This window comes from Faecalibacterium intestinale, from assembly GCF_040096575.1.
GTDB lineage: Bacteria > Bacillota > Clostridia > Oscillospirales > Ruminococcaceae > Faecalibacterium > Faecalibacterium intestinale.
In genome coordinates this window covers 1-115,072 of sequence record NZ_JBBMEN010000004.1, presented here as the reverse complement: position 1 = coordinate 115,072, position 115,072 = coordinate 1, and the positions used below count along the sequence as shown (strand labels likewise).

Annotated in this window: 101 protein-coding genes, 7 tRNA genes, 4 pseudogenes and 1 riboswitch (1 of these 113 cut by a window edge); of the genes and pseudogenes, 75 read left to right on the top strand and 37 right to left on the bottom strand. The window is 57.1% G+C overall.

The features are described from left to right. Positions 1-401: the 5' portion of a formate--tetrahydrofolate ligase gene (locus WMO20_RS05010; protein WP_349186033.1), read on the bottom strand. 1,261 nt of this gene lie to the left of the window's left edge; the window shows 401 of its 1,662 coding nt (coding positions 1-401); the start codon lies at positions 399-401; its stop codon lies off the left edge, out of view. A 51-nt stretch (positions 402-452) separates the two neighbouring features. Then, a riboswitch (ZMP/ZTP riboswitch) is annotated at positions 453-539 on the bottom strand. Between the two features lie 158 nt (positions 540-697). Between WMO20_RS05010 and WMO20_RS05005 the strand changes: the two genes are divergently transcribed. The 4 genes from WMO20_RS05005 (at position 698) to WMO20_RS04990 (ending at position 5,736) form a co-directional block, all read left to right on the top strand. After that, the gene (locus tag WMO20_RS05005) at positions 698-1,849 is read left to right on the top strand and encodes a cysteine desulfurase family protein (RefSeq protein ID WP_112090475.1); all 1,152 of its coding nucleotides are present in this window, start codon (positions 698-700) and stop codon (positions 1,847-1,849) included. A gap of 412 nt (positions 1,850-2,261) precedes the next feature. Next, positions 2,262-3,461 (top strand): tRNA uracil 4-sulfurtransferase ThiI, encoded by a 1,200-nt coding sequence (thiI, locus tag WMO20_RS05000; RefSeq protein ID WP_015536741.1) that lies wholly within the window; start codon positions 2,262-2,264, stop codon positions 3,459-3,461. A 7-nt stretch (positions 3,462-3,468) separates the two neighbouring features. Next, positions 3,469-4,788, top strand: coding sequence for a competence/damage-inducible protein A (locus WMO20_RS04995; RefSeq protein WP_349186076.1), 1,320 nt, complete (start codon positions 3,469-3,471; stop codon positions 4,786-4,788). Positions 4,789-4,821: 33 nt separating this feature from the next. Continuing rightward, positions 4,822-5,736, top strand: coding sequence for a competence/damage-inducible protein A (locus WMO20_RS04990; RefSeq protein WP_349186032.1), 915 nt, complete (start codon positions 4,822-4,824; stop codon positions 5,734-5,736). 48 nt (positions 5,737-5,784) lie between these two features. Here WMO20_RS04990 and WMO20_RS04985 read toward each other — a convergent pair whose 3' ends face one another. Together WMO20_RS04985 and secA are read right to left on the bottom strand one after the other, a co-directional pair. Further along, a complete protein-coding gene (locus WMO20_RS04985) occupies positions 5,785-7,002 on the bottom strand; it encodes a M20 metallopeptidase family protein (protein ID WP_349186031.1) in 1,218 nt (405 codons plus the stop codon). Between the two features lie 72 nt (positions 7,003-7,074). Continuing rightward, the gene (gene secA, locus WMO20_RS04980; protein ID WP_308563108.1) at positions 7,075-9,915 is read right to left on the bottom strand and encodes a preprotein translocase subunit SecA; all 2,841 of its coding nucleotides are present in this window, start codon (positions 9,913-9,915) and stop codon (positions 7,075-7,077) included. Between the two features lie 265 nt (positions 9,916-10,180). On the opposite strand from secA, the gene WMO20_RS04975 reads away from it, so the two are divergent. The 3 genes from WMO20_RS04975 to WMO20_RS04965 all read left to right on the top strand — a co-directional run bounded on the left by WMO20_RS04975 (position 10,181) and on the right by WMO20_RS04965 (position 13,780). Continuing rightward, the gene (locus tag WMO20_RS04975; RefSeq protein ID WP_349186030.1) at positions 10,181-11,017 is read left to right on the top strand and encodes a CPBP family intramembrane glutamic endopeptidase; all 837 of its coding nucleotides are present in this window, start codon (positions 10,181-10,183) and stop codon (positions 11,015-11,017) included. Between the two features lie 156 nt (positions 11,018-11,173). Continuing rightward, positions 11,174-11,428 (top strand): 30S ribosomal protein S15, encoded by a 255-nt coding sequence (rpsO, locus tag WMO20_RS04970; protein WP_005925047.1) that lies wholly within the window; start codon positions 11,174-11,176, stop codon positions 11,426-11,428. Positions 11,429-11,638: 210 nt separating this feature from the next. Further along, positions 11,639-13,780: a polyribonucleotide nucleotidyltransferase gene (locus WMO20_RS04965; RefSeq protein ID WP_112090481.1), complete on the top strand. Its 2,142-nt coding sequence runs from the start codon at positions 11,639-11,641 to the stop codon at positions 13,778-13,780. 294 nt (positions 13,781-14,074) lie between these two features. On the opposite strand, the gene WMO20_RS04960 is transcribed toward WMO20_RS04965, so the two are convergent. From WMO20_RS04960 to WMO20_RS04925, 8 genes are all read right to left on the bottom strand, one after another. Then, complete coding sequence (locus WMO20_RS04960; RefSeq protein ID WP_349186029.1) at positions 14,075-14,959, bottom strand: isopeptide-forming domain-containing protein; 885 nt, start codon at positions 14,957-14,959, stop codon at positions 14,075-14,077. Next, positions 14,946-15,791 (bottom strand): class C sortase, encoded by an 846-nt coding sequence (locus WMO20_RS04955; protein WP_112090483.1) that lies wholly within the window; start codon positions 15,789-15,791, stop codon positions 14,946-14,948. The genes WMO20_RS04960 and WMO20_RS04955 overlap by 14 nt, the downstream gene beginning before the upstream one ends. Positions 15,792-15,871: 80 nt before the next feature. After that, positions 15,872-17,383, bottom strand: a complete 1,512-nt coding sequence (locus WMO20_RS04950; protein ID WP_349186028.1) for an isopeptide-forming domain-containing fimbrial protein — start codon at positions 17,381-17,383, stop codon at positions 15,872-15,874. Positions 17,384-17,534: 151 nt separating this feature from the next. Next, a complete protein-coding gene (locus WMO20_RS04945) occupies positions 17,535-23,195 on the bottom strand; it encodes a Cna B-type domain-containing protein (protein WP_349186027.1) in 5,661 nt (1,886 codons plus the stop codon). A gap of 24 nt (positions 23,196-23,219) precedes the next feature. Next, on the bottom strand, positions 23,220-23,810 hold the full coding sequence (lepB, locus tag WMO20_RS04940; RefSeq protein ID WP_112090485.1) for a signal peptidase I: 591 nt from the start codon (positions 23,808-23,810) through the stop codon (positions 23,220-23,222). Then, positions 23,807-24,292 (bottom strand): hypothetical protein, encoded by a 486-nt coding sequence (locus WMO20_RS04935; RefSeq protein ID WP_112090486.1) that lies wholly within the window; start codon positions 24,290-24,292, stop codon positions 23,807-23,809. Before WMO20_RS04935 ends, lepB begins: the two co-directional genes overlap by 4 nt. A 425-nt stretch (positions 24,293-24,717) precedes the next feature. Further along, entirely contained in the window at positions 24,718-24,951 is a 234-nt protein-coding gene (locus WMO20_RS04930; protein ID WP_316539333.1) for a hypothetical protein, read from the bottom strand. A gap of 47 nt (positions 24,952-24,998) precedes the next feature. Next, positions 24,999-25,457, bottom strand: a complete 459-nt coding sequence (locus WMO20_RS04925) for an InlB B-repeat-containing protein (RefSeq protein WP_349186026.1) — start codon at positions 25,455-25,457, stop codon at positions 24,999-25,001. Between the two features lie 408 nt (positions 25,458-25,865). On the opposite strand from WMO20_RS04925, the gene WMO20_RS04920 reads away from it, so the two are divergent. Continuing rightward, a tRNA-Gln gene (locus tag WMO20_RS04920) sits at positions 25,866-25,939 on the top strand. A 47-nt stretch (positions 25,940-25,986) separates the two neighbouring features. Here the strand turns inward: WMO20_RS04920 and WMO20_RS04915 are convergent. After that, entirely contained in the window at positions 25,987-27,330 is a 1,344-nt protein-coding gene (locus WMO20_RS04915; protein WP_316539331.1) for a D-alanyl-D-alanine carboxypeptidase family protein, read from the bottom strand. A 180-nt stretch (positions 27,331-27,510) separates the two neighbouring features. Between WMO20_RS04915 and WMO20_RS04910 the strand changes: the two genes are divergently transcribed. Genes WMO20_RS04910 through WMO20_RS04900 form a run of 3 tightly spaced genes read left to right on the top strand, consistent with a single transcriptional unit; the run spans position 27,511 to position 30,374 of the window. Continuing rightward, positions 27,511-28,203, top strand: a complete 693-nt coding sequence (locus WMO20_RS04910) for a metallophosphoesterase (protein WP_316539330.1) — start codon at positions 27,511-27,513, stop codon at positions 28,201-28,203. 8 nt (positions 28,204-28,211) lie between these two features. Then, positions 28,212-29,246, top strand: coding sequence for a glycosyltransferase (locus WMO20_RS04905; protein WP_349186025.1), 1,035 nt, complete (start codon positions 28,212-28,214; stop codon positions 29,244-29,246). A gap of 15 nt (positions 29,247-29,261) precedes the next feature. Beyond that, the gene (locus WMO20_RS04900) at positions 29,262-30,374 is read left to right on the top strand and encodes an acyltransferase (RefSeq protein WP_349186024.1); all 1,113 of its coding nucleotides are present in this window, start codon (positions 29,262-29,264) and stop codon (positions 30,372-30,374) included. A gap of 43 nt (positions 30,375-30,417) precedes the next feature. Here the strand turns inward: WMO20_RS04900 and recG are convergent, their stop codons facing one another. Continuing rightward, complete coding sequence (gene recG / locus WMO20_RS04895) at positions 30,418-32,478, bottom strand: ATP-dependent DNA helicase RecG (RefSeq protein ID WP_349186023.1); 2,061 nt, start codon at positions 32,476-32,478, stop codon at positions 30,418-30,420. Between the two features lie 126 nt (positions 32,479-32,604). On the opposite strand from recG, the gene WMO20_RS04890 reads away from it, so the two are divergent. Further along, positions 32,605-33,087: a GNAT family N-acetyltransferase gene (locus WMO20_RS04890; protein ID WP_349186022.1), complete on the top strand. Its 483-nt coding sequence runs from the start codon at positions 32,605-32,607 to the stop codon at positions 33,085-33,087. A 283-nt stretch (positions 33,088-33,370) separates the two neighbouring features. Here the strand turns inward: WMO20_RS04890 and WMO20_RS04885 are convergent. The 5 genes from WMO20_RS04885 to WMO20_RS04865 form a co-directional block, all read right to left on the bottom strand. After that, positions 33,371-33,445 (bottom strand) — tRNA-Cys (locus WMO20_RS04885). 28 nt (positions 33,446-33,473) lie between these two features. Continuing rightward, positions 33,474-33,549 (bottom strand) — tRNA-Gly (locus WMO20_RS04880). A 167-nt stretch (positions 33,550-33,716) separates the two neighbouring features. Beyond that, a tRNA-Asp gene (locus tag WMO20_RS04875) sits at positions 33,717-33,790 on the bottom strand. 29 nt (positions 33,791-33,819) lie between these two features. Next, positions 33,820-33,895, bottom strand: a tRNA-Gly gene (locus WMO20_RS04870). A 31-nt stretch (positions 33,896-33,926) separates the two neighbouring features. Continuing rightward, positions 33,927-34,002, bottom strand: a tRNA-Phe gene (locus tag WMO20_RS04865). 335 nt (positions 34,003-34,337) lie between these two features. On the opposite strand from WMO20_RS04865, the gene WMO20_RS04860 reads away from it, so the two are divergent. From WMO20_RS04860 to WMO20_RS04835, 6 genes are all read left to right on the top strand, one after another. Then, positions 34,338-36,329, top strand: coding sequence for a DNA gyrase/topoisomerase IV subunit B (locus WMO20_RS04860; RefSeq protein ID WP_349186021.1), 1,992 nt, complete (start codon positions 34,338-34,340; stop codon positions 36,327-36,329). 200 nt (positions 36,330-36,529) lie between these two features. Continuing rightward, positions 36,530-38,779 carry a DNA gyrase subunit A gene (locus WMO20_RS04855; RefSeq protein ID WP_349186020.1) on the top strand — a complete coding sequence of 750 codons (2,250 nt, stop codon included), beginning with the start codon at positions 36,530-36,532 and terminating at the stop codon, positions 38,777-38,779. A gap of 291 nt (positions 38,780-39,070) precedes the next feature. After that, complete coding sequence (gene rlmH / locus WMO20_RS04850; RefSeq protein WP_112090496.1) at positions 39,071-39,556, top strand: 23S rRNA (pseudouridine(1915)-N(3))-methyltransferase RlmH; 486 nt, start codon at positions 39,071-39,073, stop codon at positions 39,554-39,556. A 177-nt stretch (positions 39,557-39,733) separates the two neighbouring features. Beyond that, positions 39,734-40,570, top strand: coding sequence for a substrate-binding periplasmic protein (locus WMO20_RS04845; RefSeq protein ID WP_349186019.1), 837 nt, complete (start codon positions 39,734-39,736; stop codon positions 40,568-40,570). Further along, positions 40,563-42,767, top strand: a complete 2,205-nt coding sequence (locus WMO20_RS04840) for an ATP-binding protein (protein ID WP_349186018.1) — start codon at positions 40,563-40,565, stop codon at positions 42,765-42,767. Before WMO20_RS04845 ends, WMO20_RS04840 begins: the two co-directional genes overlap by 8 nt. Before the next feature lie 155 nt (positions 42,768-42,922). After that, complete coding sequence (locus WMO20_RS04835) at positions 42,923-44,344, top strand: glycine--tRNA ligase (RefSeq protein WP_015537773.1); 1,422 nt, start codon at positions 42,923-42,925, stop codon at positions 44,342-44,344. A 142-nt stretch (positions 44,345-44,486) separates the two neighbouring features. Here the strand turns inward: WMO20_RS04835 and hisS are convergent, their stop codons facing one another. Beyond that, on the bottom strand, positions 44,487-45,728 hold the full coding sequence (hisS, locus tag WMO20_RS04830) for a histidine--tRNA ligase (protein ID WP_349186017.1): 1,242 nt from the start codon (positions 45,726-45,728) through the stop codon (positions 44,487-44,489). 162 nt (positions 45,729-45,890) lie between these two features. Here hisS and WMO20_RS04825 point away from each other — a divergent pair, with 162 nt between their 5' ends. The 9 genes from WMO20_RS04825 to WMO20_RS04785 all read left to right on the top strand — a co-directional run bounded on the left by WMO20_RS04825 (position 45,891) and on the right by WMO20_RS04785 (position 56,165). Then, positions 45,891-47,084 (top strand): MFS transporter, encoded by a 1,194-nt coding sequence (locus tag WMO20_RS04825; RefSeq protein ID WP_316539319.1) that lies wholly within the window; start codon positions 45,891-45,893, stop codon positions 47,082-47,084. Between the two features lie 329 nt (positions 47,085-47,413). Continuing rightward, positions 47,414-48,115 carry an iron-sulfur cluster assembly scaffold protein gene (locus WMO20_RS04820; RefSeq protein ID WP_015537775.1) on the top strand — a complete coding sequence of 234 codons (702 nt, stop codon included), beginning with the start codon at positions 47,414-47,416 and terminating at the stop codon, positions 48,113-48,115. 18 nt (positions 48,116-48,133) lie between these two features. Next, the gene (locus tag WMO20_RS04815) at positions 48,134-49,132 is read left to right on the top strand and encodes a GGGtGRT protein (RefSeq protein WP_005935035.1); all 999 of its coding nucleotides are present in this window, start codon (positions 48,134-48,136) and stop codon (positions 49,130-49,132) included. A gap of 109 nt (positions 49,133-49,241) precedes the next feature. Continuing rightward, positions 49,242-51,158 carry a flavocytochrome c gene (locus tag WMO20_RS04810; protein ID WP_349186016.1) on the top strand — a complete coding sequence of 639 codons (1,917 nt, stop codon included), beginning with the start codon at positions 49,242-49,244 and terminating at the stop codon, positions 51,156-51,158. Then, positions 51,155-51,562 carry a NusG domain II-containing protein gene (locus tag WMO20_RS04805; protein ID WP_349186015.1) on the top strand — a complete coding sequence of 136 codons (408 nt, stop codon included), beginning with the start codon at positions 51,155-51,157 and terminating at the stop codon, positions 51,560-51,562. The genes WMO20_RS04810 and WMO20_RS04805 overlap by 4 nt, the downstream gene beginning before the upstream one ends. Positions 51,563-52,060: 498 nt before the next feature. Continuing rightward, complete coding sequence (metG, locus tag WMO20_RS04800) at positions 52,061-54,058, top strand: methionine--tRNA ligase (protein ID WP_349186014.1); 1,998 nt, start codon at positions 52,061-52,063, stop codon at positions 54,056-54,058. Between the two features lie 12 nt (positions 54,059-54,070). Next, entirely contained in the window at positions 54,071-55,030 is a 960-nt protein-coding gene (locus WMO20_RS04795) for a DMT family transporter (protein ID WP_349186013.1), read from the top strand. Further along, the gene (locus tag WMO20_RS04790; protein ID WP_349186012.1) at positions 55,027-55,842 is read left to right on the top strand and encodes a TatD family hydrolase; all 816 of its coding nucleotides are present in this window, start codon (positions 55,027-55,029) and stop codon (positions 55,840-55,842) included. The genes WMO20_RS04795 and WMO20_RS04790 overlap by 4 nt, the downstream gene beginning before the upstream one ends. An 89-nt stretch (positions 55,843-55,931) precedes the next feature. After that, on the top strand, positions 55,932-56,165 hold the full coding sequence (locus tag WMO20_RS04785; protein WP_005922262.1) for a hypothetical protein: 234 nt from the start codon (positions 55,932-55,934) through the stop codon (positions 56,163-56,165). Positions 56,166-56,276: 111 nt separating this feature from the next. Here the strand turns inward: WMO20_RS04785 and WMO20_RS04780 are convergent, their stop codons facing one another. From WMO20_RS04780 to WMO20_RS04765, 4 genes are all read right to left on the bottom strand, one after another. Next, on the bottom strand, positions 56,277-56,579 hold the full coding sequence (locus WMO20_RS04780; RefSeq protein WP_349186011.1) for a Dabb family protein: 303 nt from the start codon (positions 56,577-56,579) through the stop codon (positions 56,277-56,279). Positions 56,580-56,652: 73 nt separating this feature from the next. Further along, the gene (locus WMO20_RS04775; protein WP_112090507.1) at positions 56,653-56,874 is read right to left on the bottom strand and encodes a DUF6199 family natural product biosynthesis protein; all 222 of its coding nucleotides are present in this window, start codon (positions 56,872-56,874) and stop codon (positions 56,653-56,655) included. A 9-nt stretch (positions 56,875-56,883) separates the two neighbouring features. Continuing rightward, positions 56,884-57,195, bottom strand: a complete 312-nt coding sequence (locus WMO20_RS04770; RefSeq protein ID WP_112090508.1) for a hypothetical protein — start codon at positions 57,193-57,195, stop codon at positions 56,884-56,886. A 25-nt stretch (positions 57,196-57,220) separates the two neighbouring features. Then, positions 57,221-57,538, bottom strand: a complete 318-nt coding sequence (locus WMO20_RS04765) for a hypothetical protein (RefSeq protein ID WP_112090509.1) — start codon at positions 57,536-57,538, stop codon at positions 57,221-57,223. A 1,071-nt stretch (positions 57,539-58,609) separates the two neighbouring features. On the opposite strand from WMO20_RS04765, the gene WMO20_RS04760 reads away from it, so the two are divergent. The 11 genes from WMO20_RS04760 to WMO20_RS04710 all read left to right on the top strand — a co-directional run bounded on the left by WMO20_RS04760 (position 58,610) and on the right by WMO20_RS04710 (position 68,171). Further along, positions 58,610-59,074 (top strand): DUF2798 domain-containing protein, encoded by a 465-nt coding sequence (locus WMO20_RS04760; protein ID WP_097783753.1) that lies wholly within the window; start codon positions 58,610-58,612, stop codon positions 59,072-59,074. Positions 59,075-59,631: 557 nt separating this feature from the next. Then, positions 59,632-60,315, top strand: coding sequence for a F0F1 ATP synthase subunit A (locus WMO20_RS04755; RefSeq protein ID WP_015538221.1), 684 nt, complete (start codon positions 59,632-59,634; stop codon positions 60,313-60,315). A 40-nt stretch (positions 60,316-60,355) separates the two neighbouring features. Beyond that, a complete protein-coding gene (atpE, locus tag WMO20_RS04750; protein WP_005922245.1) occupies positions 60,356-60,583 on the top strand; it encodes an ATP synthase F0 subunit C in 228 nt (75 codons plus the stop codon). A gap of 15 nt (positions 60,584-60,598) precedes the next feature. Beyond that, the gene (locus WMO20_RS04745; protein WP_005922244.1) at positions 60,599-61,090 is read left to right on the top strand and encodes a F0F1 ATP synthase subunit B; all 492 of its coding nucleotides are present in this window, start codon (positions 60,599-60,601) and stop codon (positions 61,088-61,090) included. Continuing rightward, positions 61,080-62,834, top strand: a complete 1,755-nt coding sequence (gene atpA, locus WMO20_RS04740) for a F0F1 ATP synthase subunit alpha (protein WP_005922243.1) — start codon at positions 61,080-61,082, stop codon at positions 62,832-62,834. Before WMO20_RS04745 ends, atpA begins: the two co-directional genes overlap by 11 nt. Next, positions 62,821-63,699: an ATP synthase F1 subunit gamma gene (atpG, locus tag WMO20_RS04735; RefSeq protein WP_015538222.1), complete on the top strand. Its 879-nt coding sequence runs from the start codon at positions 62,821-62,823 to the stop codon at positions 63,697-63,699. Before atpA ends, atpG begins: the two co-directional genes overlap by 14 nt. An 81-nt stretch (positions 63,700-63,780) precedes the next feature. Continuing rightward, a complete protein-coding gene (gene atpD, locus WMO20_RS04730; RefSeq protein WP_005922238.1) occupies positions 63,781-65,193 on the top strand; it encodes a F0F1 ATP synthase subunit beta in 1,413 nt (470 codons plus the stop codon). Next, positions 65,193-65,600: an ATP synthase F1 subunit epsilon gene (atpC, locus tag WMO20_RS04725; protein ID WP_005922235.1), complete on the top strand. Its 408-nt coding sequence runs from the start codon at positions 65,193-65,195 to the stop codon at positions 65,598-65,600. Before atpD ends, atpC begins: the two co-directional genes overlap by 1 nt. A gap of 174 nt (positions 65,601-65,774) precedes the next feature. Beyond that, entirely contained in the window at positions 65,775-66,821 is a 1,047-nt protein-coding gene (locus WMO20_RS04720; RefSeq protein WP_349186010.1) for an SPFH domain-containing protein, read from the top strand. Beyond that, positions 66,821-67,021 carry a type II toxin-antitoxin system antitoxin gene (locus WMO20_RS04715; RefSeq protein WP_015537787.1) on the top strand — a complete coding sequence of 67 codons (201 nt, stop codon included), beginning with the start codon at positions 66,821-66,823 and terminating at the stop codon, positions 67,019-67,021. Before WMO20_RS04720 ends, WMO20_RS04715 begins: the two co-directional genes overlap by 1 nt. A 304-nt stretch (positions 67,022-67,325) precedes the next feature. Then, on the top strand, positions 67,326-68,171 hold the full coding sequence (locus tag WMO20_RS04710) for a response regulator (RefSeq protein ID WP_097785844.1): 846 nt from the start codon (positions 67,326-67,328) through the stop codon (positions 68,169-68,171). 155 nt (positions 68,172-68,326) lie between these two features. Here WMO20_RS04710 and WMO20_RS04705 read toward each other — a convergent pair whose 3' ends face one another. Continuing rightward, complete coding sequence (locus WMO20_RS04705) at positions 68,327-68,797, bottom strand: methylated-DNA--[protein]-cysteine S-methyltransferase (protein ID WP_349186009.1); 471 nt, start codon at positions 68,795-68,797, stop codon at positions 68,327-68,329. A gap of 87 nt (positions 68,798-68,884) precedes the next feature. Between WMO20_RS04705 and WMO20_RS04700 the strand changes: the two genes are divergently transcribed. From WMO20_RS04700 to bilS, 4 genes are all read left to right on the top strand, one after another. Then, a complete protein-coding gene (locus tag WMO20_RS04700; protein ID WP_349186008.1) occupies positions 68,885-69,607 on the top strand; it encodes an NAD-dependent protein deacylase in 723 nt (240 codons plus the stop codon). A gap of 90 nt (positions 69,608-69,697) precedes the next feature. Then, positions 69,698-70,327 (top strand): hypothetical protein, encoded by a 630-nt coding sequence (locus WMO20_RS04695; RefSeq protein ID WP_349186007.1) that lies wholly within the window; start codon positions 69,698-69,700, stop codon positions 70,325-70,327. Positions 70,328-70,355: 28 nt separating this feature from the next. After that, positions 70,356-71,318, top strand: coding sequence for a D-2-hydroxyacid dehydrogenase (locus WMO20_RS04690; RefSeq protein ID WP_349186006.1), 963 nt, complete (start codon positions 70,356-70,358; stop codon positions 71,316-71,318). Between the two features lie 124 nt (positions 71,319-71,442). Next, positions 71,443-71,934, top strand: a complete 492-nt coding sequence (gene bilS, locus WMO20_RS04685; RefSeq protein ID WP_349186005.1) for a flavodoxin family protein BilS — start codon at positions 71,443-71,445, stop codon at positions 71,932-71,934. A 59-nt stretch (positions 71,935-71,993) separates the two neighbouring features. On the opposite strand, the gene WMO20_RS04680 is transcribed toward bilS, so the two are convergent. The 6 genes from WMO20_RS04680 to WMO20_RS04655 form a co-directional block, all read right to left on the bottom strand. Then, a complete protein-coding gene (locus WMO20_RS04680) occupies positions 71,994-72,686 on the bottom strand; it encodes a peptidoglycan-binding domain-containing protein (RefSeq protein ID WP_349186004.1) in 693 nt (230 codons plus the stop codon). Between the two features lie 3 nt (positions 72,687-72,689). Then, positions 72,690-74,825 (bottom strand): peptidoglycan-binding protein, encoded by a 2,136-nt coding sequence (locus tag WMO20_RS04675; RefSeq protein ID WP_349186003.1) that lies wholly within the window; start codon positions 74,823-74,825, stop codon positions 72,690-72,692. A 44-nt stretch (positions 74,826-74,869) separates the two neighbouring features. After that, positions 74,870-75,400, bottom strand: coding sequence for a transporter (locus WMO20_RS04670; RefSeq protein ID WP_349186002.1), 531 nt, complete (start codon positions 75,398-75,400; stop codon positions 74,870-74,872). Positions 75,401-75,496: 96 nt separating this feature from the next. Further along, positions 75,497-76,492, bottom strand: a complete 996-nt coding sequence (locus WMO20_RS04665; RefSeq protein ID WP_349186001.1) for a substrate-binding domain-containing protein — start codon at positions 76,490-76,492, stop codon at positions 75,497-75,499. Between the two features lie 17 nt (positions 76,493-76,509). Beyond that, complete coding sequence (locus WMO20_RS04660; RefSeq protein ID WP_349186000.1) at positions 76,510-78,135, bottom strand: DUF5046 domain-containing protein; 1,626 nt, start codon at positions 78,133-78,135, stop codon at positions 76,510-76,512. A gap of 120 nt (positions 78,136-78,255) precedes the next feature. Then, positions 78,256-79,644: an MATE family efflux transporter gene (locus WMO20_RS04655; RefSeq protein WP_349185999.1), complete on the bottom strand. Its 1,389-nt coding sequence runs from the start codon at positions 79,642-79,644 to the stop codon at positions 78,256-78,258. 280 nt (positions 79,645-79,924) lie between these two features. On the opposite strand from WMO20_RS04655, the gene WMO20_RS04650 reads away from it, so the two are divergent. After that, a complete protein-coding gene (locus WMO20_RS04650; RefSeq protein ID WP_349185998.1) occupies positions 79,925-80,761 on the top strand; it encodes an RICIN domain-containing protein in 837 nt (278 codons plus the stop codon). Between the two features lie 72 nt (positions 80,762-80,833). Here WMO20_RS04650 and WMO20_RS04645 read toward each other — a convergent pair whose 3' ends face one another. Together WMO20_RS04645 and WMO20_RS04640 are read right to left on the bottom strand one after the other, a co-directional pair. After that, positions 80,834-81,724 (bottom strand): hypothetical protein, encoded by an 891-nt coding sequence (locus WMO20_RS04645; RefSeq protein WP_349185997.1) that lies wholly within the window; start codon positions 81,722-81,724, stop codon positions 80,834-80,836. Positions 81,725-81,845: 121 nt separating this feature from the next. After that, positions 81,846-81,937: transfer RNA gene (locus WMO20_RS04640), tRNA-Ser, on the bottom strand. A gap of 262 nt (positions 81,938-82,199) precedes the next feature. Between WMO20_RS04640 and WMO20_RS04635 the strand changes: the two genes are divergently transcribed. Beyond that, on the top strand, positions 82,200-83,219 hold the full coding sequence (locus WMO20_RS04635; protein ID WP_349185996.1) for an alpha-hydroxy-acid oxidizing protein: 1,020 nt from the start codon (positions 82,200-82,202) through the stop codon (positions 83,217-83,219). Positions 83,220-83,274: 55 nt separating this feature from the next. On the opposite strand, the gene WMO20_RS04630 is transcribed toward WMO20_RS04635, so the two are convergent. Then, the gene (locus WMO20_RS04630) at positions 83,275-84,225 is read right to left on the bottom strand and encodes an RluA family pseudouridine synthase (protein WP_097782507.1); all 951 of its coding nucleotides are present in this window, start codon (positions 84,223-84,225) and stop codon (positions 83,275-83,277) included. Positions 84,226-84,335: 110 nt separating this feature from the next. Between WMO20_RS04630 and WMO20_RS04625 the strand changes: the two genes are divergently transcribed. The 7 genes from WMO20_RS04625 (at position 84,336) to WMO20_RS04595 (ending at position 92,961) form a co-directional block, all read left to right on the top strand. Then, positions 84,336-85,055, top strand: coding sequence for a hypothetical protein (locus tag WMO20_RS04625; protein ID WP_242983181.1), 720 nt, complete (start codon positions 84,336-84,338; stop codon positions 85,053-85,055). A 427-nt stretch (positions 85,056-85,482) separates the two neighbouring features. Further along, positions 85,483-88,143, top strand: a complete 2,661-nt coding sequence (gene alaS / locus WMO20_RS04620; RefSeq protein ID WP_113992392.1) for an alanine--tRNA ligase — start codon at positions 85,483-85,485, stop codon at positions 88,141-88,143. An 80-nt stretch (positions 88,144-88,223) separates the two neighbouring features. Continuing rightward, positions 88,224-88,556: a histidine triad nucleotide-binding protein gene (locus WMO20_RS04615; RefSeq protein WP_349185995.1), complete on the top strand. Its 333-nt coding sequence runs from the start codon at positions 88,224-88,226 to the stop codon at positions 88,554-88,556. A gap of 27 nt (positions 88,557-88,583) precedes the next feature. Beyond that, the gene (locus WMO20_RS04610; protein WP_005921321.1) at positions 88,584-89,123 is read left to right on the top strand and encodes a phosphoribosyltransferase family protein; all 540 of its coding nucleotides are present in this window, start codon (positions 88,584-88,586) and stop codon (positions 89,121-89,123) included. A 90-nt stretch (positions 89,124-89,213) separates the two neighbouring features. Next, positions 89,214-91,253: a ComEC/Rec2 family competence protein gene (locus tag WMO20_RS04605; RefSeq protein ID WP_349185994.1), complete on the top strand. Its 2,040-nt coding sequence runs from the start codon at positions 89,214-89,216 to the stop codon at positions 91,251-91,253. Positions 91,254-91,321: 68 nt separating this feature from the next. After that, a complete protein-coding gene (gene holA / locus WMO20_RS04600) occupies positions 91,322-92,350 on the top strand; it encodes a DNA polymerase III subunit delta (protein WP_349185993.1) in 1,029 nt (342 codons plus the stop codon). After that, on the top strand, positions 92,347-92,961 hold the full coding sequence (locus tag WMO20_RS04595; RefSeq protein WP_270193058.1) for a ribonuclease M5: 615 nt from the start codon (positions 92,347-92,349) through the stop codon (positions 92,959-92,961). Before holA ends, WMO20_RS04595 begins: the two co-directional genes overlap by 4 nt. 4 nt (positions 92,962-92,965) lie before the next feature. Here the strand turns inward: WMO20_RS04595 and WMO20_RS04590 are convergent, their stop codons facing one another. Further along, a complete protein-coding gene (locus WMO20_RS04590; protein ID WP_349185992.1) occupies positions 92,966-93,649 on the bottom strand; it encodes a sigma-70 family RNA polymerase sigma factor in 684 nt (227 codons plus the stop codon). Between the two features lie 146 nt (positions 93,650-93,795). Here WMO20_RS04590 and WMO20_RS04585 point away from each other — a divergent pair, with 146 nt between their 5' ends. The 15 genes and pseudogenes from WMO20_RS04585 (at position 93,796) to WMO20_RS04520 (ending at position 102,580) form a co-directional block, all read left to right on the top strand. Next, positions 93,796-94,536, top strand: coding sequence for an alpha/beta fold hydrolase (locus tag WMO20_RS04585; RefSeq protein WP_349185991.1), 741 nt, complete (start codon positions 93,796-93,798; stop codon positions 94,534-94,536). A 291-nt stretch (positions 94,537-94,827) separates the two neighbouring features. Next, positions 94,828-95,166, top strand: a complete 339-nt coding sequence (locus WMO20_RS04580) for a YodL domain-containing protein (protein ID WP_349186075.1) — start codon at positions 94,828-94,830, stop codon at positions 95,164-95,166. Beyond that, entirely contained in the window at positions 95,156-95,359 is a 204-nt protein-coding gene (locus tag WMO20_RS04575; RefSeq protein WP_349185990.1) for a transposon-transfer assisting family protein, read from the top strand. The genes WMO20_RS04580 and WMO20_RS04575 overlap by 11 nt, the downstream gene beginning before the upstream one ends. 150 nt (positions 95,360-95,509) lie before the next feature. Beyond that, entirely contained in the window at positions 95,510-95,947 is a 438-nt protein-coding gene (locus WMO20_RS04570; protein ID WP_349185989.1) for a radical SAM mobile pair system MarR family transcriptional regulator, read from the top strand. Then, positions 95,944-96,633, top strand: coding sequence for a radical SAM mobile pair protein A (locus WMO20_RS04565; protein ID WP_349185988.1), 690 nt, complete (start codon positions 95,944-95,946; stop codon positions 96,631-96,633). Before WMO20_RS04570 ends, WMO20_RS04565 begins: the two co-directional genes overlap by 4 nt. Continuing rightward, positions 96,621-97,529 (top strand): radical SAM mobile pair protein B, encoded by a 909-nt coding sequence (locus WMO20_RS04560; protein WP_349185987.1) that lies wholly within the window; start codon positions 96,621-96,623, stop codon positions 97,527-97,529. The genes WMO20_RS04565 and WMO20_RS04560 overlap by 13 nt, the downstream gene beginning before the upstream one ends. 101 nt (positions 97,530-97,630) lie before the next feature. After that, on the top strand, positions 97,631-98,131 hold the full coding sequence (locus WMO20_RS04555; RefSeq protein ID WP_349185986.1) for a TnpV protein: 501 nt from the start codon (positions 97,631-97,633) through the stop codon (positions 98,129-98,131). After that, entirely contained in the window at positions 98,059-98,571 is a 513-nt protein-coding gene (locus WMO20_RS04550) for a hypothetical protein (RefSeq protein WP_349185985.1), read from the top strand. The genes WMO20_RS04555 and WMO20_RS04550 overlap by 73 nt, the downstream gene beginning before the upstream one ends. Beyond that, positions 98,550-98,774 (top strand): annotated as a pseudogene (locus WMO20_RS14535) (MutS N-terminal domain-containing protein); the annotation flags it as partial. The gene WMO20_RS04550 and the pseudogene WMO20_RS14535, both read left to right, overlap by 22 nt. 414 nt (positions 98,775-99,188) lie before the next feature. Further along, a pseudogene (locus WMO20_RS14530) lies at positions 99,189-99,452 on the top strand (hypothetical protein); the annotation flags it as partial. Further along, on the top strand, positions 99,448-100,128 hold the full coding sequence (locus WMO20_RS04540) for a DUF4368 domain-containing protein (protein ID WP_349186073.1): 681 nt from the start codon (positions 99,448-99,450) through the stop codon (positions 100,126-100,128). The pseudogene WMO20_RS14530 and the gene WMO20_RS04540, both read left to right, overlap by 5 nt. Continuing rightward, positions 100,100-100,504 (top strand): TnpV protein, encoded by a 405-nt coding sequence (locus WMO20_RS04535; protein WP_349185984.1) that lies wholly within the window; start codon positions 100,100-100,102, stop codon positions 100,502-100,504. The genes WMO20_RS04540 and WMO20_RS04535 overlap by 29 nt, the downstream gene beginning before the upstream one ends. Before the next feature lie 75 nt (positions 100,505-100,579). Continuing rightward, positions 100,580-100,798, top strand: a complete 219-nt coding sequence (locus WMO20_RS04530; RefSeq protein ID WP_316545600.1) for a helix-turn-helix domain-containing protein — start codon at positions 100,580-100,582, stop codon at positions 100,796-100,798. Beyond that, positions 100,795-101,535, top strand: a complete 741-nt coding sequence (locus WMO20_RS04525) for a DNA-methyltransferase (protein WP_349185983.1) — start codon at positions 100,795-100,797, stop codon at positions 101,533-101,535. The genes WMO20_RS04530 and WMO20_RS04525 overlap by 4 nt, the downstream gene beginning before the upstream one ends. Then, complete coding sequence (locus tag WMO20_RS04520) at positions 101,525-102,580, top strand: DNA cytosine methyltransferase (RefSeq protein WP_349185981.1); 1,056 nt, start codon at positions 101,525-101,527, stop codon at positions 102,578-102,580. Before WMO20_RS04525 ends, WMO20_RS04520 begins: the two co-directional genes overlap by 11 nt. Before the next feature lie 38 nt (positions 102,581-102,618). Here the strand turns inward: WMO20_RS04520 and WMO20_RS04515 are convergent, their stop codons facing one another. From WMO20_RS04515 to WMO20_RS04505, 3 genes are read right to left on the bottom strand one after another with little or no spacing between them, the layout of a single operon-like run. Further along, positions 102,619-103,848, bottom strand: coding sequence for an McrC family protein (locus WMO20_RS04515; protein ID WP_349185979.1), 1,230 nt, complete (start codon positions 103,846-103,848; stop codon positions 102,619-102,621). Between the two features lie 5 nt (positions 103,849-103,853). Beyond that, the gene (locus WMO20_RS04510; RefSeq protein ID WP_349185977.1) at positions 103,854-105,113 is read right to left on the bottom strand and encodes an AAA family ATPase; all 1,260 of its coding nucleotides are present in this window, start codon (positions 105,111-105,113) and stop codon (positions 103,854-103,856) included. Positions 105,114-105,127: 14 nt separating this feature from the next. Further along, the gene (locus tag WMO20_RS04505) at positions 105,128-105,883 is read right to left on the bottom strand and encodes a hypothetical protein (RefSeq protein WP_349185976.1); all 756 of its coding nucleotides are present in this window, start codon (positions 105,881-105,883) and stop codon (positions 105,128-105,130) included. Positions 105,884-105,982: 99 nt separating this feature from the next. On the opposite strand from WMO20_RS04505, the gene WMO20_RS04500 reads away from it, so the two are divergent. From WMO20_RS04500 to WMO20_RS14525, 9 genes and pseudogenes are all read left to right on the top strand, one after another. Continuing rightward, the gene (locus WMO20_RS04500) at positions 105,983-106,186 is read left to right on the top strand and encodes a hypothetical protein (protein WP_349185974.1); all 204 of its coding nucleotides are present in this window, start codon (positions 105,983-105,985) and stop codon (positions 106,184-106,186) included. Between the two features lie 30 nt (positions 106,187-106,216). Further along, positions 106,217-106,531: a DUF3847 domain-containing protein gene (locus tag WMO20_RS04495; protein ID WP_435387756.1), complete on the top strand. Its 315-nt coding sequence runs from the start codon at positions 106,217-106,219 to the stop codon at positions 106,529-106,531. A 385-nt stretch (positions 106,532-106,916) separates the two neighbouring features. Further along, entirely contained in the window at positions 106,917-108,488 is a 1,572-nt protein-coding gene (mobQ, locus tag WMO20_RS04490; RefSeq protein WP_435387757.1) for a MobQ family relaxase, read from the top strand. 12 nt (positions 108,489-108,500) lie between these two features. Next, a complete protein-coding gene (locus WMO20_RS04485) occupies positions 108,501-108,683 on the top strand; it encodes a hypothetical protein (RefSeq protein WP_349186078.1) in 183 nt (60 codons plus the stop codon). A gap of 162 nt (positions 108,684-108,845) precedes the next feature. After that, entirely contained in the window at positions 108,846-111,350 is a 2,505-nt protein-coding gene (locus WMO20_RS04480; protein WP_349185972.1) for a winged helix-turn-helix domain-containing protein, read from the top strand. 113 nt (positions 111,351-111,463) lie between these two features. Beyond that, on the top strand, positions 111,464-113,641 hold the full coding sequence (locus WMO20_RS04475; protein WP_349185970.1) for a hypothetical protein: 2,178 nt from the start codon (positions 111,464-111,466) through the stop codon (positions 113,639-113,641). Between the two features lie 75 nt (positions 113,642-113,716). Beyond that, positions 113,717-114,547, top strand: a pseudogene (locus WMO20_RS04470) (AAA family ATPase); the annotation flags it as partial. Positions 114,548-114,653: 106 nt separating this feature from the next. Further along, entirely contained in the window at positions 114,654-114,809 is a 156-nt protein-coding gene (locus WMO20_RS04465; RefSeq protein WP_117532921.1) for a transposon-encoded TnpW family protein, read from the top strand. A gap of 33 nt (positions 114,810-114,842) precedes the next feature. Further along, positions 114,843-115,072: pseudogene (locus WMO20_RS14525) on the top strand (hypothetical protein); the annotation flags it as partial.

Genomic DNA, 115,072 nt, shown 5'->3' with positions numbered 1-115,072 from the left:
GCGGTGCCAATGGCGTGCAGGTCGCCGGTAAAGTGCAGGTTGATATCCTCCATGGGCACCACCTGTGCGTAACCGCCGCCGGCAGCGCCGCCCTTTACGCCGAACACGGGGCCAAGGCTGGGCTCGCGCAGGCAGAGCATGGTCTTTTTGCCCAGTGCGTTCATGGCATCGGCCAGACCCACGCTGGTGGTGGTTTTGCCCTCACCGGCAGGGGTGGGGCTGATGGCAGTGACAAGGATCAGCTTGCCCTGCTTTTTGGCGTTGTGGATCAGCCGGTGGTCGATCTTGGCCTTATAGCGGCCATAGGGGATCACACTTTCGTCCTCCAGGCCCAGCTGAGCTGCGATCTGGGTGATGGGCTTCATTTTGGCTTCCTGCGCGATCTCGATATCGGTCTTCATACAGACATCCTCCTTGATAGCAAAAAAGGACAGCTTTGCGCAGCAATTGCGCAAGGCTGCCCAGACGGTCGGCATTGACATCCCATGCACCCCTGCACTGTGGTGCTCCACAAGGTTCCGTCAGCAGGGATGCGGTCTATGCTGTAAAGATAGCACACCACCGGGGTGTTTGTCAAGGAGGTACAGTTACAAAAATCACCCATAAATGCAGAAAATTTTTTGCGTTATCCAAGGGTTTGTGCTATACTTATTCTGGGTTATTATGAAAACAACGACAGAAAGCAGGAAATCCATATATGCTGCAAAACCCTCAGTTACATTATCTGGACAACGCGGCCACCACCATCGTAGCGCCGGAGGTGGCGGACGTCATAAACAAGGCCATGCGGGAGCACTGGGCAAACCCTTCCAGCTTATACGGCCCGGGCGCGCGCAGTGAGGAGGCTTTGAATGCCGCCCGCGCCGCCGTAGCGCGCACGCTGGGCTGCAAAAGCCGGGAGCTGTATTTTACCTCCTGCGGCAGCGAGAGCAACAATCTGGCGCTGCTGGGCGCGGTGCAGACCCGAACCTTCGGCAAGGGCATCGTGGTGTCCGGCTTCGAGCACCCCAGTGTGCAGCGCCCGCTGGAGCGGCTGGCAAAGCAGGGCTACGACGTTACCGTGGTAGCCCCCCGGGCAGACGGCACGTTGGATATTGCCGCCATGCTGGAGCGGGTGGACAAAAACACCATCCTTGTGGCCTGCATGATGGTGAACAACGAGATCGGCACCCGCAACGATGTAGAGCGCCTTGCCGCCGAGGTAAAGCGCCGCAACAGCCGCACCATCGTCCATGTGGACGCGGTGCAGGCGTGGATGCGTGTGCCCATCAAGTTGGACAACATCGATACGCTCTCGGTGAGCGGCCACAAGATCCATGCCCCCAAGGGCATTGGTGCGCTTTACCTTTCCGACAGGCTGGTGCAGGCCTTCCAGCCGCCTTATCTGGGCGGCGAGCAGGAGCGGCAGATGCGCCCCGGCACCGAAAACCTGCCCTACGCCATGGGTCTGGCCGCAGCGGCCACCCGCCTGGCAAAGACCATGAAGAGCCGGGACACCGCCATGCGTGCGCTGAACCGGCAGCTGCGGGAGGGGCTGAAAGCCTTCCCGGAGGTGGTCATCAACAGCCCGGAGAACGCCGTGCCCGAGGTGCTGAACTTCAGCGAGATGTGCATCAAGAGCGAGACGATGCTGGCTTTTCTGGCCGAGGAGCAGATCTACGTTTCCTCGGCCAGTGCCTGCGGGCGCGGTCAGCCCAGCCACACGCTGGCGGCCATGGGGCGCGACCCGCTTGCCATCGACACTGCCATCCGGGTGTCCTTCTGTGCCGATAACACCCCGGAGGATGTGGATGCCTTCCTCAACCGCTTCGAGGACGGCATGAAGCATTTGCAGAAGATCAGAAAGTAAAAACGGAAGCCGCAGAACGGCTGATAGTTTCTCTGAGGACCGTCCGCTGGGGTGGGACCCTGTTGCCCGCAGGGCAATAGGGCGGGCGATGGAATGGCTTGCAACAGCAACGACCGCCGCCAGCGGCGGAAACAGAGAGTTGCTGTTGGGGCAGCGGCCAGCAAGACGCAAGTGCCGCCCAAGGCACGATGCGAATGCTGGGTGCCGCAACCCGAACTCGTGTCCGAAGAGAAAGCTATCAGCCGTTCTATGGGAAGATGCAGTTTGCCTGCGCGACCCCAATGCGTGAAAGGGTGAATGGAAAATGACCGCAGTCATTTTCCATTCACAGATAAAAATAATTCATCCGCTGAATATGGCCAGAGCGAAAGCGGAGGCCATTATAAATCCCACATCAGGAGATGCAACATTTATGAAGGAAATTATTATGGGCTATCAGGGCGAGATGTCCCTGAAAGGCCTCAATCGCAACCAGTTCGAAGCAGCCATGATGAAGATCCTGCGCTACCGCCTTAAGACGGTGGGCAAGTTCAAGGTGTACTGCACCCAGTCCACCTTTTATATGGAGCCCGAGGAAGAGGACGTGGATATGGACCTTGCCTTTGAGCGGGTCAGCAAGGTGTTCGGCCTTGCCGCGCTCAGCCGCGCCGTGGTGTGCGAAAAGGATTTCGATACCATCTGCCAGACCGCCGAGGACTATCTGGGCAGCGCGCTGCACGGCATCCGCACCTTCAAGGTGGAAGCCCGCCGCGCCGATAAGACCTACCCCATGACCAGCCCGGAGCTGATGCGGGAGCTGGGCGCTTACCTGCTGGGCAAGCACAACTACCTGAAGGTGGATGTGCATAACCCGCAGTTCAAGGTGATCGTGGAAATTCGCGATTACGGTGCGTATATTCACGGCCCGAAAATACCGGGCGAGGGCGGTCTGCCCGTGGGTACCAGCGGCCGTGCTCTGAATATGCTCTCCGGCGGTATCGACAGTCCGGTGGCGGCCTATCGTATGGCAAAGCGCGGTCTGGCACTGGATCACATCCATTTTGCGTCCCCCCCGTATACTTCTGAGCGTGCAAAACTAAAAGTAAAGGCTCTTGCGCAGCTTATCACTGTGTATACCGGCAGCGCCAACCTGTTCGTGGTGCCCTACACAAAACCGCAGGAATACATCCGGGATAACGCCCCGGATGTGCTGTTCACGGTGCTGATGCGCCGCAGCATGATGCGCATTGCAAACGTGATCGCCAAAAAGCAGGGCTGCGAAGCGCTGGTTACCGGCGAGAGTCTGGCACAGGTGGCAAGCCAGACCGTCAAGGCGCTGCAGTGCACCGATGCCGCACAGGATCTGCCCATCCTGCGCCCGCTCATCGGTATGGACAAGACCGAAATCATTGAGACCTCCCGCCATATCAATACCTTTGAGACCAGCATCCTGCCCTACGAGGACTGCTGCACCATCTTCACCCCGCCGCACCCGAAGATCCGCCCCGAGCTGGAGGAGATCCTTGCCGCCGAAGCCGCCATGCCCGGCCTTGCCGCGCTGGAAGCCGAAGCCGCAGAGCAGACCGAGCGCATCCGGGTGCGCATCACCGATCAGGTAGAATTCGAGGGTTGATTTGTCCATGACAGCAGAGATCATCAGTGTGGGTACCGAGCTGCTGCTCGGCAATATTCTTAACACCAATGCCCAGTACCTCAGCCGGGAGCTGGCTGCACTGGGCATCACCGTCCGGCGGCAGAGCACCATCGGCGATAACCATGGCCGTCTGGCAGATTTTGTCAACGAAGCTAAGCAGCGGTGCGACCTGCTGGTGTTCACCGGCGGGCTGGGTCCCACGGCGGACGACCTGACCAAGGAGACAGTGGCCGCCTGCTTTGGCGACACCCTTACCTTTGACCCGGACGAGTGGCAGAAGATCGTGGACTTCTTTACCCGCACCGGGCGCGAGACCACCCCCAACAACCGCAAGCAGGCCATGGTGCCGGTGCACGGGCATAAGGTGGTCAACCACCACGGCACCGCGCCGGGCGCATGGTTCGAGCAGGACGGCCACTGCGCCGTACTGATGCCCGGTGTTCCCCATGAGATGAAGGCCATGTGGGAGGAAAGCGTGCGCCCGCTGCTGCTGGCGCGGCAGAGTTGTGCCCTGCACAGCCTGACGCTGCGGGTGCTGGGCGGCGAGAGCAATCTGGAATACCGGGTGCGTCCGCTGCTAGAGAACCCGAACCCCACCGCCGCCATCTACTGCAAGACCGGCGAGTGCGAGATCCGCATCACCGCCCGGGCGCAGAATGACGCCGAGGCGCAGACGATGTGCCGCGCCTACGCCAAAAAGTTCTATGATCTGCTGGGTGATGCGGTGTATGATGAGGATGTCGCCGGGTTAGAAGAGACGGTGGTGCATACGCTGCAGGCCAACGGCCTGACTATTGCCACCGCCGAAAGCTGCACCGGCGGCATGATCGCCCAGCGCCTGACCAGTGTGTCCGGCGCAAGCGAGGTGTTTGGCTACGGCTTTGTGACCTACTGGGAGCAGGCCAAGGCGAAGCTTGTCGGGGTGGACCCGGCGGTCATTGCGCAATATAATGTGGTGTCGGCTCCCGTGGCGGCGCAGATGGCGCTGGGCGCGGCAAAAGCCGCCGGTGCGGATATCGCGGTCAGCGTTACCGGTCTGGCGGGCCCCGGCGGCGGCGATGCCGTCCGGCCTGTGGGCACGGTGTATCTGGGCGCTGCCCGGGGAGACAAAGTGTATGTGAAAAAACTGTTCGTCTCCCGCCCGGACCGTGCGCTCATCCGCGCCCGCGCCGCACAGACTGCGCTGGAACTGGCGCTGCGGCTGGCACAGGGCAAGACCCCGACCGGTACGCAGGTGCTGGCCGAAAGCGCACAGCATGACCCCGCCGCCCTGACCGCCTTGGACGAGACCCTGCGGGCAGAGTGAGAGCGGCCCCTGCGGCCGCAGGGGGGATGCGTCATGACAAAGGAAGAAAACCGCCCGGCAGGCTGCGTGCTGCGGCTGTTCGGTACACCGGAGCAGACCGTGCAAAAGGCTGTGGCAGCCCTGCCGGACACTTGGCAGGGCACGGTGCACTGCCGCACCCGGGGCGCGGAAACACTGGTGGCGCTGCAAAGCAGCACCCCGCAGCAGTTGCGCCGGGCGGTACAGCTGCTGCGGACAAGCCTTGCCCCGGCGTTGTACGGGGAAGGGGAGCAGACCCTTGCCGCCGCCGCAGTGCAGGCGCTGGAGCAGCACCGCAAGCTTTTGGTGTGCAGCGATGCTGCCGCCGGGGCGCTGCTGGAGACCCGGCTGGAAAACCTTCCCGGCGCAGAAAAAGTGTTCGATTTTGGGGCCATGAGCTACGCCAACGCCGCACTCAACGCCCGGCTCAGCCGCAAGCTGCGCAAGGCACCGCAGGCAGAGCCTGCCCGCACACTGGCGCGGGTGCAGGCCATGCAGCGGCTGACCGGTGCCGCGCTGGCGGTGGGCTGTGTGGAGCTGCCCCACAGTCGGCTGTTGCTGGTGGGCGGCAAAAAGGGCTGCTGGCTGCGGTGCGTATCGCCGGATGAGAACCCCGGGCTGTGGCTGCTGGATATGCTGCGCCGCGCTGCCTGCGGTCTGCCGCAGGCAGGGGGCACAAGCTGGCAGCCCTACGGTAAAGCAGTACCGGATACAGCTCTGATGCCTGCCACCCTCACGGCTGTACCGCTCGTGCCGCCGCGCCCGAAGCGCCGCAGGTTGGGCAAGGCGCTGGCAGTGCTTTTGCTGCTGGCACTGGCAGCACTGGCTGCGGGCTGGTACTATACCGGCGGCGACCTTGCCGCCCTGCCCCAAAAGCTGCAAAGCCTTGGTGCAGAAAGCCTGCCCCACGCCGGGGCAAGGCTGATATAACAAAAAAGTGCCGGAAACGATCAAGGTCGTTTCCGGCACTTTTGCTGTTTACTGGTGATCTGCCAGCCAGCGCAGCGCCATATAGGTGTAGGCTGCTGTGCCGCGGTACAGGATGCTGTCGTCAAAGCGCACTTTGGGGTGGTGCTGGCCGTAGGTGTAGCCCTCCTTGGCGTTGCCTGCGGCTAAGAACATACTCACGGTGGGCACTTCATGGCTGACAAAGGCAAAATCCTCACTGCCGCCGCCGGGTTTGCCGCCGGTGAGCGGGGTCATGTCCATAGCGCCCTTGCCCAGCAGCTCGGTCATATAGGTCAGGGCATTGCCTGCCAGCGGGGTGTCTACTACCATGCAGGGGCAGTAATCGCTGAACTCCACCTCGGCGGTGCAGCGGTAGGCGGTGGCCACGCCCTGCGCAATTTCGGTCATGCGCTGGTGGATAAGGGCGCTGACCTTCTGCTCCGGGTCTACGGTGCGGATAGTGCCCCACATATCGGCAGTATCCGGGATGACATTGGAAGCCTTGCCGGCCTCGAACCGGCCGGTGGTGAACACGCCAAAGCCTGCGGGGTCCAGCTCGCGGCTGTTGATCTCCTGCAGGGCAATGTGGATGTGCGCCGCTGCGGTGATGGGGTCGATGCAGGCGTTGGGCATGGAGCCGTGGCCGCCCTTGCCGTGCACAACGATGTGGTACTGCTCGCAGCTGGCCATGGTAATGCCGCCGCCCGGCACCAGCACCATACCGGCGGGCAGGGGCATCCCGGCCAGCACATGGAACATGACGGCTGCGTCTACTTTGGGATTTTCCAGCAGGCCGCTGTTTATCATATCCAGCGAGCCCTGAAAGATCTCCTCTGCGGGCTGGAACTCCAGCTTTACCGTGCCCTCAATCTCGTCCTCGTGCTCCTTGAGCAGCTTGGCCGCACCCAGCACCATGGCGGTGTGCATATCGTGGCCGCAGCCGTGCATCTTGCCGGGCAGCTCAGAGGAAAACTCCTCGCCGGATTCCTCCTGCAGGGGCAGCGCGTCCATGTCGCCCCGCAGCAGGATCACCTTGCCGGGACGCTTGCTCCCTGCAAGCGCCACCACGCCGCACTTGCCGCAGTCCTGCGGGGTGTAGCCCATCTCGGTCAGCGCCTTTTTGACCAGTGCCTTGGTCTGGGGCAGGTCAAAGCCCACCTCCGGGTGACGGTGCAGCGTGCGCCGCCACTCCTGCAGCTGGGGCTCCAGCGCCTTGGCGGCTTCCAACAGTTTTTCCGGTGCGATCATTGTAAAATCAACTCCCTCTGAATTTATGCGGAAAACCCTCTCGGCCACGGCAGGGAGGGCTTTGCCTTACAGTTATTCTTCCCCGCCGTTATTGCCATTGGGGTGATACTGGGCGCAGGTGCACTTTTTGAACTTCAGGCCGCTGCCGCAGGGGCAGGGATCGTTGCGGCCAATCTTGACCACACGCACCGGCTGACCCTTGGGGCTGCCCTTGACGCCGGGTGCACCGTTGCCGGGCACAAAGCCTTCGCCGGTGGGCTTTGCCACCTGCTCCCGCTTGGGAGCGGAACCGGCGGCGCGCAGCTCGATGGTCAGCAGCATCTTGACGCTGGACTCCCGGATGGAATCCACCATCTGGTCGAACATATCAAAGCCCTCGATGCGGTATTCCACCACCGGATCCTTCTGGCCGTAGCCGCGCAGCGCGATGCCCTGCCGCAGCTGGTCCATGTTGTCGATGTGGTCCATCCACTGGCGGTCTACGCACTTGAGCAGGCAGATGCGCTCCAGCTCGCGCATAACGGGTGCGCCGTAGCGCACTTCCTTGGCCTGCAGGATCTGCATCCCGCGGTCGTACAGCATATCGGCAATGCCCTGCTGGGAGAGATTGTCAAAGTCCGCCACAGTGTAGTGGAAGTCGGCATCAGTGGTCAGCCAGCCCTGATAGTGGCGGCGCAGGGCACCGAAATCCCACTCGTCCTTCACATCGCCGGAAAGGAACTGGGCGCAGCTGGAATCGATGTTCTCCCGCAGCATCTTGTGCATCTCGGTGCTGATGTCCTCGCCGTCCAGCACCTTGCGGCGCTGCCCGTAGATGATCTCACGCTGCTGGTTCATCACATCATCGTACTTCAGCACGTTTTTACGGATCTCGAAGTTGCGGCCCTCCAGCTTCTTCTGGGCGCTTTCCAGCGTATTGGTGATCATACGGTTCTCGATGGGGGTATCCTCGTCGATCTTCAGGGTGTTCATCAGGCCGGACACCCGGTCGCCGCCGAACAGGCGCATCAGGTCGTCCTCAAGGCTCAGGTAGAAGCGGGAAGCGCCCGGGTCGCCCTGACGGCCGGCACGGCCGCGCAGCTGGTTGTCGATACGGCGGCTCTCGTGGCGCTCGGTACCGATGATGAACAGGCCGCCTGCGGCGCGCACCTCGTCGGCTTCGGCGTCGATGGCGGGCTTGTACTGGGCGTACAGCTGGTCAAAACGCTGACGTGCCGCCAGAATGTTGGCATCGGTGGTCTCGCCGTGGCCGTTGGCTTCGGTCAGCAGCAGCTCCACGGCTGCCGGGTCGGCGTCCTGCGGGGTCTCGGGGCTGAGCAGGTTCTCGCAGAAGTGCTCCTTGCGCATCTGGGCCTTTGCCATGAACTCGGCGTTGCCGCCCAGCATGATATCGGTACCACGGCCTGCCATGTTGGTGGCGATGGTGATGGCACCCTTTTTACCGGCCTGCGCTACGATCTCGGCTTCGCGCTCGTGGTTCTTGGCGTTCAGCACGTTGAAATCCCGGGTGTGGCGCTGTAACATTTTGGCGAGCGTCTCACTCTTTTCCACGCTGACAGTACCCACCAGCACGGGCTGGCCGTTTTTGTGGCACTCCATCACCTGCTCGATGACGGCGCGGTACTTGCCCTCCACGGTCTTGTAGATGGCGTCCGGGTAGTCCTTGCGCTGTACCGGGCGGTTGGTGGGCACACTGACGATGTTCAGGCCGTAGATCTCGGTGAACTCGGTGGCTTCGGTGCGGGCAGTACCGGTCATACCGGACAGCTTTTTGTACATACGGAAGTAGTTCTGGAAGGTGATGGTGGCCAGCGTCTTGCTCTCGGCGGCGATCTTCACGCCCTCCTTGGCTTCGATGGCCTGATGCAGACCCTCGTTGTACCGGCGACCGATCATCAGACGACCGGTGAACTCGTCCACGATGATGACCTGACCATCCTTGACCACATAGTCGATGTCCCGCTGCATCACGCCGTAGGCCTTGATAGCCTGATCAATGTGGTGGGCAAGGGTCATGTTCTCGGCGGCGGCAAGGTTCTCTACCTTAAAATAGGCTTCAGCCTTTTTGATGCCGGCAGCGGTCAGGGTGCAGGTCTTGTGCTTTTCGTCCACAACGTAATCGCCATCGGCCTGCTCATCGGTGGAGACCTTATCTTCCAGCTCCACCACCACGCTCTTGTGCAGGGTGCGCACAAAGCGGTCCACCTGCGTGTACAGGCTGGAAGAATCCTCGCCGCGGCCGGAGATGATCAGGGGAGTGCGGGCCTCATCGATCAGGATGGAGTCCACCTCGTCCACGATGGCGTAGGCGTGGCCGCGCTGCACCATGTTGGCCTTATAGGTCACCATGTTGTCGCGCAGGTAGTCAAAGCCGAACTCGTTGTTGGTGCCGTAGGTGATATCGGCGTTGTAGGCATCCCGGCGGGCGTCGCCGTCCATGCCCTGCACGATCAGACCAACGGTCAGCCCCAGCCAGCGGTAGAGCTTGCCCATCCACTCGCTGTCGCGCTTGGCCAGATAGTCGTTGACGGTAACAATGTGCACCCCTTCGCCGGTCAGGGCGTTCAGGTAGGCGGGCAGGGTAGCCACAAGGGTCTTGCCCTCACCGGTCTGCATCTCGGCAATATCGCCGCGGTGCAGGGCAATGCCGCCGGTCACCTGCACGGGGAAATGCTTCATGCCCAGCACACGCCATGCGGCTTCGCGGCAGACGGCAAAGGCATCCGGCAGGATGTCATCCAGCGTTTTGCCCTCGGCCAGCTGCTGCTTAAAGGCGGCAGTCTGCGCCTGTAAGTCGGCATCGGACATGGCCTGATACTTGGGTTCCAGCGCCAGCACCTGTTTGGTGATGGGATTTACCTTTTTCAGCTCCCGGTCAGAGAAGCTGCCAAAAAGTTTTTCAACAAGGGACATAGGTCACACCTCATAAATCTTAAAAATCGGGCTGTGATGCGCCCGGGATCGCGCATAACAATACAAATATATGATACACCAAAGCGGCAGACACGTCAAACCTGCAAGGCTATTTTAGCCCGCTTTTACATGAACTTTCTGTAAAAAGATGCTGCAGGCCGTTCACAGTTCCCCGATACCCCGGCAGCACGCTTTATTTTCGCCCTATCGCTTTTGGGGGAATCGTGGTAGAATAGGGCTATCATTGATAGGGAGGGCTGTACTTATGCTCAAACGGCTGCGCACCGCGCACCCCATTCTTTATTGTATCCTGTCCGAGGTGCTGTTCCTTGGCAGCATGGTCGTGTTCAGCCTGCTGGCTACCATCGTGCTGGCAGCGGCAGGCGCGGACTTTGACACCATGGACGGCTATCTGTTTGGCTCTGTGCAGGAAGCTGTCGGGCTGGCGGTGGCACTTTTGCTGCTGGCCCGCACCGGCAGGCTGGATCTGCTGCGCCGGCGCGGCTGCGGCTTTCTGAACGGGCTGCTGGTGGGGATGTACCCGCTGTTCTTCATCGGGTACACGGCCTTTGGGACGCTGGCCTTTGGCCGCCCGGACACGCCGCTGCTGCCGCTGCCCCGCATCCTGACCTTTTTGCTGAACATGATCTTTGTGGGCGTGGCCGAGGAGCTGGTGTTCCGGGGCATCATTGCCCAGACCCTGCTGGAGCGCTACGGCACCGCCCGCGCCGGGGTGTGGAAAGCCTGCCTTGTGTCCGGCGTGCTGTTTGGCGCGGCGCACCTGAGCAACCTGCTCGGCTCGGCGCCTTTTGGCGTGCTGATGCAGTGCGTATTTGCGGCGTCGCTGGGCGTGATGCTGGCCGCCATCTACTTCCGTACCGGCAATTTGTGGGTGACGGTGTTCCTGCACAGCGCCATGGACATTGCCGCCATGCTCATCGGCGGGTTGTACGGCACCACCAGCGTGGCCGAGAGCGTAAGCGGCTACGATGCTTCGCGGCTGCTGTCGGTGGCGGTGTACCTGATCCCCACCGTGTTTCTGCTGCGCAAAAAGAAGCTGCCGGAGGTGCAGCTGTACTGGGGCGGCATTGTAAAAAATTAAGGCTTGCGGACAAAAATCTTCTTGCAATCTGCTGTGCAATCTGGTATACTGTATCTGTTACCGTGGCACGGGGCTGGGAGTATGCCCGCTTTTGGGAGAACCGTTTCCCGCCGCTGTGCCATAGGCAGATAAATTACTTGAAAGAGGTACTGTATTATGAATAAGCAGGAAGTTATGGCCAAAGTCGCTCTGACCGAGAAGGACACTGGCTCCCCCGAGGTTCAGGTCGCTCTGCTGACCGCTCACATCAACGAGCTGAACGAGCACCTGAAGAAGAACCCTAACGATCACCACAGCCGCCGCGGTCTGCTGAAGATGGTTGGCCGTCGCCGCAATCTGCTGGCTTATCTCCAGAAGAAGGACATCGAGCGTTACCGTGCTCTGATCGCAACTCTGGGTCTGCGTAAGTAATTTTAACGGAGGGCAGGTACCGCAATGGTACCTGCCCTTTGCTTTATGTATAGCTCCATGTATCCCATGCGCACAAAATAGCGGTGGCAGCGTATTGCAGCAGTAAATCGAACGCCCGTGCCTGCGGGCAGGGACGCTGGATTTATTGCTATAATGCGCACGCCACGGCTTTTTGGATAGAACGATCCGAAAAACAAGGAGGCAGAAACAATGGCAATCGAATTTGGTTCCCGCAAAGAGACCTTTGACAACTTCAAGGTCTACGAAACCATGCTGGCCGGCCGCCCGTTCAAGGTTGAAATGGGCAAGATGTGTGGCCTGTCCAATGCCAGCGCACTGATCCGCTACGGCGAGACCTGCGTGATGTGCAACGTGGTCATGAGCCCCAAGCCCCGCGAGGGCGTAGATTTCTTCCCGCTGAACGTGGAGTACGAGGAAAAGCTCTACGCCGCAGGCCGCATTCCCGGCAGCTTTATGCGCCGTGAGGGCCGCCCCGGCGAGCGCGCCATCCTGACCAGCCGCGTGGTGGACCGCCCCATGCGCCCGCTGTTCCCCAAGGAGATGCGCAACGACGTGTGCATCACCATGACCGTCATGAGCCTTGACCCGGATTGCAGCCCCGAGATCGCCGGCATGATCGGCGCTTCTCTGGTGACCGCCGTGTCCGATATCCCGTGGAACGGCCCCATCGGCGGCGTGCAGGTGGGCTTGGTTGACGGCGAGATCGTGCTGAACCCCACGCAGGAGCAGCGCAAGGTGAGCGACCTTGCCCTGACCGTTGCCGCCACCATGGACAAGATCGTGATGATCGAGGCCGGTGCCAACGAGGTGGACGAGGACACCATGCTGACCGCTATCAAGACCGCACACGTTGAGATCAAGAAGATCATCGAGTTCATCAACAAGATCGTGGCCGAGCGCGGCAAGCCGAAGATCGACTTCCAGGTTGTGGGTCTGGACATGGACGTGTTCCACGCCATCCAGAACAAGTATCTGGACGACTTCAAGGCCGCTATGGACACCGACGACAAGAACGTGCGTGATGCAGCCCTGCTGCCTATCATGGACAAGATCGCCGAGGAATATCCCGACCTGTCTGCCGCCGATCTGGATCTGGTAAGCTACAAGATGCAGAAGTTCGTGGTGCGCCGCTGGCTGCTGGATGAGGGCAAGCGCGTGGACGGCCGCGGCATCAACGAGATCCGCCCGCTGGCCGCAGAGGTGGGCATCCTGCCCCGCGTGCACGGCTCCGGTATGTTCACCCGTGGCCAGACGCAGGTGCTTACCACCTGCACGCTGGGCGGCACCAAGGACAACCAGCTGATGGACGATCTGACCGACGAGCAGACCAAGCGCTATATCCACCACTATAACTTCCCGCCGTATTCCGTGGGCGAGGCACGCGCACCGCGCAGCCCCGGCCGCCGCGAGATCGGTCACGGTGCACTGGCCGAGCGTGCTCTGGTGCCGGTGCTGCCCTCTCTGGAGGAGTTCCCCTACACCATCCGCTGCGTGTCCGAGGTGCTCAGCTCTAACGGCTCCACCTCTCAGGCTTCCATCTGCGGCTCTACGCTGGCACTGATGGACGCAGGCGTGCCCATCAAGGCTCCGGTTGCGGGCATTTCCTGCGGCCTGATCACCGAGGGCGAGCGCTGGATGACCATGCTGGACATTCAGGGCGTGGAGGACTTCCACGGCGATATGGACTTTAAGGTCGGCGGCACCCGCAAGGGCATTACCGCCATCCAGATGGACATCAAGATCGACGGCCTGACCTACGACATCATTGCCGAGGCCTTCGAGAAGTGCCGCAAGGGTCGGCTGTATATTCTGGACGAGATCATCAAGCCCGTGATCGCCCAGCCCCGTCAGGAGCTGAGCCGCTGGGCACCCAAGATGTTCAGCATGATGATCCCCACCGACAAGATCAAGGACGTCATCGGTAAGGGCGGCAAGGTCATTCAGGACATCTGCGCCACCTGCAACTGCAAGATCGACGTGCAGGAGGACGGCCATGTGTTCGTCTCCGCCGTGGATCAGGAGGACGCAAAGCGCGCCATCTTTACCATCAAGACCATTGTGGAGGACCCCGAGATCGGTGCCATCTACAAGGGCAAGGTGACCCGCCTGATGAACTTTGGTGCCTTTGTGGAGATCGCTCCGGGCAAGGAAGGCCTTGTGCACATCTCCAAGCTGGACACCAAGCGCGTGGAGCGGGTAGAGGACGTGGTTGCCGTGGGCGATGCCATCGTGGTCAAGGTGACCGACATCGACCAGCAGGGCCGCATCAACCTGAGCCGCCGCGATGCCATTCTGGCACTGGAAGCCAAAAAGGCCGCTCAGCAGCAGTAAAACATAATACGGATTGCATAAATCGAGAGCCGCTGTACAGAACGTACAGCGGCTTTTTTTGCGTGTGTAACTCCCTCAGTCAAACCCTGCGGGTTTGCCAGCTCCCTCGGGGAGGGAGCCTCTGGCGCTGCCGGACACTTTGCGGTTGCGCCGGAAGCTTTGCCGCCATGCCAAAGGCCCCATCTCAGAGGGGGCTGTCGAGCGAACGCGAGACTGGGGGAGTTTTCCCCCAACAAAAAAACTCCCCCTTGCGGGGGAGAGGGCACGGCGCGCCGTGCTGGAAGGGAGTAGGGTTCAGTGTTCCTTTTTGCCCTGACGGTTCAGCACCCAGCCGACGGCAAACAGCAGCACACCGCTGCAGGCCAGCACCGGCACAGGCCAGTTCAGCTGACCGGTCTGGGGCAGAACGGGCTTATCCGGGTTAGAAGGGGAGACCGGGTTATCCGGGTTCTCGGGGCTTACGGGATTGTCCGGGTTGCCGGGACTTACCGGGTTATCCGGTGTGCCGGGGCTCACCGGCGTATCCGGGGTGTCCGGCTGCTCCGGAAGATCGGGGGTGTCCGGCGGCGTGTCCGGCGTATCCGGGGGAGTGTCAGGGGTGTCTGGGGGCGTTTCGGGGGTGTCCGGCGGGGTCTCCGGCGTATCCGGGATGGTAGCGCCTACCTTGGGAGTGGCGTCCACATCGTAGATCCAGCTGTCGCCATCCGGCAGGGGAATGGACACAAGGAAGGGCTTGATGGCTTCGTAGCCGTGGGAAGCCTCGGTCTGCATGACCAGATACAGCCCCTGCGGCAGCTTGGTAAAGTCGGCGTAGCCTTCCTCGTCAACGTTCTGCTGGGCGGCAACGGCGGGCACGGTGGGCAGATACTTTGCCAGCTGGTCAGCCAGCGTGCTGTCGGAAAGATCGCCCAGCGGCACGCCGCAGCCCGTAAAATCGCCGGTATAGGCGTAGGACAGGTTGCCGCCGGTGCGCTTGACGGCGGCAACCTGATACAAGGTCAGCTCGCCGCCGCGCAGGGGCACATCGTTGTGGGTGTCGTACAGACGGACGTGGAGCGAGCCCAGCCGCCCGGACACAAGGCTGGCACTGGTGGCAAAGGCCGGCAGGGCGCAGCATACCACAAGGCACACAGCCAGCAGCACAGCTGCCAGACGATGACGCAGATCAATGCTTTTCATGTTCTTCACCTCTTGTTTTCTTGCGTTTGCGTGTGGAAAGCAGCATACCGATCAGCAGGATCAGCAGCATGGGCAGCGCCATGACGGGCGCAACGATGATAGGCTCTATCTTGAGCGCTTCGGCAGTAACACGGATGTGCTTGTACTGATCCGGGGTCTCCACGCGGTGACCGCGTACCAGCAGGCGGTGGGTGTTGATGCCGTAGGGGGTGCAGGTCATCAGGGTGACGTAATCCTTGCCTTCGGCGATCTTCAGCTCGTCGGTCTCGGTGGGCAGCACGATGGAAATTTTGTCCACCTCGTAGGTGAGCACCCGATCCAGCACGGTGATGGTAAAGGTATCGCCCACTTCCAGCTGGTCAAGGTTGGTAAACAGCTTTGCGCTGGGCAGGCCGCGGTGCGCCGAGATGACCGCGTGGGTGGACGCGCCGCCCACCGGCAGGCTGGTGCCCTCCAAATGGCCTGCGGCGATCTGCAATACGCTGTCGCTGGTGCCGTGGTAGATGGGCAGCTCCACGCCTATTTTGGAGATGGTGATGTAACCCATAATGCCCGTGCCGGTAATATCCAGCGTGTCGGCGTAGCCAGTAAGCTGATCCGGGCGGTAGAGCGCGTACTCGTTGGCGGCTACCTGTGCGTTAAAGGCATCGGCGGCGTCAAAGTATCCGCTGTAATCCGCATCGGTCATGTTGTCCACGTCCTGCGCGTAGCTTGCCACAGCGCGGGACTGGTTGCGCTGGTTGACGTAATCGCTGATGGTGGGGTATAACATCACGGATAGACCCACGAAAAAGACGAGGATCAGTATAATGGTGCTTTTGTTCTTTTTCATGGGCTACTCCCTAACGTTATAGTTTCAGGATCAGAGCAGGGGGCTTTGCAGCCCCGCTCTGTGCTGGGGAAAAGGAGAAGTTAGCGGTTCTCCATGCGCTTTTTGGTAATGAGCAGGATAGCTGCTGCAACCATCAGGCCGCCGCCGATCACATAGAAGATGGTGGTGCCGATGCCGCCGGTGCCGGGCAGGGTAGTGCCGATATTATTGACGACATTCGTAGACAGAGAGCCAGCGGTTTTATCAACATCAAAGGTGATCTCACCAATCACCTTGTTGCCGCTCAAAGAGGTCAGAACATTATCACGAGTGGAAATAGAATCCCAATCAATTTTATGATCAGCGGTGACAGTAAAGGTGATGGGGCTGATGGTGTTATAGTGGGCGGGGGTTACAGTCTCGGTCAGCGTGTACTCGCCGTCATCCAGACCGGACAGCGTAAACTGAGTCAAGGTAGTGTTAACGTCCATAGTCTTGACAACATCCGTGCCGTTCTTGGTCTTTTTGGTCAGAGTGAACTGTGCACCTTCCAGAGGATCACCAGCCTGATCGATCTTGTTCACAACCACCTTATAGGTAAAGACGATGACGTTATCCCAAGGAGTTTCGCCCTTGCCGTCACCGCGCGGGTTGTTGGAGTACTCCAACTGTGCCTTGTTGACGTTGCCGTGTTCGCCCAGAACAGCGTTCCCGTTCAGCTGAGACTTGTAGGTAACGGTAATGATAGAATTAGCAGTAACACCGGAAACTTTTTTCAAATCATCAAATACGATCTCAAAGGTGCAGCCATCGGCCGGGCTGGTATCGACAGTATAACCAGTAGTAATCTTCGTACCGGTCACTTCATCGCCAACAAAAACTTCCACAGAGTCGGGGTCAAAGGTTAGACCGGCTTCTTCCACATCGTGGAAAGCGTAGTAATACGTCTTATAGGAATCAATGTCCTTGGAAACAGTGCCCTGCAGGCGGAAGGGGATGTCATCGCCGATATCATAGTCGGCAGAATCCTGCCAGCCGGAAATAGCGCCGGTAGTATCGTTGGTGTCCTTCAGCTTTTTGGTAAATTTAGGAACCTCATTGCTCTTCGGCTTGATGGTAATATCGCAAACAACGGAAACGATGTAAGGGGTATAAGTTTCAGAGGAAGGCACAGTACCATCCTGGTCCTTGATCAGGTAGTAACCGCCAACAACATCATTAGCAGTACCGCCATTTGTAATAGTCACTAGAGGAGCGGTGCTCAAATCAATATATTTTTCGATAACGGTAAGCTTATCATTGTCGCTTGTGTAGGAAGCAACCTTGGAAAGTGCGTCCAGAACAGTCTGCTCAACAGCATCACCAGCCGTACCAGTGCCGTTTTTGCCCCACTTGATGTTGGCGAGCATGGACGGTTGGGATGCATCATAATCACCGGTAAAGATCTGGTAGATCTCGTAGGTGTGACCGTTTTTAGGTGCGGTGATCGTGTACCGGGTAACAGCAGCAGTGCCGGTAGAGCTGCTGCTATCTGCAAACGCCGGGATCGCCATGGCGCAAACCATAGCAACTGCCAGCAGCGCAGCCATGAGTTTCTTCATTGCTTTTTTCATGGAAAAAGCCCCTTTCTTTTTTCTGCCCCTTGCCGCCCCCTGCATTTTGCACAGGGGGGGGGTAGGGGTGTAGTTTTGTTCGGACTATCGCGTAAACTTTGCGCTGGGCGGGCGGGGTTTAAGCTCCGGGCGTCCGGCAGGGAAGTGCAGTTTAGTCATCTGCCCTCCCTTCGCGTCTGCGCTTGCGGTGGATAAAGCTATATGCCAGCGCAGACAGCATCATTGTGCCGCCCACGGCTGTGTACGGGAGTGTACCGGACCCGCCGGTAGAGGGAAGCTCGTAGTTAGCATCCTCGGGCACCTGATTGTAAAGCAGGATGGTGCCGCCGGTGATGCCGGTGTTGTTCAGGTCGTATTTAAACGTACCGGAACAAGCTGTTTCCTTAACGTAGTACTTGTAGGTGATACTGCTGTCAGCGGGATCAGTCAAAGGAAGATTGTTCCAGCTATAGCTCCAGTTGTTGGAATTATCCAAGGTGACGCTTTCAACTTTTGTATCAGACTTTTCACCACTATACTGGTAACCCTTGCGCCGCAGCTCTACGGTTGCGGTGTAGGTGGAGTTGACCTTGTCCGGAGCAAGCTCTGTTTTGCCGTCCGTATCCAGCCAATGCTTGGCAACCGTAATGCTGTTAGCGGTGTTGGGCACATATACAGCACTGATATCACCACGGGCAAGGTAGGTCACTTTGCTACTATCAATTCCCTGGTTGTACTCCGAATCATTGACACAAGTTTCACCGGTAGCAGTTTTAAACGCGTCATCTTGCTTTGTGTTGGAAAATGCACCCCACAGCAGGTAGATCGGGCTCTTGCTAAGCGCATAGCCGGTGGGGGCATCCGTCTCTACAATACGGTAGAGCGTACTGCAAAGCAGCTGGGCGCTGCTCTCAGTGAAGCTCTCCGCTGTTGCAGAAGAATCCTGCAGACCGAAATTGATCTGACCGGCGGCGTCTGTTGTCAGCTTACGAACCTCTTCAAACTTCTTCGTTGTGCTATTCCACTTTGCAAGCTGGAAGGTTGCACCGGGAAGTGTGACCAGATAATCGTTGGAATCCACCTTGTTCAGGTCAAACTTGCTGAACCGGACGGTAGCCGAAGAATCATAATTCACAACATGAGTATCGACCCATTTCTCCACCAGACCGGAGAGGTTTGCATGGTTTTTAACTGTTACCTCCGTAGAGGAAGGATAAGAGATCTGATAGGTGTATTCCAGCACACAAGCCAGTTCATCCGGGACGGTGACGGTCATGGTGTGGTTGGGGCTGTCGTAGGTTGCCGTAAACCGGTCATGACCGATCTCATTTGTATGGTCTGCAACAAGGTTGCCGGTGGTAGTATCAAGGGTCACACCATACAGATGGATCGAACTTAGATCCAGATCAGCGGAGGTGTTGTCAGAGGGCTCAAAGCTAAGCGTATCCGTCAGGGTCAGGGTATTGCTGGTGGTCAGCAGCTTATCGCCGGTGGGGTTGATAACAACGCTGTAGTTGATCTTCTTGGTAGCAGTTGGCTTGCCGCTGGCATCGGGATCCTCGGTGACGACAGTGCCGGTCTTATAAAGCTTTTCGTAGCTGCGCTTGACGGTGGTTTCCGTTTCTGCCTTATCGCCGTTCCATTCTGCGCTGTTGCGGTACTTGTTTTCCGTACGAAGATCGTCCCAAGATGCGTCCTCCGCAACGCTGACCGAGTAGCGGATATAGAAAACCTGCGGTTTATCAGAAACGTTGTAGCCGCTATTGATCGTAAACGTGATCGTACGGTCGGTGTCGGTTGCGCCAATATGAGTTTTTGATGCACTAAAGTTTTTGGTTGCCGAAATATCATAGTTTGACCTGCCGCCAGAACCATAAATTGTGTTAGCAAACCAAGCTTGATGATTCACAGAACCGTCAGCTTTGTACTCGTTGGCTCCAACCGTGACACTACTTATGTCAAAGGTAACACCAGCCGGCAGGGTATCGGTAATGACCAAATCTTTTGTGGTCAGCGGATCTTTACAAGTAAGTGATGTGGGAATGGTGAGCTCATAGTAGATTTTACCACCGTTGCTGGTATAATCCAGCTCACTGATCTTGCTGCCAGCGTTATTGAAATTGCCGTATTCATAGACCAGCTTTTCAAGCTTTGCTTCCTTGGGCTTTTTATAGGTGTAGTCGGCATCGGTGGTCTTATCACCGGAAGCGGCAGTGTTTACAAACAGCCACGGCTCTTCTATGCCTGCATTACTGATGTCGGCAACGGTATGGTAGTTGCTCAGCTCCATGCTGGTGGCATCCAACGTTTTGCCATCGGCAAGCTTAGCGGTGATGCTAAACTTGGTCACATGAGCATCATCGTTCGTAACCACAGCATTGTTCTCGTCATAATAGGTGACGGTAAACGTGACATCATGCTCGGACGCATTTGCCATTGTAACGGTCTCGGTGGAGTTGAACAAGGTCAGATGCAGATTATTCTTGATCTCATCCTTCAGCTCGGACAAGACTGCATAATGTGTGCCGTCCTGCTCTGTGCCATTTACCTCGGCATCATGGATCGTATCCGTAAGGGTGATCTTGTTCCAACCGGTGGGGATGGAGACCGAGGTTTTCCAAGTCAGCTTTTTCTTGCCGGTTTCCAAGTCCTCTGCCTTAGACAGGCTCTTGTTAAGATAGGAGCTGCGGTCGGTCACAGTAACATCACCGGAAGCGCCGCTGCCATCAAAATCAGCCGTATTTGTATAGGTAGTACCGACTGTGGTGTTGTCAGGAACTTTCGTCTTGATTTCAATCGTGTAGAACGATTCAGTTTCCGGACCATGCGCCAAATCTGTCGGGAAGGTGTAGGTGTAGTTATCTTTCTTGAAATCCGCAGCAGAGACGGGCTTAATGTCGTCGCTATAGTAGCCGCGCTGAATTTTAACTTCACCTACGACCTCCAGTTCGGCAGGCAGAAAATCTTTAAAGGTTTTGCCGCGGAGATCCTCTCCATAGGGGTTGTTGATCTTGACTGTCCAAGTGATGATACGGCTGCTGGCGTCATAATTGCCGCTCTTGGTAAGGCGCGGATTGGTGTTTTTAACCTCCGTGCTCGTGTAACTGTCTTTGCCGTCGAACTCAGCCTTTACCTTATTGATGGCTTTATAGGTGTAATCATCATTAACAGGAATGGTGGCGTGATACCGCAGAACGTATTGCTCACCGGCTTTCAGTTCGGGCAGAGCATCGTATTTGAGCTCAGTGCCTACGGTAAGTTTGCTTTGATAGTCCGTTGTGACATCCTTTTCGGTGCCATCCGCAGCAATCTTTATCAGTTTGATCGTATCTTGCCGATAGGTAGCGTTGCTGGGAAGAGAAGAATTTACGGTATCAAAGAAATCGGTAAGATTTACGGTATCACCGGTGCCGTTTGTGGTTTTTGCAACCACTTCATAGGCGATATCAAGCGTTTTCGCCGTCGAATCGTATTTGATCAGCTCTTTACCGCTTGCATCCTTCTGCACATTCTTGGAAAGAGACAGGTCGGAGATCAGATCCTCTTTTTTGATGGTAACAGAACCGGTCGTACCACCAAAATTGATTTTTTGGTTTTCCATGGAGGAATCAGAGGAAGCAGAAGCCTTAAACTCAAAGTCACCGTCAAAGGCTTTGCCGTCGGCAAATGTTTCGTTGTAAGTAAACGTGACGGTGTCACCAACAATATTGTAGGTGCCAACGACAACGTCTTTACCAGTACTGTCACGCCAAGTGATATTGCCGGAGTCTGAAACACTGTCCAACAGCGTAATACCGTTGGGGAACTTGTAGGTTGCGACGCGGTTGTCTGCGGTGATTTCATTCTCATTAAAGCTGTAATTCAACTGCACCTTAACGGTCTGACCGGGACGCACAATGCCGTTTGCATCTTTCCAAGAGGTTACAACGCCGCTGCCATCCGTGGAGTTGGGAACCTGAACAGAAACGTTCGTGATATGAGTGCCCATATCAACAGGAGTAGCAGACACGGCAGTTACGGCATAGGTGGAGGGTGCAGCGTACCTTGCAGCGCGGGAACGGGAAGGACGCACCGCAGATGCGGATGCAGTTTCGTATACGGTAGTAACGGAGCAGGAGAACACCGGGTCGGTTTCAATAATATCAGAAGCGGTGTCATCGTCCGAATCGGAATCGCCTTCGCTCAGCTCTATCTGCGCATACGCCACAGAAATAACGTTTTCCACATCAGTGTTGAACAGTGTTACCTCAGCCACCTTGCCGTCCATGTCGCCGGAAATAACGGTCAGCGTGTCGGCATCCTTGTCAACACTGCTCACGATGCCCACGGTCTCCACGGGCAAAGCGTCGGTCACGGTGGTGGTCTGCGGCTCAGCAGCGGGGGATACCACGCTGGGGGCAAGGGTGTCCGCGCCGGACACGGAGGTCATGGCGCTGGGTGCAGCGGTGTCAGCGCTGTCCACCGGCTTTTCGGCGGGCTGCTCCGTCTGCGGGTCAACGGGCTCGGGGGTAAGCACAGTGTCCTGCGTGCCGGAGGTGGCTGCGGTATCCTGTGCGCCGGTGCTGTCGTCAGCACTGGGGGCTGCATCCAGCGCAGAAACGCCGGAGCCCTCAAGGTCTGCGCTGTTTTCAAACTCTGTATCCACGCTGAACAGGTCGTCCAGATCCGGCGCTGCACTGTCGGCGCTGCTGTCCACAGCCACGGTGCGGGTGACGTACTTATTATAAATAACGATGTCGCCGGGCTGGGCGGCGCTGCCGTCCTCTTCCAGCAGCCAGTCCATGCCGCTCATGGAGCTGCGCAGGGCAAGCACGCTGGCCTCCTGCGGGATGGCGCTTTGGGGAATCTCGGCGTACTTCAGGCAGTAGGCAAGGAACATCACGTCCCACTCGCCGTAGGCATTGCCATAGGACTGACCGTAGCGGGAGTAGTAGCGCAGGGTCACGCCGTCCGCCGGGTCGATCTCGAAGTTTTTCTCGCTCTGCTCGTAGCCCAACTGGGTCTTTGCCACGCTGAGCAGATCCGCGTTCCACTCGCCGGTGATCACGGCATCGGCGTTGGCGGCCTGCCACTCCTCGGGGGTCTCAAGGTCGGCAGAGGTATCGCTCAGGCAGCTTACGGTGTGGTGATGCTCCGGCAGGGGGCACACCAGCACTTCCTCGTAACAGGCGTCGGTGTGGTGGTGGTAGATGGGCTCCACAGTGTCCACCACCGGCTCCAGCGCCACAGGCTCTGCCACCGCCATGGCCACCAGCTCGGCGGTCTGGGTGGGCTCTACCACCTGCTCCACAAGCTCGCCCTCTTCCAGGCCGCAGGTCAGCTCGTACTCGGTGGTGTAGCAGCTTTCATCGTGGGTATGCTCAAATTTTTCACAGATCAGGGTGCCGTCCTCGGGGTCGTAGCAGTCATCATCGTGGACGTGCTCTTCCTCCATGCAGGTCAGGGTCTGCACTTCAGTGTAGCAGTCATCGGTGTGCTCGTGGGGCACAAACTCGATCTGCGGCTCCAGCTCCAGCGGCATGATCTCTTCCTCGGCGCTGCTCTGGGCAGCACTGGCGGCGGCAGCTTCGGCAGCGGCAACTTCGTCCGCATTTTCAAGCTGGCCTTCCGTGTAGCCGCAGATCAGCACCTTGTCGTAGCAATCCGCCGTGTGGGCGTGCTCCACCTCGCCGCACTGGTACTGCGCGGTCATAGAGATGCCAACGCCGTGCAGCTGCCAGTTGACGAACAGGGTGGTGATCATGGCAAGCGCCAGCACAAATGCGGTGTAGCGCCGCAGCGTGTGCCGGTTTTCGCGGAACTGCTCCTTGTAGGTTTTAAGGATGTCGTTCATAACTTAGAGTACCTCCTCCCGGGCTCAATGGATCAACGAGAAACTGGACAGGGGCCATACCCTTAAAAACACCCTGCCAATGATCTGACTTTTTTCCACGCAGCCTATCACGCTGCTGCGGCTGTCGATGGATGTGGAGCGGTGGTCGCCCAGCACGAAGTAGCGGTTTTCCGGCACCTGATAGGGGAACCGGATGTCGCATTCGCCCACGGTCAGCGCGTCCACATAGGGCTCGTCCAGCACCTCGCCATTTACCGAGACCACGCCGTTCACGTCCATATCGATCACATCACCGGGCTGCCCGATGATGCGCTTGAGCAAAAGCTTGTTCTGCCAGTAAAAGCCGCATAACTCACCGTTTTCAATGTGGTTGGATTTTACCAGCAGGATAATGTCCTTATCCTTTAATGTAGGGTTCATACTGTCGCCGGAAACCTGAAGCACCGGTAAAAACAGCGTAGCCAGCAGCACGGCCGCTGCGGCCACCACCACCAATATATAGACCGTACTGCGCAGCACCCGCTGGTAGCGGTTCTGGTACGCAAGACGTTCACGTTCTGCGGCTACTTCCTCGGTGGAGGGGATGGAAGCAAACCGGATATCGCGTTTTTTCATGTTTCCTCCGAAGGCTGGCTGTCGGCGCTGCGGTACTGGTCCAGCAGCGCGTTGGCCTTGCGGTCAAATGTCTGCCAGCGCTGCTGCACCTCCTGCTCGGCCTGCTCTACCATGGCGCTGCATTCCTGCCGGGTCTGCGCCTTCAGGCTGTCGGCGTCTGCCTGTGCCTGCTCCAGAATGCGTTTGGCCTCGCTGCGCGCCTGCGAAAGGGTGTTGGCAGCGGCGGCGTCGGTGTCTGCAAGGTTGGCCTGCACCGAGTGCAGATAGTCATCGGCGGCGGCCTGCGCGGCGGCGAACACGTTGTTCAGCTCCAGCGCAGCCTGCGCGATGGAGCCGGCCTTTTCCAGCCGGAGCTGCCGGTCCTGCAGCTGCGCGGTAAGCGCGGCGTTCTGCGCCTTGAGCTGATCCTCGCTCTGCTTCAATGCATAAATAATCTCTATCAGTTCAGCGCGGTGCATCCGCCGCAGTTCACGATCTGCCATGTATGTCCAAACTCCCAAACTATAAAGTACAAGCCGGCGAAAAGGTTTTCGTAAACTACGAAAATACTTAACAAAAACGGCTTAAAATGCGCTTGCCGCCACAGGATTTGCGGGGTGTAAAGGGTGCGGAAGCGCTCCTTTACAAGCTACCTTATTTTACCACATCCCATGTAACAACAATATAACAAAACAGACACAAAATCAAGAGATAACGCCGAAAAAATATCGCATTTTTTTATATTTTGTGTGTATTTTTCCCCAAAAACGACTGCAAGACCCCAAAAACTTAAAAAGTTTGTTCATAATTTTGAGATGTGAAGTTTTGTACACTACTGTGCTGAACTGCTGCGCGCACGAAAAAACGGGAGCCGCACTTTTTCGAAAAAAAAGCGCGGCTCCCGTATGCAGACTTTGGGGTCAGCCTTTTACTTGCCAAAGCTGGTCAGCAGGCTGTTCAGCGAGACAAAGGACTGGTAGATGACGTTGACGTTGTTGATGATGGAGCTTGCACCGGAGAAGATGCGGGCGATGTAGTTGAACACCTTGCCAACGTCCAGGAAGGACTGGTAGGCGCTGCTTGCACCGCCGTCCAGATAGGTCATCTCCTCGGCGTCGATCACGGCGTAGCTGGCGGGCAGTTTCATGGTAGAAGTAGTCATGGTAAGATCCCTTTCTTCATTGGTATCAATGCGTTTTACAGCGTTGTTCAGAACATGGTGGAGACCAGCAGGGTGGTAAGCAGGGCACCGGCAACCAGTGCGGGCCCTACATACTTCTGCCACTGAATCGCGGCGGGCTGGGTGGCGGGCTGCGGCACGGTGGAAGCACCGGCCTTGGCAATCCAGTGCGCGTAGATGGTAGCGTCGGAGGTGAACACGGTGGAAGTGGTCACCTTGCTGCCGCCCACCGGCTCGGTGTACCAGCCGTCAAAGATGTAGCCCGTCATGGTAGGCTGCTCGGGCGTACTCTCCAGTTTGCCGGACAGGTTCGTGTAGGTTACCACAGTAGAGCAGATGCCGCCTTGGGCATCCATACCAATGGCGAACACGTTCTGTTCCTTTTTGCTCCCTGAAGTGTTGCCGACAGCAAACGCAGCCGGCAGCGCACAGCACAGCAGGGTGAACAGGCAGATCCCGACCACCAGCGTTTTCAGGAATTTTTTCATGAGATCCCTCGCTTTCCTTCACAAAGATGGAGACCCTGCCCCACCCGGGCGCAGCCCGGACAGCGGAGAAGTTTCTTCAATCTATATTTATCACATCCAGTGTACCAGAACCGCAACAAAAAATACAGCTTTTGGCTGAAAAAATAATAAAAATTATGAAAAAACGATTTTTACCCTTGCAAGATGAATTTTATGCCCCAATAGACCGCATTTTTTGAAAATTGCATTCTTTAAAACTTGTCTTTCGTAAAAACATGGCAGGAAATGGAAAGCATAAAAACAGCGTCTAAAAGCCCAAAAAACGACAAAAAACGCCGCAAACGCTCTGGGTACTGCGGGGAAAAGGCTGCAAAAATGCAGCGTCCCTCTTGTGGAACGGCAGAAAATATGCTATACTTAGCTGCACGATGCGCCATCGCCAAGCGGTAAGGCAGGGGACTTTGACTCCCCCATCGTAGGTTCGACTCCTGCTGGCGCAACCAGAATGCCCCGGCGGCCTTTGCGGCTGCCGGGGCATTTTTGCGTCTGTTCAATAGCGGCGGTGGATCTTTTTAGTGGGTTTGCGGCGGTTCCAGTTGGCGCACAGCAGCCACAGCCCGTAGATCAGGGCGGCGATCAGGCTGAGCACCAGCACCACCTTCAGGTACAGGCTGGTGAAGAACTCCTTCACCTTGTCCACCCCGAACAGCAGCGGGTTGCGGGCTACGTCCTGCCCGGCAATCAGCTCCACCACGCCGATGGTCTCGCCCGCCAGCTTCAGCTCCACCGTGCCCACCACATCGCCCTGCTGGATGGGGGCGCAGACGTAGTCCGGCAGGTGGAAGTATTTCTGGGTGACGGTGCCGTCGCTGGTGGAGGGCAGCAGGGTCATCATGCTGTCGTTGGGGTACAGCTGCAAGGTGTCTGTATCGGAGGAATACTTTACCGGGATCTCCGCAATGGTCAGGTCGGTGTCCAGCGCAGCCTGAATGGAAAAGCTGTCGAACACCCAGTCCATCAGTTTGACTGTCTCAAACAGGGCGGGACGGCGGTTGGCGTAGCCAAGGGTATCGCAGCTGTCGGGGCTGTCCATCACGCAGAAGATATAGGTGGCACCGTCCTTATTGCCCCATGAAACATAGCTCTGGGTGCCGGTATCGTTTTTAAAGGCAGTCACATTGCACATACCGCCCTGCATGGCGCTGCGGTAGTAGCTGCCGCCGCTGGCTTTGCTCAGCGCGGCGTTCTGGCTGACCAGCACCGAGGAGGAGCGGTGCTTCTCCTTGGCGGGCATGGTAAAGCTGGGCGCACCGGATACTTCCACAAAGGCGTCAAAGCTCATCAGGTAGCGCAGGATCAGGTACATATCCACCGCGCAGGTAGTGTTGCCGCTGTCGATGCCGCAGGCGTCCGTCCAGCTGCTGGCGGTAGTGCCGATGCGCTTGGATAAGGTGTTCATCTGCGCCACCCAGCCGTCCAGATCGCCGCCGGAAAGGGTGTACGCCACACCCATGGCGGCCTCGTTGGCGTTGCGGGTGAGCATGGCGTACATGGCTTCGCGGTAGGTGAAAGTCTCGTTGGAGCGCATATCCGCGTTATTGGTATTATAAACATAGTCCGAGATGGCAAAGGGCATCTGGAAGGTGTTGTCCAGCTGGTCGGCGTAGTTGGTCAGCAGCACGGCAAGGGTCATATATTTGGTCAGACCGCCGGCAGACACCTGCTTCGTGCTGTCCTTATCGTAGACGATGATGTTGGTATCCGTGTTCACGATATAGGCGCTTGCAGCCTGCACCTGATACACCGGGCTGGGGTCGAACATGGCTCCGGCGGGCAGCACAAGGCAGCTGAGCAGAAATACAAGCGAAAGAACCAGTGCAAAAATACGTTTCATGTGGACAATTCCTTTAAAAAGCGATAAAATATACTAAATAAGGCTGCGCGGTACAGCGCGCCGGAAGATCAATTTTGCAGCAAAAGTGCTGTGTTCTATAATAATAACAGGTTTGCCGGGGCGTTACAAGAGCCTTGCGGTGTTTTACACCGTTCTTTCGCCCCGGCAGGGAGGGCAGGAATGGTATATCTTACAGGGGATACCCACGGCGATATCCAGCGCTTCAAGCAGGGCAAGTTGCGCTGGCTGGGCAAGAAGGACACCGTGGTGGTGCTGGGGGATTTTGGCTTTGTATGGGACGGCAGCACCGCAGAGCGCAAGCGGCTGGACTGGCTGCGCAAGCGCCCTTACACGGTGCTGTTTCTGGACGGCAGCCACGAAAACTACGACCTGCTGGCACAGTACCCGGAGACCGAGCTGTTCGGCGGCAGGGTGCAGAGCCTTGGCGGCAACGTATACCATGTGTGCCGGGGCAGCGTGCTGGAGCTGGAGGGCAAGACCTATCTCTGCTTCGGCGGCGCGGAAAGTCAGGATAAGGACGACCGGGAGCCGGGCGTGAACTGGTGGAAGCAGGAGATGCCCAGTGACGAGGAGTACGACACCTGCCGCCGCAACTTAGAGACAGTAGACTACAAGGTAGATTATGTGCTGACCCACGATGCACCAAGCAGATTTTTGGATTTTACCGCCCTTGCCCTTGGCGAGAGCAACCGTCTGCACCTGTTTCTGGATGAGATCTTGCTCAAGCTGACCTACGAAAAATGGTTTTTCGGCTGCTACCACAAGGATGTGCAGCTTTCCACCAAGAGCCGGTGTGTGTTCTGTGATGTCATCCCCATGGGCGAGCGGCGCACCGGGCTGTTCCACCGATAGGAGGGAATATGCAGGTCACAATAAAACTCGCCACCCGGGAAGGCGCGGCGCACGTCAGCGGCATTCTGGCGGGCTTTACCCTGCTGGCAAAGCGCGGGGAGCTGACTTTGCGGGTGCAGGACGAGCGGCAGGGCAGTCCCCTTGCCCGGGAGGCGCTGCTGGAAACGGAAATTGACGGCCGCACGGTGGTGTTTGACCTGATGGACGGCTACTTCTACAACGACCCTGCGGCGGTGCTGGCGCTGTTCCGCCGGGCAGATGTGGTGTTCAAACGCAGCTTTTCGGCGGAGAAGAACCGGCAGTTCCCGGGCGATATTTCTGCAAAGCTGCGGCCGCTGGGGCTGAACTACTACGTTACCTGCCCGGGCTCGCCGCTGGAAGCGGAGCGCAGCGCAAAGAGCCGCCTGAAGCAGTGGGCGCTTTCCACCCGCTGCTACCCGCAGGACTTTGAAGCCTGCCTGACCCGGGTGCGCAAAAAGCCACGCATCCTCTTTTTGACCCGTCTGTGGGACCCGGAGGAGCCGGCGGTGCGGCAATACCCGGAGTTACAGGCAGAGTGGCGGCAGGTGAATGCAGACCGCATCGAGCTGCTGCACCGGCTGCAAAGCGCCTTCCCGGAGCAGTTCACCGGCGGCGTATCCGACAACGCCTGTGCCCGGCAGCTGTGCCCGGAACTGATCCTGCCGGACAAGCTGACCGGCAAACGCGCCTACCTGCACCGGATGCAGCACACGGAGATTTGCGTGGCTTCTACCGGACTGCACGGCTCTACCGGCTGGAAGCTGGCCGAGTATGTGGCGGCGGGACGCGCTATCGTCACCGAGCCGCTGCGGTACACCCTGCCGGGCGGCTTTGAAGAAGGGAAAAACTATAAAACGTATACGTCCCCGGCGGAGTGTGAGACGCAGCTGCGGCAGCTGCTGGCAGACCCGGCGGCGATCTTGGCTATGGCGCAGCACAATGCGGCGTACTATCAAGCATGGCTGCGGCCGGAGCAGCAGGTGCGGCAGGCCTTGCGGCAGCTGGAAACAGGGGAGAGATAAGGGGGAAAACGGGGTATGGAAGAACAAAAGCGGCACAGCGGCTTTGAGACGATGCGTATCCTCAGTATGGTGATGATCGTGCTGATGCACGGCATCGGGCACGGCGGGCTGGGCAGTGCGGCACCGCAGGGGACAGCGGCATTCTGGATCTGCTGGCTGCTGTTTATTCTGGCGCGTGTATCCACCAACTGTTTTGTAATGCTTTCCGGCTATTACCTGTCGGAGCGCAAGGGGCCTGTTCATGCCGGGCGGCTGTTCCGCATTGGGGCACAGGTGTGGTTTTACTCCATGCTCACCTTCTGCGTTGCGGTGAAAGCGGGGGCGGTCCCGCTTTCGGCTGTTGCACTGCTCCGGGCACTTTTACCCCTTACCTCCAACGGCTACTGGTTCGCTTCGGCCTATTTCCTGATGTATCTCTCGGTGCCGGTGCTGAACGCGGTGGTGCAAAGCCTTGACAGGCGGCAGTACAAAACACTGCTGCTGGTGGCGCTGCTGCTGCAAAGCGTGTGGGGCACGCTGTTCTACTGGGCAACGGATGCGACCTTTGTGAATAACGGATACAGCTTTATCTGGTTCTATACCTTGTATTTTATGGCTGCCTATTTCCGCAAATACCGGGTGACCGTGCCCAGCGGGCTGTGCCTGCTGGCGTATCTGGCGGCTTCGGCGGCGGGGCTTTTCAACCGGATGCTGGCGCTGCGGGTGGAAAACGCTTTGCACCTGAACGGTTTTGTGAATACCGTCAACGGCTATCAGGCACTGGCTACGGTCATCGCCTCGGCAGCAATGTTTTTGCTGTTCCAGAATATCCATATCCGCTCGGACTACTGGCGGCGCTGGGTCTTTCGGCTGGCACCGCTGTCCTTCGGGGTGTATCTGCTGCACGACAGCGATTTTACCCGGGCGCTGCTGTGGCAGCTGGTCGACCTGCCCCGGTTCGGCGGGGCGCTGCTGCCCTCGCTGGCTTACCTGACCGGTGCGGTGCTGCTGGTTGCCGCTGCGGGCTACGCGGTGGATGCCGTGTATCAGCGGCTCTACCGTCTGCTGCACCTGCCCGCACTGGAAACAAAGCTGGACGCCCTGACCGCCCGCATCCTGCAAAGGATCGTCGGGAGCAAGGAAACGTAAAGAAAAGCGCTGTCGCACGAGTTTTTCGTGTGACAGCGCTTTTTTAGTTCATCGGCCCGGCCTTGTCGAACATCTGCTGCACCTGCGCAGCCAGCAAAGCGTGCGCAGGGCTTTCCAGCAGCGGGTCGGCGGCCAGCAGGGCGGCGGCTTCGCTCTGGGCGGCGTGCAGGGTGCGGGTGTCGTTCATCAAATCGGCGATCTGTAAGGTGGGCAGACCGTGCTGGCGGCTGCCGAAAAAGTCGCCGGGGCCGCGGGTCTCTAAGTCGTACTGCGCCACGGCAAAGCCGTCGGTGGTGGAGCAGAGAAATTTCAGCCGCTTCTGCACGGCTTCGCTGGTGTTGTCGCTGACAAGAAAGCACCAGCTCTCGGCGGCACCGCGTCCTACACGGCCGCGCAGCTGGTGCAGGGCACTCAGACCGTAGCGCTCGGCGTTTTCGATCACCATCACGCTGGCGTTGGGCACGTCCACACCCACCTCGATGACGGTGGTGGACACCAGTGCATCCAGCCGCCCGGCCTTGAAATCCTCCATGACGGCGGCTTTTTCCTTGGGTTTCAGCTTGCCGTGCATCAGCCCCACCCGGCGGTCGGGCAGCAGCGTCTTGGCAATGTCCTCGTAGTAGGTCTTGACGGCGTTCAGCCCGCCGTCCGGCACATCCTCGATGGCGGGGCAGACCAGATACACCTGCCGCCCTTTGTCAATCTCGCTGTCCAGAAAGCGGTACAAGTCCTGCCGCCGCTTGCCGGTGATGCACCGGGTCTTGACCGGGGTGCGTCCGGGGGGCAGCTCGTCCAGAATGGAAATATCCAGATCGCCGTAAATCAGCAATCCCAGCGTGCGGGGGATGGGGGTGGCGCTCATGACCAGCAGGTGCGGGTTTGCGGCCTTTTCTGCCAGTGCGCCGCGCTGACGCACCCCAAAGCGGTGCTGCTCGTCAATGACCGCCAGACCCAGCCGGGCAAACTCCACCCCTTCGCTCATCAGGGCGTGGGTGCCCACCACAAGGTCGGCTTCGTCATTGCGGATAGCGGCCAGTGTGGTGCGGCGGGCGGCGGCCTTCATGCCGCCGGTCAGCAGGGCGACCCGCATCCCGAAGGGGGCAAGCAGCCGGTTCAGCCCCTCAGCGTGCTGTGCGGCCAGAATTTCGGTAGGAGCCAGCAGCGCGGCCTGATACCCCGCCCGGATGCACGCCCAGATGGTGGCAGCAGCTACCAGCGTTTTGCCGCTGCCCACATCGCCCTGCAACAGGCGGTTCATGGCGGTATCGCCCGCCATATCGTTTAAAATTTCCTCCACTGCGTGGCGCTGCGCCCCGGTGGGGGCAAAGGGCAGACTCTGCCAGAAAGGAGCTGGGTCGGCGCGGCGCATGGGTGCCCCGGTGGCGGCAGCGCCCCGGCTGCGCATCCGCCCAATGCCCAATTGCAGCACCAACAACTCTTCGTAAATGAGCCGCCGCCGCGCCGCTGCGGCCTGCTCCTCGGTGGCAGGGCAGTGGATGGCGCACACCGCTTTGGCCTTGGGGAGCAGACGGTATTTTTGCAGCATCTCCGGCGGCAGCGGATCTGGCAGCAGCTCTGCATGGGGCAAAAGCTGCCGGATGCAGCGGGAGATGGCGCTGCTGGTAAGCCCCTCCGTCTGGGGGTAAACGGCTTCAAAGGGTGCGGCCTGGATCTGCTCGGCGGTGCGCACCTGCGGGTTGACCATCTGGCGGCGCAGCATCCCGCCGGTAACGATGCCCTGAAAATAGTATTCCTGCCCAAGCTGCAATTTCTGGGTGGCGTAGGGGTTGTTGAACCATGTGATCTCCAGACTGGCTACATCGTCCCCGGCAGTGATGCGCTCCATCCGCCGCCCGCCCGGCAGGATGCGTCCGCCGGGCTTTGCGAATACCTCGGCCTTCACCACGCATTCGGTGTCGGCGGGGGCTTCTGCGATGGAGTAGGGCTTGGAAAAGTCGATATACCGCCGGGGGTAGTGGCACAGCAGGTCTGCCAGCGTTACAATGCCCAGCTTCTCGAACCGTTCTGCGGTCTTGGGACCCACCCCTTTCAGGTAGCGCACCGGGGTGTCCGGCGTTAAGGTAGTGCGGTTTTCGGTGGGCATGGCGTTTCAACTCCCTTCCAAGCGTAGTATAGCCATTGTAACACGGACGGAGAACAGATGCAAACACTTTGCCTTTGCGCGGCAGCTGTGGTACACTGAATAGTAAAAAGAGAAGGGGGAGATACCATGGAGATACGCAACGCAACTACGGAGGATCTGCACGCTATTGCCGCCGTGGAGGCAGCCTGTTTTCCGGCAGCAGAGGCTGCCACGGCAGAAGAATTTGCCGGACGGCTGGCACACTATGCCAGTCATTTCTGGCTGCTGCTTGAGCAGGGGAAACTGGTGGCCTTTGTGGACGGCTTTTGCACCGACACGCCCGACCTGACCGATGAGATGTACGCGGACGCCGCCCTGCATGATGAAAACGGCGCATGGCAGATGATCTTTGGGGTGAACACCCTCCCGGGCTGCCGCCGCCGTGGCTATGCCGGGCTGCTGCTGCAAAGAGCTATCGCAGATGCCCGCGCACAGGGGCGCAAGGGGCTGGTGCTGACCTGCAAGGAGAAGCTTTTGTACTATTACGCAAAGTTCGGCTTTGTGAACGAGGGTGTTTCCGCTTCCACCCACGGCGGGGTGGTGTGGTATCAGATGCGGCTGCGGTTCTGAGGCAGCGTTACTTTTATTATAGCAATACCGGAGCGTCTGCGGACGCTCCGGTATTGCATTTTCACGGGAGGGGGTGCTGCGGCAGACTTTTTGGTTTAACCGCAAAGTGACCGGTTTCGCCAGAGACTCTCCCTTTGAGGAAAGACTTCCCCTGGCCGGGGGAAGATGTCGCGTAGCGACAAAAAGGGGAATCAGTCACCGCAGGTGACTGAGAGGGTGAGGACGCCGGCAGGGGACAGTGCAAAACAAAAAATCCCGGAAGCCGAAGCTTCCAGGAATCTTTTGGAGGTGACGACCAGATTTGAACTGGTGGATGAGGGTTTTGCAGACCCTTGCCTTACCACTTGGCCACGTCACCATATAGGGAGTGATGAATACCACTCCAATGGAGCGGCCGACGAGGCTCGAACTCGCTACCTCCACCTTGGCAAGGTGGCGCTCTACCAGATGAGCTACGGCCGCATATTCGGTGCATTTGTCCCTGCACCCTCCCGAGCGATTCTTACGAATATCGGGGCCCCGCGAAAGCTTGCGAAGCAAGATTTTGTGGGGAAGAGGAGAAATTTCAGAGTTTGTTACGGCGGTCTTACTTGTAAGACTGCCAGACAAACGACTGACATTCCGACGAGCGACCCGGATCGGGCTCGAACCGACGACCCCCAGCGTGACAGGCTGGTGCTCTAACCAACTGAGCTACCGGGCCATACCGGAGCAACTGTTGCTGCTCCTTAATGGAGCGGCCGACGAGGCTCGAACTCGCTACCTCCACCTTGGCAAGGTGGCGCTCTACCAGATGAGCTACGGCCGCATATTGGGAAACCCGAATGGGTTTCCTTTGCTGGTGCCTCCGATCGGAATCGAACCAATGACACGGGGATTTTCAGTCCCCTGCTCTACCGACTGAGCTACAGAGGCGCACCGGACGATGATTATTATACCTGAAATTTCGATTTTGTAAAGGGGTAAATGCAAACTTTTTTGAAAAAATTGAAAAGTTTTTGTTTTCCAGCGTCCCTGCGCACAAAATAAGAACGACTTTTTTCGCGGTTTTCGTACCGGAGCGCTGCGCGGGAAAGATAGAAAGAACATTTGACAAGTTTTACAACCTATGGTTTAATAAAAGAAAAGAACACAGGCGCTTATGTCCGCAGAGATGCTATTATATTTCTTATATAATAGCAAGGGCAGGCGCTTGCTTTGATTACAGAACGGCCTGCGCAGCACAGCTGCGGCGGGACGGGAGGAGCAGCATGGCAAAAAAACAGGAATATGGCAACGAGAGCATTACCTCGTTAAAGGGTGCCGATCGTGTGCGCAAGCGCCCGGCGGTCATCTTTGGCTCGGACGGCGTGGAGGGCTGTGCCCACTCGATCTTTGAGATCGTGTCCAACTCCATTGATGAAGCCCGCGACGGCCACGGCGATACCATCAACGTGACCCGCTGCAAGGACGGCAGCGTCATCGTGGAGGACTTTGGCCGTGGTATGCCCGTGGACTGGAACAACGGCGAAGGTCGCTTCAACTGGGAGCTGCTGTTCTGCGAGATGTACGCGGGCGGCAAGTACGGCGAGGGTGAGGATAACTACGAGTTCAGCCTTGGCCTGAACGGTCTGGGTCTGTGCGCTACCCAGTATGCATCGGCGTGGATGACCGCCGACATCTACCGCGACAGTTACCACTACCATCTGGACTTTAAAAAGGGCGAGAACGTAGGCGGCCTGCAAAAGGAGCCTTACAAGGGACGCCGCACCGGCAGTATCATCCACTGGAAGCCGGACGATGAGGTATTTACCGATATCGACGTGCCCGGCAGCTACTATAAGGATGTGCTGCGCCGTCAGGCTGTGGTCAACGCCGGGCTTACCCTCAACTTTACCGATGAAAAGGAAAAAGACCCCGCCACCGGCAAGCCGTGGCACGAAAGCTGGTGCTACCAGAACGGCATTGCGGACTATGTGGCAGAAGTAGCAGGGGAGGACACCCTGACCCCGGTGTTCAGCTGCGAGAGCGAGGCCGTGGGCAGGGATCGCGAGGATCAGCCGGACTACAAGGTGCGCATGGGTGCGGCTTTTTGCTTCTCTAATAAGGTACAGCTGCTGGAATACTACCACAACTCCTCGTGGCTGGAGCACGGCGGCAGCCCGGAACACGCGGTGCGCACCGCCTTTGTCTACCAGATCAACAAGTACCTGAAGGAAAAGAATCTGTACAAAAAGGGCGAGAGCGCCATCAGCTTTCAGGACGTGCAGGACTGTCTGGTGTATGTATCCTCCAGCTTTTCCACCCGCACCAGCTACGAGAACCAGACAAAAAAGGCCATCACCAATAAATTTGTCTCGCAGGCCATGACCGACTTCCTCAAGCATTATCTGGAAGTGTATTTTCTGGAAAAGCCGGAGGAAGCCCAGAAGATCTGCCAGCAGGTGCTGGTGAACAAGCAGAGCCGCGAGCACGCGGAAAAAACGCGCCAGAGCATCAAAAAGACGCTCTCTACGCAAATCGACTTAGCCAACCGCGTGCAGAAGTTTGTGGACTGCCGCACCCGGGACGCCGCCCGCCGCGAGCTGTATATCGTGGAGGGCGACTCGGCTATGGGCGCGGTCAAGTCCAGCCGGGACAGTGAATATCAGGCCATCATGCCCATCCGCGGCAAGATTTTGAACTGCCTGAAGGCGGATTATGCCCGCATCTTCAAGTCGGACGTCATCGTAGACCTGATCAAGGTGATGGGCTGCGGCGTGGAGCTGGGCGGCAAGCACAACAAGGAACTGGCTACCTTTAACCTCGAAAACCTGCGGTTCAATAAGATCGTCATCTGTACCGATGCCGATGTGGATGGCTACCAGATCCGCACCCTTGTGCTGACCATGCTCTACCGCCTTACCCCCACCCTGATCAATAAGGGCTATGTGTATATCGCGGAGTCGCCTTTGTACGAGATCACCACGAAGGAACGCACTTATTTTGCTTATACCGAGCCGGAAAAGGCCGCTTTTCTGGAAAAGATCGGGGACAAAAAATACACCATCCAGCGCTCCAAAGGCTTGGGCGAGAACGACCCCGAGATGATGTGGCTGACCACCATGAACCCGGAAAGCCGCCGTCTTATCAAAGTAATGCCCACCGATGTGGTGCAGACCGCGCAGGTGTTCGATATCCTGCTGGGCGACAATCTGGCAGGCCGCAAGGAGCATATCGCCCAGCACGGCGCAGAGTATCTGGATGATCTGGACGTGAGCTGAGAGATCGACGGCCTCGCCCTCTCCGTCTGCTCACTTTGTTCGCATCCACCTCTCCCAAAGGGAGAGGCCTTGGCAAAAAGATGAACTTTGCGTGGACTGCCAAGGGCTCCCCCTTTGGGGGAGCTGCCGAGCAAAGCGAGGCTGAGAGGGCGAGCTTGTTTGCCGAAAAAGAACAGGCGTAATAAACAAGAGGAACTGTAATGGCAAAAAAATCGACCAAGAAAACCTTAAAGCCGGTGCGCCCGCAGCTGGGCGACGGCGTTGAAATCTTAAATGCAGGCAGCGTGCTGGAGGACCCCATTACCCGCACGCTGGAAACGAACTATATGCCCTATGCCATGAGCGTTATCGTCAGCCGCGCGCTGCCGGAGATCGATGGCTTCAAGCCGGCGCACCGCAAGCTGCTGTACACCATGTACGAGATGGGTCTGCTCAAGGGCGCACGCACCAAGTCTGCCAACATCGTGGGCAGCACCATGCACCTGAACCCCCACGGCGATGCCGCTATCTACGATACCATGGTGCGCATGGGCCGCGGCAACGAGAGCCTGCTGGTGCCCTTTGTGGACAGCAAGGGCAACTTTGGCAAGGCGTACAGCCGCGATATGTCCTGCGCTGCTGCCCGTTACACCGAAGCAAAGCTGGAAGGCGTGTGCGAGGAGCTGTTCCGGGATATCGACAAAGAGACCGTGGACTTTGTGCCCAACTACGACAGCACCACCACCGAGCCCACCCTGCTGCCGGTCACTTTCCCCACTATTCTGGCCAACAATACGCTGGGCATTGCGGTGGGCATGGCCTGCAACATCTGCTCCTTCAATCTGGCAGAGCTGTGCGCCACCACCGTGGCGCTGATGAAGGACGAGCACCACGATATCGGCACCACCATGCCCGCCCCGGACTTTGTGGGCGGCGGCCAGATTTTGTATGATGAAGCGCAGATGCGTGAAATTTACGAGAACGGCCGCGGCAGCGTAAAAGTACGCGCCCGCTACAACGCAGTGCCCGGCGAAAATATGATCGAGGTCACCCAGATCCCGCCCACCACCACGGTGGAGGCTATCATGGACAAGATCGCAGAGCTGGTCAAGACCGGCAAGGTCAAGGAGATCAGCGATATGCGCGATGAGACCGACCTGAACGGCCTGAAGCTGACGCTGGATCTCAAGCGCGGCGTGGATGCCGACAAGCTGATGGCAAAGCTGTTCAAGGCCACCCCGCTGGAGGACAGCTTCAGCTGCAACTTCAACATTCTGGTGTCCGGTCAGCCCCGGGTCATGGGCGTGCGGGAGATTTTGAAGGAGTGGACGGCCTTCCGCGTTGAGTGCGTGCGCCGCCGCACCTACTATGATCTGCACGGCAAGGAAAAGCGCCTGCACCTGCTGCAGGGTCTTGCCGCCATTTTGCTGGATATCGACAAGGCCATCCATATCATCCGCACTACCGAGGAGGAGACCGAGGTGGTGCCCAACCTGATGATCGGCTTTGGCATTGATGAAGTGCAGGCAGACTATGTGGCAGAGATCAAGCTGCGCCATTTGAACCGGGAATACATCCTCAAGCGCACCGGTGAGATCGAGCAGCTGGAAAAGGACATTGCCGACCTGAACGATGTGCTGGCAAAACCTGCCCGCATCCGCCGCATCATTATCAATGAACTGAACGATGTAGCAAAGAAATACGGCAAGCCCCGCTGCAGCGAGATTTTGTACGACCTGCCCGAGGAGGACGCTGCCGCCGAGGAAGAAGCTGTGCCGGACTACCCGGTGACCGTGTTCTTTACCCGGGAGGGTTACTTTAAAAAGATCCCGCCCCAGAGCCTGCGCACCGCCGGTGCCCACAAGCTGAAGGAGGGTGACGAGATCATCCAGCAGCTGGAGACCCGAAACAACGTAGAAGCGCTGTTCTTCACCGACAAGCAGCAGGTGTACAAGGTGCGTCTGGCAGAGCTGGAGGACGGCAAGGTAGCCCAGATGGGCATCTTCATCCCGGGGCGGCTGGGCATGGACGAGGGCGAAAATGTACTGAGCATGGTCATTACCGGTGATTACAGCGGCTTTATGCTGTTCTTCTTTGCCAGCGGTAAGTGCGCAAAGATCCCCCTCAGCTCCTACGCCACCAAGCAGAACCGCCGCAAGCTGCTGAAGGCTTACAGCGATAAGGAACCGCTTGCCTTGATGCTCTACCTGCCGGAGGAGACCGAACTTGCCATCCGCACCAGCGCCAGCCGGATGCTGCTGGTGGGCACGGCGCAAATCGCCGCCAAGACCACCCGCGACAGTCAGGGCGTGGCAGTGGTCACCCTGAAAAAGAACCAGACCATCGTCTCGGTGGTGCCGGCAGATACCTTGGAGCTGGCAAATCCCCACCGCTACCGCGTGCGCAGCCTGCCCGCCACCGGTGCGCTGATCCGCGCCGAGGACGAGGGCGAGCAGATGAGCCTGCTGTAAAACGCTTTTTATTGAGAAATGGCTCCGCTTCGCTCTGCCATTCTTAGCGGAAATATTATTTTTATTCAGCAAATCAGAAAAGGCTGCGGCCTTTTCTGATTTGCACTTTCACGGGGAGAGCCGCAGTTGTAAGATGCAGTGTTTGGAAATGACCTCTTCTGTGAAAAAGGGGAAACGGAGCGCCCGCAGGCGCACCGTTTCCCCGAAAACAAAAATATTCTTTCCGCTGTTATTGTCAGAGCGAAGCGGAGACAATTCTAAATCGTTTAAGCCTGAAAAGAGGAATCAGTCATGCAAAATATCGACCTGATCTGTGTGGGCAAGCTGAACGCCAAATATTTTGCCGAGGGCGTGGCAGAGTACCAGAAGCGTCTGGCGGCTTTTGCCGCCTTTCGCATCATTGAACTGCCGGAGGAAAAAATCGAGGAGAAAAACGCCTCGGACGCGGTGGTAAAAAAGGCGTTGGATAAGGAGGGAAAAGCCATCCTTTCCAATGTGCGCAAGGGGGCTGCCATCGTAGCCATGTGCATCGAGGGCAAACAGATCTCCTCCGACGAGCTGGCGCAGTTTCTGGCACAGCGTGCCGGCAGCGGGGCAGGGGACGTGGCCTTTGTTATCGGCTCGTCCCATGGCCTGTCCGAAGAGGTGAAAAAGGCCGCTGCCCTTAAGTTCAGCATGGGGCGCATCACCATGCCCCATCAGCTGGCGCGGCTGGTGCTCACGGAGCAGATCTACCGCGCCTGCACCATCAATGCGGGCATGAAGTACCACAAGTAAAATGGCTTTTTCGGCTCCCGGAGCGTTCGCAGGCGCTCCGGGAGCCCTTTTTGCGGAAAAGTGTAGAATCTGCCGGAAAAGTAATTTTCTTCTTTTCTTTTGGAACAGTTTTTATTATACTGATAGCGTGGAGCATTCTATTACAAAAAGCAGCAAAAAACACAGGATGGAAGAACCATGAAAAAACACAGAAGAGGACTGCGGCTGGCGGCCTGTTTGCTGGCGCTGGCGATGTGCGCGGCGCTGCTTTGCAGCTGCGGGCGTACCGGAAAAACGGATGACTATACGGCTGCAATGCCGGTCATCGTGGTGGGCAGCGATAACTACCCGCCCTTCAACTATATGGGCACGGACGGTGCACCCACCGGCATTGACGTGGAGCTGGCCACCGAGGCGTTCGGGCGGCTGGGCTACCGGGTGAAATTTGTGACCATCGACTGGGAAAAGAAGAAGGAACTGGTGGAAAACGACACCATCGACTGCATCTGGGGCAGCTTTTCCATGGATGGCCGCGAGGAAGAATACCAATGGGCAGGGCCGTATCTGCACAGCCGTCAGGTGGTGGCGGTGCGCTCCGATAGCGACATCCGCACCCTGCAGGATCTGGCCGACAAGGTGGTGGCGGTGCAGTCCACCACAAAGCCGGAGGAACTGTTTTTGAATGCGGAGCAGAATGGTCTGCCCCGGCTGCGCAGGCTGTATTCCCTGCAGAACCGGGATCTGCTCTACACCACCCTGCTCAAAGGCTACGCGGACGCCTTAGCCGCCCACGAAAGCGCCATCCGGCAGTTCATGAAGGATTACAGCGTTGAATACCGCATTCTGGACGAGCCGCTGATGACGGCGCGGCTGGGCGTTGCCTTTGCCAAAGAGCGCGGCGATGATCTGCCGCAGCAGCTGACGGAGGTTTTTCAGGAGATGCTGGCAGATGGCACCGTCCGGCAGATCGTGAGCCGCTATCTGGACGACCCCGAGCACTATCTGGATGGACTGGAGGACAGTACCCATGCATGACGGAATGGAAAAGAGCCAGAGTATTTTCAACCGGAAGCAGTTCATCATGGTGTGTGCACTTGCGGGACTGTTGCTGCTGGGCGGCGTGCTGGGGGTCTCGGCGCACAGCGACCTGCAAAATGCAGAAAAGCAGTTTGAGGATACCATCAGCTATGTTAAGGAGCAGTGCACCGGCTACGATAACCTGAACCTTGCCACGGAGACCAAAAGCCTGATGCGGATGATGGAAAACGCCCAGCATCTGTGCAGAGAGATCGCGCACGACCGGCAGGATGACCCCGCGCGGGTACTGGACGATGCCGCTATGGCGGAATATCTGCGGGACTATACCCTCAGCGGCGCACTGGTGCTTTCAACAGAGGGCAAAATTTTGTGCGCAGCCTCACAGGATGGCCGGACGGCTGACCTGCAGGTCCGGGAACAGATGGAAGCGCAGCTGGCCGGTTCTATCGTGCTGAAGGTGGCCGACCACCCGGAGCAGGTCTACGCCGGACGGTCGGAAAATGAGGATGGCTCCTATGTAGACACCGCAGCCTGCGCCCGGAAGGACGGGGACGGGGTGCTTGTGGTGTACTACCGCACCACGGCAGAATATGTACGCAATTACAACCTTTCCTACCAGAACTGCGTGCAGGGCTATAACCCCGCCGTGGACGGCACCATCGTGGTGACCCGGGGCGACCGCATCGTGGCCAGCAACGACACCTCTTTGCTGGATACCACCGTGGACGATAACCCCACCCTTTCTGCCTTAAAAGCGCGCAGCACCGACGGCGGCATGATCCATGTGCACAGCACCACCGGGCAGCAGTACGCTTACGGCATCGTGGGGCAGGGACGCAGTTTTTACATCTATGTCTACCGCCCGGAGCAGGAGGTATATGTTTCCACCATGCGCAATGTGAGCATGGCTGCCTTTACCTACATGGTTCTCCTGTTTTTGCTGCAATTGCTGCGCGGCAAGACCGACCAGCGCTACCGGGAGCAGCAGCTGCGCCGGGAGCAGGAGTACCAAAAGACCCTCAAGGCGGCTGCGCTGAAGGCGGAGAGCGCAAACCTTGCCAAGACCGAGTTTTTGCAGCGCATGAGCCACGATATCCGCACGCCCATCAACGGCATCCGGGGCATGGTGGAGATCGGTGACCGCTGCCCGGAGGATATGGCACGGCAGGCCGACTGCCGCAAAAAGATCTGGGAGGCATCCACCCTGCTGCTGGAGCTGGTGAACGAGGTGCTGGACATGGGCAAGCTGGAGTCCGGCGAGGTGGTGCTGGAAAGCGTGCCCTTTGATCTGCCCGAGCTGATGCACGAGATCACGGACGTGCTGGAAAAACAGGCGGCAGAGCGCGGCATCGTGCTGCACCGGGAATACGGAAAGCTGCCGCATCCCCGGCTGGTGGGCAGCCCGCTGCACGTCAAGCGGCTGCTGATGAATGTGCTCAGCAACGCCATCAAGTATAACCGGGACAAGGGTCGTGTGATGCTGGACTGCTTTGAGTTGAGCTGCACCGGGGACAAGGTGCAGATCTGCTTTGTCTGCGCGGACACCGGCATCGGCATGAGCGAAGAGTTCCAGAAGCGGATGTTTGAACCCTTCACGCAGGAGAATGCCGGGGCGCGTTCGGTATACGGCGGCACCGGCCTTGGAATGTCCATTACCAAAAGCCTTGTGGATAAGATGGGCGGCACCATCGGGGTGGAAAGCCGGCAGGGCGTGGGCACCACCTACACCATCACCCTGCCCTTTGTCATCGACAGCACCGAAGCCGCAGAGCCGGAGCAGCAGCAGACAGACCTTGCCGTGCTGCAGGGACAGCGGGTGCTGCTGGCCGAAGACAACGCCCTGAACATGGAGATCATGGAGTTTTTGCTGAACGAGGTGGGCATAAAGGTGACCAAAGCCGCCGACGGACAGCAGGCGGTGGAAGCCTTTGCAGCCTCGCCGCCGGGCGGCTTTGACGCCATCCTGATGGACGTGATGATGCCGGTGCGGGACGGCCACGAGGCTACCCGCGCCATCCGCGCCATGGACCGCCCGGACGCAAAGACCATCCCCATTTTTGCCATGACGGCAAACGCCTTTACAGAGGACCGCCGCAAGGCACTGGAATCCGGCATGAACGAGCACCTGCCCAAGCCCATCGACCCGGATGCCCTGTACCGCCTGCTGGTAAAATACCTGACAGAGCGCGGCTGAACTGTTTGCCGGGCTTTACAAGCGGGGCAAAACATGGTACAGTAAATATACTGTGCTTGTGCAAGCCGCAAGCACGCCCGGCGGTGGGGAAAGCCGCCGGAACACAACACGATACGACACGGCAAACCAGCCGCGGACGGAAAGGATGTACTACAATGGAACAGAGCGAAAAGACCCTTGACATGATCGTCAATCTCTGCAAGAACCGTGGTTATGTGTTCCCCGGTTCCGAGATCTACGGCGGTCTGGCCAACAGCTGGGACTACGGCCCCCTTGGCGTGGAGTTCAAGAACAACGTCAAAAAGGCATGGCTGAAAAAGTTTGTGCAGGAAAGCCCCTATAACGTGGGTTTGGATGCTGCCATCATCATGAACCCCCAGACATGGGTGACCACCGGCCATGTATCCAGCTTCTCGGACCCTCTGCTGGACTGCCGCGCCTGCAAGGCACGCCACCGCGCCGACAAGCTGATCGGGGAAGAGCACCCCGAGGTGAACGTGGACGCCATGAGCTTTGACGAGATGGATGCTTTCATCGCAGAGCACGAGGATATCGTCTGCCCCGTGTGCGGCAAGCACGATTTTACCCCTATCCGCAAGTTCAACCTGATGTTTAAGACCGCCATCGGCGTGACCGAGGATAGCTCCTCTACCTGCTATCTGCGTCCCGAGACCGCACAGGGCATCTTTGTCAACTTTGCCAACATCCAGCGCACCACCCGCCGCAAGCTGCCCTTCGGTGTGTGTCAGGTGGGCAAGGCCTTCCGCAACGAGATCACCCCGGGCAACTTCACCTTCCGCACCCGCGAGTTCGAGCAGATGGAGTGCGAGTTCTTCTGCAAGCCTGGCACCGATCTGGACTGGTTCGCTTACTGGAAGGACTACTGCGAGAACTGGCTGCTGAGCCTTGGCATCAAGAAGGAGCACCTGCGCCTGCGTGACCACGAGCCTGCAGAGCTGGCCTTCTACAGCCGCGCCACTACCGATATCGAGTATGCCTTCCCGTTCACCGACTGGGGCGAGCTGTGGGGCATTGCAGACCGTACCAACTACGATTTGACCCGCCATCAGGAGGCTTCCGGCAAGAGTCTGGAGTACTTCGACAGCGAGACCAACGAGCACTACATCCCCTACGTCATCGAGCCCTCTCTGGGCTGCGACCGCGTGGCGCTGGCCTTCCTGTGCGAGGCCTACGATGAGGAGCACCTGACCGACAGCAAGGGCAAGGAGGATGTCCGCACTGTGCTGCGTCTGCATCCTGCTCTGGCTCCCTACAAGTGCGCCGTGCTGCCCCTGAGCAAGAAACTGGGCGAGAAGGCCATGGAGATTCGCAACGAGCTGAGCAAGTACTTCATGGTGGATTACGACGATACCGGTTCTATCGGCAAGCGTTACCGCCGTGAGGACGAGATTGGTACCCCGTTCTGCATCACCGTGGACTTTGACACCGTGGGCGACGAGGCCAAGGGCATTGCTGCCGACAACTGCGTCACCGTCCGTGACCGTGACACCATGGAGCAGGTGCGTATGCCCATCAGCGAGCTGAAGAGCTACATCGAGAGCAAGATCGAGTTCTAAAAAATACACTGTTACGCAAAAAGCAGCCCCGCCAGAGCACCGGCGGGGCTGCTTTTTTGCGTTGTGACGCCTGAAAAAAGTGGCCCGGAAACATCCGCAGATGTTTCTGAGCCACAAAATTTAAAATCGTCAGGCGGGCAGGTTACTGCTGGGCGAAGATCTTTACCTCGTCCTTGTCCATAAAGGCTGCGCCTGCAAAGCCTGCGGCTTCCAGCTGACCCAGCTGCTTGCCCAGCTTTTTGCCCTGCGGCAGTACGGTGACGTTGTACTGCTCGCGCAGCACGGCGGCTTTGCGCAGCACGGCAGGGAAGTCGGTGTCCTTGCCGTACAGCAGGGCGATCTTCTGCTTTGCGCCGGGGATCTGGTAGCCCTGCTCCAGCAGAATGCCGCACACCCGCTCGAAGCCGATGGAGAAGCCCACGGCGGGCACCTGCACGCCAAGGAACTTGCCCACCATGTTATCGTAGCGTCCGCCGCCGGCCACAGCACCGCTGAACTGCGGGCAGGTCACCTCGAACACCATGCCGGTATAGTAGCCCTGACCGCGTACCAGACTGGGGCAGTAGGCTACCTGATAACGGCCTGCAGCCAGCGTGTTGGCGGTGGCCAGCACGTACTTCAGGTCATCGGCGATGGCGGGGTCGGCGCAGCGGGCAGCTACGGCGTCCAGCGTCACGTCCCCGGCGGCGATAAAGTCTGCCAGTGCGTGGATGGCGCTTTCCGGCAGCTGCTTCTCGGTCAGCTCAGCCTTCACGCCCTCGGCACCGATCTTGTCCATCTTGTCAAAGGTGATGCAGACGGAGTCCAGCGTGTCGGCGGCAAAGCCCATGCTCTCCAGCATCCCGCGCAGGATGCGGCGGTCGTTGATGTTGACGGTAAAGCCGGTAAAGCCGATGTTCAGCAAGGCGCGGGTGGTCACATCGATCAGCTCCACCTCGGCGTTGGGGGAAGCATCGCCCAGAATGTCGATATCGCACTGCACGAACTCACGCAGACGGCCCTTCTGCGGGCGCTCGGCGCGGAACACTCGGTCGGTCTGGATGACCTTGAAAGGGTTGGGCAGCTTGTCCTTGTTGGCTGCGTAGTAGCGGCTCAGCGGCAGGGTAAGGTCGTAGCGCAGACCCATGTCGGACAGCTGCTTGGGGTCACCGGTGTTCAGGGCAGCGGTCAGCTTGTCGCCGCGCTTGAGCACCTTGAAGATCAGGTTCAGGTTGTCGCCACCCTCGGATTTGTCCAGATTTTCCATATCCTCCAGCATGGGGGTAGAGATGCGCTCAAAACCGGCAGAGCGGTAGGTCTCCAGAATCTTGCCCTGAATGTAGTCGCGCAGGGTCTGTTCGGCGGGCAGCAGATCCCGCATACCCTTCAAAGCCTGTGTTTTCATAACAGTAATTCCTCTCTATCTGCAAATTGTACCCGCCCTCGATGCCTGAAAAGGGGCGGGAGCGTTTTTAACTCAGTACTTTACCATTATAAAGGATAATGCCGGATTGTCAATCCAAATGGGCACACTATCGCAAATTGCACAAATCTTTGAGGTGAAAGTATGAAGCAGCAGTTTGCAGCAAAACACCCGTGGACGATTCTGGCTGCGGGGGCAGCCATTCAGGTGCTTACCGGCTTACCGGCGGCGTGGGGCGTCTTTCAGCAGCCGGTCATGGAGGAATACGGCCTTTCGGAGCAGGGGGCGGGCTATGCCTTTGCCCTGCTCATTGCCGCCTTTGGGGTGGGGTGTGTGCTGGGCGGCTTTTTGCAGGATAAAAAAGGTCCGCGCTGCGCGGCGTTGTGGGGCACAGCCCTGCTCTGCGGCGGCTTTTTTGCAGCGGCCTTTCTGCCGGGCAGGGCAGGGTGGGGGTTCTTTCTGGCCTTCAGCATCCCGGCGGGGCTGGGTACGGCGTTTTTGTACCCCTCTATCCAGTCCTGCGCCCAAAAGTGGTACGCGGGGCGCAAGGGGCTGGCGACCGGGGTCATCGGCGGAGCGGTGGGACTTTCCGGCGCGTTCCTTACCCTGTTCGTCCGGGCAGCGCTGCGGGGCTTTGGCCCGGTGCAGGGCATCCGGGGCGCGTTCTGGGCGCTGGGGGCGCTCACCCTGCCGGTGTGCCTTGCGGGCAGTGCGGTACTCAGCGACCCACCGCAGAAAAAGCAGCAGCCAAGCGGCAAAAACACCCTCGACCTTTCCCCGGGGCAGATGCTGCGCACAAAGCAGTACTGGCTGTGTGCGGGCGCGGTGTGCTTTTCAACACCGGCGGTGCTGCTGTTCAGCCCTATCATCCTAAAGCTGGGCATGGAACGCGGGCTGGACGAGACCGCTGCGCTGTGGAGCATCGTACTGGGCAGCGTGGGCAGCGCTGCGGGACGGATGCTGATGCCCATGCTCAGCGACCACATTGGCCGCCGCGCCACCGACCTTGGACTGTTTGCAGCTTCGCTTGCGCTGTCGGCGGCGTTCTGGGCAGCGCAGGGCTGGTGGGTGGTGGTGTGCTACGCCGGGCTCACCTTCTGCTACTCGGCGTTGGCGGCGGTGCTGCCTGCCCTTTCCACCGACCTGTTCGGCCTGCCCCATGCGGGGGTGAACTACGGCTTTCTGGCCTTGGGGCAGAGCGTGGGCAGCCTTGCATTCCCCTTTGCAGCCAATCTGCTGGCGCTGGAAAACGGGCGGCACCTGCTTGCCATGGCCGGTGCGGCGGCGGGCTTTGCGGCCATCTGGGCGCTGCATCCGGTACAGAAAGACCCGCGCTGAAACGCGCAAAAAGTAAGGGCTGCAAAAAGTTTGCCGGTGCTTACGGCAGAATTGACAAAAACTTGACGATTGTTTTGTATAAAGCGGTGGAAATGACAGTTAGCGACGGATGACCGTAAAAACCGGCTGTACTTTTTGCAGGAAATGACTTGCAAAATTCGTCCGTTTTCTCTATAATAAAACCATGCGTGGTAGTACCGGTGCAGGCGCTGAAAGAGAGCAGCGCACCCGGTTCGGATGCAAGCAGTATGGAGCGGCGGCTGTGCCGGCAGGGCGCGGCGGCGGTTTTGTGCTGCCAAAGCGACATTTGTCAAAAGGAGAGTATGATTATGACCTATTCGCAGCAAGTACAGAATATGTGCCCGATCACCAAAGGTCCTAAGCATGGTCCGGCTCCCATCCCCGAAGAGGGCGCATGGGTCAAGGCCTATGAGATCAAGGACATCAGCGGCTACACCCATGGTGTGGGCTGGTGCGCACCCCAGCAGGGCACCTGCAAGCTGTCCCTGAACATCAAGAACGGCGTCATCGAAGAGGCTCTGGTGGAGACCATCGGCTGCTCCGGCATGACCCACTCTGCTGCTATGGCAGGCGAGATCCTGCCCGGCAAGACCATTCTGGAAGCTCTGAACACCGACCTGGTGTGCGACGCCATCAACGTGGCTATGCGCGAGCTGTTCCTGCAGATCGTCTACGGCCGCAGCCAGACCGCTTTCTCTGAGGACGGTCTGCCCATCGGCGCAGGTCTGGACGACCTGGGCAAGGGTCTGCGCTCCATGACCGGCACCATCTTCTCCACCAAGGAGAAGGGCGTGCGCTACCTGGAGCTGACCGAGGGCTACATCAACAAGCTGGCAGTGGACGCTAACGATGAGGTCATCGGCTATCAGTTCGTTAAGCTGGGCAAGATGATGGAGGATATCCGTCACGGCAAGACCCCCAACGAGGCTTACGAGAAGAACGTGGGTACTTACGGCCGCTTCAGCAAGGAGCAGGGCGCTGTGAAGTACATCGACCCGCGTGAGGAATAAGAGAGGAGGAACAACTCAATGGCAACTTTTGAATCTATGGATCGCCGTATGCCTAAAATCGAGGCATGCCTGAAGGCTAACGGTCTGGAGTCTCTGGACGCTTGCAACGAGATGCTCCTCGCTAAGGGCATCGACTGCGACAAGATCGTCCGCGGCGTGCAGCCCATCTGCTTTGATAACGCTGTCTGGGCTTACACTCTGGGCACCGCTATCGCTGTGAAGCGCGGCCTGACCGACGCTGCCGAGTGCGCAGCTGCAATCGGTGAGGGTCTGGAAGCTTTCACCATCCCCGGCTCTGTTGCTGAGCAGCGTCAGGTCGGTCTGGGTCACGGCAACCTGGGCGCTCGTCTGCTGAGCGAGGACACCACCTGCTTCGCTTTCCTGGCAGGCCACGAGTCCTTTGCTGCTGCTGAGGGTGCTATCGGCATCGCCCGCACCGCAAACAAGGTCCGCAAGACCCCCCTGCGCGTCATCCTGAACGGTCTGGGCAAGGACGCAGCTTACATCATTTCCCGTATCAACGGCTTCACCTACGTGCAGACCGAGTACGATATCCCCACCCAGACCCTGACTGTGGTCAAGGAGATCCCCTTCTCCGAGGGTGAGCGCGCAGCCGTTAAGTGCTACGGCGCTAACGACGTTATGGAAGGCGTTGCCATCATGAAGAAGGAGGACGTGCAGTGCTCCATCACCGGCAACTCCACCAACCCCGTCCGCTTCCAGCATCTGGTTGCCGGCACCTACAAGAAGTGGGCTATCGAGAACGGCAAGAAGTACTTCTCCGTTGCTTCCGGCGGCGGCACCGGCCGTACCCTGCACCCCGATAACGTGGCTGCAGGCCCCGCAAGCTACGGCCTGACCGACTCTCTGGGCCGCGTGCACGGCGATGCTCAGTTCGCAGGCTCCTCTTCTGTGCCCGCACACGTTGAGATGATGGGTCTGATCGGCATGGGCAACAACCCCATGGTCGGCGCTACCGTTGCCTGCGCTGTTGCTGCAGCTCAGGCTAACGCCTAATCTTTTCCTAAGTTTCAGCGAGGGGAAGCTGCTCTCCGAATGAGCAGCTCCCCCTTTTTTGCTGATAGATATCCGAACACAAGCAACCCAAAATAAGAAGGATGAAACAATGAAAAAGAATCAGATCCGCAAGAGCGTGGCTGCGCTGGCCATGGCGGCTGTTGTAAGCGTCAGCCTGTTGGGCTACGGCTGCGGCAGCAAGCCTGCCTCCTCCACCGCAGGCGTGTCCGGCGAGTTCACCGGCACTGCCAAGGGTATGGGCGGCGATGTTACCGTCACTCTGACTTTGACCGACGGCAAGATCACCGGCTGCACCGCCGAGGGCAAGGACGAGACCCCCGGCATCGGCACCATGGCTCTGGAGCAGCTGCCCGGCGCTATTGCCGAGAGCGGCAGCATTGCCGTGGACGGTGTGGCCACCGCAACCATCACCTCTGACGCCATCAAGGAAGCTGCTGCTGCCGCTCTGGTCGCAGCCGGCCTGAACGCTGACGACTACAAGACCGAGGTCAAGGCCGAGGAAAACAAGGCCGAGGACTCCACCATTGACGCAGACATTGCCATCGTGGGTGCAGGCGGTGCAGGTATGACTGCTGCCATCACGGCTGCTGCCGAGGGCAAGAGCGTGGTCATTCTGGAGAGCCAGCCCATGGTGGGCGGCAACTCTGTGCGCGCTACCGGCGGCATGAACGCTGGTGACACCGTGTATCAGGACGAGAACGAGTTCGGCGAGTCCGCAGGCGTGGAAAAGACCCTGAAGACCGCTGCTGAAAAGTACGCCGACAACGCTACCATCACCGCTCTGGCTAAGACCGTCTCTGAGCAGTGGGCAGCTTATCAGGCAGACCCCAAGGGCTACTTCGACTCTGTGGAGCTGATGGAGCTGGACACCATGATCGGCGGCAAGGGCATCAACGACCCCGCACTGGTGGAGACTCTGTGCTCTAACAGCGCTGACGCCATCGACTGGCTGGACGAGCACGGCATCACCCTGCACAGCGTTTCCAGCTTCGGCGGCGCATCCGTCAAGCGTATCCACCGCCCCGTGGATGCTGAGGGCAAGACCCTTTCTGTGGGCTCCTACATGATCCCCCTGCTGCAGGAGAACTGCGACAAGGCCGGCGTGCAGACCCTGCTGAACACCACCGCTACCGAGCTGCTGACCGATGCAAACGGTGGCGTTGTGGGCGTGAAGGCTACCGGCTCCACCGGCGAGACCATCACCGTGAATGCCAAGGCTGTGGTGCTGACCACCGGCGGCTTCGGCGCAAATCTGGACATGGTCACCGAGTACAAGCCTGAGCTGAAGGGCTTTATGACCACCAACGCCGCAGGCGCACAGGGTCAGGGCATTGAGATGGCTACCGCTGTGGGCGCTGACACTGTGGACATGGATCAGATCCAGATCCACCCCACCGTGGAGGCTAACACCGCCGCTCTGATCACCGAGGGTCTGCGCGGCGACGGCGCTGTGCTGATCAACGCCGAGGGCAAGCGCTTTATCGACGAAGTGGGCACCCGTGACGTGGTTTCCGCTGCCGAGATCGCTCAGACCGGCAGCTACAGCTGGCTGGTGGTGGATCAGGCTATGGTCGATGCTTCCAGCGTCATTCAGGGCTACATCAAGAAGGGCTACACCGTGACCGGCCAGACCTACGAGGAACTGGCAAAGGCTATGGGCGTGGACGAGGCTGCTTTTGCCGAGACCATGAAGACCTGGAACGGCTACGTTGAGGCCAAGAACGACCCCGACTTTGGCCGTACCAGCTTTGCAAAGGCTCTGGATACTGCTCCCTACTACGCCATCAAGGTCACCGCAGGTGTGCACCACACCATGGGCGGCCTGAAGATCAACACCAACACCGAGGTGCTGAAGGCTGACGGTTCTGTGATCCCCGGCCTGTTCGCAGCAGGTGAGGTGACCGGCGGTGTGCACGGTGCAAACCGTCTGGGCGGCAACGCTGTGGCCGACTTTACCGTCTTTGGCCGCATTGCCGGTGCAGCTGCCAGCAAGTACGCTGCATGAGCATAAAGCAAAAAAACTCTGACACCGCCGCCCCCAAGGGCAGCGCGTGGAAGAAAAATGTGATCTTTGCACTGGTGGTGCTGGCGCTGGCCGCAGGTGTTTTTCTTGCGGTGCGGGCGCAGCACCCCGCCAAGGGCAGCGGCCTGCAGGCCGTTGTGGATTTCGGTGACGGCGTTACCGAGACTTTGACCCTTGCGCAGGATCACGATTACCTGTACGAAGTAGGAGACTACATCGTGCACCTGCAGGTGAAGGAGGGTGCCATCGCGTTTTTGGACAGTCAGTGCCCGGACCATGTCTGTGAGCAATTCGGCTGGCTGGATAAGGACGGTGCATGGGCCGCCTGTGTGCCCGCAGGCGTGTATGTGGTGGTAGAGCCCACCGCAGACGCAGGTTCAAAATGAAGTGATCAGGCTTCCATGATGGATGTCTCCCTGAATACAAAGGGGAGACATCCATTTTGTTTTACGGAAACAGGTGTTGCCCGCGCACCAAAATGCGGGCAGACGATGTTTTGCCTGCGCGATTCTGCATCTTTTTGTTGACAAACCCGCACTTTTTGCGTATGATAGAAGCAACACTGAAAATTGTGTCAAATTGGCTGTGAAGAGAAGAGTACGCACCGTCTGCGCCTGACAGAAAGCCCGAAGGATGGAACCGGGCAGGCCGCGCGGTGCCGAAGATGGTCTTGGAGCTGCGCAGGTGAACAATGAGCCTGCGACGGGGTGCGCCCGTTACCGCGCAAAGGCCGGTTTTTGCCGGCTAAAGGCTGCGTCCGCAAGGGCACAGCGAAGCAAGGTGGTACCACGAAGGTTCAGCGCTCTCGTCCTTGTCCGGTTATAACCCGGCAGGGCGGGAGCGCTTTTTGTTTGCAGAACCAAAAGAAAGGAAGACAGACCCCCATGAGCGAACACAAAACATTTTATATCACCACCCCTATCTATTACCCCAGCGATAAGCTGCATATCGGCCACAGCTACACCACCGTGGCCTGCGATGCGCTGGCCCGCTTCAAGCGGATGCAGGGCTACGACGTCATGTTCCTGACCGGCACCGATGAGCACGGCCAGAAGATCCAGGATAAGGCCGCCGATGCCGGCGTCACCCCCAAGGAGTATGTGGACAAGATCGTTGCTACCGTCAAGGATCTGTGGAAGCTGCTGGACGTCAGCTACGACCGCTTTATCCGTACCACCGACGACTACCACATGGAAAGCTGCCAGAAGATCTTCACCAAGCTGTACGAGCAGGGCGATATCTACAAGGGCGAGTACATCGGCCACTACTGCAAGCCTTGCGAGAGCTTCTGGACCGACAGCCAGCTGGTGGACGGCAAGTGCCCGGACTGCGGCCGCGAGGTCTACGATGCCCACGAGGAGGCCTACTTCTTCAAGACCAGCAAGTACGCCGACCGCCTGCTGAAGCTCTATGAGGAGAACCCCCAGTTCATCCAGCCCGAGAGCCGCAAGAACGAGATGATCGCCTTCATCAAGCAGGGCCTGCAGGACACCTGCGTGTCCCGTACCTCGGTCAAGTGGGGCATCCCCGTGCCCTTTGACCCCAAGCACACCATGTATGTGTGGGTGGACGCCCTGAGCAACTATATCTCCGCCCTTGGCTACGGCAACGAAACTTACCACGACTACGATAAATTCTGGCCGGCCGACCTGCACATGGTGGGCAAGGAAATCCTGCGCTTCCACACCATCCTGTGGCCTGCCATGCTGATGGCACTGGATCTGCCCCTGCCCAAGCGGGTGTTCGGCCACGGCTGGCTGCTGATGAACGGCGGCAAGATGTCCAAGTCTGTGGGCAACGTGGTGGACCCCGTTATCCTGTGCGACCGCTACGGCGTGGACGCCATCCGCTACTTCCTGCTGCGCGAGATCCCCTTCGGCAACGATGGTATGTTCACCAACGAAGCACTGATCAACCGCATCAACAGTGATCTGGCGAACGACTTGGGCAACCTGCTCAGCCGCACCGTGGCCATGTGCGAAAAGTACTTCGGCGGTACTGTGCATAATGTGGCGGGTACTGAGACCATCGACGCTGAGCTGGAGACCATGGTCAACGAGCTGACCGCTAAGGTCACTGCCGATATGGATGACTTGACCATCCCGCAGGCACTGATGGAGATCTTTGCGGTCATCCAGCGCGCCAACAAGTATATCGACGAGACCGCACCTTGGGCACTGGCAAAGGACGAAGCCAACAAGCAGTGTCTGGAGAGTGTGCTGTACCACCTGTGCGAGGCACTGCGCGTGTGCGGCATCCTGCTGAACGCCTACCTGCCTACCACTGCCCCCAAGATGATGGAACAGCTGGGTCTGGACGCTTCTGCACTGGATCTGACCAAGACCACCTACGGCGCACAGCAGACCTATACCGTACATAAGGGCGAAGCTCTGTTCCCCCGCATTGACGTGGCTAAGGAGATCGCCCACCTGAAGGAAGAGGACGAGAAGCGCAAGGCCGCTGCCGCTGCTGCCAACAAGGCTAAGGAGGAAGCCGAGAAGAAGGCTGCCACCCCCGCAGAGGAGAGCACCGTGGACTTTACCCACGAGGAAGAGATCGACTTTGATACCTTCTGCAAGGTGGAGCTGCGCGTGGCCGAGGTGCGCGCCTGCGAGAACCTGAAGGAGAGCAAGAAGCTGCTGCACCTCACCGTCTTTGACGGTGAGCGGGAGCGCTGCATCCTGTCCGGCATTGCCAAGTGGTTCAAGCCGGAGGATCTCATTGGCAAAAAGCTGGGCATCGTGTGCAATCTGGCACCCCGTCCCATGCTCAAGGGCAAGTACGTCAGCGAGGGCATGATCTTTGCTGCCGACACCGCCGACGGCGGCTGCTCCATTGCTTTCTACGGTGACGATACCCCCGTGGGCAGCCGCATCCACTAAGTGAGGAACATCATGTCTGATAATACAGCCGTCCGTGCGGCAAAGCTGGATAAGATCTTCGGCACACCGGTTTGCGCCGTGCTGCTGGCTATTTTCTGCAATGTCCTGTGGGGCTCGGCCTTTCCGTTCATCAAGCTGGGCTACCGCCTGTTCTCCATCGACTCCGGCAACACGGCCTCCATCTTCTGCTTTGCAGGGGTGCGGTTCATGCTGGGCAGCGTGCTGGTGCTGCTGGGCAGCATCCTGCTGCAGGGAAAGGTACCCCGCCTGCCCCGGGGCAGGGTGGCAGCCGAGTGCTGCGCGCTGGGCTTGTGGCAGACCACGGCACAGTATGCGTTCTACTATATCGCCGTGGCGATGCTCACCGGCGCGTTTGGCGGCATTCTGAACAGCACCCAGAGCTTTCTGGGCGTCATCTTTGCCCATTTTATTTATGGCAATGCGGACCGCATGACCCCGGCAAAAACGCTGGGCTGTGCTGTGGGCTTTGCGGGCGTGCTCATCGGCACCCTTGGCAACCACGGCAGCGGCAGCGGCTGGGGCGTGTTCTGCATGATGGCGGCGACCGTCATCTTCACCCTGTCCGGCCCGTGGAACAAGTCGGTCACCAAAAAGGCCGACAGCTTTGCCGTCTGCTTTCTGAACCTGTTTGTGGGCGGGTTGGCGCTGTTTGTGCTGGGTACCGTTATGGGCGGGCGTCTCCATGTGCAAAGCGCTCTGGCTGCGGTGGTCATGCTGTATCTGGCCTTCATCTGCGGCGCAGGCTATATCTTGTGGGCACTGCTGATGAAAAACAACCCGGTCAGCCGCATCGCCATCTTTGGCTTTGTCAACCCGGTGGTCAACGTGCTGCTGAGCGCTGTGCTCAACGGTGAGCCACTGTTCCGCTGGCAGTATCTGGCGGCGCTGGTGTTCGTGTGCGTGGGCATCTGGCTGGTGAATAAAGCCCCCGCCAAAAAGGAGAAGGTATGACCGGACCTATTTTCGACACCCACGCCCATTACAGTTCCCGCGCTTTTGACGCCGACCGCTTTGCTCTGCTGGACAGCCTGCCCGGCAAGGGTGTGGTAGGCGTGTGCGAGCAGGCCACCCACTCCGGGGATGCGCCCCGGGTGCTGGAGCTGGCACACCGCTACCCGTGGGTAGTGGCAGCGATTGGCATCCACCCGGAAAGCCTGCTGCCCGCTGCCGATTGCGGCGAGGACGGCCCCGCGCCCACGGTGTCGGTGTACGGCGGCGACTGGGCTGCTGAGATGCAGGCGCTGACGCCTTACTACGACGACCCCAAGGTGGTGGCGGTAGGGGAGTGCGGGCTGGATTACCACTGGCCAGTGCCCAAGGACGCCCAGCTGGCGCTGTTTGAAGCCGAGATCCGGCTGGCGCTGGAACTGGACAAGCCCATCATCGTGCACGACCGGCAGGCGCACGCAGACGTCTACGCTCTGCTCAAAAAGTACCGCCCCAAGGGCATCGTACACTGCTATTCCGGCAGCGCCGAGGATGCCGTGCAGCTGGCGGCGCAGGGACTGTATATTGGCTTTGGCGGTGCCTGCACCTTCAATGGTGCCAAGCGCGCAGCCAAGGCCATCGAAGCCCTGCCGCTGGACGCCATCGTGCTGGAGACCGACTGCCCCTACATGGCACCGGAGCCGGTGCGCGGCACCCGCTGCGACAGCTCCCTCATCCGCTATGTGGGTGCATACATCGCCCAGCGCAAGGCGCTGGAGCCGGAAGAGGTGCTCCGCACCACCGACGCAAACGCCCGCCGGGTGTTCGGGCTGTAACTGTTTTCCGCAGGTCGCGGGGCAAAGCGCTCCGCTTCTGAATAAAAAGCTGATATTTTTAAACCGATAAGAATAAGGAGATCACTATTATGAAGGCACGCATTCCCAAACACCGCGAGTTCATCATCAACTTCCCCGACAGCATCGACCAGAACAAGGCCAACGAGGGCTGGGCAAAGCTGCAGCAGATCGTGGAGGACTACAAGAAGGCACACAACGGCGCTTCTGTTTACGCTCCCACCTTCATCGAGGACTGCGAGCCCGAGGTCAAGAAGCTGCAGGAAGAGTACGGCTTTGAGTATACCGTGGAGTTCGTTCAGTAAGTTCAGCATCGCCTGATAGTAAAAGGGTCATTGCACAAACCGTGCAATGACCCTTTTTGCGTAAGTTCATCCCATAAAATAGCATACCGGAGCGTCCGCAGACGTCCCGTATTATACCTCGTAGTCCAGACAGACGCGGTTTTTGTAGTAAGGGCGCACCTTGCTGTTTGCCACTGCCACATGCGCCGGGTGGGTGGAGTAGCCCTTGAGCGCCTCGGCGCTCTCAAAGGTGGTATCCAGCATCAGGTCGGCGTTGGAGGAGGGAAGGGCATCAATGTTGACATGGATGTCCACGAGCCCCGGAATCTTGCCGGAAAGGCTTTCCAGACCCTCTTTGATGCCGGCCTTGACGGCGGCCTTTTCCTCGACAGACAACTCGTCCTTCAGCTGCCAGAGAATAACGTGCTTGACCATAACAAAAAACCTCCTGCGTTTTTTCTCATTGTAACAGGGCGAGAAAGAATCCGCAAGAGGAAACAGGAAAGTCTTATGTGGGCGCGAACAGCAGCACCACCAAAAGCACAGCACAGAGCACCGAAACTACGATGCCCTCCAACCGGGTCAGCCGGATGTACTCCTCCGTAGGTTCGGGCACCTGCGTATACCGCCCACGGGAACGCAAGGCAATGGCATCCTCCGGCTGCAGCGCCATAAAAATACCGAACCCAATGCCGAAAAGCGCGACCAAGATCGATAAGATGACTTCCATGGAAAACCCTCACTTTTTGTTTTTGTCGTCCCTGCTCAGGGTATAGCACAGATGTGAGATCAGCAGAGCAGCACTGAACACGAGCGCCGCCACCATCAAAATAGAGCGTAGCGGCTCTACTCTAGGTAGAAAAATGTTGACCAGATAGAGTGCACCGCAAAGGAGCGACAGGATGCCGAAGGGTCTGTGGAAGTGGTTCTTTTCGTCCTCACTGCTCCAGCCAGTGCCGGTGCCATTGTAAAGGTCCCGGATGCCGCGGTATAAAAACAATACGCCCAGTGCTGCGTTCAGCCAGGCTGAAGTGGAAAGATTCAGGTTCATATAGTTGTACTTGCCTCCCGGCGGCTCAATCCGCGCTGTGCTCCCAGATTTCATACAGGATCAGGTAGATCACATCAACGATGACTGTAATGGTGCGTACCCCGTTGCTCAGGGTAGGGAAGTTGCCCAGAAACTGCGAAGAAGCAAGAACCATTGCGTTGAAGATCTCCCACACGCCGTTTTTCTTCTGCCACATGGCGCGGTATTCCGGGTCGCGGTCATATTGGTTGAAAAAGGTGTGGATCAGCGGGTCTTTGCCCTGCAAGTCGCGGATGCCCATCCACAGTGCCACAAGGCAGAACAAAAGCTCGATAATGTTGTACCAGCCAAACGCCAGCTGCATAAAATGCACCTCCCATCTTTTACCATATTATAACATAGGGGGACGAAAACACAAGGACGCTATTCAACCTTCCTGCGCAAATTTTGCATAAATTGCGCATCAACTATTTGTTGAAACAACATAAAATAAAACCAGCCGGACGAGGCGGTTGCAAGCCCTCGTCCGGCTGGATACTTACTTCTTCGGAGTCATAAGCCTCTTCTCCTTGGTGACCTCATTTTCGGAATACGGGTTTCATAGGGTGACTCTCCTTAGAAACGTTTCTTCAGAATTTAGGTGCTTTACAAGGGGATGAAAATCAACTGTACATTGGACTGACCCTTTTCTCAACTGTTGGACTGCGGCAAACGGTTCATGAGGATGAATTTCATATTACCACATTCTTTCAAGTTAGATTTGCAAGGGAAGCGTCTTACTTAGTACATTGGTAGAACTCCTTTTCAGCTATTCAAATAAGGTTCTCCGGATCATTGATACTTTCATAAGAATCATCTCCAGCGGATCTATCTGAACGCTCTGGGGAAGAATTGAATCGACAGGTTGTCGTGTTATCGCATTATTGATGCTCAAGACCGGCTCTGTTTTTGTGTTTTTATACGGGGGAAACATCCCGTTTGTGGTGAGCCTCTATTTTGCTTCTCAGCGAACCCCGACAGCCTGTCCCTGCTGTGCGGGTTCCATATCAACCATCGGTCTTCGCTCCTTTCTTCTTAAAGTCAGCGGGAGTAACTCTCTTTTGAGCTTCTGCTGTACTTCTCTGGTTTCTGGCTTAATTATACAGGAAGATGCACGTTTTGTCTATTGGCAGACCGCACAAAGAAAAGATTTTGTTTTTGTGCAATGTTAAAACCTGCAGCGGTGCGGAAAAATTGCCCAGAAGTTCCGGGCCGTTCGTGAAGGATTTTTCACAAAAGGGGAGAAAGTGCCCGCAAGGTATTATGCACCGGTTCTATTTGTGCTAAAATAGCGTCAATGAATGGTAGTCGCCGCCGCCCCGCGAGATGAAAGTTTCGCGGGGCGGCTTTTTTGCGGCAAAAATTTGCATAAAAAAGAAACGGAGAATCAATCAAAATGCCTAAAACTTTACCGGAACGCATCTTCTTTACCATTGTCATGGCCGCTATCATGGTCTATGGCATGATCGTCTACAATGTGGCGCTGAATACAAACGGCGTGACCAACGCTACTTTTGTTATGGCTCTGCACGAAATGCCGATCATGGTGCCAGTGGCCTTTGTGCTGGAATTTTTTGTGGTGGAAAAGCTGGCCACGAAGCTGGCATTCCTGTTTATGCGTCCAACAGACCGCCCGCAGTTCATCACTTACGCTATCTCGCTGATGATCGTGTGCATCATGTGCCCAGTGATGAGCCTGGTCGCAACGCTGCTGTTCAAAGAGCCGAGCTTTGGGATGTGGGTGCATACTTGGGGCTGCAATATGCCCATGGCGCTGTGCTGGCAGATGCTGTACTGCGGCCCGCTGGCCCGTGCCATCTTCCGGCTGGTGTTCCGCCGTGGGGAAAAGCAGGCCGCGTAAGGCGGTTGGCCTGCGATTCTATAATAAATATGTATAAGAAATATACATAAGATGCTGCCCGAACATACCGGGGAAGATACCTATACGTTTTTTATATACCTGATATATAAAAGCTATACGGTATGGCTATTTTTGCGGAAATATTTCCCAAAACCGGAAGAATGCGCCTGCAAAGCCTTGGATAAAACAAAATGAATTGTACAGAGCGTACACTTTTGAATGCTTCAACTGTGCACTGTGTACAACAGTTTTGTTTTGCCGGTGCAATGCTACCGGGTAAAATGTAGAATGTGCACAAATACCCTTGCCAATTTTGTGCAATCGTACTATTATACACAACGAAAAAAGACGAAACCGACAAAGAAAGGGGAGGGCGCAGACAGCATTCAGGCAGCGCCTTCCTTACTTTTTTCACGGTACACAGTCTTTTCTTCACGCGATAAGAAGGTGTGAAGGGGCGCGGAGCAAAAGTGTGCGTCAGATCCTCGGCCGGGGATGCACCGCACATCCGGCTCACGCCCGCAGACCCCTATCCCTGCAGGAAGGAGGAAAAGCAAATGAACAAATTGACGCAGGCTCTGATGGAAGAGCTTACCGTGGAGTATGTCAAGGTCGGCTCGCTGCAGATCCCGGAATCGGTGGTCATCAGCTGGGTGATCATGCTGCTGCTGGTGGTGGGCTCCATCCTGCTTACCCGCAACCTGAAGGTGGATCACATCAGCAAGCGTCAGGCAGCACTGGAAGCGCTGTACTCCCTTGGCAAAAACTTCTTTGAAGGGTTGCTGGGCAAGGAGGGCAGCCGCTATGTGCCCTACCTGATGACCGTGGCGCTGTACATTGCCTGCTCCAACGTGATCGGTGTGTTCGGCGTAAAGCCCCCCACAAAGGATCTGGATGTGACCGCTGCGCTGGCACTGATGAGCATCGTGCTTATCGAGTATGCAGGCGTTCGCGCCCGGGGCGGCGCGGGCTTTCTTAAGAGCCTTGCAGCCCCTACCCCCATCATGACCCCCATGAACATCCTCGAGATCGCCATTCGCCCCACCAGTCTGTGTATGCGACTGTTCGGCAACGTGCTGGGCGCGTTCGTTATCATGGAACTGCTCAAGCTGGTGGTGCCGGTGTTCGTCCCGGCGGTGTTCAGCCTGTATTTTGACCTATTCGATGGTCTGATCCAGACCTATGTTTTCGTGTTCCTGACCGCACTGTTCATGAAAGAGAGTATCGGCGGCGAGGAATAAACAACACATTTAAAACTGTAATTACAAAGGAGATAGAACTATGAGTGGTTTGGTAGCTCTGGGCGCTGGCATTGCAGCGCTGACCGGCATTGGCGGCGGTATTGGCATTGGTATTGCAACGGGTAAGGCAACGGAGGCTATCTCCCGCCAGCCGGAGGCTTCCGGCAAGATCCAGACGAACCTGCTGCTGGGCGCTGCTCTGGCAGAAGGTACCGCAATTTTCGGCTTCGTCGTTGCACTGCTGATCATCCTGTTCCTGGGCCAGTAACGGAGGCGTGGACGAATGCTGAAGTTGGATTTGAACCTGCTGTGGACCGTGGTGGATGTCCTGATCCTGTATGTGCTGCTGCGCAAGTTTTTGTTCAAGCCCATCCAGAACGTGCTGGATCAGCGCCAGAAGACGATCGAGGCAGACATTGCAGCGGCACAGACCTCCAAGACCGAGGCCGCCGCAGCACTTACGACCGCGCAGGACAAGCTGCGTAATGTGGACAACGAAGCCGCAGCCCGCCGCGAAGCCTACGAGAAGCAGGCCGAGGTGGAAAAGCAGCAGCTGCTGGCCGATGCGCAGAAGCAGGCCGATGAGATCGTGGCTGCCGGTAAGGCTGCTGTGGAGATCGAGCGCCAGAACAAGCTGCGGGAAGCAGATGCACAGGCTACGGCACTGGCACGCTCCATGTGCGAAAAGCTTTTGAAACATAATTTGACCGCCCAGGATGATGATCAGCTGCTGGACGATCTGCTGCAGAAAGCAGGTGCAGGCAATGGCAACTGAATTCAGTCGTGAATTTTTTGCGGATAACCGCATCGTCAAGGCCAGCCTGCGCTGCGCCCATAAACTCCGCGAAAAAGATCTGGACCGCATCAAGTCGGAGATCAAAAAGCTGTATGACGCCACGGAAGTCATCCTGAATATCACCGTGGACGAGAGCCTGCTTTCCGGCTATGTCCTGCAGGTGGGCGACCGCGTGTTCGACAATTCCGGCCGTCATCAGCTGGACAAAATGATGGAGGGCAAGCCCTCGCTGGCTACCCTCAAGACCCGCATCGAGGACTACAAGCCCGCCGAGACCTCCGCAGAGGGCGGTGTGGTCATCTCCTCTGCCGATGGCATCGTGCACATTGACGGCATGAACCGCGCTGTGTACGGCGAGATCGTCACCTTTGAAAACGGTGCCAAGGGTATGGTGGAAAGCGTGGAGCCGGAGCAGCTGGGCGTTATGCTGTTCGATGGCGCCGAGACCGTTGGTGTGGGCACTATGGTCACCCGCAGCGGCAAGCGCGCCGGTATCCCGGTGGGCGATGCTTTTCTGGGCCGTGTCATCAGCCCGCTGGGCGAGCCCATCGACGGCAAAGGCCCCATTGAGGCCGAGGGCTACAACCCCATTGAGAAGCAGGCACCCAGTATTCTGGAACGCCAGAGCGTGGACACCCCGCTGCACACCGGTATTCTGGCTATCGACTCCATGTTCCCCATCGGCCGCGGTCAGCGTGAGCTGATCATCGGCGACCGCCAGACCGGCAAGACTTCCATTGCCACCGACGCCATCCTGAACCAGAAGGACAAGGATGTGCTGTGCATCTATGTGGCCATCGGTCAGAAGGCTTCCTCCATCGCCCGCGTGGCAGAGGATCTGAAAAAGCATGGCGCTATGAGCTATACCACCATCGTGGCAGCTACTGCGTCGGATTCTGCCCCGCTGCAGTACATTGCCCCCTATGCAGGCACTGCACTGGCCGAGTACTTCATGGCCAAGGGCAAGAGCGTGCTCATCGTCTATGATGACCTGTCCAAGCACGCGGTGGCCTACCGTGCCATCTCGCTGCTGCTGCGCCGCTCTCCGGGTCGTGAAGCTTACCCCGGCGATGTGTTCTATCTGCACTCCCGTCTGCTGGAGCGCTCCTGCCGTATGCGGGATGATCTGGGCGGCGGCTCTATCACCGCACTGCCCATCGTAGAGACGCAGGCCGGCGATGTTTCGGCCTACATCCCCACCAACGTCATCTCCATCACCGACGGTCAGATCTTCCTGGAGAGCGCCCTGTTCAACGCCGGCAACCGCCCGGCTGTCAACGTGGGTCTGTCGGTTTCCCGTGTGGGCGGCGCTGCCCAGACCAAGGCCATGAAAAAGGCCAACGCAAACCTGCGTATCGAGCTGGCGCAGTATAAGGAGATGGAATCCTTTGCACAGTTCAGCTCCGATCTGGACGCCGAGACCCGCCGTCAGCTGGAGCACGGCAAGGCACTGATGGAAATGCTCAAGCAGCCGCTGTGCCAGCCCAAGTCCGATGCCGAGCAGGTGGTCATTCTGGTGCTGGCTTCCCACGGCCTGCTGGACACCCTGCCCACCGCAGAACAGCGGGAAAAGACCGCTGCCTTTGTGCGGCAGTTCCGCGCAGACGTCTCCGGCACCATGCAGAAGATCGATGCCGACGGCAAGCTGGAGCCCGACCGTGTGGACGCCATCCTGAACGCTTGGAAAGCTTATGCGGGAGGCAATGACCATGTCGTCCAGTAAGCTGCTGAAGGAGCGCATCGAGAGCATTCAGGATACCATGAAGATCACCAATGCCATGTACCTGATCTCTTCGTCCAAGCTGCGCAAGGCACGGCAGAACTACCAGAATGTGTCCCCATACTTTAACCGTATGCGGGATACCATCTCCCGTGTTGTGCCGCATCTGCCGGAGGAGCCGGAGCACCCCTTCTTCCACGAGCGGAATCTGGAAAACCCCCGGCGGGCGTATCTGGTGCTTACTGCCGATAAGGGCATGGCAGGTGCTTATAACCAGAACCTGCTCAAGTTTTTGCGGGAGCACGCAGACCCCAACGACCGCTTTTATGTCATCGGTCAGGTGGGCTACCGCGCTCTGCGCCACCGGGACCCCCGCCTTGTAGAGGAGTTCCGTTACAGCGCTACCGCACCTACCCTGCAGCGTGCCCGCGACATCACGGTGGACGCCATTGATGACTTCAAGTCCGGCAAGCTGGACGAGATCTACATCGTCTACACCAAGATCCAGAACGCCCTTACCAGCGAGCCTGTCATGGAGCGTCTGCTGCCGCTGGACCGGCGGTTTTTGCAGCCTGCTCCCAAGGGTCTGGGCGACCCCAAGGGCGAGGTGGAACTGGTGCCGGACGCATGGACGGTGTTCGAGCAGATCGCACCCATCTATATGCACGGCATGATCTTTGGTGCCATGACCGAGAGCTTCTGCGCCGAGCAGAGCGCCCGCATGACCGCCATGGATTCTGCTACCAAGAGCGCCAATGACATGATCCGGGACTTGCAGCTGGAATACAACCGCACCCGTCAGGGCTCCATTACACAGGAGATCACCGAGATCATCGGCGGCGCGGCTGCCGTGCAGGATCGGACATAATAAAGGAACTTTCTCTGGCATCGCGCAGCGATGGCTGAGAGGGTTCGTTGGATAAACAAGATTTGACAAGAGGCAATCCAAATGATACAGGGAACTATTATTCGCGTAGCAGGCCCCGTGGTGGATGTGCAGTTCACCGCCGGCAGGCTGCCTGCCCTGCAGGAGGCGCTTACCGTGACCGCAGAGGGCACCGAGCGCACCATGGAGGTGACGCAGCACGTCAACGAGACCACGGTGCGCTGCATCATGCTTTCTGCCAGCGAGGGTCTGGGCAAGGGAATGCCGGTGGAAGCTACCGGCCACGGCCTGACCGCCCCTGTGGGCGAGGGCACACTGGGCCGTATGTTCGACCCGCTGGGCCGCCCCATTGACGGCAAGGGTGCTGTGGACGAGCTGCCGCACTGGCCCATCCACCGCAAGGCACCCGGCTTTGCAGAGCAGAAGCCCGCAACTGAGATTCTGGAGACTGGTATCAAGGTCATCGACCTGCTGGCACCTTACGCCAAGGGCGGCAAGATCGGCCTGTTCGGCGGTGCCGGTGTGGGCAAGACCGTGCTGATCCAGGAACTGATCCATAACGTGGCCACCGAGCACGGCGGCTACTCCATCTTCACCGGCGTAGGCGAGCGCTCCCGCGAGGGCTGCGACCTGTGGGGCGAGATGAACGCCTCCGGCGTGCTGGACAAGACCGCACTGGTCTTTGGCCAGATGAACGAGCCCCCGGGAGCCCGTATGCGCGTGGCCGAGACCGGCCTGACCATGGCAGAGTACTTCCGTGAGGAAACCCACAAGGACGTGCTGCTGTTCATTGATAACATCTTCCGTTTCGTGCAGGCCGGCAGTGAGGTCTCTGCCCTGATGGGCCGTATGCCCTCTGCCGTGGGCTACCAGCCCACGCTGGCCAACGAGCTGGGCGCTCTGCAGGAGCGCATCACCTCCACCAAGGACGGCTCCATCACCTCGGTGCAGGCCGTCTATGTGCCTGCCGACGACCTGACCGATCCCGCCCCCGCCACCACCTTTGCCCATCTGGACGCCACCACCGTGCTGTCCCGTAAGATCGTGGAGCAGGGCATCTACCCGGCTGTGGACCCGCTGGCTTCCACCTCCCGCATTCTGGAAGCAGACATCGTGGGCGAGGAGCACTACCGCGTGGCCCGCAAGGTGCAGTCCATTCTGCAGCGCTATCAGGAGCTGCAGGACATCATTGCCATTCTGGGCATGGACGAGCTGGACGAGAACGACAAGCTGACCGTCATGCGCGCCCGCAAGCTGCAGAAATTCCTGTCCCAGCCCTTTGCCGTGGCCGAAAACTTTACCGGTCTCAAGGGTAAGTATGTGCCCCTGAAGGACACCGTGCGCAGTTTTGCCGCCATTGTGGACGGCAAGGCCGACGACCTGCCGGAGTGGGCGTTCTTCAACGTAGGTACGCTGGAAGAAGCACGCGAAAAGGCAGAAAAGAAGCTGGCTGAGGAAAAGGGCGGTGCCGTCTGATGAACAAGTTCATGCTGAGCATCACAGCGTCCAGCGGCGAGTTCTATCAGGGTGACTGCGAGGATCTGACCCTGCCCATCAGCGATGGCATCTACGGCGTACAGGCCGGGCATAACCCGGTGCTGGTGGCGCTGCACATGGGCATCCTCCACTTTGTGGTGGACGGCAAAGCCCGGGATGTGCTGGTGGGTGACGGCATTGCCGAGGTGACCCCCGCCTATGTGATGGTGCTGGTGGACAGCGCCGAGAACCCGGAGGACATCGACAAGAATCGTGCCGAAGCCGCCCGCATCCGCGCCGAGGAACGCTTGCAGCATAAGCAGAGTATGCACGAGTATTACCAGAGCAAGATCGCACTGGATCGTGCCATGCAGCGTTTGCAGACCGCTGCGAAGTATAAGCGCTAAGGCAGTATCCCTTTTACCTTATAGGATAGGAAAAAATCCCCCGTTTGCCCGTGGCAGCAGTGCCCGGGCAGGCGGGGATTTTTTTGTTGGAAGCACTTGACAGCTTCTTTTTAAAGTGATATTATTTTGATATCAGAAAGAAATGCTTCCGACCCTGATAAGGAGGGACTTGTTATGGAAGAGAAAATTTTGAATACCCGCAAAAACGGCATGGTTATGCTGCTGCTCACCCTGCTGGGCTATGTGGCATCCATCGCCCTGTTCATTTTCTGTATCACGCTGCTCAATGCAGATCGGCCGCACCGGCTGTTTCTGGGCATTCCGCTGCTGATTTTGTCCATTGCCTATTGGATTGCGGGCATTTTCCTGTTCTGCGGTCTCAAGGTGTTAAAGCCGCAGGAAGCGCTGGTGCTCACCCTGTTTGGTGATTACATCGGCACCCTGAAGGGACAGGGCTTTTACTGGGTAAACCCCTTCTGTACCGCCGTCAACCCCGCCGCCGGTACCCGCCTGAGCCAGAGCGGAGACGTGAACAGCAAGGAAAACAGCGTGGCTGCGCTGTTTGGCAATAACGGCCAGAATGCCCAGATGAGCATCGAGTCCATGAGCAAGAAGATTTCGCTCAAGATGATGACCCTGAACAACTCCCGCCAGAAGATCAACGATTGTCTGGGCAACCCGGTGGAGATCGGCATTGCGGTCATCTGGCGCGTGACCGATACCGCCAAGGCTGTGTTCAATGTGGATAACTACAAGGAATATCTCTCCCTGCAATGCGACAGCGCCCTGCGCAACGTGGTGCGGGTGTACCCCTATGATGTTTCTCCCAATGTGGACACCACCGGCGACGGCGTAGCCGATGAGGGCAGCCTGCGCGGCTCCTCCGAGGTAGTGGCTGCCCGCATCCGGGACGAGATCCAGAAGAACGTGGCCGAGGCCGGCATCGAGGTAGTGGAAGCCCGCATCACCTATCTGGCCTATGCGCCGGAAATCGCAGCGGTCATGCTGCAGCGCCAGCAGGCCAGTGCCATCATTGACGCCCGCAAGATGATCGTGGACGGCGCTGTGGGCATGGTGGAAATGGCGCTGGATCGTCTGAACGAGAACAAGGTAGTGGAGCTGGACGATGAACGCAAGGCGGCAATGGTGTCCAATCTGCTGGTGGTGCTGTGCGGCAACCGGGATGCCCAGCCCATCGTGAACAGCGGCAGCCTGTACTGATGGCCGAGCCGAAAAAACAGGTGCCCCTGCGCCTGAACGCCAAGCTCTACGATGCCCTTGCCGCTTGGGCAGAGGATGACTTCCGCTCGGTGAACGGGCAGATCGAATATCTGCTTACCGAGTGCGTGCGTCAGCGCAAAAAGAACGGGAAATATGTCTCCGACCAGCTGGACGTCCCGCCGGAGCTGGATCTCCATTGAAGCACCCGTGACAAACGCAAATTATTAAAACAGGCTGCTGCACAAGACCGGTGCAGCGGCCTTTTGTTTGTTATGAGAAAGCTGCGCTTTCCAAGGAGCAGAGAGGACAAACGAAGAGAGAATTGATATACCAATTTGTTGCATAATGCTCCGGTATTTCGTCGAAAAAGCAATCGATGAACTGGAATTTTGGCGAAAACGCTTCTTTTTTGGATTTTTCCAGAAAATAACTTGCCTAAAAGTTTGCGGCGTGCTAAACTAACAGCGGGGAAATGCTTTACGTAAGCAGACAGGGGGTGAAGCTATGAAAATACTGGTCGTGGATGACGGTCAGCTTGCGATCAATTCGCTGATCCGCATCCTGTGCCGGGTCGCGCCGGACTGTGACTATATCAGTGCCATGACGACCGACGATGCTTTGACGTGGATGCGGCAGGGACCGATGGATGCAGCCTTTCTGAACTTGGAAATGCCGGGGATGAACGGCCTTGCCCTTGCCCGTATGATCCAGAAGCTGCAACCCCGCTGCAACCTCATCGTGGTCACCGAGCACCCGGAGTATGCGCTGGAAGCATTGCAGATCTTTGTCAGCGGCTTTCTGCTCAAGCCCGCCAACGAGTCCGATGTGCGCAATGTGCTGGAAAATCTGCGCTACCCGCCGGAAACGGCGCCTGTGGGCATCAAGATCCAGTGCTTCGGCAATTTCGAGATCTTTGTGGGCGGACGTCCGCTCTCCTTCAAGCGCAGTAAGAGCAAGGAGCTGCTGGCCTACCTTGTGGACCGCAACGGTGCCACCTGCACCAACGGCGAGATGCTGGCTGTCCTGTGGGAGGATAAGCCCGATACCGCTTCGCTGCACAGCCACCTGCGCAATTTGATCTTCGACCTCAGCCATACGCTGGAGGATGCAGGGGTCAACGGGCTGCTGGTACGCGGCCGCAGCACATTGGCGCTGGATACCAGCAAGGTGGACTGCGATTATTATAATTTCCTGCGGGGAGACCGCTCGGCGTTCAATTCCTACCGTGGCGAGTATATGACCCAGTATTCCTGGGCAGAGGTCACCCGCTCGGCGCTGCGCCAGCAGGCCGCAGCTACGCCCAAAAGCGGGTCTATCCCAAGCTATTACGTCCCGCCCACGGGCTTTTAAAACTGCATAAAACACCAAAGGCTGCTGTGCATTGTTGCGCAGCAGCCTTTTTTGACTGACTTTATAACTTGCAGGCCGGGAAAATATGCGTCTCCTTCTGTGAAAATGGGATAATGGAACGCCCGCAGGCGTTCCGTCATCCCGAAATAAATTTTTCAAAACCTTTCCAGCTCCAGCAGATATTCCTTGATATCCAGCCCCTCGGCGTAGCCGGTCAGGCTGCCATCTGCGCCAATGACCCGGTGGCAGGGAACCACGATGCACAGCGGGTTGCGGTGGCAGGCGCTGCCCACGGCGCGGCCTGCCTTGGGGTTGCCCAGCGCCGCCGCCAGCTGACCGTAGGTGCGTACCTCCCCGTAGGGAATTTTGCGCAGCTGCGCCCATACCGCCTGCTGAAAGGGCGTGCCTTTTGCCGCCAGCGGCAGGTCGAACTCCCGGCGCACCCCGGCAAAATATTCGTTCAGCTGCTCCTCGGCTTCTTGTAACAGGGGCGTTTCCACCACCCTGCGGGGGAGCGGTTCCAGCTCCGGCGCACCGTCCGGGCAGAAATGTACCCCGCACAGCGCGTCGTTCTCCTCCTCCAAGCAGATGGCTCCAAGGATGCTGTTGATGTACCAGACGTTCAAAACCGGCCTCTTCCTTTCCTGCAAGAATGTGCTATACTGATACTATCTTAACACAAAAGCTTCCGTGAGGAAAGGGGCGTTTCAACTATGGTCAAGGCACTGGAAGACATCATTGCAAAAAGCAGCAGCATTGTCTTTTTCGGCGGCGCGGGTGTTTCTACAGAAAGCGGCATCCCGGATTTCCGCAGCGTGGACGGGCTGTACCACCAGAAATACGACTACCCGCCCGAAACCATCCTCAGCCATACCTTCTGGGAGGAAAACCCGGAGGAGTTCTACCGTTTTTACCGCGATAAGCTGATCGTAAAGGATGCAAAACCCAACGCTGCCCATCTGCGGCTGGCAAAGCTGGAGCAGCAGGGCAGGCTGCGGGCGGTGGTCACCCAGAACATCGACGGTCTGCATCAGGCGGCGGGCAGCAAAACTGTGTACGAACTGCACGGCAGCACCCTGCGCAACTACTGCACCCGCTGCGGCAAGTTCTATGATGTGGATTTTATCGCAAACAGCACCGGTGTGCCCCGCTGTACCGAGTGCGGCGGCATCGTAAAGCCGGACGTGGTGCTCTACGAGGAGGGCTTGGACGAGGAGGTGCTGTCCGGCGCGGTGGATGCCATCCGCCATGCCGATACCCTCATCATCGGCGGTACCAGTCTGGTGGTGTACCCCGCCGCTGGGCTCATCCGGTACTTCCGGGGCGACAATTTGGTGGTCATCAATATGCAGCCCACCGGGGCGGATGCTTCTGCCGACCTGTGCATTGCAAAGCCCATCGGGCAGGTGCTGAGCGAGGACATCTCGCTGGACTGATTTTTGCGCTTCAGGCGCGCTGTTTCGCGCCGGTTTGCACGCAGTTTTCCGTATGCTGATGGAAAGAACATCAGAACGGAGGAACTGCAAATGATCCAGGTATGCGACCCGCCGCGTCAGCGGCAGGTACGGCGGCTTTCCGCCGAGGAATTTTTTACATTGGTGCGCTGCGGCGGGGCGGGGTTTTACCGTCCCTGCTCCGAGGTGCTGCGGATGCTGACCGCAGGCGAGGCGTGGGGCACAGCCGGGGCGGCGCTGCTGGTGCTGCCCCTCACCGCCGATACTGCCGCAGCAGCGGCACTGCGCAGCTGGCTGGGACGCAGGCAGCTGGAAGGCGGCTGTCTGCTTACACCGCCGGTGAATACCGGCGGGGAACTGCCCGCCCGGCTGGTGGAGGTTGCCGCCGCCCGGGCAGACCGGCTGCGCCGCAAGGGCACGGCATGGGCGGTGGTGGAGTGCACCGAAACGGCGGCAGCACTGTTGCCGCTGTATTTCCGGCAGGGCTTCGGGCTGCGGGCGCTGCGCCCGCTGGAAAGCCTTGCGCCCTGCTTTTTGCTGCGCACCGGCTGCGTGCCCGCCCGTACCGCACCGGTGTGGGTGCCGCTGGAAGATAGGGTACAGCTGGCATTGTTGCTGGCAAAAGGCTATGCCGCGCTGGACAGCCGCCCCTACGGCGGCAGCCTTGCGCTGGCGCTTTATCCGCTGAAAGAAACGGAATAACGTAAACCAGAGAGGGAATGAGAAAGCTATGAAGGCAGTGATCCTTGAAAGCTATGTGATGGAAGAAGGAGACTTGGACTGGTCCGGGGTAAAGGCACTGGTGCCGGACACCACCAGCTATGTGCGCACCGACTACGCCGACATTGCGCCCCGCATCGGGGATGCAGAGCTGGTGCTCATCAACAAGTGCCGCATTGACGAGGCAGTATTGGCGCAGTGCCCGAACCTTAAATGGGTGGGCATCATCGCCACCGGCACGGATAATATCGACCTTGAAGCCTGCCGCCGTCATGGGGTGGCAGTGGCCAACGTGCCGGGGTATTCTACTTACAGCGTGGCGCAGATGACCTTCAGCCTGCTGCTGGCCATCTGCCAGTGCGCCCAGCGGTACGACCGGGCGGTAAAGGCCGGGTACTGGCAGCTGGGCATCCCGGCAGAATACGGTCTGCTGCCGCAGGTGGAGCTGCTGGGCAAGACCTTTGGCATCTACGGCTACGGCAGCATCGGCCGTCAGACCGCATGCATTGCAAAGGCCTTTGGCATGGAGGTGCTGGTGTGCACCCGCACGGTGCGCCCGGAGTACGCCGCCGATGGGGTGGAGTTCGTGGACTTTGACACCCTGCTTGCCCGCAGTGATGTGCTCAGCCTGCACTGTCCGGCCACCCCGGAAACCCGCGGGCTGATGAGCCGGGAAGCCCTTGCAAAAATGAAGCCCGGCGCCATTCTGCTGAACACTGCCCGGGGCGCACTGGTGGACGAGGAAGCCGTAGCCGATGCACTGGAAAGCGGCAAGCTTGCCTTTTACGGTGCAGACGCCTTTGCCACCGAGCCGCTGCCGACCCAAAGCCGTTTGCGCAGTCTGCCGGGCGCGGTGCTCACCCCGCATATCGCGTGGACCACCAAGGAAGCATTGCAGCGGCTGATGGACATCACCACCGGCAATCTGCGCAGCTTTCTGGCCGGTAAGGGCGAGAATCTCGTCAACTCTTGATTTTGGCAGGGCACTGTACTATACTCTTCCATGATTTCAGGCTCTCACGGCAAAGGAACTGCCGTAAAATAACGTATGCACAAGAGCATCCGGCAGCTTTGCCGCTGCTCTGAGGGAGGTAAAAATGAGTTACGCCATCGTATTCAGCAGCAGAACGGGCAACACCGCGCTGCTGGCACAGACCCTGCGGGAGCAGCTGCCGCAGGCAGACTGCTGCTATTTCGGCGCACCGGACACTGCCGCATTGGCAGCAGATACCCTGTATGTGGGCTTTTGGACGGACAAGGGCAAGGCTGACGCCGACACGCTGGATTTTTTGAAGCAGCTACGCGGCAAGCGGGTATTCCTGTTTGGCACCGCAGGCTTTGGCGGCAGTGCGCCCTACTTTGAAAAGATCCTTGCCGCCACCCGGAAGGCGCTGGACGGCAGCAACACCGTCATCGGCAGCTTTATGTGTCAGGGCAAAATGCCGGTGTCCGTCCGGCAGCGGTACGAGGCCATGAAGGCAAAGCCTTTGCATATCCCCAATCTGGACACCCTGATCGAAAACTTCGATAAGGCGCTCTCCCACCCGGATGCCGCAGATCTGGAACAGCTGAAACAGGCTGTAAAGTGAGTAAAAAAGAGCGACCGCACATGGTTTTGTGCGGCCGCTCTTTTTGTATGGGACAAACGCTAGTCAATAGTGGTTTTGGTGCGTCCGATGCCGATGACGGCGGTGGAGATCTTTTTCCAGCTGTCGCAGCCGCACACGCCGTCCACCCGCAGACTGGTGCGCTTCTGATAACCGCGCAGAGCCTGCTCGGTGCGGGCACCAAAGATACCGTCGATGCGGCTGCCGGTCTGGTAGCCAAGGGTGGAAAGTGCGTCCTGCAAAACCATGACATAGCAGCCCCGGCTGCCCCGGCGCAGGGTGGGGTAACCAGCGGTGGTACCGCTGCAGGCCGGGGTGCCGTAGCGGCGGTCAAAGTGCACCCATGTGGGGGTCTGGCTCAGCGGCTCCACATAGCCCCATGCGCCGGTAGCGCGGGCGGCGTTGTAAATGGCGGTGCGCTGGCGCTGTTCAAGGCTTTGCCCTACGTCAAACGCTACCCCTGCATAGTGCTGGCTGCGGGTGCCGTGACCGCCCTCCCAGATGCGGCGGAAGGCGTACCCCACCGGGATGCCCCTGCCGTATTTGCGGCGGGTCAGGTTCCACGCCTCCATGGCGGCAATGGTGGTCCACAGGGTAGGGCTGGACGATTTGCCCCGGAACTCCCGCAGCCGCAGGGTGGTCAGGGTGCTGTAAGGCATGGGGTCGTTCTCGTTCAGGTTTGCGTAGGTGTACACCTTGTTTTCGTAGGCGTCGTAGATCAAAAGGCGTGCCATCCCTCATTCCTCCTTCTCGCAGCCGCAGGGGTCGGTGCACTGGGCTTGCAAAGCGTGCCATGTTTCCCGGTACACGATGCCGTTTACCGGCTGCAGCCCCGCCTGCTGCTGGACAGCCCGCACGGCGGCGGCGTCTGCCGCGCCAAAGCGGTTGTTGTCGGCCACATAGTCCTCGCCGCAGGAAAGCTGTGCCCGGCGGTTGAGCCAGCGCTCCACCTGTCCCACCTCCTGCCCGGCGCTGCCCTCGGCGATGGCGCGTCCCGGGTAAGCGGTGCCGGGAGGGGTGTCCCGGTCGGGGTTCGGGGCGTGAGCAGCCAGCTGCAAGCTCAGCGCTTCCACCGCCGTCCATGTGTCGGCATCGGCAATGCCGGTCTGCTCCAGCCCCAGCAGCTGCTGGGCGCTGCGGGTGGCGGCGGCAGTCTCATCGGTATAACGGTCAGTAAGGGGCGGAGCTTCCACGCTGGAAAAATAATAGGCGATGCGCTGTAAAAGCAGATTGTAGTACAGCACGGTATCACCGCTGCTGCCCACCGTCAGCGGGGTGCCGGGGTAAGGCAGACGCTTTAAGGTGACCACCGGGCCGGAGGAGCGCAGCTGGCTGGCGCGGCCGTAGAGGGAGTTCCATGTGGTACGCCCCACTATGCCGTCCACGGTAAGCCCCGCAAACCGCTGGTACGCCCGCACCGCCCGTTCGGTATCTGCGCCGAACTTTCCGTCAATGCTTACCGGCGGGATGCTGCTTTCGTAGGCGCTCATGAGGTAGAGGTAAAATTGCAGTTCCCGCACCGCTGTGCCGGTGGAGCCGGTGCGCAGCACGCCCGGGTATTCGCCGGGGCGCAGGGAGGAGGAAAGCAGCCGGTTGGCAATATCGTTGTACACCTCGTACAGCTTTTGCCATGTGGTGCGCCCCACCACCCCGTCTGCCGTCAGCCCGAAGTAGCGCTGGAACCGCCGCACCGCCGATGCCGTGCCCGCGCCGAATTTTCCGTCCACGGTCACGCTTTCAAGGCTTGTGTATACCGTGCGGGCGATCTTCAGCCAGAACTGCACCAGCCGCACATTCTGCCCGGCAGACCCCTCCCGCAGCGGCGTGCCGGGGTAGGCGTTGGGGGTGCCGTTGTCGGACTGGATGCTCAAAAACTCGTCGTACAGCTCCTTCCAAGTGGTCTGCCCCACTATGCCGTCTACGGTAAGGCCGTATTTGCGCTGGAAAGCACGCACCGCATTGGCGGTGGCAGTGCCGTATACGCCGTCTACCTTTACGGCGGGGATGGCGCTGTCGTACTGCGCCAGCGTGTTCAGCCAGAACTGTACCTGCTCCACCGCGCTGCCGGAAGCACCGGTGCTCAGCACCGTACCGTTCCATGTGCCGTTGGACAGGGTGCCGGTGGAAGTCTCGCCCTCGCTGGTCAGCTCGGCGAGATCTTTTACCGATACATAGATATAGCTGATTTTGTACCATGTCTGCCGCCCCACTACGCCGTCGGCGGTCAGGTTGAACTGCTTCTGGAACGCCCGCACCGTGGCGGCCATCCGGCTGCCGAATACGCCGTCTACCGTCAGCTTTCCAAGGAAGGGATAGTCCTTGGTAATGCGGTTCAGCTGCCTTTGCAGGGTGAACACCGCCGCGCCGCGGCTGCCCTGTCGCAGCGGTGTGCCGGGGTAGCTTTGCGGGATGGAGCGGATATTTTTGGTGCGCACGATCTCGATGCTGCTGCCGTAGTAGTAGCGTAAGATCTGCAATGCGCTGCGCCCGTTGTTGGCAAGCGCCACCGTGCCCCACTGCTTGAGCCCCGGGCAGGTGACCGACTTGCCGTCGCAGTACTCGGAATAATAGGGGTTCACCGTGCCGCTTTTGCGCAGGTAGGTGTTGAAGATATCGTCCGTGATGCGCACCATCACCTCGAACACAGTGCGCCCATGGACGTAGTACTGGTCGTAGCTGGTGGAGTTGGTGATGTTGAAGGTGTAGCCCTTGCTGGGGTACCACTCGGTGTAGATACGGTTCAGCGCCAGCGAGATCTGGCAGTGGATATTTGCCCGCAGTGCCTGCTCCGGCCACGGGGAACACCATAAACCAACGGACGAAATAAATGCTGCATCGTGTATTTTGTAGCGTATAAAAAGCGGCTGCTGCACAAAATGCTGTGCAGCAGCCGCTTTTTTGGGAGCTGATGAAACGCTTACGCTTCCGTCTCGGGCTTTTCCTCGGGCTTTGCTTCGGAATGCCGCCGACGGAACCAGTCGGCGGGGATGCCGCTCTGGGCAGGGGTAAGATCCGGCGCGGGGTGACCGTCCGGCAGGTGCGCACCGAAGGCCGGAACAAAAAAGAACTTGCGCACGATGAAGATCAGCGCGATCGCGCCAACGCTGAGCAGATTCTCCACGGCGGAATCGTGCCCCACCACCAGATGGCGTGCAATGGCGTAAAGCAGCACCTCAAGGCTGCTGCCGGGGCTGTGCTTGGCCAGCATCTTGATGAACTCGATGCCGATCACGATATCCAGACTGCGCTCCAGAAAGGTGCGGATCTCTGCTTCGTTGCCGTCGAACAGCAGGCCGGGCATCCAGCGGATGAGCGGCACAACACTGAACAGCAGACCGATCAGCACTAAGCCGGACAACAGTACCTCCAGCAGACTGGAAGCCTGAATGATGCGGTTGCGCAGGGAGGTGCGCCAGTGGCTTTCTACCGGGTGAGAGGGGTGTTCCATAGTAAGACCTTCCTTTCGGCATTCTGCTAAACAGGATTCGACAAACTTCTGGTTAGATTGTAGCAGAATGCGGGCAGGCTGTCAATTCATGGAAAATCAATTCGCCTTGGCGGCAGACTGTGCCGGAACGTACCCGGCCTTCTGGATGCAGGCAATACCGTCGGCGGTGTCCAGCCAGTCGTACAGACGGCGCTCCGGGCTGTCGGCGGCGGCATCCGGGTGGATGACGGCGTAAAAATCGTTGCAAAGGGGGTAGCTGCCGTCGGCAAGGGTGTCGTTGCTGGGGGTCACACCGTCCACCGCCAGCAGACGCAGCCCGGGTTTGGAGTACATCTGGTCGATGTAATAATACACCGAGAAGCCGATGGCGTTGGCACTGTTGTTGTAATCGGCAATGCTGTCCACCAGCTCGCCCATGGCGGCGGGTGCCAGCTCAGAGGGCGGGGTCATCAGTTCGCCGCCCTGAATGAGCAGTTTTTTGAACAGGGTCTGGCTGCCGGAGTCCTCGCCGCGCTGGAAAGCAACGATGGCCTGATCCTTGCCGCCTACGTCTTTCCAGTTGGTGATCTTTCCGGCGTAGATGTCCCGCAGCTGCTGCCGGGTAAGCGCCTGCACGGGGTTGTCCTCGTTGACGATGAACACCAGCGCGTCCACTCCAATGGGCTTCTGCTCCAGCTCCACATTGGCCTCCTGCAGCTCTTCCTTTACATAGTCCGGCGCTTCGTACACCACCAGCATCCGGGTGGTGGTGTCGTACGGACCAAAGTTCTCCCATGCGTAGGCGGTGGTGCTTACCGTAATGCTGCTGCGGGCTTCCTCCAAGTCCATGCCGGTGGTATCGGCCAGCATCTGCGCCATCAGCGGGATGCAGGCGGTGCTGCCGTCCAGCGGGGGAAACTCCGCTTCGGTCAGGAACGGCTCAGGCTGCTGCACAGCCGAGGAAGCAGCAGAGGATGCAGGCTGCTCTGCGGCAGAGGAAGCGGTGCTGCCGGAGGGCGCATCCGTGCCCTTGCAGGCGGTCAGCACCCCGGCGGCGGAGCAGGCAGCCAGCCCCAGCAGAAAGCTGCGGCGGGAAATTTTAGTGTTTTTCATAAAAAAGCCCTCCTAACTCAATAGCCGTAACTCGGTTCATCGTCCGCAGTGGCAGACGAGAAAATACTCTGGCAGTACAGCCAGTTGCCGCTTGTGTCCATCCAGCCCACATAGAAGCCCCGTTGTGCAGCAAACACATGGTCGGGCAGGGCGTTCAGGCTGTTAGAATAGTACCCGGCGCAGCTGGCAAGCCCCTGTAATACTACCTTGCCGTCTGCGTCCAGCACATCGCATACGTTGCCGTAGGCGCTGCCCACAGCGCTGCGGCTGCCGTAGAACATGGGTCTGCCGTCGGGGTCGGTGGTCAGGTAGTTGACGTAACTGTATTTGCCCTGCAGGGCGGTCAGGTCGCTGACAAGCCCCTGCGGGCCGTACAGCCGGGTGGCGGTGGTCTCGTAGCGGTCGTTGTCCTGCAATTTCAGCCAGACGTAGCCGCTGCCGTAGTTGCTCATCCGTACCCGCTGCTGGTGCTCCACCGGCTCTACGGTGGTGTCGGTCAGCAGCTTGCCGTTGTCCTTGCTGTACACCCGCAGGCTGCCGTCCAGCGCGTAGACGGCTATGGTGTTATCGGTGGTGTTCACATCGTACAGCGGGGTCTTGGTGCCGGTTTCCAGATCATAGAGCTCGTAGCCATGATCCTCGCCGCTGTGCCATGTTACCACATAGCCCGGGAAATATTGGCTGGGCTGCTCGTCAAAGGCGGCAATCAGTCCGCGGTCCTCTGTGGTCATATCCCGCAGTTCGTACCGGCCATCGCCGGTGGAAAAGCTGGCAAGACCGCCCGGGTAGACCTGCAAAAAGCCCGTGTACTGCTCGCCGGTCTGGGTGTTATACAAAATCTGGTCGGTGGTCTCGGCTCCGGTGGCAACGTCCAGCTCCACCCAGTCGCTCAGGGTATCGCTGTCGTAGAAAAGGCGGTATGCCGAGGCGGCATCGGCGCGGTAGACAGGGGTGCCGTCCTTTTCCTGCACCACTACCCAGCTGTTCTGCTGGTAGTCGGTATCCCAGTCGTAATCGTCCAGTCCCTCCGGGCGGGCGTAGCAGCTGAACACCAGCTTATCGCCGCATAGGGTGCAGCTGTATGCGCCCTCCGGCACCGGCAGCGCTGCGCCGGTGGCAAGGTCGATGACCTGACAGGTGCCATAACCGGACTCCGGGACGTATCCGCCATCGATCAGGCGGCTCTCCTGCAGCACCAGCAGGCCGTTTTGCAGGGTAGCGTTCTGCTCGCCCTCAAAGGACATCACCTCAGTGCCGGTCTTGTCGTACAAGGCGGTGCGGCGTCCGCCCCGGCCGGTGGGGTCGGACCAGCTGCGCAGCCAGTAGTCCGCGATGCCGGTGGCACTGTCCTCCACCAGCGAGACGTTCTCGCTGCGGGCAGCCTGGTGCAGCGGGGTGCTGCCGCACAGGATGGTGCTGCTCCCGGAACGGCCATAGCAGTACAGCACCCGCAGACGGCCATCGTTCAGCACGGCGGGGTCGTACAGGGGCTTGCCGCTGTCGTCCGTGGGCACAGAAACGGCAGAGCTTGCAGCGCCCGGCACGCCGGTGGCGGGCGGCAGCAGGGCGCAGCCGCAGCCTAAAGTAAGGGCAAGGGCAGTGCAGACTGCCCCGCAGCCGATACGCAAGACAACACGCTTCATAAAAAACACTCCTTTGCAAAACAGGGAGGAAAATTTTTCCGTTCACTCAGAATACGAAACAGCCGCATTTTTCATTGCAGAGCTTGCAGAAAAATGCGGCTAAAAATGGTTACAATTGCATTACAGCTGTGCCGGGGCATGGGACGCTTCTGCCTTGTCCATCTGCTCCAGCTGCCGCAGAAAGGCCAGCAAAAAGGGCAGCGAGATGAAGAAGGTGAGCGCATCCGCAATGGGCTGGCAGAGCTCCACACCCACAAGACCCAGCACCCGGGGAAGTACAAGGATCAGCGGGATAAAGCACACGCCCTGTCGGCAACAGGCCAGAAAGGTGGCGCGCCCGGCCTTGCCAACGCTCTGGAAGGTCATGTTGGCCACTACGATCACCGGCTGCAAAAGGACGGCAAAGCACTGGTAACGGAAGGCAGGCAGCGCCACGGCGGTGACTTCCGGGTCATCCCGGAACAGACGAATCAAAGCTTCATCCTTCCACCAGCACACCGCGATCAGCGCCACCAGCAGCACAAAGGCGGCTTTCAGGGTAAAGACAGCGGCCTGCCGCACCCGGTGGTACTTGCGTGCGCCGTAGTTGAAGGACGCCACCGGCTGCAAGCCCTGTCCCACGCCGATGGCCACCGAGAGGATGAACATAAAAATGCGGGTCACGATGCTCATGCCCGCCACGGCGGCGTCGCCGTAGCTGCGGGCGGCAAGGTTCAGCAGCATCCCGCCGATGCTGTTCAGACCCTGACGGCCAAAGCTGGGCGCGCCGCCTGCAAGGATCTGCAAAAACTCGCGCGGCTCCCGGGTGACGGCGGAAAGCCGGAACTGGCTGACCGTTTTGCCCCGCAGGAACATATACAGCAGAATGCCAAAGCTGATGGTCTGACTGAGGGCGGTGGCGATACCGGCACCGGCAGTGCCCAGCCCAAGCCCGAACATGAACAGCGGGTCCAGCGCAATGTTCAGCAGCCCGCCGGTGACCAGCCCGACCATGGCAAGGTTCGCCTTGCCCTCATACCGTAGGATGTTGTTCATCACCAGACTGGAGATCATCAGCGGTGCGGCAAGCAGGATGGGGCGGGCGTAGGCGCAGGCGTGGGGCAGAATGGTCTCGGTGCTGCCCAGCAACATCATGAAGTCCAGCAGGGTGGCGAGGCCAGCCACTGCCAGCACTACGCCAAAGGCCAGCGCCGTAAAAAAGCTGGTGGAAGCAAAGCGGGTGGCGGCGTGGGTATCCTGACTGCCCAAGCGGCGGCTGATGATGGTGCCGGAGCCGTGCCCCAGCATAAAGCCCAGCGCCTGTATGATAGCCATCAGGCTGGAAACGACGCCCACCGCGCCGGAAGCGCTGGTGGAGATGCGCCCTACAAAAAAGGTATCGGCCAGATTGTAGATGCTGGTGATCAGCATACTTAAAATGGTGGGCGCGGCCAGACTGAGGATCAGCCGGGGGATAGGGGTCTCGGTCATTTTGTGATACTGCACCGCAGTGCGGTCCTGCTGGGTCATGGAAAAATATCCTCCTTCAAAAACGAGAAAACCGCCCCTTCCAGAGCGGCAGATAAGCTTTGTAAAAACAGTATAACGCAGTTGCGGCAAAATGTCGAGAGGGAGAAAAACGGCCCTTTCTCCCCTGCGAAGGGGCGAAAAAGAAGGCGAAAACAGGGTGGTTTCTATATAAAGTGCTAAAGAATTGTCGAATTGCTTGTGAAAAATCACGATATGTGGTATTCTTTATAAGAAGGAATTGGAAAAATCTGTGCATTTTATGATTGGGAGGGATTTGTACATGAAATCCGTAGCACAAACTGTGATCGAGGCTGACCGCTTTTATACCATTGCCGCTCACACCGGCAATGTCATTCAGGCAGTGGAAGGCAGCAAGGATGGCGGCACTGTCCGTCTGGGCAAGTACGACCACAAGCCTGAACAGGAGTGGAGCTTTGTCCGCGAGGGCGATGGCGTGTACCGCATTCGCAACCGCGCTTCCGGCAAGTTACTGGATCTGACCATGACCGGCACTGCCAACGGCACTTGGCTGCATCTGTGGGAGGACGTGGGCGGCACGTCCCAGATGTGGAAGGTAGAGCACACCCCGGAGGGAACCGTGCGTCTGCGTTCTTCTTGGGCAGGTGGCAAGTGCGTGGACACCGTGGGCATGGGTGCCGAGGTGGGCGCTGTGCTGCAGATCTGGCAGGAAGTGCCCGGCGGTGGCGACCAGCTGTGGGTCATCTCTGAGGTAAAGGACCGCGTAAAGCGTGCCGCTAAGGCTGAGCAGGCATCACCCGCTGTCGAGACGAAGTCCGCACCGGCCAAGGAAGCCGCTCCCGCCAAAAAGCCCGCAGCCCGCAAGCCCCGCACCGCCAAGAAGGTGGAGGAGAAGTCCGCTGCTCCCACCGCAAAGGCCGCAGAGCCGGTCAAGGCAGAAAAGCCCGTCGTGAAGAAGGCAAAGGCAGAGCCAGCTGCCCCCGCCGCAGAGGTGAAGGCTGCGCCCGTTGTGGAGACCAAGGCTGAGACTACTGCTCCTACAACTAAGGCTGCATCTGCTGCGGAAGCTAAGACTGCCCCCGCCGCCGCAAAGCCCAAGGCAAAGCGTGCACCCTGCAAAAAGACCGTAAAGAAGTAAGAGATCATAAAACGCAAAAAAATCGGACAGACCGCGGTCTGTCCGATTTTTTTTTCGTTTATAGAAGCTTTTTTATGCAGCAGGGGCGGCAGCATCATCGCTCTGGGCGGCGCTCTGCACGAACTGCACGATGCTCTCGATGGTCTTGCGCAGCTGCACAAGGCTTTCCACGTCAGAGTCCTGCATCCGGGAGGTGGGAGCGGTCACCACGGTCTGGGCGGCAGTCACCGTGCCGGTCAGCTCTGCATGGATGTGGTGGGCGGGCACGTCCAGCAGGATATGCACCTTGGGGGACAGGGTCTTGAGCAGACCCTGCTTTTCAATGCCCAGAATCAGCTGCGGCGCGCCCTCCCCGGCAGTGAGGTTCGGCAGCTGAAGGTAGAGGTAGCCTTCCTTGGCGTTGGCGGGCTGCGCGGTTTTGAGCTGCTTGAGATCCAGCTGGAAGTCATTCACCTGCTGCAAGCCGGTGGCGGCGGGGTCTACCCCCAGCAGGGTGGCTAGCTGGTCTTGGGAGATATAGCTGCCCAGCGACCAGCCCGGCAGCAGCAGGCTTGCCAGCGGATACTCGGCTACAACCGTACTGCGCAGCTTGTTGTACAGCTGTCCGGCATCGTACAGAGTCTCTTCCTCGCTGATGTACATCCGGGTCAGAGGGGCATCGTTGACGGTGCTGGTGCCCGTCGGGTACAGCGCTAGCTGCACCGCCCGGGGGGTGTACTGGCCGGTCAGGCTGCCGGTGGTACCGCCGAACTTGTCCAGCAGGGCGTAAAGGGCAGGGGGCTCTGCTTCGGTGGAGGTGATGGTGTAGTCCAGCGCAAAGCTGGCACCGCTCTGGAATGCCTTGATCTTGCGGCTGACGAAGCTGTACAGCACTGCCGCAGCCACCGCGCACACCAAAACCAGACACAGCAGAACGATCAGCGCCGCACGCAGACCGGTGCGCTTTTTGTGGGAAGATGCCATGGAAAAACCTCTCCTTCCGGTAAAACGTATTTGTTTCAGCATAACGGAACTGCCCGCAAATGTCAAGCGCCGCAAACTGCGGACAAAACAAAAAACCTGAAACATTTCTGTTTCAGGTTTCTGGCGGAAAGATGGGGATTCGAACCCCAGAACGCTTTTGACACGTTACACGATTTCCAGTCGTGCGCCTTAGACCAACTCAGCCATCTTTCCACATCTTTTGTTCTGCCTTTGGGCGGGTGCCTTTGGCGCTCCACTATAATACCTGAAAGCAGGCTTTTTGTCAAGGATTTTTTTGAAAAAAATCAGACTTTTTTAAAAGTGACGAAAAAGCGCGAGAAAACGTTCTGCCGCATGGACGGAAAGCACATAAAGCCCTTGACGCACCTTTAAAATAGGTCTATATTGAGGGCAAAGAGCGCTGCGGCGGGTCGTTTTGTGCCGCAGCGGCGGGAAATATAAGGAGGATGCTTTTATGACTTATCCTGAAGTGCTTGCCAATGCCCGTACCTGCATTGGTCAATACTGCAAGGCCTGCCCGGTGTGCAACGGCGTGGCCTGTAAAAACCAGATCCCCGGCCCGGGTGCCAAGGGCGTGGGCGATACCGCTATCCGCAATTATAATAAGTGGGCCGATATCCGGGTGAACATGGATACCCTGTGCCCCGGCGGTACACCGGACACCACACTGGAACTGTTCGGCAAAAGCTTCCGCTATCCCTTCTTTGCGGGCCCCGTGGGCGCAGTGAACCTGCATTACTCTGATACCTACACCGATATGACCTATAACGATGTGCTGGTGCGCGCCTGTGCCGAAAACGGCATTGCTGCCTTTACCGGCGACGGCACCAACCCCACCGTGATGGAGATGGCTACCCGCGCCATCGGCGCTGCGGGCGGCTGCGGTGTGCCCACCATCAAGCCGTGGAACATCGACACCATCCGCGAGAAAATGGTACAGGCCAAGGCCAGTGGCTGCTTTGCCGTGGCCATGGATGTGGATGCAGCGGGTCTGCCCTTCCTGAAGAACATGACCCCGCCCGCCGGCAGCAAGAGCGTGGAGGAACTGGCCGAGATCGTGCAGCTGGCAGAGCGCCCCTTCATCGTCAAGGGCGTGATGACCGTCAAGGGCGCACTGAAGGCAAAGCAGGCCGGAGCCGCCGCCATCGTGGTGTCCAACCACGGCGGCCGTGTGCTGGACCAGTGCCCCGCTACCGCCGAGGTGCTGCCGGAGATCGCCGCAGCCCTCAAGGGCACCGGCGTGAAGGTGCTGGTGGACGGCGGTATCCGCACCGGTGTGGATGTGTTCAAGGCGCTGGCGCTGGGAGCAGACGGCGTTTTGATCTGCCGCCCCTTCGTGACTGCTGTCTACGGCGGCGGCACAGAGGGCGTGAAGTGCTACATCGATAAGCTTGCTGGAGAACTGGCCGACACCATGCAGATGTGCGGTGCCCATACGCTGGCGGAGATCACCCCGGATATGGTGCGGGTCTGAGGTTTCTATTATAAGTAACAAAAAGGAGATGCCCGGCAGGACATCTCCTTTTTTGTTACTTCAAAGTGCCGTCCAGCACCTGCTGGTAATACCACGGCTTCGGGGCGTGGAAGGTCTTGCCGCTGAGGAAGGCAAAGTCCGGCTGGGTGAAGCGGGGCATGGTCAGCTCCCATGCGCACAGCGCCTGATACTTCAGCTTCAGCTCCCGGTTGGCACTGTTGTTGCCGTACTTGCTGTCGCCAAGGATGGGGCAGCCGATGCTTGCCATGTGGGCGCGGATCTGGTGGGTGCGGCCGGTGATCAGCTGCACCTTCAGCAGGGCCAGACGGCCGGAGACGGCGATGGTCTCATACCGGGTCTCCACCTCCTTGGCACCGGGCTGCTTGTCCTCCACGATCTTCACGATGCCGCGGTCAGCATCCTTCAGCAGGTAGCCGCCCAAGGTGGCGTCCGGCGGCATGGGACGGCCAAAGGTGACGCAGAGGTAGGTCTTTTGCACCTCACGGTTCTTGATGGCAGAAAGGAACAGCTCCTCAGCCTCCGGGGTCTTGGCAATGATCACAAGGCCGCTGGTGCCGGTGTCCAGCCGGTGGCACAAGGCGGGGGTGTACAGGTCGTTCTCTTTGTACTCGCCCTGTTTGTTCAGGTACAGCAGCGCACGGTTCAGCAGAGTATCGTCCTCCGGGCCGTCCACCGCAACGCCGGCGGGCTTATTCACGATCAGGATCTGCGGGCAGTCGTACACCACCTGCGCCGGGGTGCGGGCGTTCTTCCACGCGGGGCCTTCCACCCGGCGGTCGGCGTCCAGCACATCGTCCAGAATGAACAGCTTGATCTCATCGCCTGCCATCACGCGGGTGGAAAGCGGCTGCTTTTTGCCGTTCAGCTTGATCTTGTTCTCCCGCAGTGCCTTGTTCAGGCGGCCGGGGGTCAGGGCGGGGTACTGCTGGGTCAGATAATTGTCCAGCCGGGTGGGGGCAAGACACTTTACTTTTAAAATTTTCACGGGAAATTCCTCTCTATCTTAAAATCAGTTGCAATAGAATGGGTTCTTGATTCGTTTTTATTGTAGCGGAACGGAAACGTTCCGTCAAGCAAGAGAAAGAAGGTTTTCGTATGAGATGGAACCATAAAATAGTGACACTTACTGTGCTTTTGGCTATTGGAATAACAATGGTGGGCTGTGGGGCGTCCAGTTCCACGGCTGGAAGCACAGCGGCTTCCGCGGCAAGCACGACATCTTCGGAGGCGCAAAAAACGGAAGTACACCCAATGCAAGGTGTTTTACTGAGTGACCCACTTTCGGATGGCACTTATCACATCAGCTTTGAAAGCGATAAAGTATGGGTCGGTGAACGCAAGAATACCATCAACAATGCTGTTGTATACGACTATGACCGGTACACAGCCGCAGATATTGAAGCATTGAGCGAAGGAGATACCATTATAACACATCTAAACGGGACAGAGGAAATTACAGCCCTAACAGTGGAAAGCGTTGAGAGAGAAAACAACTATGTGACCATCAACGGTGGAATAGAAGAAGGTGGTATTGACTTATGCAAAGAGGATGACCACTACCGGACTCTGACATGGGATGATTTTCCCGCTTATTATGAAGTTGGAGTGGTTAAGCAACTTGTTATGGCAGACGATATCGAACTATCGGACGGTGCAGCAGACTTTGAAGCCGACCCAGTGATCGTAAAGGGAGATCGGGCGGTTTGTGATGCAATGAGCAATGAAGAAGATGCTTATGGGTGGAATGCAGGAAACACGACCGTGACCATCCAAAACGGCGAGATAACCCGTGCAGACCGCATCTGGGTACCGTAAATTTTGCTCAAAACCGTTGACAAACGTTTTGCGTATGCTATAATTTAGCTGTACGCAAAGGGGCACTATGCCTACCTTGCGGAATGTAAAATTATGACAGATGGCAATGATGGGGTCAGAAATGCACACACCACCGTCCAGAGAGAGCGCCCACGGCTGTAAGGTGCTCCGGTCGGGATCATTTCGCGCCACCCCGGAGCTTCCGGCGAATGTAAACCGGACGCTGCGCAGCGTTAATGCGCCGAAAGCGGCAGGGGACACGTTATCCTTTGCAATTTGGGTGGTACCACGGAGTTTGATGCACAAGCAGCCTTCGTCCCTTTTGGGATGAGGGCTGTTTTTTGTTTTTTCACCGTGCCGCCCCTCTGCCATAACAGCATAAAAAACGGCGTCTGAGCGCCAAAGACAATTGAGGAGAGAAAGATCTATGCAATGGACCGGTTTGAATGAACTGCGCGAAAAGTACCTGAGCTTCTTTGAAAGCAAGGGTCATCTGCGTCTGGACAGCTTCCCCCTGGTACCCAAGAACGACCCCAGCCTGCTGCTGATCAACAGCGGTATGGCTCCCATGAAGAAGTGGTTCCTGGCACAGGAGGAGCCGCCCCGTCATCGCGTGACCACCTGCCAGAAGTGCATCCGCACCCCGGATATCGAGCGCGTGGGCATCACTGCCCGCCACGGCACCTTCTTTGAGATGCTGGGCAACTTCTCCTTCCAGGATTACTTCAAGGACGAGGTCATCCCTTGGGCATGGGAGTTCCTGACCAGCGATGAGTGGATGGCGATTCCCAAGGATCGTCTGCACATCTCTGTCTATGAGGAGGACGACGAGGCCTACGATATCTGGACCAAGAAGGTTGGCATTGCCCCGGACCACATGGTGCGTCTGGGCAAGGAGGACAACTTCTGGGAGCACGGCTCCGGCCCGTGCGGTCCCTGCTCCGAGATCTATTTTGACCGCGGCCCTGAGTACGGCTGCGGCAAGCCGACCTGCGGCGTGGGCTGCGACTGTGACCGCTATATGGAGATCTGGAACCTCGTGTTCAGCCAGTTCGACGCCGACGGCAAGGGTCACTACGAGCGTCTGGCACGCCCCAACATTGATACCGGTATGGGTCTGGAGCGTCTGGCCTGCGTGATGCAGAACGTGGGCAACCTGTTCGAGGTGGATACCGTGCAGAGCGTGCTGCATCATGTGGAGCACATTGCAGGCAAGACCTACAAGCAGGACCCCAAGACCGATATCTCCATCCGCGTCATCACCGACCATATCCGCAGCTGCACCTTTATGGTGTCTGACGGCATCCTGCCCTCCAACGAGGGCCGCGGCTATGTGCTGCGCCGTCTGCTGCGCCGCGCTGCCCGCCACGGCCGGATGCTGGGCATCGACCACCCCTTCCTCGTGGATCTGGTGGAGACTGTCATCCAGTCCAGCGAGTCCGCTTACCCCGAGCTGCGCGAGCATGACGCCTATATCAAGAAGGTCATCGGCACCGAGGAAGCAAACTTTGCCCGCACCATCGATGCCGGCATGAACATCCTGAACAACATGATCGACCGTCTGGAGAAGGCACACCAGAAGCTGCTGAGCGGCATGGACGCCTTCAAGCTGAACGATACCTTCGGCTTCCCGCTGGATCTGACCAAGGAGATCGCCGCCGAGCAGGGTCTGGAGATCGACGAGGACGGCTTCCATGCAGAGATGAAGAAGCAGAAGGAGCGCGCCCGCGCCGAGCGTCTGAAGAAGAACATCTCCGGCTGGAGCGAGGATCTGTTCGGCGCACTGGAAGCCGAGCCCACCGTCTTTACCGGCTACGACACCCTGACCGACAAGGGCACTGTTGTGGCGCTGAGCGATGAAGAGACCCTGACCGATGCCATTGCCACCGACGAGGAAGCAAAGGACGGCGTGCTGGTGGTGCTGGATAAGACCCCCTTCTACGCTGAGATGGGCGGTCAGGCTGCAGACCACGGCGTGCTGAACGGTGCTGAGTGCAGCCTGCGTGTGCTGGACGTGAAAAAGACCCCCAAGGGCTACTACGTCCACACCTGCGTGCTGGAAAGCGGCATTGTGAAGGTGGGCGATGTGCTGACCGCACAGGTGGACAAGGGCTACCGCATGGCCATTGCCCGCAACCACACCGCTACCCACCTGCTGCAGGCTGCCCTGCGTGAGGTTCTGGGCGACCATGTGCATCAGGCTGGTTCCTATCAGGATGCCTCCATCACCCACTTCGACTTTACCCACTTCAGCGCCGTGACCCCCGAGGAACTGGCACGGGTGCAGAAGATCGTCAATGATAAGATCTTCGATTCCATGAACGTCACCGTGCAGGAGATGCCGGTGGAGGAAGCCAAGAAGCTGGGTGCAATGGCTCTGTTTGGCGAAAAGTACGGTAAGGTGGTCCGCGTGGTGGATATCGAGGGCTGGTCTACCGAGTTCTGCGGCGGCACCCACGTCAAGAACACCGCCCAGATCGGCGGCTTCAAGATCGTCAGCGAGTCCTCTGTGGCTGCCGGCATCCGCCGTATCGAGGCTGTCACCGGCCGCAACCTGCTGATCCGTGCAAACCTGCAGGAAGCTATGCTGCATGATGTGGCGAACACCCTCAAGGCCAACAACGTGGCTTCTCTGCCCGCCCGTGCCGAGGCTGTGATGGCCGAGAACAAGGCCATGAGCCGCGAGCTGGAGGAGATGAAGGCAAAGATCGCCGCTTCCAAGGTGGACAGCCTGTTCGACAATGCCGAGGAAGCAGACGGCGTGAAGATCGCTTCTGCATACTTTACCGGTACCACCGGCGACACCCTGCGCGGTATGTGCGACAGCATCCGTGACAAGGCCGTGAACCCCGTGGTGGCTGTTCTGGTGGGCAAGGCCGAGGATAAGATCACCATGGCCGTTACCGTGAATAAGCTGGCACAGGAAAAGGGCCTGAAGGCTGGTGTGCTGGTCAAGGAGCTGTCCGCTATCGCAGGCGGCAAGGGCGGCGGCAAGCCGGACTTTGCAATGGCAGGTCTGAAGGACGAGACCAAGATCGATGAAGCACTGGCTGCTGTGAGCGCCATCGTCAAGAAGGCTCTGGGCTAAAAAGGATCCATGTCCCCGCCCGGTGCCGGATGCGCGCCGGGGCGGCGGGCTTTTGTAGAAGCAGAAAGGAGTGTTCCCCCATGGAAGATTGTCTGTTTTGCATGATCGCAGAGGGCAAGATCCCCTCTAAAAAGCTGTACGAGGATGACCAGGTGGTGGCATTCTATGACATCAACCCGCAGGCAAAGGTGCATTTCCTTGTGGTCCCCCGCAAGCACATCTCCTCTGCCGCTGCGCTGACTGAAGAGGATGCCGCCCTGCTGGGCCACATCTTCACCGTCATCACAAAGCTGGCCAAGGAGCAGGGGCTGGAAAACGGCTACCGCATCATCTCCAACGTGGGCGAGGACGCAGGCCAGACCGTGAAGCATCTGCATTTCCATGTTCTGGGCGGCGAAAAACTGCCTGTCTGATTCCAATACGAAAGGGAGATTTTGATTATGGCTGAAACTTATACCCTGCACGTTGCAGGCCTGACCCGTGAGCTGACCATCTGCAAGGTGAACGACCACATGGACATTGCCGCTTTCATCATGCTGGGCGATGCCGAGCTGACCGTGGCCGCCGCTGCGGAGCTGCTGAAGAAGTGCCCGGATTTTGATATCCTGCTCACCGCCGAGGCCAAGGGCATCCCGCTGGCACACGAGATGAGCCGTCAGAGCGGCAAGCCCTACATCTGCGCCCGCAAGGGTGTCAAGCTGTATATGCCGGATCCCGTGGTGGTGGAGGATCAGTCCATTACCACTGCCGGTAAGCAGAAGCTGGTCATCGACCGCAAAGAGCTGGAAAAGATGAACGGCAAGCGGGTGCTGGTGGTGGACGATGTCATCTCCACCGGCGGCTCTCTGAAGGCGCTGGACGCGCTGGCTGAAAAGACCCAGTGCACCATCGTGGGTCAGGCCGCTGTTCTGGCCGAGGGCGATGCTTCCGAGCGCAAGGATATCATCTTCCTTGAGCCGCTGCCCCTGTTCTTCCACTAAGCTGGGATGCGCCGCCCGCTCTGCGCGTTCTGCGCCGGAATGATGGGCCTTAGTTTCCTGTGGACTTTTTTGCCGCAAACGGAGCTTTTTATGCCGTTTGCGGCATTTTTTGTTGCCTTTTTGCTGCTGCTCTGCATCCCACGCCGCAGCCGCAAGCTGGCGGTCTGCCTGCTGTTGGGTGCACTGGCAGGGCTTTGCGCGGTGTACACTACAAACGCCCGGCTGGAGCGTGCCCGGGCAAATTACGCCGGGCGCACCGTGCTGCTGACTGCTGAGGTGGAGCGCGCGGACAGCACCTATTTTTCGGACACAGTGGACGCGACCCTGTGGGTGGAAGGCGTGAACGGCAGACGTGCAGGCTTCCGCATCACCTGTGCAGAACTGCCCGCCTGTGCGGCAGGGCAGCGGGTGCAGGGCTGGTTCACGCTGCAACAACCGGACATAGAAGAACGGACGGCACAGTATGCAGACGGCATCGCGCTGCAGGCAGAGCCTGTACCGGAAAAACCACAGCTTACCGTGCTGGGCGAGAGCGGCAGCTTCCGTGCCCGCACCCACCGCTTGCAGCAAAAACTGAGCGAGAGCCTGCGCCGGGAGATGCACCGGGACACCGGCGGCGTGCTGGCTACCATGACGGTGGGCGACCGCAGCGGGCTTTCGGCGCAGCTGCGCAGCGCCTACCGGGGCGCGGGGCTTTCCCATGTGCTGGTGGTCAGCGGTATGCACGTTTCCATCCTGTGCGGGGATATCCTGAGCGTTTTGCTGCCCTATCGCTGGGAGCAGAGCTACCGCAGCCGCAGACGGCGCACGGTCTGGAAAAGTCTGCTGGCGCTGGTGCTGATGGGGGTGACCGGCTTTACACCCTCGGTGCGCCGCGCCGCCGTGGCGGTGTGGGTCAGCGCCTTGGGTGTGTGGGTATGGGGCCCGGCGGATACTCTCACCTCGCTGGCGGCGGCAGGCATCCTGATGACCGCCGTCAACAGCTATGCGGTGTGGGATATCGGCTTTGAGCTTTCCTTTGCAGCAGTGGCGGGCACGGTGGCGGGTGGTGCCTGCATCCGCTGGATGCGGGATGCCCACGACAGACGCTTTTGGATCAAAGCCGGGGAGAACCTGCAAAAGCCGGTCAGGCGCCCGTGGTTTAATAGGTTGCCGGAGCGTTTGCAGGGTCTTGCAGAGAGCGCCTGCATTGCCGCCTGCGCCTCGGCGGCTACCTTCCCGGTGCTGGTGCTGCGGGGCCTGAGCGTCAGCGCATGGGCGGTGGTCTCCAGCATCGCGGTGCTGTGGATGGTGCAGCCGCTGCTTTTGCTGGGGCTGGCAGTAGCTTTTATGGGACTGGTGCCGTGGCTGGCACCGGTGCACGGGGTACTCTCCCGGGCGGCAGACCTGCTCACCGGCCTATTGAATGGCTGGGCGGTCTGGCTCTGCACAAAGCCCGGGGCGTCCATCTACTTTGATACCGCCTACGCAGCACTGGTCTGTCTGCTGCTGTGCGGGCTTGGGGTGCTGGCTTTCCGTTGGCGGGTGCGTCTGCGGGTGGCTCTGCCGGGCATCCTGCTGGCAGCAGCGGTGGGCATCGGGCTGGGGAACGCCCTCAGCCGGGACGTGGTGCACATCGACCTTGTGGGCAGTGCACAGGCACCTGCGGTAGTGGTTACCCAGAACGACCGAGCGGTGGTGCTGTTCCGGGGCGGCAGCGCCGCCCAGCGTGCGGTGGAAAACCAGCTGGCGCGGCGGGGCGTGCGCACCGTGGAACTGGTGGCAGACCTGCGCATGAATGCAAAAACCGCCTGCACCCTGCCCGCGCAGCAGGGCATCCGGGCAGAGCGTCTGCCGGTGAACACAGCACGCAAACTGCGCTGCACCCCGGCGGCGGTGGAACTGCTGCGCACCCGGGAAGGGTGTCTGGTAAGGCTGAGCATCGGCAACCGACAGTTTGTAACTTTAAGCGGCAGGGCAGAGCTGGCGCAGCCGCTGCAAACGGAGTGGCTGATCGCTACGCCGAAAAAGCCGGAGACGGTGCGGTATCAAAAGCTGCTGGCGCTGCGCAGCTACAGCTGGATGGCACCGGAAACGCAGTACACCGCCTCCCTCAGCCTGCGCCGCACCGGTGGCGAAAAACTAGGGTAGCGCTTTGCAATCCGGGCCGAGTGTGGTACAATACAAGGAGCATTTTATAACAGGAAAGGGGCATTTGCATGGCCACGGAAGCAAAACTCCGGCAGCTGGCCGACAAGGGCTGCCCGGTCTACTATTTTTATTCCAGCGAGCGGTATCTGGTGCGGCAGGCAGTGGCGGCGGCGGTGCGGGTGCTGTCGGCAGACAGCGACGAGGACGCCACCATCCTGGACGGCGCTGCCCCGGAGCTGGAGCAGCTCATCATGGCAGCGGGCACCATCTCCTTTTTTGGTACCCGGCGCGTGGTGGTGCTGCCGGAAATAGACCCCGCCGCCTACGGCAGCAAGGACTTGGACGAACTGTGCAGCACCCTTTCCAGCTTGGAAAACGCCGTGGCGGTGCTGGGCAGCGTGTTCCCGCTGGAGCGCAGCAAACTCAAGCTGGGCAAGCAGGCGCAAAAGCTGCAAGCTCAGTGCAAAGCCATCGGCTACGCAGAGGAACTGGCAAAGCCCCGCCCCTTTGAACTGAAAAATCTGATGATGGAGCGCGCAAAGGCGCAGGGCGCAACCCTGCCGGACGGCGCAGCCACCGCATTGCTGGAGCGCTGCGGCGAGGACCCGTTTCTGCTGGAAAACGAGGTGGACAAGCTCTGTGCCCTGTCCGGCTACCAGACCGTGAGCGCCTCTATGGTGGCAGAGATGGGCACAGTGAGCCTTGAAGCGGATGTGTTCGAGATGATCCGCATGATCACTGCCAAAAACGCCACCGGAGCCTGCAAAAAGCTGCAGACCCTGCTGCGGCTGCAGCAGGAGCCCATTGCCATTACAGCAGCCATGATCGGCAGTTATGTGGATCTGTACCGGGTAAAGCTTGGGGCGGCAAAGCGGAAAAATTACAGCGCGGTGCACAAGGATTTTGGCTATAAGGGCAGCGACTACCGGCTGAAGCGCTCGGCAGAGACTGCCGCCCACTACACCCTGCCCCAGCTGGAAGCCTGCTTGCAGGTGCTGCTGGAGCTGGATCAAAGCCTGAAAAGCCAGCCTGTGGCGGCGCAGACACTGCTGGAAACAGCACTGTGCCGTCTGGCGCTGGCGGGGAGCGGAAGATGATGCAAAACGAGATGATCCATACCGACCGCGTGCTGATCGTGGAGGGCAAGTACGATGCCGTCCGTCTGGCGCACCTGACCGATGCCATGATCCTGCTGACGGATGGTTTTGGCATTTATAAAGACAAACAGCGCCAGCAGCTGTTCCGGGCGCTGGCGCAGAAAAACGGCCTGATCTTACTCACGGATTCGGACGCGGCAGGCTTCCGCATCCGCAATTACATCACCAACATGGTGGGTGCGCAGAACGTGGTGCAGGCCTATGTGCCCGCCATCCACGGCAAGGAAAAACGCAAGGCGCAGCCCGGCAAGGAGGGCTTGCTGGGGGTAGAGGGCGTGGACGATGCCCTTGTGCGGCAGGCGCTGCTGGACGCCTTGGGCGCGGAAGCCGGTGCCGCGCCGGTGCGCCCGGCAGGGCGGCAGATCACCTACACCGATCTGTACGAGTGGGGGCTTTCCGGCAAGCCCGGCAGCGCCGAGCGCAAGGCCAGACTCTTGAACGCGCTGGGCCTGCCGCCGCGCCTTTCCAAAAAGGAACTGGTGGAGGCCTTTAACCGCCTATATACTTTTGAACAACTGGACGAATTGCAGTTGAAAATTTTACAGGAGTAAAAACCTAGCCGTTTTTGCCCCATGCCTGCCGCAGCAGTTCCAGCGCGTGGGTCTCCAGCCGGGAAACGTAGCTGCGGCTGATGCCCAGCAGCCCGGCGGTTTCCAGCTGGGTCAGGGATGGCTGTCCGGCCAGCCCGTACCGCAGCAGTAAGATCTGCCGCTCCCGGGCAGGCAGCGTGTCCAGCAGCTGCCGCAGCCGCCGGACATCCTCCTGCCGCTCACAGCTGTCCTCCATGCAAAAGCCGTCCTGTATCACGTCTGCTAAGGTCAGCGCCGAGTCCCCGTCTGCCTCCAAAGCTTCTTGCAGAGAGACGGTCTGCCCGCTCTTGCGCTCCCGCCGGAACTGCATACGGATCTCGTTTTCAATGCAGCGGCTGGCATAAGTGGAAAACCGCGCCTTGCGTGTGGCATCAAAGGTATCTACCGCTTTCATCAGCCCGATGGTGCCGATGGAAACAAGATCCTCCTGATCGCCCGGCAGGGCGTAATATTTTTTTACGATGTGCGCCACCAGCCGTAGATTGTGCCGGATCAGCTTTTCCCGGGCGGCGGCGTCCCCGGCGCGCAGGGCACTGAAGGCGGCAGCTTCCTCCCGGGCTGTGAGCGGACGCGGAAAGCAGCCGCTTTCCAGATGGAGCGCCAGAAACAGAAATTTTGTGGCGAAAAATTGTAGCAAGGTCAGCAGCACACGATATCCCTCCCGGTACATAGTTGTTAGATTGTATGAGCCGGGGCGCGGATAGTTGCCGGAGAAGCCTTTTGTGCGCGGTATCTTTTCCGCAGGGAAAAAGCGTGGTATATTGAGGGGGATAACTCGGAATTTAGAGGTGTAAGATGGAATATAAAGAATATGGCTCAAAGAATAATGATATTGTAATTTTATTACACGGTGGAGGTCTTTCTTGGTGGAATTATATAGATGAAATATCCTTGCTTGAAAATGAATTTCACATAGTTACTCCTATATTAGATGGACATTCAGGAAGTGATACAAATTTTACTTCTATTGAAAGCAATGCTCTAGAAATAATAAATTTTATAAATAAAAATTATAATGGAAAAGTAAAACTAATTGGAGGGTTATCATTAGGCGGACAAATTTTGTTGGAAATATTATCTGAAAATCCTAATATATGTGAATGCGCTATTATTGAAAGTGCTTTGGTAATGCCAATGGACTTTACCTATAAAATGATAGAGCCAATATTTAATTTATCATATTGTTTGATAAGTAAAAAGTGGTTTTCAAAACTACAATTTAAAAGTTTAAAACTTAAAAAAAGCTTGTTTGCTCTATATTATGAAGATACTTGTAAAATTACAAAAGATAATTTAATTGCTTTTATGAAGTCAAATTCTAATTATGAAGTAAAAAACACTTTATCGCATACTAAAGCAAAGACCCTCGTATTAGTTGGAAGTAAAGAAAGACCTATTATGAAAAAATCAGCAACTAAAATTGTTCATTTAATACCAAATAGTGAACTTGAAGTATTACAAGGATATTATCACGGAGATATTAGCATAAATCATGCAGATGATTATGTTGAAAGAGTAAAGAGATTAGTTCGTTAAATTCCCATTTATCGAGTGACGAAAACAATACATCCTTCTGCGGACAACCCCAAAACGGTTGTCCGCTTTTTATACGCTGAAATCTGAAAAAAGACAAAAGCGCCAAGTGAAACCGAAAAATATCTCATCTTTTGCCGCTGCTTTTGGCAGCACAATATATTGCTTTAAAATTTGTGCATTTTCAACAGATGCAAAGTGACCAATGATTTCCCGCGCTAGTTGACTGAACACCGATGCAAAGACCCTGTACAGCATCTTGCTGGACCGCATGGGACTGTCCGCTAAAAACGGATTGATAATTACGAGATTCTCTACCGTGGCAATCTTCCGACCGGAAAGCGCAGCGTTCCTCAACCGGAACTGTTGGAGCAGCTGTATCAGAAATTCAACTGTGCTCAGCCCATGGATTATCATGGCCACAGCCTGTCTGTCAGCGATGTTATCCTGCTGAATCAGGCCGGAAAAATATCGGCACATTACGTTGACAGCATCGGCTTCAAGGAACTGCCGGGGTTTCTGGATACAAAGCCGGAGCACTCTTCTGTTCTGCAAATGCTCAAGGAGAAGTGCGATGCCCCGGAGTGCAATCCTACCGTCTGCCGGAAAGCGAGGGATGGACATGAACTTTGACCATGAAGAACTGATGCTGATGATGCTCTACAACACCGGCACCCGGCTGGGGCTTATCCACGAACTGCGGCTGATTCAGTGCTACCTGATGCCCGATGAAACTGCCCTGCGGGAACTGTCGGAGGGGGTTATCGAAAAACTGAAACTGCTGACCGATGCAGAGTTTGCCGAACTGGAATTTCCCCCGGACTGACTTTTGCCGCCTGCGGGCGGCGTACATAAGCTCTATTACAATGCTATTTGGTATGGTATATTGAACTCGACAACTCGGAACATACAAGCTCTTGACAGTAAAACTCCTATATAGTATTATTTAAAAAAACTACTATATAGGAGCTTTTGCATGAAAACAAATGGCGGATTTCTTGTCACCAAAATAAAACAACTTGGAGACCGGATTTTTGAAAAAATTCTCAGCGAGAAAAATATTGATGCGTTTAATGGAGCTCAAGGGCGTATTCTTTATGTGCTGTGGCAGGAGGATGGTATCTCAATCAGGTCACTCTCGGTCAAATGCGGATTAGCGATAACATCTCTTACGACGATGCTGGAAAAAATGGAAAATCAAGGGCTGATAAGACGTGTTCAGTCTGAAACGGATAAAAGGAAAACACTCTTGTTTCTGACTGAGAAAGCACATTCCTTAAAGGGCGAGTACGATTCTGTATCTGACGAGATGGGAAGTATTTACTACAAAGGTTTTTCAGAAGAAGAAATTGCCCAGTTTGAGGAATACCTCGACCGTATCAGAAAGAATCTTGAGGAGTGGCAGAAGTCATGAGTATTTGTATCAAAAATCAGATTCAGAACATGAATATCGTCATTGGCTGCACAGTGGGGTGTACATATTGCTATGCCCGCAACAACGTGAAACGCTGGCATATGATTGATGACTTCGCTGACCTTGAATTCTTTCCGAGTAAGCTCAAGATGATGGAAAAGAAACGTCCGCAGAACTTTCTTCTTACCGGCATGAGCGATCTCTCCGGATGGAAGCCGGAATGGAGAGACGAGGTATTTGCAAAGATCCGTGAAAATCCACAGCATCAGTTCCTGTTCCTTACCAAGCGACCTGATTTGCTGGATTTTGATACCGATCTGGAAAACGCATGGTTTGGCGTTACAGTGACGAGGAAAGCAGAACTGTGGCGTATTGATGCCCTTCGGAAAAACATCAGAGCAAAACATTACCATGTTACCTTTGAGCCGTTATTCGACGATCCCGGCACAGTTGACCTTTCCGGAATCAATTGGATCGTTGTGGGCACCATGACCGGAGCTCAGAGCAGGAAGATTCATACGGAGCCGGAATGGGCATGGTCTCTGACGGACCAGGCAGATAAGCTCGGCATTCCGTTGTTTATGAAGGAAGACCTTGTCCCTATCATAGGGGATGAAAATATGATTCAGGAAATGCCGGAAGAATTTAATAAAGTGTTAGAGGTACAGAAATCATGGAAGAAGTAATAAATGGAATCCTCATTCGTGAGGTGGAAACAAAGAACATCATGACTAAGTCTAGTCTGCCGGTAGGCGGTTACTCGGTCAATCCCTATGTGGGCTGTACACATGCCTGCAAGTATTGCTATGCTTCTTTTATGAAGCGCTTTACCGGGCACAAGGAGGAATGGGGCACTTTCCTTGATGTGAAGCATTGGCCGGAAATTAAAAATCCGAAGAAATATGCCGGACAGCGGGTGGTCATCGGTTCTGTGACAGATGGCTACAATCCACAGGAGGAGCAATTCGGGAATACCAGAAAACTTCTGGAGCAGCTGATCGGCAGTGACGCAGATATTCTGATCTGCACAAAGTCGGATCTTGTGGTACGGGATATTGATCTGCTGAAGAAGCTTGGACGTGTAACCGTTTCATGGTCGATCAACACACTGGATGAAAATTTCAAGAACGATATGGACTCTGCTTCGAGCATTGAGCGCCGTATCGCTGCTATGAAGCAGGTATATGAAGCAGGTATCCGTACAGTCTGTTTCGTATCCCCGGTATTTCCCGGTATCACGGACTTTGAAGCCATCTTTGAGCGGGTAAAGGATCAGTGCGATCTGTTCTGGCTCGAAAATCTCAATCTTCGAGGCGGTTTCAAAAAGACAATTATGGATTATATCGCCGAAAAACATCCTGATCTTGTACCACTTTACGACGAGATCTATAACAAGCATAACCGCAGCTACTTTGAAGCACTTGAAGTAAAAGCTGCGGAAATGGCTAAGAAGTATGATTGTGCCTTTGTGGATAATGAAATGCCTTATGGAAGAGTCCCGCAGGGACATCCGGTAATCGTGGATTATTTCTATCATGAGGAAATCCGAGGGACAGAGAATACCGGAAAAAGAAATCGCTAACTTCCAGTTTATCAAATAAGTAAATCATTCCATATCTCTGCGGGCAGCGATGAAACGGCTGCCCGCTCTTTTTGTACCCTGAAACCGAAAGGAGGCTTCAAATGCCAAACAAAACCGAAAAATATCTTGCACTTGCCTGCAAAACGGCAGACAGCTTTTCGCGACAGTGGAAGCACTGGGCAGAATTTCTGATCACAGCGGCACGGCTGTACAAATACAGTTACCCGGATCAGCTGATGATCTATGCCCAAAGACCGGATGCCACGGCCTGTGCCGAGTATGATGTATGGAACAATAAAATGAACCGTTACGTCCGGCGTGGTTCCAAGGGCATTGCACTGCTGGATGAATCCGGCGGATACCCGCGCCTGCACTATGTCTTTGATGTGTCTGATACGGCACCGCGGCGAAACGCCCTGTACCCGCACCTGTGGGAGGTGGAACAGACGGCAGAAAACAGGATGCAACAGCTGATGAAAGAACTGTTGGAGAGGAACCCGGCTCCGGACAAGGAGAAAAACCAGATGGCGTGGGTGCAGCACATGAACAGCCTGAAAGCGCAGGCGGAGGAAATGATCCTGACCGAGCTGATTTACAGCTGAATTTTCTGGAGGCGGCCATTCCAACGGAAGCACAGCAAATCGAATCCATCGACCAAGCGGAGAACGAGAAATCGTCCTCCGCTTTTGTTTTGTCACAGGCTGATATTGAAAAAGCACTGCGGAGAGGTTCTAACTTTGAAAACAGCAAGCTTCGGATTTGGGAGATTTATCAGACACAGCCTGACCGAAAACTCCGGGCAAAAGCGCTTGCCAAAGAATATGCACCGCACGGTCCCGGTGGATGTTCGCACACCTATCTGGACGGAAGCAGTGGTTGGCTTGACCACGACAGCAAGGGGCTGACATTTGAACATTATCCGGACCATCAGAAGATATTTCTTCGCTGGAATCAGGTGGAAAAATATATTGATCTGATGATGCAGGCCGACCGCTATCTGACAGATAAAGAAAAAACGCTATTGAACTGTATTTTGAACTAAATGCCGACAGTGCCGCCGAATATAATGCGCTGAAAGAACAGTACCCGGATGCACTGGTAGGTTTTGAGCAAAACGGACAGTTCGAGTTCTACGGCGAGGATGCCAGGAAAATCTGTGAACTGACTGGCGGAAAGCTGCTGGAAAGAGAAACGGCGCTGGGAACTGTTCTGGTTACCGGGTTTCCCAGGGAGCAGTGGGTGTATCGTGCCAAGCGGCTGTGGGAGTGCGGTGAAAATATCTACCTTGCCGGCCTGAATGAAGATGGCACGCACCATCAGACCAAATATCTGCGCAGAGAGGATTATCTGCCGGTCGGTTCCATTGTCCACATGAAAGGCCGGGAATCCCGGGTAGACAAGGTTGATTTTGACAAGGACAGTGTTACCCTGCAGGATATGGCACTGGCCGACCTGCGGATGCCGATTTTTCGGGAAGCACCGCTGGCGGTAGTATGGGAACTGTATGAGCAGGAACCGGAACCGCCGGTTTTGGTCACGGATGGATTGGGGCTGCCCGGTGAAGATTCGAATAAGCTGCCCGTTTCGATAGAAGTCAATGAGGTGCCGACGACCCCGGAGGTGGCCGCTGCAGAAGAAGGTCTGAATGAAGAAGGTGCTCCGGAGCCCGCCGGAAATTTCCGTATTACGGATGAGGCACTCGGCGCAGGCGGTCCCAAACAGAAGTTCGCCCGGAATATCAAAGCCATCAAAACGCTGTTCACTCTGGAACAGGAGCACCGCGGTGCCACTGCCGAAGAACAGCAGGTGCTTTCGCAGTATGTTGGTTGGGGAGGTTTGGCGGATGCCTTTGACCCGGACAAGAGCAGTTGGGCAAAGGAGTATGCCGAATTGAAAGGGCTGCTCTCCGAGGAGGAATATTCAACATTTCATTTCGCTGATTCGTAAGTGCAAAAATCCAACAGAAATCTCCGATTCAATGTTTAACGAACTTGTCGATAAAATCGTTGTTTATGAAGCCGAGGGTGCAGGCAACGCCCGCACACAAAAGGTTGATATTTATTTCAACTATGTCGGTCAAGTCGATATTGCTTATACCGAGGAAGAACTTGCCGAACTGAAAGCGCAGAAGGAGCAGGAAGAACGGCAGCACATGGAAAAACAGCGCAAACGTGAAAAAGCCTACCGAGAAAAGCGAAAGGCAAAGAAAATCACTGAAAACGGTGGCGAGATCATTAAAACCAAAACGTGTCCGCACTGCGGGAAGGTGTTTACACCTACGAGCAACCGACAGCTTTTCTGCTCAAGGGAATGCTGGAATCAGGCAAGACAGGAGCAAAAGGAAGCGGCTAGAGAAGCCGAGAGAGGAACTCACTACTACCGGCAGCGCACCTGTGCCGTATGCGGTCACTCCTACTGGCCTACACACAGCCAGCAGGAATTTTGTTCTGATGAGTGCAGAAGAATCAACCACAACAAGAAAACCTTGGAATTCTATCACAAGAAAAAAGGAAATCCAAAACCTGACCCAGAAGCAGTCCCAACGCCGAAACCAAAGGAGGATAATGCAGATGACTACCATGAAAAATTCCATCCATGACAACGCTAACGGTCTGGACTACACCCTTGTCAATGTGCCGAATCTGACCGCAGCAGCCCCGGCAGAGCAGCACCCCACCGGGCGGTGGGGCCGCTTACATAAGACGTACCTGAAGGAGCAGCATCCCATCCAGTATAATCAACTGCTCCTGTCCGGTGAACTGGACGGCTATCTTGCCAAGCTGGACAAGCAGGCCGAGGAACAGCTTGCATTGACCATCCGGCAGATGCAGGAAGCCGAGGGCGTGACCGAAGCGCTGAAAGCCGCCGATCAACTGGAATGGGTGCGCAGGATGAACAGCATCCGCAACCGTGCCGAAGAAATCATTCTTCGAGAAATCGTTTTTAACACCTACAAAAATCAAGCGTTCGCTTGATTTTAGAGCCGAAGCATGGTATTATATACAAGTATGTCTTTTTGGTCGGATGAAAATCTTTGTTGGAGGATGGCTATGGCTGTCAGGTACAAAAAACTTTGGCTGTTGCTAAAAAAACGAAACTTAAAGAAGAAAGACCTTCAAAGCATTGCCAATATAAGTTCGACTTCTATTACCAAGTTGGCTAAGGATGAAACAGTACGAACTGATACCCTAGACAAAATTTGTCTGGCACTTCAATGTGATATATCCGACATCATGGAAATTGTTGAAGAAGGGAGGAACGAGCAATGAATTGGTATGATATTCAAAACACTGACTGTATCAGTGCTATGCACAAGGTCAAATCCGATTCTGTAGATCTTATTTTAACTGATCCCCCCTATAATCTTGGCTTATTTATGAAAAGCCGTGAAACCAACCTCAAGCAAATGAGAAGTAACTTCTTCGGAAGTGCTGGATGGGATAATCTTGAATTTGAAGAATGGATAGAATCCATGGACGATTTTTTTGCAGAGGCTGCTAGAACGGTAAAGGTCGGCGGTTCCTTGATTATGTTCATGTCTCTTATTAAAATTGAGACAATAATCAAACTTGCAGAAAAACACGGCTTCTACTACAAAACGACAGGCATTTGGCACAAGTTGAATCCAATGCCTAGAAATATGAATCTGCATTTTATTAACTCTACTGAGGCATGGTTGTATTTCGTTTATAAGAAGCATACCGGAACTTTTAATAATGACGGAAAAGCCATCCACGATTTTTTTGAAACATCAGTTACCCCCACAGGCGAAAGAAAATTCGGCAAGCATCCTACACAGAAACCACTGGCTTTGATGTCGCAATTTGTTCGACTGCTTTCAAACGAAAACGATACTGTCATGGATCCGTTCATGGGAAGTGGAAGTTCGGGCGAAGCTGCACTTACCTTAAAGCGCAATTTTATAGGTTCGGAAATCAACGCAGACTACTTCCAGATAAGCAACGAACGACTTTCATTACATGGGGAGCAAAAAAATGAGTTATAAAATTATTGATTTGTTCGCTGGTGTTGGTGGCCTTTCGCTTGGTTTTGAAATGGAAGGATTCAATGTCGTTGTTGCAAATGAATATGATCCTTCGATTGCAAAGGCATATATCAAAAATCGTCCCAACCCCAATATGATAGTGGAAGACATTACGAAGCTGCCCATTATGGATACCTTTGGGAAATATGCCGGACAAATTGATGTTGTTGTTGGTGGGCCGCCTTGTCAAGGCTTTTCACAGAAGGGGCAGCGAAAAACCATCAATGATCCACGGAATTTTTTATTCAAGTACTACGTCGATGTTGTGAGAACTGTTCGTCCGAAGTATTTTGTTATGGAGAATGTTCCCAATTTGCTAACAACTGAGCACGGCTATTTCAAGAAAGAAGTATTTGAGCTTTTTGAATCTCTTGGATATGGTGTTGATGCAAGAGTACTGTGTGCAGCTGACTATGGTGTTCCTCAAAATCGAAATAGAGCATTCGTTATCGGAAAATTGCATAGTAAATCTATCGGATTTCCGAAAGCGATAGAAAAGCATGTTACAATTTGGGATGCCATAAGCGATTTGAATTTTCTTAATTCTGGCGAAGGAGAAGAAATTCAGCGATACCGTATTGATCCACAGAGCGATTATCAGAAAGTATTGCGCAGAAATTCGCAACTACTATATAATCATGTGGCAACTAATCATTCTAAAACTGCCTTAGAGAGATTGGAACTTATTCCGCCAAAGGGTGGAAAAGAATATCTCCCCAAGGAGCATCTTACAAAATCCATATATAGTGGTACATGGACAAGAATGGATGCGGATGATATTTCCGTCACAATAACCACTCGTTTTGATACGCCTTCTTCGGGACGCTTTACACACCCGTTCTTGAACCGTGCAATCACCGTTCGTGAAGCAGCTCGCATCCAGTCTTTTCCAGACACATTTGTTTTTTATGGTAGCAAAACATCTCAGATGAAACAAGTTGGAAATGCTGTTCCTCCATTACTCGCTAAAGCCATTGCTGAATATATCAAACAGGACATGGAATAAACAAAACCGGCCGCAATTGATTTTGCGACCGGTTTTGTTTATTCCACCAAAGATATTAAATGCGAACGGAATCGTGGCCAATTCAGTGATATCGAAAGATCGACTAGTCGAATTCGGAGATTCTGCCTTGTATTATTGGCGAGTTCAAGCGAATAATCTCCTATGTAGGCAGTGGAATCCGAATCATACGGATACAATAAATACACTGCACGACATCCATCGAATGATGTCCCATACGCATTCATTTGGTAGATGTCCGATTCTTTTGCAAATCCATGAATCCGTTTCCATTTTGTATCCAATATTGTAAGGCAATCATCTCTTTTTAAGACTATATCCGGACGCAAGAGTATATACCTTCTGCCAGACGAACTTTTGACCAGATATTTCTTTGCGTACTGGTAATTCACATGACTTCCATATATTTTGTGGTAACAACAATAGACATATCTCTCATAGAGTTTGCTCATATCGAACAGCATGAATTGAGCCTTCTGTTTGCCAGCACTGAAGCCAACAGATAGATTTTCAAGATAAAGTCTTGCGAAGCATACCGGAGATTGGATTCTTGAATTGATAGAATTAAATGCGATATGAGTTTTTAGTGCTATATCCCTTGAAACATTTTGAATGTCCGAAAATTCGTGTGTCAACTTTTTGATTCGATAGCGAAGTTGAGAACTTCCAGTATCATTAAACATTTGGGTGAGAGCGCATAGAAGTAGCTGATTTATTTTATTGTCTTTCAGATACTTAGAGTAAGTACACTTGAACTTTGTTGGGAATTCCTCCGGCCTGTTAAATTGTTGCCTGAAATCGATTTTTCCACGAAGAACTGACTGTGTTTTTGTTATTTTAACGTAGTCCAAAATCAATGATGATTTGACATACTGCTCTAACAGAACAATATAGTTGTAAATCATCAAATCGCGGAATCCAAAAGATTCTATCGATACAGATGATTCTCTCGGTGATGACAAAGTGATGTGATCGACAGTGCAAAGCATATTTATTAAGATTTTTCGATTTTGCAGTGAGCTTTCACAAAATGAGATTTTGGGTAAAACCTCAATAGAAAGCCCCTGAAGATCAACAACCCCAACCCACTGCTGTGCTGCAACATAATTATCACGTCTGACAAATGCCGGAACATCGCCTACAAAGATGTTTTGCAGCTGTGCTGCGTCCATAGCAGTTATATAATGTAGCTGCTCATTTCTATGCTGCTTTATTAAAAGTTTTTCGTATTCAAAGACCGTGATTCTCATAAACGTTAATCCTGATAAATCTGCACCAAAGATTCTAAGGTTAAATCGGGATTTACAAAGAAGTGCTTAACTGGTTCAATGTCGTACTCTCCTGTGTAAGAGAACAGATTTTCCGGAGAGAGTTCCTCGTGGCAGTAGATAGCGTGTTCCTTAAGCTCGCCATCTGCATTTAGCGAGTTAAAAATAAGCTGAACTTTCTGAAGATCATCGAAGAAGTATTCTTCAAGTAGTGGGACAACTTTGAATGCGATTACGTCAAGAATGTCCCGATATGTACGGACCTTCATAAAGTACGCATGACCCAACATATGATTTGCATCAAGTAGTAATTCAATTCGGCTATTGATGGTATCAAATAAGCGTACCAAATCCACACCGTCAATATTGTGGGCATCAAGGCGATGCTGTGAGAGCACATCGGTCAAAATTTGCGAATTTGATGGAAAGGCCTTAAATTGAAACCTTCTTCTCAACGCAATATCGATCGCGGCAATAGACTTGTCTGCTGAATTCATTGTGCCATATATGTTTAGATTGTTCGGTACAGAGAAAACGTCTTTTGAGTACGGCAAAGTTGTTTCCAACTCGTTTGCTTCGCCTTTTCGTTTATCAGACTCAATCAAACTAATAAGTTCACCAAATATTTCAGCGATATTGCCGCGGTTGATTTCATCAATGAAAATCGCATAGGAATTTTCGGGATGTTCGGAGGCATTTTTGCAAATTCTCTTAAAAACTCCATCTTTTGGAGAATAGTCAAGAGTATTTGTTTCTGCATCGTATGTGGGACGAATGCCTTCGACGAAGTCCTCATACGAGAACGACTGATGGAAAGTCACAAACTCAAAACGTTTGTTAAGGGCAGAATCCGACATATAATTTTTTACAAAATCATGCTCGTATGAAAACAATGCCGCCTTATCAACAAACCACTTTCCATTTCTTCGAGAAAAGATTTGTGGCGATTGACGCTGAATTATACCGCCTTGCTCTGTAGAATGTCTTTCTAATGTGTCAGATGGCATATAATCCGTCAATCTAAGATTCAGAGTATCAACTTTTCGGGAAATTTCGGCAGAATCCATTAAATGACCATTCTGAAGCAATATTAAAGCAAGCAAAAGCCACTTTTCTGAATTGTGCATATAAGTTTGACGGATAGTGTCATCTTCAATATTGTAGTCAATATAGTCGCTTATCATTTTCTGCATGAAGAATGTTTTTCCAGTACCCGGAGGGCCATAGAAAATAATGTTTTCAGCCATAGTATAATTCCTCGTCACTCTATCGTTTTTAATCCGTCTAACACAGAAGATTCATCCCTAGTCAGACATCCACCGAATGTTGTTGTGTACGACGATTTCATTACATCATATTTCTTTTCAGAAACCATGCCATAACATTTCAAAAATTTATCCCAATTCTTTATGCGAAGTTGTGGCTTGCGAGGTTCACCGCCCTCCACGCGATCCCTTGCGAGATTATAGTTGACCGAAAATCCTTCAGAAACCAACAAATCATGTAAAAGCATACCGGTTGTGTTGTTAGGACAGTCCAGAACAAGATAGCGTATCTTATTGTTTTGACGATTTAAGTCAACGGAGCCACGGCCATCAAATGCGCCAACAACAAAGCAACGCCTTACTGCAGGCGATGATTGTATAAGTGCCTGTTTGATTTCAGGTATTACTGGCTCAAGGCTATCGCAATTTCGGCTACCAAAAAACGCTCCAAATCCCTGCATTCGGAAGAACTTGCCCGAATCAAGGCCGGCACTTTTGATGGTATCTCTCATATATACATAGCCGTGAAGATTTCTGTTGATGTTTTGAACATGATTGTAGTGCATTTCAATCTGAGTTACAGTTGCATAGCCGGGATTTGACCGAAACGGTGCAATCCAAAAAGTTTGACCGTTGTTTATCGTGTGTTCATTAGCTGCCAAAATCCCACCTAAAAAGTAAGCGACCTCATTGGTTAGGTAGTCACTACCAAAGTCAATTCCAATGTTCAAAGGAATGTAGTCTACGGGCATACTGCCACCTCCCACAAAATGACTATTTTAATTATATACATTATAATGTTTTTTGTCAAAAGAAACAATGCGCATGAACAGAAAAAGGAGATGAAGAAAATGACCATGACCAAACTTGGAACCATGATTTATGAAGATGGAACGGATTCTTATAGCGTATTTACGTTCAATTTCGAAATACAGAATCAGCTTGATAACATCTCGTGCCATAGTCCTGAACTTTGTTGCAAACTACCAACGGATGATTCGTCTGGAAAAATGTATCGCATTAAAAACTTGAAACTACTCTTTTCTGTTTGCTAAAAAACTTGAAGTAAAGGGAGCGTGATGCCCTTGACCCAACCCAAAACCGATCTTGCCTACCTCAGCAACGAAAAAGCCAAAGCAGAGCAGAAGCTGCGCTCTTGCCAGCACAGAGAGAAAATCCTTGAGCGTCGGATGTCGGAGCTGAACCGGAGAGAGCGTGTGCATCGTCTTTGCACTCGTGCCGGAATGCTGGAAAGTTTTCTGGTCTGTCCGGGAGAACTGACCGACGATCAGGTGATGGAACTTTTGAAAATCTCGTTCCGTCAACCTGAAGTCGTGCTGGCTCTTGCAAAGATGGTGCATGACGTTTACGAAAAGCAGAACATTCCGAGCCCCCTATGAAATAGGGCGCAATTATACACCTTGTCGTCACTTGCTGCGTATCGTTCGCATCTGTGCAAAAAGCACAAATGCTCATTCACTCCGCAGTTCCTCCTCTTCCCCATAAAATCATCTTCGATGCTTTTCCGGGGACCCCTTTGTGTGAAATTGCGGTCTTGCAGACGGCTCGATGAAATCGAAGCTGGCGTTTGTGCGCCAGCCCGATTCCAGCGCAAGGAAAACTGCATTTTCCTTGCGCTGCTTTGCAGCTATCCTTTTGCGGCTCCCGCCCAAGACCGAAGTGCACGGCACTCCGGTCCAAGGCGGCGAGCACAACCGAATACGATTCCAGACCGTTCACAAGAGCAATCTTGCTGGGCGGTCTTTTTGTTTGGGGGTGATGCCTATTCCGTGTCCGCATTTCAAAATTACCATCGTCAAGCGCAGCCAAGGACAGTCCGCTGTTGCCGGGGCCGCTTATCAGAGCGGCGAACGGCTATTCAGCGAGTACGACCAGAAAACCAAATTCTACAACAAGAAGAAAGAACTTGTCCACGCCGAGGTCATGCTGCCGTCCCATGCGCCGCCCGGATATGCAGACAGGGCAATGCTCTGGAATGCCGTGGAAGCCGTAGAGAACCAATGGAACTCCCAGCTTGCCCGGCGCATTGTGTTGGCATTCCCGGTGGAAGTCCCGAAAGAGCAGTATCTGAAAATGATTCGGGAGTTTTGTCAGGAACAGTTTGTTTCCAAGGGCATGATTGCCGATTTTGCCATCCACGACAAGGGAGACGGAAACCCACACGCCCACATTCTGCTGACGCTCCGGGCAATGGACGAACACGGTAAGTGGTTGCCGAAAGCCCGAAAGGTGTACGACCTTGACGAGAACGGCGAGCGCATCCGGCTCCCCTCTGGCAACTGGAAGTGCCACAAGGAAAACACGGTGGACTGGAACGACCAGAAGTACGCTGAGGTCTGGCGGCACAGCTGGGAGACCATAACCAACCGCTATCTGGAAGCCGCTGGCAGACCGGAACGTGTTGACCTGCGCTCCTTTGAGCGGCAGGGCATCCAGCAGATACCGACCGTCCACCTCGGCCCTGCTGCACACCAGATGGAAAAGCGTGGGGTGGAAACCTTTCTCGGCAACCTGAACCGGGATATTCGTGCGGCCAACAGCCTGATGCAGTCCATCCGCAGCGCAATTCGTGGGCTGCAACGCTGGATCGCAGACCTGACTGAAAAGAAGCAGATTCTTCTGGACGCACTGGAAAAGGCGAAAGAGCCCACGCTGTCCGACCTGCTGGTGGACTACTTCAATCTCCGCAATGAGCAGCGCAGCGATTGGTCTGGCAAGGCAAAACTGAAATGCACTGTCCGAGACTTTGAGGAAGTCAAACGGGCGGTGGACTACCTGAAAACCCATTCTCTGAACACTATCGAGGATTTGGACACCGCAATTTCTAACCTGAACCAGACCGCCGCTCCTCTCCGCAAGCAGTTGAAGCAGAACGAAAATCGTATGCGGGCAATCGCCCAGATCAAGGACGCTGCTGCCGTCCATGCCAAGCTGAAGCCCATCCATGATACCTTTATCAAGAAGAACTTCAAGTTGACCAAGGACGCTTACGCTGCCCAGCACAAAGAGGAACTGGACACCTTTAATAAAGCCGTCCGCACCCTGATGAAGCTGAACGGCAGCACAGCGGTGGATTTTTCGGCATTGGATGCCGAATTTTCTGCGCTGCAATCCGGCAGCGCAGAACTGCGTACCAAACTGGAAACCTTGCAGCCGGACGTCTCTGCACTGAAAAATATCCGCAAGTATATCGACATGGTGCTGAATAAGCAGCAGCTTTCCGTACCGGGCGGCAAGACCTCGGAAAAGGAATCGGTGCTGAAAAAGCTGGAAGAAGCCAAGGCAGCACAGTCTGTAATGAAAACGGAAGCGAAAAATCACACACAGGAGCTTTAAGGAGGAAGCAGCATGACCTACACCCAAGCCCAGATCGACAAAGCCAATGCGGTGGATCTGGAAAAATTTCTCCGGGCACAGGGCGAAACGCTGGTGCGCAGCGGAAAAGAATACCGCTGGAAAGCCCACGACAGCCTGACCGTTTGCGGAAACAAATGGTTTCGGCACAGCCAGAGCAAGGGCGGCATGTACTAAGCCAAAACCGCCGCTCCCAAGAATCCCAATTTATAAAAAGAACGCAGGCAGAACTTTTCGCAAAGGCGAAGGCTCTGCCTGCTTTTTTGCACCCCTGCCGCACTTTTCTCTTCGCCGCAAATGTGCTACAATAGCCTTAGCATAAGGAAAAGGGGAACGCGCATGGCCAGAAACAGGCAGAACCTGAACATCATCTACATCTCGGACCGAATGCGGGAGACGCTGCGACCCATAGCGTCCTGTGCGCTCACGGCGGTGGTGGCCCCCATGGGCTACGGTAAAACGACGGCGGTGCGCTGGTTCTTGGCAGAGCAGGCCAAGGCGGGGGCCGTGGTGCTGCAAGCCAGCATCTACTCGGATAACCGCTCCATCTTCTGGAAAAGCGTGCAGAAGGCCTTTGCCGCCGCCGGGCTGACGGTGCTGGAGGGCTACGACTGCCCCGCCGACGCCAGCGGCGCGGCTTTGCTGCTGGAGGACCTGTGTGCCGCGCTGGGCGGCAAAACGCCCTACTATCTTTTTCTGGACGATTTCCACCTGCTGGGGGACGAGCGGGTGGCGCAGTTTTTGTGTCGGCTGGCCTACCGCCTGCCCGAGAACGTCCACCTTATCGTGGCCAGCCGCAACCGCTTTCTGCCCGGGGAGCAGGTGGTGCGGCTGGGGCGGCGGCTCCACCGCATCGAGGCCGACGGCCTCCGCCTGAACCGGGAGGAGCTGCTGGCCTACACCCACCGCTGCGGCGTGGAGATCACCGCTGCCCAGACCGAGAGCCTGCTGCGCTCCTGCGAGGGGTGGTTCTCCGCCGTCTACCTGAACCTCCATGCCCTGACCGAGCGGGGGAGCCTGCTGCAGCCGGGGTCGGACATCTACGCCATGTTCACCGCCGCCATGCTGGAGTCCCTGCCCGAGAAGACCCGGGGCTTCCTCGCTGTGATGGGGCTGGCCGATGAGTTCACGGTGGAGATGGCCCGGGCTGTCACCGCCCTGCCCGACGCAGAGGAGGTGCTGCGGGCCCTCACCCAGCAAAACGCCTTTGTCACCCGCCTGCCGGACGGGGTGAGCTTCCGCTTCCACCACATGATGAAAGAGTGCGCTGAGCGGCTCTTTGCCCAGCTGCCCGCCGCCCGGCAAACGGAGGTCTGGCAGCGGTATGGCCATTGGTATGCCCAAAAAGCCCAGTACCTCCACGCGCTGCAGGCCTTTGAGCACTGCGGCGACCACGATGCAGCCCTTGCCGTCATCGAGGCGGACGCGGGGAATCTGCTTGCATCCCTCAGCCCCGCCGAGCTGCTGCAGCGGCTGGACCGCTGCCCGGTGGAAGCGCTGCAGCGCCACCCGCTGGCCATTTTGGTGCTGATGCGCCGGATGTTCACCTGGCAGCAGATCCCCAAAATGATGGAGCTGAAAGCCCTGCTGGAAGCCGCCGTGGCCCAACACCCCGAGTGGCCCGCCGCCGAGCGGGGCAACCTGCTGGGGGAGTGCGATCTCATCCAGAGCTTCTTGTTCTACAACGACATCACCCAGATGAGCCGCCTCCACCGCAGCGCCAGCCGCCAGATGAGCCGCCCCGCCGTCACCCTGCGCAACAGCGGCAGCTGGACCTTCGGCTCCCCCTCGGTGCTGATGATGTACTACCGCGCCCCCGGGGAGCTGGGCAAAGAACTGGCCGAAATGTACGAGTGTATGCCCCATTACTATAAAATCACCAACGGCCACGGCCGGGGGGCCGAGCTTTTGATGGACGCGGAGGCCGCCTACCTGCAGGGGGCGTGGGAGAAAGCCGCCGTGCTGCTGGAGCGGGCCCGGGCCGATGCCGCCGGGCAGGAGAACATGACCCTCTGTTGCGACTTTTTGGCCCTGCGGCTGACCCTGTGCGGCAAGGGGAAAGAGAGGTACGATTTTGCCGCCAAGCGCGCCGCCTTGCTGCAAAAGCACGACGGGGTGCAGGTGCATCTGCTGGAGAGCATCGCCGCCTATTTCTACGCTTTGCAGGGCAGGCCGGAGCAGGCCCCGGAGCTGTTCCGGGAGCACAAGCTGGGCGAGGTGAGCTTCTTTGGGCCCTGCCGCCCCATGATGTCCCTCATCGAGCAGCAGGTCTGGCTGGCGCAGGGGGAGTACGTGAAGGTGATCGCCCACAGCGAGGGCCTGCTGCGCCGGTGCGAGGCCATGCACTACGGCTTGGTGGGGCTGCAGGCCCGCATCCAGCTGGCGGCGGCGCAGCTGCGCTTCGGCCAGCGGGCCGAGGCCCGGGCCGCGCTGGCAGCGGCTTTGCTGGACGCTGTGCAGGACGATTTCTGGGTGCTCTTTGTGGAGCAGTATCCCGCTCTGGCCCCCCTGCTGGAAGAGGAGGACTGGGCCGTGTGCGAGCCGCGTCTGGGGCCCTTCGTGGCCCGCATCCTGCCCGCAGGCCGGGCCTTTGCCGCCCGGCTGGGTCTGCGGGCCCCCGCCCCCGCGCCGGAGCTGCCCCTGACCGACCGCGACCGGGAGCTGGCCCGTCTGGTGGCCGGGCGGTGCACCAACAAGGAGATCGCCGCCGCCCTCTACCTCTCCGAGGGCACGGTGAAGCAGTACATCAACCAGCTCTACGCAAAGCTGGATATGGGCGGCGACCCCCGCACCCGCCGCGCCCGCTTGGCCGAGTGGTACCAGAAAAACGCCCCCCGGAATTAACCAAAAACTAACCCCGGGTTAATAGCAAAAACCAAAGCTCCACGGTATCCTAAAAGTGAACCGTGGAGCTTTTTTCCTGCAACAAAATTGGGTGAAAAAAGGAGGCTTTTGCAATGAAACGAAGATGGAAGAAATTCCTCGCCGGGGTGCTTTCCGCAGCCCTCGCGCTGAACCTCGCGGCCCCGCTGGCACTGGCGGGCAACTCGACGATCGGAGCAGCTTGCAGTGTGACAAGTGTGTTTCTGTATCCGGAGTATGTCGGACGGGTCGATGGTGAGAATGTGAGCTGCATTCAGGGTGAGGTATCCTATGACCATGGCCTTTTGACCTTTCACGGAGACGTGACGCTGACCACAGTTGGAGTTGCGGATTTGGGGACGGTCCCGCTGGTCAAAGCCCTCAGTGAAAAAAATCTGAGGCTGGTGGCAAACGGCAAGGTGACGGGCAGGACGAAAGGCAACGGCATTGAGGAAGCAAAAGAGATCGCCGGGGGAGAATACGATCTCACCTATGCCGATCTGGGTGCCTATTTGGATACTAAGCCGAACGGAATTTTGGGCGGAGACACAGGAACAACGATCACAGCCGGGACCGAAATCACGCTGAAAGATTTTCATACGGGCATCGGCGGAGGAGACGTCCGGATCGATGGCACCGTGAACATCACAGGGGCAATGTTCGAGGGAGCAACCTACGGCATCGCCAATTTCACTACCATGAACCCGGGCAGCGAGCTGGAGATCCATGCGGATCGGTACATCAGAAAGAATTGTATTCTGACATACAACGGCGGCCATCTGCTTATGATTGTGGCGGAAAACGGCGACGGCAATAACATCGTCCAGGGGAGACTGAGCATCGGAAATGACGTAAGCAGGTTCTGGTATCGCACCGACGAGAATGGAGCGTATACGGAAATCAACGTGAAGGAAAATTATGAGAACTTTACGGCTGCCATAGGACAGAACCAAGACTATCTGGAACTGACGGATGTGGACCCGGACCAGCCGGAAAGCGAAACCTACGACCTCTGGGTAGCAGGCAAGCAGGTCACAAAGACCAACCAGAGCAACGTGCTGGGTGACGGCACCGTGTCCTATGACCCGGATACCCACACCCTGACCCTGAACAATGCACACCTCACGCTGGGCGAGGATGCGGAGGAAGGCATTTCCAGCTGCGTCGATTCCGACTTGACGGATGATATGCTGACCATTACCGGCACCGCCAGCCTTTCCGATGCCGACGGGATCATGACGGTTGGCCCGCTGACGCTGGATAACGCAACCCTCACCCTTACGGGCGAAAGCGGGGACGGCGTCGAGGACGCGATCCGGGCAGGCAGCCAGTGTGACAAAGACATCACCATCCGAAACAGCACCGTGACCATTGCGGACTCAAACGCGGAGGGAGACTTCTTCCACTATGGCATTCGGTGCGGCAAGCTCACCGTGGCAAACAGCACGCTGAACGTGAAAGTCGGCGGCTCGGCCATCGTGGCAGACGAGTTGGTGGCTTCCGGCGCAGGCACCGTCATCACGGCAGAAACGGATGCATCGGAGGAACAGGATTATTATGCCCTCGAACTGGACGAGCTGACCCTGAGGGACAGCCTTGACCTGGTGGAAGGCAGCGTAAAGGAGAGCAAGAAGGCGAAGATCGCCCGGCCGGAGCAGGCCCCCACGTACTTTAAGGTCTACTGGGTCGTCCATCCGGGGGACGAACCGGTGAATGCAGGAATGCAGTTCCCCGGTGCGATCTTCGGCAGCGAGGAGGAAGAACGCCTCTTTGTGGGCTGGTTCCTTGAGGACGGCACCCGCTTGGAGGATAGCCCCTACTACATGGGCCCGGGCGTGGGCCATGTGGGCAACCTCGACCGGGACGTGACCTTCTATGGCCATTGGCGCACCGCCGAGAGCGACGAGGGCAGCGGAGACGGCGGAGACAGCTTCGGCACCCTTCTTGCGGTCGGCGCAGTCGTGGGCGTGGCGGGCGTCGTGGCCTATCAGGTGGGCACGGAGCTCATCCTTGACCAGCTCCTGCCCGCAGGGGTGGCCGTGCCCCATACCCGCGCCGAGCTGGCAATGCTCCTCTGGAACACCGCAGGCCGCCCGGCCCCGGTCGCTCTGCCCGCCTTTGCGGACGTAGCCGACCCGGAGATGACCCAAGCCGCCCAGTGGGCCATCGAGCAGGGCTACCTGAAAGCCCGCGCCGACGGCAGCTTTAAGCCGGACAAGGGCGTTGCCAAGTGGCGCGTCATCCGCGGCTACCGGGCAGTGACCGAACCATGACCGTGCAGGTAAAATAGCCCCACAGCACAAGGCCCCGCAGACTTTGAAAAAGGTCTGCGGGGCCGCTGTTTGTTTATGCACCTTGCAGCCGCCTGCACCAACGGAAAATTGCTGCCCAACATGGAGCGCATGGAACCCTTCAACGTGATCTACCAGACCGCCGAGGACGGTCTGGGCGATACGGTAAAGCCCCGTCTGATCGAAGCCGGGGCAGACCTTGACCGGGTGCTGGTCATTGACGACAGCGAGGTGCAACTCACCCTTTCGGATGAACGAATTGAAAAAGCCATTATTGAGAACAACGCCCGATTGGTCATCATCGACCCGATCCAGGCGTATCTCGGTGCCGATGTGGACATGAACCGGGCAAACGAAGTGCGCCCCATCTTCATGCGACTGGGACAGGTAGCGCAGCGAACAGGCTGCGCTATTTTGCTGATTGGGCACCTGAACAAAGCCGCCGGAATGCAGAGCCTGCAACGGGGCCTCGGCTCTATCGACATTGCAGCCGCCGTCCGCAGCGTCATGTTCATCGGCAAGCTGAAGCACGACCCCACCGTGCGCATCCTGACCCATGAGAAAAGTTCCCTTGCCCCGCCGGGCGTGTCGCTGGCGTTCTCTCTGGGGGACGAGGGTGGTTTCCGCTGGGTCGGCGAGTACGACATTACCGCAGATGAAATGCTGTCCGGCATCGAGCCGCAGCGGGAAACCAAGACCCAGCAAGCTAAAGACCTAATCTGCACCCTGCTTGCCGGAGGAAAGCAGGTGTTCAGCGAGGACATCGACAAGGCGGCTCTGGAAAGGGGCATCCCCGGCAGAACTGTCCGGGATGCCAAACGGGAACTGGGCGATGCCCTGAAAAGCAAGATCGTGGAAGGCCGCAAAAAGGTCTTTTGGATGGAATAAGCCATTTGACTGGCAGAAAATTTTGGCTGGCAAGAAAATCATGGTACACCCACAGTTGCCAGTCTGCCAGCCAAATTCAGAAAATGACGATTTAAGGAGGGATTGAATGGAAAATCAGAATTCGAGTTATTCGGTGCAGATTGGTAAAACCACCTTTATTGTGTGCGTGAAGCAGTCCGAAACTGCCAAAAAGCCGATTGAAAAGATGTTCAAGGATATGTGCAGACACGAAATTACAAGGGCTTCCTTGCGGACAACCTGATGAATTTAGAAAAATTACCGAAAACCTCTTGACGAAGTCCAGCCCGAGGGTACCGGCTACCGTGCCCGCACCCGGTTCGCCAAGTTTTTCAACCTCCCGGAATTGATGTCCATGTTCAAGGAGGTTGCGGACATTAAAACTTCCGACCAGCTTCATCTGCCGGTGCCGGTTGCAAAGTTTGAAACCGTGGTGGCAAAGCCGTCCGAAATTCAAAAGGAAATGGTGCAGGAACTGAGCAAACGTGCCGCAGATATCCACTCCGG

Excerpts from the sequence above, each read along its gene's own strand:
- WMO20_RS05005 (WP_112090475.1), top strand. The coding sequence starts at position 698 with ATGCTGCAAAACCCTCAGTTACATTATCTGGACAACGCGGCCACCACC.
- thiI (WP_015536741.1), top strand. The coding sequence starts at position 2,262 with ATGAAGGAAATTATTATGGGCTATCAGGGCGAGATGTCCCTGAAAGGC.
- WMO20_RS04995 (WP_349186076.1), top strand. The coding sequence starts at position 3,469 with ATGACAGCAGAGATCATCAGTGTGGGTACCGAGCTGCTGCTCGGCAAT.
- WMO20_RS04990 (WP_349186032.1), top strand. The coding sequence starts at position 4,822 with ATGACAAAGGAAGAAAACCGCCCGGCAGGCTGCGTGCTGCGGCTGTTC.
- WMO20_RS04985 (WP_349186031.1), bottom strand. The coding sequence starts at position 7,002 with ATGATCGCACCGGAAAAACTGTTGGAAGCCGCCAAGGCGCTGGAGCCC.
- secA (WP_308563108.1), bottom strand. The coding sequence starts at position 9,915 with ATGTCCCTTGTTGAAAAACTTTTTGGCAGCTTCTCTGACCGGGAGCTG.
- WMO20_RS04975 (WP_349186030.1), top strand. The coding sequence starts at position 10,181 with ATGCTCAAACGGCTGCGCACCGCGCACCCCATTCTTTATTGTATCCTG.
- rpsO (WP_005925047.1), top strand. The coding sequence starts at position 11,174 with ATGAATAAGCAGGAAGTTATGGCCAAAGTCGCTCTGACCGAGAAGGAC.
- WMO20_RS04965 (WP_112090481.1), top strand. The coding sequence starts at position 11,639 with ATGGCAATCGAATTTGGTTCCCGCAAAGAGACCTTTGACAACTTCAAG.
- WMO20_RS04960 (WP_349186029.1), bottom strand. The coding sequence starts at position 14,959 with ATGAAAAGCATTGATCTGCGTCATCGTCTGGCAGCTGTGCTGCTGGCT.
- WMO20_RS04955 (WP_112090483.1), bottom strand. The coding sequence starts at position 15,791 with ATGAAAAAGAACAAAAGCACCATTATACTGATCCTCGTCTTTTTCGTG.
- WMO20_RS04950 (WP_349186028.1), bottom strand. The coding sequence starts at position 17,383 with ATGAAAAAAGCAATGAAGAAACTCATGGCTGCGCTGCTGGCAGTTGCT.
- WMO20_RS04945 (WP_349186027.1), bottom strand. The coding sequence starts at position 23,195 with ATGAACGACATCCTTAAAACCTACAAGGAGCAGTTCCGCGAAAACCGG.
- lepB (WP_112090485.1), bottom strand. The coding sequence starts at position 23,810 with ATGAAAAAACGCGATATCCGGTTTGCTTCCATCCCCTCCACCGAGGAA.
- WMO20_RS04935 (WP_112090486.1), bottom strand. The coding sequence starts at position 24,292 with ATGGCAGATCGTGAACTGCGGCGGATGCACCGCGCTGAACTGATAGAG.
- WMO20_RS04930 (WP_316539333.1), bottom strand. The coding sequence starts at position 24,951 with ATGACTACTTCTACCATGAAACTGCCCGCCAGCTACGCCGTGATCGAC.
- WMO20_RS04925 (WP_349186026.1), bottom strand. The coding sequence starts at position 25,457 with ATGAAAAAATTCCTGAAAACGCTGGTGGTCGGGATCTGCCTGTTCACC.
- WMO20_RS04915 (WP_316539331.1), bottom strand. The coding sequence starts at position 27,330 with ATGAAACGTATTTTTGCACTGGTTCTTTCGCTTGTATTTCTGCTCAGC.
- WMO20_RS04910 (WP_316539330.1), top strand. The coding sequence starts at position 27,511 with ATGGTATATCTTACAGGGGATACCCACGGCGATATCCAGCGCTTCAAG.
- WMO20_RS04905 (WP_349186025.1), top strand. The coding sequence starts at position 28,212 with ATGCAGGTCACAATAAAACTCGCCACCCGGGAAGGCGCGGCGCACGTC.
- WMO20_RS04900 (WP_349186024.1), top strand. The coding sequence starts at position 29,262 with ATGGAAGAACAAAAGCGGCACAGCGGCTTTGAGACGATGCGTATCCTC.
- recG (WP_349186023.1), bottom strand. The coding sequence starts at position 32,478 with ATGCCCACCGAAAACCGCACTACCTTAACGCCGGACACCCCGGTGCGC.
- WMO20_RS04890 (WP_349186022.1), top strand. The coding sequence starts at position 32,605 with ATGGAGATACGCAACGCAACTACGGAGGATCTGCACGCTATTGCCGCC.
- WMO20_RS04860 (WP_349186021.1), top strand. The coding sequence starts at position 34,338 with ATGGCAAAAAAACAGGAATATGGCAACGAGAGCATTACCTCGTTAAAG.
- WMO20_RS04855 (WP_349186020.1), top strand. The coding sequence starts at position 36,530 with ATGGCAAAAAAATCGACCAAGAAAACCTTAAAGCCGGTGCGCCCGCAG.
- rlmH (WP_112090496.1), top strand. The coding sequence starts at position 39,071 with ATGCAAAATATCGACCTGATCTGTGTGGGCAAGCTGAACGCCAAATAT.
- WMO20_RS04845 (WP_349186019.1), top strand. The coding sequence starts at position 39,734 with ATGAAAAAACACAGAAGAGGACTGCGGCTGGCGGCCTGTTTGCTGGCG.
- WMO20_RS04840 (WP_349186018.1), top strand. The coding sequence starts at position 40,563 with ATGCATGACGGAATGGAAAAGAGCCAGAGTATTTTCAACCGGAAGCAG.
- WMO20_RS04835 (WP_015537773.1), top strand. The coding sequence starts at position 42,923 with ATGGAACAGAGCGAAAAGACCCTTGACATGATCGTCAATCTCTGCAAG.
- hisS (WP_349186017.1), bottom strand. The coding sequence starts at position 45,728 with ATGAAAACACAGGCTTTGAAGGGTATGCGGGATCTGCTGCCCGCCGAA.
- WMO20_RS04825 (WP_316539319.1), top strand. The coding sequence starts at position 45,891 with ATGAAGCAGCAGTTTGCAGCAAAACACCCGTGGACGATTCTGGCTGCG.
- WMO20_RS04820 (WP_015537775.1), top strand. The coding sequence starts at position 47,414 with ATGACCTATTCGCAGCAAGTACAGAATATGTGCCCGATCACCAAAGGT.
- WMO20_RS04815 (WP_005935035.1), top strand. The coding sequence starts at position 48,134 with ATGGCAACTTTTGAATCTATGGATCGCCGTATGCCTAAAATCGAGGCA.
- WMO20_RS04810 (WP_349186016.1), top strand. The coding sequence starts at position 49,242 with ATGAAAAAGAATCAGATCCGCAAGAGCGTGGCTGCGCTGGCCATGGCG.
- WMO20_RS04805 (WP_349186015.1), top strand. The coding sequence starts at position 51,155 with ATGAGCATAAAGCAAAAAAACTCTGACACCGCCGCCCCCAAGGGCAGC.
- metG (WP_349186014.1), top strand. The coding sequence starts at position 52,061 with ATGAGCGAACACAAAACATTTTATATCACCACCCCTATCTATTACCCC.
- WMO20_RS04795 (WP_349186013.1), top strand. The coding sequence starts at position 54,071 with ATGTCTGATAATACAGCCGTCCGTGCGGCAAAGCTGGATAAGATCTTC.
- WMO20_RS04790 (WP_349186012.1), top strand. The coding sequence starts at position 55,027 with ATGACCGGACCTATTTTCGACACCCACGCCCATTACAGTTCCCGCGCT.
- WMO20_RS04785 (WP_005922262.1), top strand. The coding sequence starts at position 55,932 with ATGAAGGCACGCATTCCCAAACACCGCGAGTTCATCATCAACTTCCCC.
- WMO20_RS04780 (WP_349186011.1), bottom strand. The coding sequence starts at position 56,579 with ATGGTCAAGCACGTTATTCTCTGGCAGCTGAAGGACGAGTTGTCTGTC.
- WMO20_RS04775 (WP_112090507.1), bottom strand. The coding sequence starts at position 56,874 with ATGGAAGTCATCTTATCGATCTTGGTCGCGCTTTTCGGCATTGGGTTC.
- WMO20_RS04770 (WP_112090508.1), bottom strand. The coding sequence starts at position 57,195 with ATGAACCTGAATCTTTCCACTTCAGCCTGGCTGAACGCAGCACTGGGC.
- WMO20_RS04765 (WP_112090509.1), bottom strand. The coding sequence starts at position 57,538 with ATGCAGCTGGCGTTTGGCTGGTACAACATTATCGAGCTTTTGTTCTGC.
- WMO20_RS04760 (WP_097783753.1), top strand. The coding sequence starts at position 58,610 with ATGCCTAAAACTTTACCGGAACGCATCTTCTTTACCATTGTCATGGCC.
- WMO20_RS04755 (WP_015538221.1), top strand. The coding sequence starts at position 59,632 with ATGAACAAATTGACGCAGGCTCTGATGGAAGAGCTTACCGTGGAGTAT.
- atpE (WP_005922245.1), top strand. The coding sequence starts at position 60,356 with ATGAGTGGTTTGGTAGCTCTGGGCGCTGGCATTGCAGCGCTGACCGGC.
- WMO20_RS04745 (WP_005922244.1), top strand. The coding sequence starts at position 60,599 with ATGCTGAAGTTGGATTTGAACCTGCTGTGGACCGTGGTGGATGTCCTG.
- atpA (WP_005922243.1), top strand. The coding sequence starts at position 61,080 with ATGGCAACTGAATTCAGTCGTGAATTTTTTGCGGATAACCGCATCGTC.
- atpG (WP_015538222.1), top strand. The coding sequence starts at position 62,821 with ATGTCGTCCAGTAAGCTGCTGAAGGAGCGCATCGAGAGCATTCAGGAT.
- atpD (WP_005922238.1), top strand. The coding sequence starts at position 63,781 with ATGATACAGGGAACTATTATTCGCGTAGCAGGCCCCGTGGTGGATGTG.
- atpC (WP_005922235.1), top strand. The coding sequence starts at position 65,193 with ATGAACAAGTTCATGCTGAGCATCACAGCGTCCAGCGGCGAGTTCTAT.
- WMO20_RS04720 (WP_349186010.1), top strand. The coding sequence starts at position 65,775 with ATGGAAGAGAAAATTTTGAATACCCGCAAAAACGGCATGGTTATGCTG.
- WMO20_RS04715 (WP_015537787.1), top strand. The coding sequence starts at position 66,821 with ATGGCCGAGCCGAAAAAACAGGTGCCCCTGCGCCTGAACGCCAAGCTC.
- WMO20_RS04710 (WP_097785844.1), top strand. The coding sequence starts at position 67,326 with ATGAAAATACTGGTCGTGGATGACGGTCAGCTTGCGATCAATTCGCTG.
- WMO20_RS04700 (WP_349186008.1), top strand. The coding sequence starts at position 68,885 with ATGGTCAAGGCACTGGAAGACATCATTGCAAAAAGCAGCAGCATTGTC.
- WMO20_RS04695 (WP_349186007.1), top strand. The coding sequence starts at position 69,698 with ATGATCCAGGTATGCGACCCGCCGCGTCAGCGGCAGGTACGGCGGCTT.
- WMO20_RS04690 (WP_349186006.1), top strand. The coding sequence starts at position 70,356 with ATGAAGGCAGTGATCCTTGAAAGCTATGTGATGGAAGAAGGAGACTTG.
- bilS (WP_349186005.1), top strand. The coding sequence starts at position 71,443 with ATGAGTTACGCCATCGTATTCAGCAGCAGAACGGGCAACACCGCGCTG.
- WMO20_RS04680 (WP_349186004.1), bottom strand. The coding sequence starts at position 72,686 with ATGGCACGCCTTTTGATCTACGACGCCTACGAAAACAAGGTGTACACC.
- WMO20_RS04670 (WP_349186002.1), bottom strand. The coding sequence starts at position 75,400 with ATGGAACACCCCTCTCACCCGGTAGAAAGCCACTGGCGCACCTCCCTG.
- WMO20_RS04665 (WP_349186001.1), bottom strand. The coding sequence starts at position 76,492 with ATGAAAAACACTAAAATTTCCCGCCGCAGCTTTCTGCTGGGGCTGGCT.
- WMO20_RS04660 (WP_349186000.1), bottom strand. The coding sequence starts at position 78,135 with ATGAAGCGTGTTGTCTTGCGTATCGGCTGCGGGGCAGTCTGCACTGCC.
- WMO20_RS04655 (WP_349185999.1), bottom strand. The coding sequence starts at position 79,644 with ATGACCCAGCAGGACCGCACTGCGGTGCAGTATCACAAAATGACCGAG.
- WMO20_RS04650 (WP_349185998.1), top strand. The coding sequence starts at position 79,925 with ATGAAATCCGTAGCACAAACTGTGATCGAGGCTGACCGCTTTTATACC.
- WMO20_RS04645 (WP_349185997.1), bottom strand. The coding sequence starts at position 81,724 with ATGGCATCTTCCCACAAAAAGCGCACCGGTCTGCGTGCGGCGCTGATC.
- WMO20_RS04635 (WP_349185996.1), top strand. The coding sequence starts at position 82,200 with ATGACTTATCCTGAAGTGCTTGCCAATGCCCGTACCTGCATTGGTCAA.
- WMO20_RS04625 (WP_242983181.1), top strand. The coding sequence starts at position 84,336 with ATGAGATGGAACCATAAAATAGTGACACTTACTGTGCTTTTGGCTATT.
- alaS (WP_113992392.1), top strand. The coding sequence starts at position 85,483 with ATGCAATGGACCGGTTTGAATGAACTGCGCGAAAAGTACCTGAGCTTC.
- WMO20_RS04615 (WP_349185995.1), top strand. The coding sequence starts at position 88,224 with ATGGAAGATTGTCTGTTTTGCATGATCGCAGAGGGCAAGATCCCCTCT.
- WMO20_RS04610 (WP_005921321.1), top strand. The coding sequence starts at position 88,584 with ATGGCTGAAACTTATACCCTGCACGTTGCAGGCCTGACCCGTGAGCTG.
- WMO20_RS04605 (WP_349185994.1), top strand. The coding sequence starts at position 89,214 with ATGCCGTTTGCGGCATTTTTTGTTGCCTTTTTGCTGCTGCTCTGCATC.
- holA (WP_349185993.1), top strand. The coding sequence starts at position 91,322 with ATGGCCACGGAAGCAAAACTCCGGCAGCTGGCCGACAAGGGCTGCCCG.
- WMO20_RS04595 (WP_270193058.1), top strand. The coding sequence starts at position 92,347 with ATGATGCAAAACGAGATGATCCATACCGACCGCGTGCTGATCGTGGAG.
- WMO20_RS04585 (WP_349185991.1), top strand. The coding sequence starts at position 93,796 with ATGGAATATAAAGAATATGGCTCAAAGAATAATGATATTGTAATTTTA.
- WMO20_RS04575 (WP_349185990.1), top strand. The coding sequence starts at position 95,156 with ATGAACTTTGACCATGAAGAACTGATGCTGATGATGCTCTACAACACC.
- WMO20_RS04570 (WP_349185989.1), top strand. The coding sequence starts at position 95,510 with ATGAAAACAAATGGCGGATTTCTTGTCACCAAAATAAAACAACTTGGA.
- WMO20_RS04565 (WP_349185988.1), top strand. The coding sequence starts at position 95,944 with ATGAGTATTTGTATCAAAAATCAGATTCAGAACATGAATATCGTCATT.
- WMO20_RS04560 (WP_349185987.1), top strand. The coding sequence starts at position 96,621 with ATGGAAGAAGTAATAAATGGAATCCTCATTCGTGAGGTGGAAACAAAG.
- WMO20_RS04555 (WP_349185986.1), top strand. The coding sequence starts at position 97,631 with ATGCCAAACAAAACCGAAAAATATCTTGCACTTGCCTGCAAAACGGCA.
- WMO20_RS04535 (WP_349185984.1), top strand. The coding sequence starts at position 100,100 with ATGACTACCATGAAAAATTCCATCCATGACAACGCTAACGGTCTGGAC.
- WMO20_RS04530 (WP_316545600.1), top strand. The coding sequence starts at position 100,580 with ATGGCTGTCAGGTACAAAAAACTTTGGCTGTTGCTAAAAAAACGAAAC.
- WMO20_RS04525 (WP_349185983.1), top strand. The coding sequence starts at position 100,795 with ATGAATTGGTATGATATTCAAAACACTGACTGTATCAGTGCTATGCAC.
- WMO20_RS04520 (WP_349185981.1), top strand. The coding sequence starts at position 101,525 with ATGAGTTATAAAATTATTGATTTGTTCGCTGGTGTTGGTGGCCTTTCG.
- WMO20_RS04515 (WP_349185979.1), bottom strand. The coding sequence starts at position 103,848 with ATGAGAATCACGGTCTTTGAATACGAAAAACTTTTAATAAAGCAGCAT.
- WMO20_RS04510 (WP_349185977.1), bottom strand. The coding sequence starts at position 105,113 with ATGGCTGAAAACATTATTTTCTATGGCCCTCCGGGTACTGGAAAAACA.
- WMO20_RS04505 (WP_349185976.1), bottom strand. The coding sequence starts at position 105,883 with ATGCCCGTAGACTACATTCCTTTGAACATTGGAATTGACTTTGGTAGT.
- WMO20_RS04500 (WP_349185974.1), top strand. The coding sequence starts at position 105,983 with ATGACCATGACCAAACTTGGAACCATGATTTATGAAGATGGAACGGAT.
- WMO20_RS04485 (WP_349186078.1), top strand. The coding sequence starts at position 108,501 with ATGACCTACACCCAAGCCCAGATCGACAAAGCCAATGCGGTGGATCTG.
- WMO20_RS04480 (WP_349185972.1), top strand. The coding sequence starts at position 108,846 with ATGGCCAGAAACAGGCAGAACCTGAACATCATCTACATCTCGGACCGA.
- WMO20_RS04475 (WP_349185970.1), top strand. The coding sequence starts at position 111,464 with ATGAAACGAAGATGGAAGAAATTCCTCGCCGGGGTGCTTTCCGCAGCC.
- WMO20_RS04465 (WP_117532921.1), top strand. The coding sequence starts at position 114,654 with ATGGAAAATCAGAATTCGAGTTATTCGGTGCAGATTGGTAAAACCACC.